At 63.6% G+C, this 113613-nt stretch carries 99 protein-coding genes and 3 tRNA genes (1 of these 102 only partly in view); 50 read left to right on the top strand and 52 right to left on the bottom strand.

Annotation, left to right across the window (positions count from 1 at the left end):
* The 8 genes from ychF to ACODRW_RS00475 all read right to left on the bottom strand — a co-directional run.
* On the bottom strand, window positions 1–569 hold the 5' portion of the coding sequence (gene ychF, locus ACODRW_RS00510; RefSeq protein WP_227105018.1) for a redox-regulated ATPase YchF. It extends 523 nt beyond the left edge of the window; 569 of the gene's 1092 nt are visible here — the first part of the coding sequence; it begins with the start codon at window positions 567–569; its stop codon lies beyond the left edge, outside the window.
* A gap of 76 nt (window positions 570–645) precedes the next feature.
* Window positions 646–1227 (bottom strand): aminoacyl-tRNA hydrolase, encoded by a 582-nt coding sequence (gene pth / locus ACODRW_RS00505; protein WP_107800629.1) that lies wholly within the window; start codon window positions 1225–1227, stop codon window positions 646–648.
* A gap of 90 nt (window positions 1228–1317) precedes the next feature.
* A complete protein-coding gene (gene rplY / locus ACODRW_RS00500; RefSeq protein WP_043589895.1) occupies window positions 1318–1605 on the bottom strand; it encodes a 50S ribosomal protein L25 in 288 nt (95 codons plus the stop codon).
* 60 nt (window positions 1606–1665) lie between these two features.
* Window positions 1666–2649 carry a ribose-phosphate pyrophosphokinase gene (locus tag ACODRW_RS00495; protein ID WP_043589892.1) on the bottom strand — a complete coding sequence of 328 codons (984 nt, stop codon included), beginning with the start codon at window positions 2647–2649 and terminating at the stop codon, window positions 1666–1668.
* 88 nt (window positions 2650–2737) lie between these two features.
* Window positions 2738–2812 (bottom strand) — tRNA-Gln (locus ACODRW_RS00490).
* Window positions 2813–2819: 7 nt separating this feature from the next.
* The gene (ispE, locus tag ACODRW_RS00485; RefSeq protein ID WP_474454624.1) at window positions 2820–3677 is read right to left on the bottom strand and encodes a 4-(cytidine 5'-diphospho)-2-C-methyl-D-erythritol kinase; all 858 of its coding nucleotides are present in this window, start codon (window positions 3675–3677) and stop codon (window positions 2820–2822) included.
* Between the two features lie 52 nt (window positions 3678–3729).
* Complete coding sequence (gene lolB / locus ACODRW_RS00480; protein WP_227105020.1) at window positions 3730–4269, bottom strand: lipoprotein insertase outer membrane protein LolB; 540 nt, start codon at window positions 4267–4269, stop codon at window positions 3730–3732.
* Window positions 4269–6026 (bottom strand): tetratricopeptide repeat protein, encoded by a 1758-nt coding sequence (locus tag ACODRW_RS00475; RefSeq protein ID WP_488904938.1) that lies wholly within the window; start codon window positions 6024–6026, stop codon window positions 4269–4271. The genes lolB and ACODRW_RS00475 overlap by 1 nt, the downstream gene beginning before the upstream one ends.
* Before the next feature lie 78 nt (window positions 6027–6104).
* Between ACODRW_RS00475 and mutM the strand changes: the two genes are divergently transcribed.
* Together mutM and ACODRW_RS00465 are read left to right on the top strand one after the other, a co-directional pair.
* Window positions 6105–6920 (top strand): bifunctional DNA-formamidopyrimidine glycosylase/DNA-(apurinic or apyrimidinic site) lyase, encoded by an 816-nt coding sequence (mutM, locus tag ACODRW_RS00470; RefSeq protein WP_488904937.1) that lies wholly within the window; start codon window positions 6105–6107, stop codon window positions 6918–6920.
* Between the two features lie 40 nt (window positions 6921–6960).
* Window positions 6961–7776, top strand: coding sequence for a lysophospholipid acyltransferase family protein (locus tag ACODRW_RS00465; protein ID WP_488904936.1), 816 nt, complete (start codon window positions 6961–6963; stop codon window positions 7774–7776).
* A 73-nt stretch (window positions 7777–7849) separates the two neighbouring features.
* Here the strand turns inward: ACODRW_RS00465 and ACODRW_RS00460 are convergent, their stop codons facing one another.
* From ACODRW_RS00460 to ACODRW_RS00445, 4 genes are all read right to left on the bottom strand, one after another.
* Complete coding sequence (locus tag ACODRW_RS00460) at window positions 7850–9004, bottom strand: SGNH/GDSL hydrolase family protein (RefSeq protein ID WP_488904935.1); 1155 nt, start codon at window positions 9002–9004, stop codon at window positions 7850–7852.
* The gene (locus ACODRW_RS00455) at window positions 9001–10035 is read right to left on the bottom strand and encodes an SGNH/GDSL hydrolase family protein (protein ID WP_488904934.1); all 1035 of its coding nucleotides are present in this window, start codon (window positions 10033–10035) and stop codon (window positions 9001–9003) included. The genes ACODRW_RS00460 and ACODRW_RS00455 overlap by 4 nt, the downstream gene beginning before the upstream one ends.
* A 79-nt stretch (window positions 10036–10114) precedes the next feature.
* Entirely contained in the window at window positions 10115–11320 is a 1206-nt protein-coding gene (locus ACODRW_RS00450; protein ID WP_486635901.1) for an MBOAT family O-acyltransferase, read from the bottom strand.
* A 304-nt stretch (window positions 11321–11624) separates the two neighbouring features.
* The gene (locus ACODRW_RS00445) at window positions 11625–12446 is read right to left on the bottom strand and encodes a symmetrical bis(5'-nucleosyl)-tetraphosphatase (RefSeq protein ID WP_107800637.1); all 822 of its coding nucleotides are present in this window, start codon (window positions 12444–12446) and stop codon (window positions 11625–11627) included.
* Between the two features lie 129 nt (window positions 12447–12575).
* Between ACODRW_RS00445 and ACODRW_RS00440 the strand changes: the two genes are divergently transcribed.
* Window positions 12576–14591 (top strand): UvrD-helicase domain-containing protein, encoded by a 2016-nt coding sequence (locus ACODRW_RS00440; protein ID WP_488904933.1) that lies wholly within the window; start codon window positions 12576–12578, stop codon window positions 14589–14591.
* Between the two features lie 520 nt (window positions 14592–15111).
* Here the strand turns inward: ACODRW_RS00440 and ACODRW_RS00435 are convergent.
* Window positions 15112–15723 (bottom strand): c-type cytochrome, encoded by a 612-nt coding sequence (locus ACODRW_RS00435; RefSeq protein ID WP_227105032.1) that lies wholly within the window; start codon window positions 15721–15723, stop codon window positions 15112–15114.
* A gap of 269 nt (window positions 15724–15992) precedes the next feature.
* Between ACODRW_RS00435 and ACODRW_RS00430 the strand changes: the two genes are divergently transcribed.
* A tRNA-Arg gene (locus ACODRW_RS00430) sits at window positions 15993–16069 on the top strand.
* A 177-nt stretch (window positions 16070–16246) separates the two neighbouring features.
* Here ACODRW_RS00430 and ACODRW_RS00425 read toward each other — a convergent pair.
* From ACODRW_RS00425 to ACODRW_RS00390, 8 genes are all read right to left on the bottom strand, one after another.
* Window positions 16247–18109 (bottom strand): ABC transporter ATP-binding protein, encoded by a 1863-nt coding sequence (locus ACODRW_RS00425; RefSeq protein ID WP_107800640.1) that lies wholly within the window; start codon window positions 18107–18109, stop codon window positions 16247–16249.
* Window positions 18110–18301: 192 nt separating this feature from the next.
* Window positions 18302–18493: a hypothetical protein gene (locus ACODRW_RS00420; protein ID WP_048409471.1), complete on the bottom strand. Its 192-nt coding sequence runs from the start codon at window positions 18491–18493 to the stop codon at window positions 18302–18304.
* A 368-nt stretch (window positions 18494–18861) separates the two neighbouring features.
* Window positions 18862–19749 (bottom strand): NUDIX hydrolase, encoded by an 888-nt coding sequence (locus ACODRW_RS00415; protein WP_488904932.1) that lies wholly within the window; start codon window positions 19747–19749, stop codon window positions 18862–18864.
* A gap of 176 nt (window positions 19750–19925) precedes the next feature.
* Window positions 19926–21623 (bottom strand): exodeoxyribonuclease V subunit alpha, encoded by a 1698-nt coding sequence (gene recD / locus ACODRW_RS00410; protein ID WP_488904931.1) that lies wholly within the window; start codon window positions 21621–21623, stop codon window positions 19926–19928.
* Window positions 21624–21687: 64 nt separating this feature from the next.
* Entirely contained in the window at window positions 21688–22416 is a 729-nt protein-coding gene (locus ACODRW_RS00405; RefSeq protein WP_488904930.1) for a substrate-binding periplasmic protein, read from the bottom strand.
* A complete protein-coding gene (pap, locus tag ACODRW_RS00400) occupies window positions 22391–23875 on the bottom strand; it encodes a polyphosphate:AMP phosphotransferase (RefSeq protein WP_488904929.1) in 1485 nt (494 codons plus the stop codon). The genes ACODRW_RS00405 and pap overlap by 26 nt, the downstream gene beginning before the upstream one ends.
* A gap of 114 nt (window positions 23876–23989) precedes the next feature.
* Complete coding sequence (gene recB / locus ACODRW_RS00395) at window positions 23990–27583, bottom strand: exodeoxyribonuclease V subunit beta (RefSeq protein ID WP_488904928.1); 3594 nt, start codon at window positions 27581–27583, stop codon at window positions 23990–23992.
* Window positions 27584–27654: 71 nt separating this feature from the next.
* Window positions 27655–28371 (bottom strand): SDR family NAD(P)-dependent oxidoreductase, encoded by a 717-nt coding sequence (locus ACODRW_RS00390; protein ID WP_107800646.1) that lies wholly within the window; start codon window positions 28369–28371, stop codon window positions 27655–27657.
* A gap of 136 nt (window positions 28372–28507) precedes the next feature.
* On the opposite strand from ACODRW_RS00390, the gene ACODRW_RS00385 reads away from it, so the two are divergent.
* Entirely contained in the window at window positions 28508–29203 is a 696-nt protein-coding gene (locus ACODRW_RS00385; RefSeq protein WP_488904927.1) for a S4 domain-containing protein, read from the top strand.
* On the opposite strand, the gene ACODRW_RS00380 is transcribed toward ACODRW_RS00385, so the two are convergent.
* Together ACODRW_RS00380 and ACODRW_RS00375 are read right to left on the bottom strand one after the other, a co-directional pair.
* Complete coding sequence (locus ACODRW_RS00380; protein ID WP_488904926.1) at window positions 29176–30342, bottom strand: glycerate kinase; 1167 nt, start codon at window positions 30340–30342, stop codon at window positions 29176–29178. The two genes, ACODRW_RS00385 and ACODRW_RS00380, sit on opposite strands and share 28 nt — an antisense overlap.
* Window positions 30343–30379: 37 nt before the next feature.
* Complete coding sequence (locus ACODRW_RS00375; RefSeq protein ID WP_227105050.1) at window positions 30380–31699, bottom strand: MFS transporter; 1320 nt, start codon at window positions 31697–31699, stop codon at window positions 30380–30382.
* A gap of 184 nt (window positions 31700–31883) precedes the next feature.
* On the opposite strand from ACODRW_RS00375, the gene ACODRW_RS00370 reads away from it, so the two are divergent.
* The 7 genes from ACODRW_RS00370 (at window position 31884) to ACODRW_RS00340 (ending at window position 40210) form a co-directional block, all read left to right on the top strand.
* The gene (locus tag ACODRW_RS00370; protein WP_107800650.1) at window positions 31884–33020 is read left to right on the top strand and encodes a sugar diacid recognition domain-containing protein; all 1137 of its coding nucleotides are present in this window, start codon (window positions 31884–31886) and stop codon (window positions 33018–33020) included.
* 251 nt (window positions 33021–33271) lie between these two features.
* Window positions 33272–35836 (top strand): hypothetical protein, encoded by a 2565-nt coding sequence (locus ACODRW_RS00365; RefSeq protein ID WP_488904925.1) that lies wholly within the window; start codon window positions 33272–33274, stop codon window positions 35834–35836.
* A 93-nt stretch (window positions 35837–35929) separates the two neighbouring features.
* A complete protein-coding gene (locus ACODRW_RS00360; RefSeq protein ID WP_253313682.1) occupies window positions 35930–36163 on the top strand; it encodes a DUF485 domain-containing protein in 234 nt (77 codons plus the stop codon).
* Entirely contained in the window at window positions 36160–37662 is a 1503-nt protein-coding gene (locus ACODRW_RS00355) for a sodium:solute symporter family transporter (protein ID WP_488904924.1), read from the top strand. Before ACODRW_RS00360 ends, ACODRW_RS00355 begins: the two co-directional genes overlap by 4 nt.
* A gap of 5 nt (window positions 37663–37667) precedes the next feature.
* Window positions 37668–38291: a glutathione S-transferase family protein gene (locus tag ACODRW_RS00350; protein ID WP_227105058.1), complete on the top strand. Its 624-nt coding sequence runs from the start codon at window positions 37668–37670 to the stop codon at window positions 38289–38291.
* 19 nt (window positions 38292–38310) lie between these two features.
* Entirely contained in the window at window positions 38311–38826 is a 516-nt protein-coding gene (locus ACODRW_RS00345) for a cupin domain-containing protein (RefSeq protein ID WP_107800656.1), read from the top strand.
* Window position 38827: 1 nt separating this feature from the next.
* A complete protein-coding gene (locus tag ACODRW_RS00340; RefSeq protein WP_488904923.1) occupies window positions 38828–40210 on the top strand; it encodes an FAD-binding oxidoreductase in 1383 nt (460 codons plus the stop codon).
* Window positions 40211–40228: 18 nt separating this feature from the next.
* Here ACODRW_RS00340 and ACODRW_RS00335 read toward each other — a convergent pair whose 3' ends face one another.
* From ACODRW_RS00335 to ACODRW_RS00315, 5 genes are all read right to left on the bottom strand, one after another.
* A complete protein-coding gene (locus tag ACODRW_RS00335) occupies window positions 40229–42088 on the bottom strand; it encodes a tetratricopeptide repeat protein (protein ID WP_488904922.1) in 1860 nt (619 codons plus the stop codon).
* A 281-nt stretch (window positions 42089–42369) separates the two neighbouring features.
* Window positions 42370–44247: a methyl-accepting chemotaxis protein gene (locus ACODRW_RS00330; RefSeq protein ID WP_107800661.1), complete on the bottom strand. Its 1878-nt coding sequence runs from the start codon at window positions 44245–44247 to the stop codon at window positions 42370–42372.
* A gap of 398 nt (window positions 44248–44645) precedes the next feature.
* Window positions 44646–46274, bottom strand: coding sequence for a 3-(methylthio)propionyl-CoA ligase (locus ACODRW_RS00325; RefSeq protein WP_107800662.1), 1629 nt, complete (start codon window positions 46272–46274; stop codon window positions 44646–44648).
* Window positions 46275–46478: 204 nt separating this feature from the next.
* Complete coding sequence (locus ACODRW_RS00320; protein ID WP_107800663.1) at window positions 46479–47003, bottom strand: response regulator transcription factor; 525 nt, start codon at window positions 47001–47003, stop codon at window positions 46479–46481.
* Complete coding sequence (locus ACODRW_RS00315) at window positions 47003–48280, bottom strand: ATP-binding protein (RefSeq protein WP_488904921.1); 1278 nt, start codon at window positions 48278–48280, stop codon at window positions 47003–47005. The genes ACODRW_RS00320 and ACODRW_RS00315 overlap by 1 nt, the downstream gene beginning before the upstream one ends.
* Window positions 48281–48400: 120 nt before the next feature.
* Between ACODRW_RS00315 and ACODRW_RS00310 the strand changes: the two genes are divergently transcribed.
* Window positions 48401–50377: a TonB-dependent copper receptor gene (locus tag ACODRW_RS00310; protein ID WP_488904920.1), complete on the top strand. Its 1977-nt coding sequence runs from the start codon at window positions 48401–48403 to the stop codon at window positions 50375–50377.
* A gap of 224 nt (window positions 50378–50601) precedes the next feature.
* A complete protein-coding gene (locus tag ACODRW_RS00305; RefSeq protein WP_107800666.1) occupies window positions 50602–51003 on the top strand; it encodes a hypothetical protein in 402 nt (133 codons plus the stop codon).
* Window positions 51004–51264: 261 nt separating this feature from the next.
* Here ACODRW_RS00305 and ACODRW_RS00300 read toward each other — a convergent pair whose 3' ends face one another.
* Together ACODRW_RS00300 and ACODRW_RS00295 are read right to left on the bottom strand one after the other, a co-directional pair.
* Window positions 51265–52617: an ATP-binding protein gene (locus tag ACODRW_RS00300; RefSeq protein WP_488904919.1), complete on the bottom strand. Its 1353-nt coding sequence runs from the start codon at window positions 52615–52617 to the stop codon at window positions 51265–51267.
* On the bottom strand, window positions 52614–53276 hold the full coding sequence (locus ACODRW_RS00295) for a response regulator (RefSeq protein ID WP_488904918.1): 663 nt from the start codon (window positions 53274–53276) through the stop codon (window positions 52614–52616). The genes ACODRW_RS00300 and ACODRW_RS00295 overlap by 4 nt, the downstream gene beginning before the upstream one ends.
* Before the next feature lie 219 nt (window positions 53277–53495).
* On the opposite strand from ACODRW_RS00295, the gene ACODRW_RS00290 reads away from it, so the two are divergent.
* Both ACODRW_RS00290 and ACODRW_RS00285 read left to right on the top strand, forming a co-directional pair.
* Window positions 53496–54326 (top strand): UDP-2,3-diacylglucosamine diphosphatase, encoded by an 831-nt coding sequence (locus ACODRW_RS00290; RefSeq protein ID WP_107800669.1) that lies wholly within the window; start codon window positions 53496–53498, stop codon window positions 54324–54326.
* A complete protein-coding gene (locus ACODRW_RS00285) occupies window positions 54314–55354 on the top strand; it encodes a glycosyltransferase family 4 protein (RefSeq protein ID WP_488904917.1) in 1041 nt (346 codons plus the stop codon). Before ACODRW_RS00290 ends, ACODRW_RS00285 begins: the two co-directional genes overlap by 13 nt.
* Window positions 55355–55862: 508 nt before the next feature.
* Here the strand turns inward: ACODRW_RS00285 and ACODRW_RS00280 are convergent.
* On the bottom strand, window positions 55863–56036 hold the full coding sequence (locus ACODRW_RS00280) for a hypothetical protein (RefSeq protein ID WP_158274344.1): 174 nt from the start codon (window positions 56034–56036) through the stop codon (window positions 55863–55865).
* Between the two features lie 44 nt (window positions 56037–56080).
* Between ACODRW_RS00280 and ACODRW_RS00275 the strand changes: the two genes are divergently transcribed.
* On the top strand, window positions 56081–56863 hold the full coding sequence (locus tag ACODRW_RS00275) for a ferredoxin--NADP reductase (RefSeq protein ID WP_019104206.1): 783 nt from the start codon (window positions 56081–56083) through the stop codon (window positions 56861–56863).
* 109 nt (window positions 56864–56972) lie between these two features.
* On the opposite strand, the gene ACODRW_RS00270 is transcribed toward ACODRW_RS00275, so the two are convergent.
* The 4 genes from ACODRW_RS00270 to xth form a co-directional block, all read right to left on the bottom strand.
* Complete coding sequence (locus ACODRW_RS00270) at window positions 56973–58100, bottom strand: pyridoxal-phosphate-dependent aminotransferase family protein (protein WP_488904916.1); 1128 nt, start codon at window positions 58098–58100, stop codon at window positions 56973–56975.
* A 217-nt stretch (window positions 58101–58317) separates the two neighbouring features.
* Window positions 58318–58851: an acid-shock protein gene (locus ACODRW_RS00265; RefSeq protein ID WP_107800672.1), complete on the bottom strand. Its 534-nt coding sequence runs from the start codon at window positions 58849–58851 to the stop codon at window positions 58318–58320.
* A gap of 157 nt (window positions 58852–59008) precedes the next feature.
* On the bottom strand, window positions 59009–59716 hold the full coding sequence (gene rquA, locus ACODRW_RS00260) for a rhodoquinone biosynthesis methyltransferase RquA (protein ID WP_107800673.1): 708 nt from the start codon (window positions 59714–59716) through the stop codon (window positions 59009–59011).
* A 112-nt stretch (window positions 59717–59828) separates the two neighbouring features.
* Entirely contained in the window at window positions 59829–60602 is a 774-nt protein-coding gene (gene xth / locus ACODRW_RS00255; protein ID WP_107801970.1) for an exodeoxyribonuclease III, read from the bottom strand.
* A gap of 220 nt (window positions 60603–60822) precedes the next feature.
* On the opposite strand from xth, the gene ACODRW_RS00250 reads away from it, so the two are divergent.
* The gene (locus ACODRW_RS00250) at window positions 60823–60999 is read left to right on the top strand and encodes a hypothetical protein (RefSeq protein WP_158274345.1); all 177 of its coding nucleotides are present in this window, start codon (window positions 60823–60825) and stop codon (window positions 60997–60999) included.
* A 210-nt stretch (window positions 61000–61209) separates the two neighbouring features.
* Here ACODRW_RS00250 and ACODRW_RS00245 read toward each other — a convergent pair whose 3' ends face one another.
* Window positions 61210–63243 carry a M3 family metallopeptidase gene (locus tag ACODRW_RS00245; RefSeq protein ID WP_107800674.1) on the bottom strand — a complete coding sequence of 678 codons (2034 nt, stop codon included), beginning with the start codon at window positions 63241–63243 and terminating at the stop codon, window positions 61210–61212.
* 59 nt (window positions 63244–63302) lie between these two features.
* Between ACODRW_RS00245 and ACODRW_RS00240 the strand changes: the two genes are divergently transcribed.
* The 3 genes from ACODRW_RS00240 to ACODRW_RS00230 all read left to right on the top strand — a co-directional run bounded on the left by ACODRW_RS00240 (window position 63303) and on the right by ACODRW_RS00230 (window position 65090).
* Window positions 63303–63848, top strand: coding sequence for a gamma carbonic anhydrase family protein (locus ACODRW_RS00240; RefSeq protein WP_107800675.1), 546 nt, complete (start codon window positions 63303–63305; stop codon window positions 63846–63848).
* 2 nt (window positions 63849–63850) lie between these two features.
* Window positions 63851–64378 (top strand): RDD family protein, encoded by a 528-nt coding sequence (locus ACODRW_RS00235; RefSeq protein ID WP_488904915.1) that lies wholly within the window; start codon window positions 63851–63853, stop codon window positions 64376–64378.
* 244 nt (window positions 64379–64622) lie between these two features.
* Entirely contained in the window at window positions 64623–65090 is a 468-nt protein-coding gene (locus ACODRW_RS00230; RefSeq protein WP_043589836.1) for a DUF1842 domain-containing protein, read from the top strand.
* A 234-nt stretch (window positions 65091–65324) separates the two neighbouring features.
* Here the strand turns inward: ACODRW_RS00230 and ACODRW_RS00225 are convergent, their stop codons facing one another.
* Window positions 65325–65663, bottom strand: a complete 339-nt coding sequence (locus ACODRW_RS00225; RefSeq protein ID WP_488904914.1) for a DUF1484 family protein — start codon at window positions 65661–65663, stop codon at window positions 65325–65327.
* A gap of 968 nt (window positions 65664–66631) precedes the next feature.
* Window positions 66632–66901: a hypothetical protein gene (locus tag ACODRW_RS00220; RefSeq protein WP_488904913.1), complete on the bottom strand. Its 270-nt coding sequence runs from the start codon at window positions 66899–66901 to the stop codon at window positions 66632–66634.
* A gap of 324 nt (window positions 66902–67225) precedes the next feature.
* On the opposite strand from ACODRW_RS00220, the gene ACODRW_RS00215 reads away from it, so the two are divergent.
* Entirely contained in the window at window positions 67226–67633 is a 408-nt protein-coding gene (locus ACODRW_RS00215) for a hypothetical protein (RefSeq protein WP_488904912.1), read from the top strand.
* Window positions 67634–67691: 58 nt separating this feature from the next.
* On the opposite strand, the gene ACODRW_RS00210 is transcribed toward ACODRW_RS00215, so the two are convergent.
* From ACODRW_RS00210 to ACODRW_RS00200, 3 genes are read right to left on the bottom strand one after another with little or no spacing between them, the layout of a single operon-like run.
* Window positions 67692–70502 carry an ATP-binding protein gene (locus ACODRW_RS00210; RefSeq protein ID WP_107800681.1) on the bottom strand — a complete coding sequence of 937 codons (2811 nt, stop codon included), beginning with the start codon at window positions 70500–70502 and terminating at the stop codon, window positions 67692–67694.
* Window positions 70502–71266, bottom strand: coding sequence for a hypothetical protein (locus ACODRW_RS00205; RefSeq protein ID WP_488904911.1), 765 nt, complete (start codon window positions 71264–71266; stop codon window positions 70502–70504). The genes ACODRW_RS00210 and ACODRW_RS00205 overlap by 1 nt, the downstream gene beginning before the upstream one ends.
* A complete protein-coding gene (locus tag ACODRW_RS00200) occupies window positions 71266–72543 on the bottom strand; it encodes a hypothetical protein (protein ID WP_488904910.1) in 1278 nt (425 codons plus the stop codon). Before ACODRW_RS00200 ends, ACODRW_RS00205 begins: the two co-directional genes overlap by 1 nt.
* A 154-nt stretch (window positions 72544–72697) precedes the next feature.
* On the opposite strand from ACODRW_RS00200, the gene ACODRW_RS00195 reads away from it, so the two are divergent.
* Window positions 72698–73825 carry a succinylglutamate desuccinylase/aspartoacylase family protein gene (locus ACODRW_RS00195; RefSeq protein WP_107800684.1) on the top strand — a complete coding sequence of 376 codons (1128 nt, stop codon included), beginning with the start codon at window positions 72698–72700 and terminating at the stop codon, window positions 73823–73825.
* 18 nt (window positions 73826–73843) lie between these two features.
* Window positions 73844–74080 (top strand): putative hemolysin, encoded by a 237-nt coding sequence (locus ACODRW_RS00190; protein WP_166453390.1) that lies wholly within the window; start codon window positions 73844–73846, stop codon window positions 74078–74080.
* Window positions 74081–74191: 111 nt separating this feature from the next.
* On the opposite strand, the gene ACODRW_RS00185 is transcribed toward ACODRW_RS00190, so the two are convergent.
* The 5 genes from ACODRW_RS00185 to ACODRW_RS00165 all read right to left on the bottom strand — a co-directional run bounded on the left by ACODRW_RS00185 (window position 74192) and on the right by ACODRW_RS00165 (window position 78428).
* Window positions 74192–74959: an ABC transporter ATP-binding protein gene (locus tag ACODRW_RS00185; protein WP_107800686.1), complete on the bottom strand. Its 768-nt coding sequence runs from the start codon at window positions 74957–74959 to the stop codon at window positions 74192–74194.
* 15 nt (window positions 74960–74974) lie between these two features.
* Entirely contained in the window at window positions 74975–75688 is a 714-nt protein-coding gene (locus tag ACODRW_RS00180) for an ABC transporter permease (protein ID WP_107800687.1), read from the bottom strand.
* A complete protein-coding gene (locus ACODRW_RS00175; RefSeq protein WP_107800688.1) occupies window positions 75685–76374 on the bottom strand; it encodes an ABC transporter permease in 690 nt (229 codons plus the stop codon). The genes ACODRW_RS00180 and ACODRW_RS00175 overlap by 4 nt, the downstream gene beginning before the upstream one ends.
* 286 nt (window positions 76375–76660) lie before the next feature.
* Window positions 76661–77440 carry an ABC transporter substrate-binding protein gene (locus ACODRW_RS00170; RefSeq protein WP_107800689.1) on the bottom strand — a complete coding sequence of 260 codons (780 nt, stop codon included), beginning with the start codon at window positions 77438–77440 and terminating at the stop codon, window positions 76661–76663.
* Window positions 77441–77981: 541 nt separating this feature from the next.
* Window positions 77982–78428, bottom strand: a complete 447-nt coding sequence (locus ACODRW_RS00165; RefSeq protein ID WP_227105092.1) for a winged helix-turn-helix transcriptional regulator — start codon at window positions 78426–78428, stop codon at window positions 77982–77984.
* Between the two features lie 111 nt (window positions 78429–78539).
* Between ACODRW_RS00165 and ACODRW_RS00160 the strand changes: the two genes are divergently transcribed.
* A complete protein-coding gene (locus ACODRW_RS00160; protein WP_488904909.1) occupies window positions 78540–79763 on the top strand; it encodes an MFS transporter in 1224 nt (407 codons plus the stop codon).
* Window positions 79764–79924: 161 nt separating this feature from the next.
* Here the strand turns inward: ACODRW_RS00160 and obgE are convergent, their stop codons facing one another.
* The 3 genes from obgE to rplU form a co-directional block, all read right to left on the bottom strand.
* Window positions 79925–81085, bottom strand: coding sequence for a GTPase ObgE (gene obgE / locus ACODRW_RS00155; RefSeq protein ID WP_107800692.1), 1161 nt, complete (start codon window positions 81083–81085; stop codon window positions 79925–79927).
* A gap of 132 nt (window positions 81086–81217) precedes the next feature.
* Window positions 81218–81493, bottom strand: coding sequence for a 50S ribosomal protein L27 (rpmA, locus tag ACODRW_RS00150; protein ID WP_019099926.1), 276 nt, complete (start codon window positions 81491–81493; stop codon window positions 81218–81220).
* Between the two features lie 12 nt (window positions 81494–81505).
* Complete coding sequence (gene rplU, locus ACODRW_RS00145; RefSeq protein WP_039753142.1) at window positions 81506–81817, bottom strand: 50S ribosomal protein L21; 312 nt, start codon at window positions 81815–81817, stop codon at window positions 81506–81508.
* A 230-nt stretch (window positions 81818–82047) separates the two neighbouring features.
* Here rplU and ispB point away from each other — a divergent pair, with 230 nt between their 5' ends.
* From ispB to ACODRW_RS00075, 14 genes are all read left to right on the top strand, one after another.
* Window positions 82048–82977 (top strand): octaprenyl diphosphate synthase, encoded by a 930-nt coding sequence (gene ispB, locus ACODRW_RS00140; protein ID WP_199226037.1) that lies wholly within the window; start codon window positions 82048–82050, stop codon window positions 82975–82977.
* A 17-nt stretch (window positions 82978–82994) separates the two neighbouring features.
* A tRNA-Arg gene (locus tag ACODRW_RS00135) sits at window positions 82995–83069 on the top strand.
* Window positions 83070–83254: 185 nt separating this feature from the next.
* Window positions 83255–84499, top strand: coding sequence for a tyrosine-type recombinase/integrase (locus tag ACODRW_RS00130; protein ID WP_488904908.1), 1245 nt, complete (start codon window positions 83255–83257; stop codon window positions 84497–84499).
* A complete protein-coding gene (locus ACODRW_RS00125; protein ID WP_488904907.1) occupies window positions 84487–85446 on the top strand; it encodes a hypothetical protein in 960 nt (319 codons plus the stop codon). Before ACODRW_RS00130 ends, ACODRW_RS00125 begins: the two co-directional genes overlap by 13 nt.
* Before the next feature lie 521 nt (window positions 85447–85967).
* Window positions 85968–86186: a helix-turn-helix transcriptional regulator gene (locus tag ACODRW_RS00120; protein WP_081557029.1), complete on the top strand. Its 219-nt coding sequence runs from the start codon at window positions 85968–85970 to the stop codon at window positions 86184–86186.
* A gap of 25 nt (window positions 86187–86211) precedes the next feature.
* Complete coding sequence (locus ACODRW_RS00115) at window positions 86212–86937, top strand: hypothetical protein (protein ID WP_488904906.1); 726 nt, start codon at window positions 86212–86214, stop codon at window positions 86935–86937.
* Between the two features lie 12 nt (window positions 86938–86949).
* Complete coding sequence (locus ACODRW_RS00110; RefSeq protein ID WP_488904905.1) at window positions 86950–87927, top strand: P2 family phage major capsid protein; 978 nt, start codon at window positions 86950–86952, stop codon at window positions 87925–87927.
* A gap of 12 nt (window positions 87928–87939) precedes the next feature.
* A complete protein-coding gene (locus ACODRW_RS00105; RefSeq protein ID WP_488904904.1) occupies window positions 87940–88218 on the top strand; it encodes an Ogr/Delta-like zinc finger protein in 279 nt (92 codons plus the stop codon).
* A 494-nt stretch (window positions 88219–88712) separates the two neighbouring features.
* Window positions 88713–88889, top strand: a complete 177-nt coding sequence (locus tag ACODRW_RS00100) for a hypothetical protein (RefSeq protein ID WP_162897132.1) — start codon at window positions 88713–88715, stop codon at window positions 88887–88889.
* Complete coding sequence (locus tag ACODRW_RS00095) at window positions 88886–89194, top strand: DUF1484 family protein (protein WP_488904903.1); 309 nt, start codon at window positions 88886–88888, stop codon at window positions 89192–89194. The genes ACODRW_RS00100 and ACODRW_RS00095 overlap by 4 nt, the downstream gene beginning before the upstream one ends.
* Before the next feature lie 90 nt (window positions 89195–89284).
* Window positions 89285–90307, top strand: coding sequence for a DUF7146 domain-containing protein (locus ACODRW_RS00090; protein ID WP_488904902.1), 1023 nt, complete (start codon window positions 89285–89287; stop codon window positions 90305–90307).
* On the top strand, window positions 90294–92048 hold the full coding sequence (locus ACODRW_RS00085; protein WP_488904901.1) for a DUF927 domain-containing protein: 1755 nt from the start codon (window positions 90294–90296) through the stop codon (window positions 92046–92048). The genes ACODRW_RS00090 and ACODRW_RS00085 overlap by 14 nt, the downstream gene beginning before the upstream one ends.
* Window positions 92049–92412: 364 nt before the next feature.
* Window positions 92413–93021, top strand: coding sequence for a hypothetical protein (locus ACODRW_RS00080; protein WP_488904900.1), 609 nt, complete (start codon window positions 92413–92415; stop codon window positions 93019–93021).
* 106 nt (window positions 93022–93127) lie between these two features.
* Window positions 93128–94144: an FRG domain-containing protein gene (locus ACODRW_RS00075; RefSeq protein WP_488904899.1), complete on the top strand. Its 1017-nt coding sequence runs from the start codon at window positions 93128–93130 to the stop codon at window positions 94142–94144.
* Window positions 94145–95027: 883 nt separating this feature from the next.
* Here the strand turns inward: ACODRW_RS00075 and ACODRW_RS00070 are convergent.
* Window positions 95028–95990 (bottom strand): LysR family transcriptional regulator, encoded by a 963-nt coding sequence (locus tag ACODRW_RS00070; RefSeq protein WP_488904898.1) that lies wholly within the window; start codon window positions 95988–95990, stop codon window positions 95028–95030.
* A gap of 84 nt (window positions 95991–96074) precedes the next feature.
* Between ACODRW_RS00070 and ACODRW_RS00065 the strand changes: the two genes are divergently transcribed.
* Genes ACODRW_RS00065 through ACODRW_RS00055 form a run of 3 tightly spaced genes read left to right on the top strand, consistent with a single transcriptional unit; the run spans window position 96075 to window position 98579 of the window.
* Window positions 96075–97607 carry an MFS transporter gene (locus tag ACODRW_RS00065; protein ID WP_488904897.1) on the top strand — a complete coding sequence of 511 codons (1533 nt, stop codon included), beginning with the start codon at window positions 96075–96077 and terminating at the stop codon, window positions 97605–97607.
* Between the two features lie 14 nt (window positions 97608–97621).
* Complete coding sequence (locus ACODRW_RS00060; protein WP_488904896.1) at window positions 97622–98122, top strand: hypothetical protein; 501 nt, start codon at window positions 97622–97624, stop codon at window positions 98120–98122.
* A gap of 4 nt (window positions 98123–98126) precedes the next feature.
* On the top strand, window positions 98127–98579 hold the full coding sequence (locus ACODRW_RS00055; protein WP_488878537.1) for a GNAT family N-acetyltransferase: 453 nt from the start codon (window positions 98127–98129) through the stop codon (window positions 98577–98579).
* Here the strand turns inward: ACODRW_RS00055 and ACODRW_RS00050 are convergent.
* Entirely contained in the window at window positions 98576–99637 is a 1062-nt protein-coding gene (locus ACODRW_RS00050; RefSeq protein WP_488904895.1) for an ATP-binding protein, read from the bottom strand. The genes ACODRW_RS00055 and ACODRW_RS00050 overlap by 4 nt on opposite strands.
* Window positions 99634–100371: a response regulator gene (locus ACODRW_RS00045; RefSeq protein WP_107801976.1), complete on the bottom strand. Its 738-nt coding sequence runs from the start codon at window positions 100369–100371 to the stop codon at window positions 99634–99636. Before ACODRW_RS00045 ends, ACODRW_RS00050 begins: the two co-directional genes overlap by 4 nt.
* 133 nt (window positions 100372–100504) lie before the next feature.
* Here ACODRW_RS00045 and ACODRW_RS00040 point away from each other — a divergent pair, with 133 nt between their 5' ends.
* From ACODRW_RS00040 to ACODRW_RS00005, 8 genes are all read left to right on the top strand, one after another.
* Window positions 100505–101644 (top strand): efflux RND transporter periplasmic adaptor subunit, encoded by a 1140-nt coding sequence (locus tag ACODRW_RS00040; RefSeq protein ID WP_488904894.1) that lies wholly within the window; start codon window positions 100505–100507, stop codon window positions 101642–101644.
* Between the two features lie 15 nt (window positions 101645–101659).
* Window positions 101660–104794: a multidrug efflux RND transporter permease subunit gene (locus ACODRW_RS00035; protein ID WP_488904893.1), complete on the top strand. Its 3135-nt coding sequence runs from the start codon at window positions 101660–101662 to the stop codon at window positions 104792–104794.
* Window positions 104791–106191 (top strand): efflux transporter outer membrane subunit, encoded by a 1401-nt coding sequence (locus ACODRW_RS00030; RefSeq protein ID WP_488904892.1) that lies wholly within the window; start codon window positions 104791–104793, stop codon window positions 106189–106191. The genes ACODRW_RS00035 and ACODRW_RS00030 overlap by 4 nt, the downstream gene beginning before the upstream one ends.
* 297 nt (window positions 106192–106488) lie before the next feature.
* Window positions 106489–108102, top strand: a complete 1614-nt coding sequence (locus ACODRW_RS00025; RefSeq protein ID WP_488904891.1) for a GGDEF domain-containing protein — start codon at window positions 106489–106491, stop codon at window positions 108100–108102.
* Between the two features lie 618 nt (window positions 108103–108720).
* Window positions 108721–109647, top strand: a complete 927-nt coding sequence (locus ACODRW_RS00020; RefSeq protein WP_488878531.1) for a HamA C-terminal domain-containing protein — start codon at window positions 108721–108723, stop codon at window positions 109645–109647.
* A gap of 12 nt (window positions 109648–109659) precedes the next feature.
* Window positions 109660–112182: a DEAD/DEAH box helicase gene (locus ACODRW_RS00015; RefSeq protein WP_488878530.1), complete on the top strand. Its 2523-nt coding sequence runs from the start codon at window positions 109660–109662 to the stop codon at window positions 112180–112182.
* Window positions 112183–112662: 480 nt separating this feature from the next.
* The gene (locus tag ACODRW_RS00010) at window positions 112663–113043 is read left to right on the top strand and encodes a hypothetical protein (RefSeq protein WP_486635939.1); all 381 of its coding nucleotides are present in this window, start codon (window positions 112663–112665) and stop codon (window positions 113041–113043) included.
* Window positions 113044–113066: 23 nt separating this feature from the next.
* Window positions 113067–113456, top strand: a complete 390-nt coding sequence (locus ACODRW_RS00005; protein ID WP_486635940.1) for a hypothetical protein — start codon at window positions 113067–113069, stop codon at window positions 113454–113456.
* Window positions 113457–113613 lie beyond the last annotated feature (157 nt).

Genomic DNA, 113613 nt, shown 5'->3' with positions numbered 1-113613 from the left:
AAGACCATTTCTTCCGGGCTCAAGTCCAGCGAGCGCGCCGGCAGGCCCTGATCCAGATGCGGCACCAGCTTCTCCAGCACCGCGATCAGCGCGCGCGCGTCCTTGTCGCCGGACTTGGCCTTCTTGCCTTCGCGCGTCATCGCCTTTTCCACCGCGGACAGGTCGGCCAGCGCCAGCTCGGTGCCGATGGTTTCGATGTCGGCGATCGGATCCACCTTGCCGGCGACGTGAACGATGTTCTCGTCTTCGAAGCAACGCACCACGTTAACGATGGCATCGGTCTCCCGGATATTGGCCAGGAACTGGTTGCCCAGGCCCTCGCCCTTGGAGGCGCCCGCCACCAGGCCGGCGATGTCGACGAATTCGACGATGGCCGGCTGGATGCGTTGCGGATTGATGATCTTGGCCAGTTCGGCCAGGCGCTGATCCGGCACTTCCACGATGCCGACATTGGGCTCGATGGTGCAGAAGGGATAGTTGGCGGCTTCGATGCCGGCCTTGGTCAGCGCATTGAACAGGGTGGACTTGCCCACATTGGGCAGGCCGACGATACCGCATTTCAGACTCATGTCCGCATTCCTTCGAATTCTTGAAAAATCTTGTTCTGCCGCAGCATAGCGGCAAGCCGGCGATTTGCCCAGCGGCTCATTTGGCCGCGGTGTGCAATTCCTTCATCGCCGCCGCCATCTTGCCGCCGATGGCCGCCGGCAATTGCCGCAGCGCCTGCTCGATCGCCTCGTCCAGCGCCTGCTGTTCCTCGGCGCGTGGCTTCTTCAGCACGAAATTGGCGACTTCGTTGCGGTCTCCCGGATGGCCGATCCCCAGGCGCAAACGCCAGAAGGCCGGCGAGCTCAGCCGCGCGGCGATGTCCTTCAAACCATTGTGGCCGCCGTGGCCGCCGCCCTGCTTGAAGCGGGCCGCGCCGGGCGGCAGGTCCAGCTCATCGTGCACCACGAGGATCTGGTCCGGCAGAATCTTGTAAAAATGGGCCAGCGCCAACACCGCCTGTCCGGACAGATTCATATAGGTCATCGGCTTGAGCAGCCAGACGTCCTGTCCCTCGATGTCCACGCGGGCGACGTCGCCTTGAAACTTGCCTTCCGTGCGCCAGTTGCCCTTATAGCGCCAGCACAACTCGTCCACCAGCCAGAAACCGGCGTTATGGCGCGTTCTATCGTATTCGGCGCCGGGGTTGCCCAGGCCGACTATCAGGCGAATGCCGGACATATTCTCTGTTCCAAATGAAAAAGCTCGTTGCGGGCCGACGGCTAGCAACGAGCTTTTCAACCGTTACCGTCAGACGGCACGGCAGCTAGATTACACGCGAGCGAAGTCGATGTGCATTACTTGCTGTTTGTACGGGTGCATTTGGAACGCAGCCACTTTAACTTGTTCTTTCTGGCCGTCGATCACCAGATCCAGAACGGAAGTGTGGAACGCTTCGTTCTTCAGCGCGTAGTACATGGTGTTGTGGTCCAGAACGATGGATACGGCTTCTTTGGAAGCGCCGTAAACAACGGCCGGAACCTGGCCCGCGTGACGCAGGCGGCGGCTCGCACTCGTACCCGACTCTTCACGCTTGCTGGCGGTATATTCAAAAGACATGGCAAAACTCCAGTTTCAGATTAAAAGCACCCGGCCCGCCGCGACCAGCGGGCCCGATGTTCACGGCAGGCAGGCGCCCGCCGCAACCAGTTCCTCATTGAAGAGGTAGGACACCGATTCTTCGTTGTTGATCCGGCGCAGCGTCTCGGCCAGCAGGCCGGCGATGGAGGCCACCCGGATGTTCGGGCAGGCTTTGGCCTCGGCGGTCAACGGGATGGTGTCGGTCACCACCACCATATCGATGTCGGAATTCTTGATGCGATCGATCGCCTGACCGGAGAAGATCGGGTGAGTCGCATAGGCCAGCACGCGCTGGGCGCCGCGCTCTTTCAGAGCGCTGGCCGCCTTGCACAGGGTGTTGGCGGTGTCGATCATATCGTCGACGATCAGGCAGGTACGGCCGGACACGTCGCCGATGATGTTCATCACCTCGGCCACATTGGCCTTGGGACGACGCTTGTCGATAATGGCCAGATCGGTGTTCAAGGCCTTGGCCATCGCGCGGGCGCGCACCACGCCGCCCACGTCGGGGCTGACCACGATCAGATCTTCGATGCGCTGCGAGCGGATATCCTTCAGCAGCACCGGCGTCGCGTAGACGTTGTCCACCGGGATGTCGAAGAAGCCCTGAATCTGGTCGGCGTGCAGATCGACGGTAAGCACCCGGTCGATGCCGGCGCTGGTCAGCATATTGGCCACCAGCTTGGCGGAGATCGGCACGCGGGCGGAACGCGGACGGCGGTCCTGGCGCGCATAGCCGAAGTATGGAATCGCCGCGGTAATACGACCGGCCGAAGCGCGTTTGAGCGCGTCGGCCATAGTCAGGATTTCCATCAGATTGTCATTGGTCGGCGCACAGGTCGACTGCAGAATGAACACGTCGCGTCCGCGTACGTTTTCCAGCAGCTCCACCGCCACTTCGCCGTCGCTGAACTTGCCGACGTCGGCGCGTCCCAACGAGATATCCAGATGTTTGACTACGTTTTGGGCCAGTTCCGGGTTCGCGGTCCCGGTGAATACCATCAAACTGTCGTATGCCGCCATGATTCGTGTGCCTTAGCTAGATAAAGAAAAAGCGTGTAAGGGATTCTTACACGCTTTTTTCATGCTCTCTCTTATTGAGAGAAAGTCTTGGCTGGGGAGGTAGGGATCGAACCTACGAATGCCGGAATCAAAATCCGGTGCCTTACCACTTGGCGACTCCCCAGTAACCTTTATTCAGCGTTGTCGATTAAGGGATGGACATCGAGTCCTTTTGCTAAAAACCCCTTATATTTTATCGACACCGCCTGATAAACTTTATCGGCTTCGTCTTTAGACTGGCACTCCAGAAACACGCAGGAACCGGAACCAGTCATCAGCGGCGAACCATATTTTCTTAATTCGGTCAGCACTTCATTCACCGCTGGGTACATATTCGAAACAACGTTTTGCAGATCGTTTCGTCGCTGCTGCGTTGTTTCGAGGATTCGCATTATGCCGACGACCCCTACCTCTGTCAACACCTCTTGCGAAAAATTTTGAAATACTTTGCCGGTGGGCACCTGCACCTGAGGGTGAATTACCACATACCATGCCGGCTTCAATTTGATTTCATTCAGTTTTTCGCCAACGCCGGTGGCCAGCGCGCTGCGCCCAAAAATAAACACCGGAACGTCCGCGCCCAGCTTCAAGCCCAGTTCCTGCAAAGTCGCCCGCGGCAGATTCAGTCCCCACATGCGGTTCAAGGCCAGCAAAACGGTGGCGGCGTCGGAGCTTCCGCCGCCCAAACCGCCGCCCATCGGTATCTTTTTGTCCAGACGAATGGCCACGCCCAGCCCGCACTGGGCATGGGCCTGCAATAGACGCGCCGCGCGCACCGTCAAGTCCTGCTCCGGGTCCACGCCGGCGATCGGCGTCTCCAGCACGATGCGGCCGTCGTCGCGCAAGGCCAGCGACACGGTGTCGCTGAAATCGACGAAGCGGAACACCGTCTCCAGCAAATGATAGCCGTCCGGGCGCTTGCCGACGACGTGCAATAAGAGATTGAGCTTGGCCGGGGCCGGAAAGTCTTGGAATACGGGGGAACTCATCAACAGAACACCATGGCAATCATTAGAAATAATACGGAGGACGCGACGCGCGTCAGCGCCAGTCGCGGGTCACCACTCTGACCGTCAAACCGTCTCGGGCCAGATCCACGCGCTTGGGATAGCGCTCGCCGGACTCGGCCTCGCGCACGAAGCGGATGCGCCAACCCTGCTGCAGCAATTCGCCGTCGGGACGGACTTCGCTCGCCTCGCCCGGCACGGGCATGCCGCGGATCCACCAGGCCAGGCCGGACAGCGGCAGCGGCCAGCCCAGGGTTTTCTCGGTCAGGCTTTCCACATCCGCAGCCTGCCAGGCCTTGCCGTCCGCCAGCAGGGTGACGCCGCCGGCGTCACGGATCACTTCGGCCACGGTATTGCCCAGCGGCGAGTTGATCGCCAACTGATCGCGCTCAGGCTGGTGCCGCCAATCGAAGTTGGCGACATGCCCCTTGCCGTCCAGATTCACCGACAAACGTCCGCTGACCGCGAAGGGCTGGTCCGCGGACTGCGTCGCGGCGGGCATGAACACCGCCTCGCGCGTCGCGCAGCCGGTGAGCGCAAGAGACAGGGCCAGGATCAGACCGCTCCACTTCATCAATGGGCCCCCAGACGGCGCATGGTTTCGCGCAGCACATCATGTTCCGGACTCGCCTCCAGCGCCTTGTTCCACACCGCCAACGCCTCGTCCTTCTTGCCCAGCTTCCACAACACCTCGCCCAGATGCGCGGCCAATTCCGCGTCCGGCAACAGCGCATAGGCCTTCTGCAGCGTTTTCAAGGCGGCGTCCAGGCGGCCCAGCTTGTATTGCGCCCAGCCCAGGCTGTCCAGAATGGTGGGATTGTCCGGCTCGCTCTTCAGCGCCTTTTCGATATAGCCGAGCGCTTCCTGATGGCGGCTGGTGCGATTGGTCAGGGTGTAGCCCAGCGCGTTAAGCGCCTGAGCGTCGCCGGGCTTTTCCTTCAGCACTTGCTTGAGATCGCGTTCGGCGTTGCCGACATTGCCTAGGCTGTCCGACACCAGCGCCCGCTCGTACAACAACTCCGGCGCCTTGGGCATGCGCAGCAGCGCCTTGCTCAACAAGTCATGGGCCTTGCCGGGCTGCTTGCCCTCTCGCGCCAACTGGGACTGCAGCAAAGCCAGGGTGATCTTCTCCTGGTCGTTGCCGCCCAAAGGCGCCAGACGCGCCAGGGCCAGATCCAGCTTGCCGTCGCCGGCGTCCATGATCGCCAGCCGGCCTTGCGCCGGCAGGAATTGCGGCCCGGCGCCCACCATTTCGTACCAGCCCCTGGCCCCGGCGGCGTCCTGACGCTCCTCGGCGATCTGGCCCAGGGTGTAGCGAATGAAATTGGCCTCCGGATGGCCGGCCGCCAGCGCCTGGCGCAGATGCCGCTCCGCCGCCGGCAGGTCGCGCATCTGATAAGCCATCAGACCGGACGCATAGAGCAAATCGGGATTATTGGGATTGCTCGGCAGCAGCTGGTCGAAAGCCAGGCGCGCCTCGGCGAAGCGCTTGGCGCCCACCAGCAGCCGCGGCTTGGCCAGCTTCAGTTCCAGGCCGGCGTTCGGCCGCCGCGCCAGTTCACGCTGCAGAAAATCGATAGCCTGCTCCGGCTGCTCGCGGCGAAGCCGGTCCACCTGCCAGGCCACCGGCAAGTCCCAGGCCGGCGCGATCTGCGCCAGCCTGTCGAATTCGCGGTTCATCGTGGCCTGATCGCCGGCCTCGGCGGCCACGGCCAGGAGCGCGAAACGCGCCTCGGCCAGGTCCGGATAGCGGACGGCGAATTGCTTCACCAGCTCGTAAGCGGCTTGTTTGTCGCTCTGGCGCGAGGTCAGCCGCGCCAGTTGAACGAAGATGGCCGGCGCCCGCTCCGGCTCTTTTTGCAGCAGCGCCTCGATCAGCGGCTTGCTTTCCGCCAGCTTGCCGGCGCGCAGCAGGGTGATGAACAGCTGTTCTCTCGCCGGCACCGAGTCCGGCGCCAGCTCCATCCACAGGGTCAGGGCTTCCGAGGTTTCCTTCAGCAGGCCGGCGAACATGGAGAATTCGGCCGCGCGCTGCGCCAGCCGCGGATCCCGCGTCTGACGCGCCAGTTCCAGATAGGTCACGGCGGAGGCGCCCACCGAGCCGCGCTGGGCGGCGATTTCGCCGGCCACCACGCCATAGAGGATTTCCGGCGTCAGCTCCGCCTTGGGCAGTAGGGTTTCGTCTTCTTTCTGCGTGATCGCGGCCTCATCGCCGGCCGGTTTGCCGGCATCGACCGACTTCGCCGCGCCCGGGTGCTTGAAATTGGCGCATGCCGACAGCAGCGCGACCATCAGCAAAGGGAGTGTTTTTTTCAGCCGTTGCATTCGCATGGAGTCAGAGACCTGCTTATAAACCTGTTGAATGCGTAGAATAGCATGACCTGTTTTTATCTTCGCGCCATTCTACCCATGCCTGAACTGCCAGAAGTCGAAACCACCCGCCGCGGGATTCTGCCCCATTTATTGAACGCCACGCTGGAGGGCGCCGTGGTCCGCCACGCCGGCCTGCGCTGGCCGGTGCCCCCGGAACTGCACGCCGCCTTGCGCGGCCTGACGATACGTTCCGTCGATCGCCGCGCCAAATATCTTCTGCTGGGCACCGACGCCGGCACCCTGATCATCCACCTGGGCATGTCCGGCAGCCTGCGTTTCCTGCCGGCCGACACCCCGCCGGAGAAGCACGACCACATCGATCTGCTGCTGGGCCCCAATGTGCTGCGTTACCGCGATCCCCGCCGCTTCGGCGCGGTGTTGTGGCATGTCGGCGCCATCGAGCACCACCCCCTGCTGCAAGCGCTGGGACCCGAACCGCTGTCCGACGGCTTCGACGGCGACCCCCTGATCCGGGCCGCGCAACGCCGCGGCAGCGCGGTCAAGCTGATGCTGATGGACAATCACGTGGTGGTGGGCGTCGGCAATATCTACGCCAACGAGGCGCTGTTCCACGCAGGCATCCATCCCGCCCGCGCCGCCAACGCGGTGCGCGACGGAGAATACCGCCGGCTGGCCGAGGAAATCCGCAGCGTGCTGAACCGCGCCATCCAGGCCGGCGGCAGCACCTTGCGCGACTTTGTGCACAGCGACGGCAAGCCGGGTTATTTCCAACAGACTTATATGGTGTACGGCCGTCAGGACCAGCCCTGCCGCCAATGCGGCACGCCGATCCGGCATTTGCGCCAGGGCCAGCGCAGTTCCTACTATTGTCCGCTATGCCAGCCATGCTAGAGTTACGGCCTCAACCTTGCGCACCGAGCCTCAAAGCATCTTGAAGTCAATCGCCACAACCTCTTTGCTCACCCGGATAGGACGCGTCGCGCGCCTGTTCGGCCACCTGGCCGTCGGTGTTTTCATCCTGGCCACCCGTTATTCTCGGCTGGCCCACGCCGAGCGCGCCGTCGTCACCCGGCGCTGGGCCGCTCACGCGCTGAAGATCCTCGGCATCAGCGTGCGGATCCACGGCGTCAACCCCGGCTTTTACCCGCCCAACACCCTGCTGGTGGCCAACCACATTTCCTGGCTGGACATCTTCGTGCTCAATAGCTGCACGGTGTCCCGCTTCGTCGCCAAGCGCGAGCTCCGCTCCTGGCCGGTGCTGGGCTGGCTGGCGCATCTGGGCGGCACCCTGTTTATCGACCGCAGCAAACGCAAGGACGCCAGCCGCGTTTACAAGGCGCTGGCCCACGCCATGGAAAACGGCGCCTGCATGGCGGTCTTCCCCGAGTCCACCACCTCGGACGGCCTGGCCCTGCTGCCGTTCAAGGCCTCGCTGTTCGAAGCCGCCCTGCTTTCGCGCGGCACCGTTCAGCCGGTGGGCCTGCGCTATTACGGCGCAGACGGCGAACAGACGCTGGAGCCGGCCTTCATCGGCGACCTGACCTTTTTGCAAAGCGTGCGCAAAGTGCTGGCGATGCCGGCGATGGAGGTGGAGGTCAGTTACGGCCAACCGCTGAAAGCCAGGGAAAACGGCCTGGATACCCGCTTCGCGCTGGCGCAACAGGCGCAGCAGGAAGTGGCGCGCGCGCTGCGCCTGAGCCCGCCTCCGGCCGCGGAAGCGCCGCAGGAACCGGCTCGGCAGCACTGAGCACCTGCGGCGAAGCCTCGCCAATGCAAAAGCCCCCGTTCCGGGGGCTTTTCTCATCCAGCGCCGACTACGCTCACAGACTGAGCCGCGCCATCAGATTATCGAACAAATCGTCGGCCAGCTTGGCATAGCCCTGCTGCGAGAAATGCACCATGTCCGGCCGCGCCAGCTGCTGAGCCTGCCAGCGCTTCATGCTGCAAGGCCCGCCCATCGCCTGCTCCCAATCCCAATACAGCACATGGCTGTCGCGCGCGACTTTCTGCTGGATGCGCTTGACCGCCGCCAATTGCAGCGGACGGCCCGGCGAGCACTCCTTGCTGGCCGCGCCGCGCTTGCGCGCGGCGTCCTGCGCGCCCAGCATCAGGATGGCCGCCTGCGGCAGATCGCGGCGCACGGTGTTGATCGCCGCCTGCAGATTGAGCTGATACTCGATCAGGTCCAACCTGTCGTCAAAGGCCTCGTTGACGCCGTAGGCCAGGATCACCAGGTCGCTGTTGCGCTCCGCCAGCTGAGCGCTCCAGCCCTTGCCCCAGCGCTGCCAGATCGACAGCTGGGCGCCGTTGCTGCCTATGCTGTCCAGCACCACTCCGGGCGCCAGCCGCTCCAGCTCGATGCCGCCCAGCTCCACCGCCGGCAGCGCGCCGGCGCGCACCACAAAGGGGAAGTACAGCTTCTGCTCCACCGTCTGCCAGCCCCTGCCCGCCTCCGGCGGATTCAGTTTGCGGCTGCCGTGGCCGTCATCCACTTCCAGCGCGCCGGCGCCATCCTGAACCGCCCGCACGCGGAAGCGCGCGCGCCACAGGCCGTCCAGCGGATTGCGCGGCAGTACGCTGATGGCGGCGCCCGGCCGCTGCGCCTGAGCGATATAACCGCCCAGCGGGAAGTCCGGATCGCCGTCTTTGCGGCTATTGATCAGCGTCCAGCCCTCGCTGCGCGCCATCACCAGCGCATGACGCTGGCCCGGCACCGCCATCGGTGGCGTCCAGCCGATGCCGGCGTCGCCGAACTTGGCCTGGAAGCGCTCCCGCAGCGTGCCGGTCAGATAGTCGGCCGCGGTATGCGAATCCCCCAGCTGGGTGACGCGCACCGGCTGCACGGCGGTGGAAATCGCCTTCAGCCGCGACGCCAGCCTCGCCAGATTGATCTCGCCGAAATCCTGCACCGGCGCGGCCAGCGCCGATGCCGCCGCCAGCCAGCAGGCCAATGCCCCGCTGATTCTCAACTTCATTCAAACCTCAATTCTGCCAACACGCGCCGCGCCAGCAAGACCTGGCCCTGACGGGTGAAATGAATGCCATCGGCGGTGCGCACCGCCACTTCGCCCTGATCGGGCAAGGTCATGAACTTGGTGAACGTCTCGTCCTCGCTGCCCAAGGCCTCGCGGGTGGACAGATAGCGCTGACCCGCGCCTTCCACTTCCTCGCGGAAGACGCCGTTAATGTACTGCACGCCGCGATTGAGCTTGTCCTTGCCCATATTCGGCGCGCCCAGCCACAGCAATTGCGTCCCATGCTTGCGGACCGAAGCCAGGATGGCGCGGATGCGTTCGCGGTAGCGCTGTTCCCACTCCTCGGAGGCGAAACGGATGTAGCGGCTGCCGCCCACCATGTCCCAAGTATCGTTGGCGCCCAGGAAGACCATCACCAGACCGGTGTCGGGATTCGCCGCCAACTGCCGTTCTATCGTGTCCGGCCAGTTGAAGAAATCCGGATAGGTCAGACCGGTGCTCTGCTTGCTGAGATCCAGCGCCTTGATCTGGTGCAGCTTGAACAAGGGACGCAGCAAATGCGGCGCCACGCCCTGCATCATGGAGTCCCCGGCCAGCAACACCTTCTGCCCTGGACGCAGCAAAATGCGGGCGTCCTTGGGCACCGCTTGCTGCGGCGGGACCGACGGCGGCCGCGGCGTCGGGGCCGCATTCGGCAAGGCCACCGTTGCCGTTGTCTGCGCCGCCGGCTCCGCCAGCGCGCTTGCCGGCGGCAATGCCGGCCTCAGGCAGCAGGCGTTGAAATAGGCGATCATCTCGTCGTCCCAACGATCCAGCCGGCTCAGCAGCCCTCGGCTCTGATCGCGAAACTCCCGCCCCAGTTCCGCGCCCAAACGCCAGACGCTCAGCTCGGACAAGGCTTCCAGCTGGCTGGGACGGTGAAAGGTCTGCCGCCAATAGGCGTTGATCGAGCTCTGCTCGATCCAGCACAGCAGCAGCATGCTGCTGCCTAGGATGGCCAGGGCCTGGCGGATGGCGGAACGGGCGATCATTTGACGCTTGCCTCAATGCGGTAAGGAATGAAACGCGCGGCGGCGGATGCGCAGCCGCGCCGGCACGACTAAAACACGGTTAAAACTGGTAATAGATAAAACCCGGAATGCCCGGCGGCGACACCACGATGATCAGCAAGGCGCAGCCGGCCAGCAAGCTGGGCTTGCCCCACCACGGCAGGCGGCCCAATTGGGCGATCCCGCGTTCGCACACCGCGCCCAGATGAGGCAGCGCGACAAACGCCGCCGCGCTCAGCGCCAGAAAGCCCGGCGCATTCAGCGTCAATTCCTGGCCGGTGCCGGCCATGGCCTCCAAAAAGCTCCAGGCGTCCTCCAGCGACGCGGCGCGGAAAAACACCCAGGCCAGGCAAACGTAATGGAAGGTCAGCAGCCGCGCCAGCCAGGCCCAGCGCCGCGTCAGCGCTTCCTTGCCCAACAGCCGGTCCCCCAGGTTCAAACCCACCACGCCCAGGCCGTGCATGCCGCCCCACACCAGGTATTTCAGGCTGGCGCCGTGCCACAGGCCTGACAGCAGCATCGCGGCCAGCAAATTGAGCTGGGCGCGGGCAAAGCCCAGCCGGTTGCCGCCCAAGGGGATATAGACGTAGTCGCGAATCCAGCTGGACAGCGACATATGCCAGCGCCGCCAGAAGTCGCGCAGATTGTGCGCCAGGTAGGGCGCGTCGAAATTGCGCGGCAACTGGATGCCCAGCAATAAGGCCAGGGCGGTGACCAGATCGGTGTAGCCGGAGAAATCCAGATAGATCTGGAAGGCGTAGGCGTAGAAAGCCGCCCAGACCTCCAGCGCGTGATAGGTTTCCGGCGCGCTGAACACCGGGTCCACCCAGGCGCTGGCCAGCCAGCCAGCCAGCCACAGTTTCTTGGCCAGGGCCAGCACAATCAGACCCAGCGCGCGATCCAGTTGCAGGATGTGGCGACGCGCGCCGCTACGCAACTGCTCCAGCAGACCGGTGGCGCGACAAATCGGCCCGGCCAACAAGGTGGGAAAGAACGCCAGGAACAAACCCAGCTCCCTGGCCCGGGCGAAACGCAATTCGCCGCGATACAGGGACACCAGATAACTGACCGATTGAAAGGTGTAAAAGGAGATGCCCACCGGCATCAGGAAATCCACCGCCGGCAATATCGCGGCGATACCCAACGCATGCAGCCCCGCTTGCGCGCTTTCGCGGAAGAAATCGAAGTATTTGAATATCGCCAGATTGCCCACCGCCATCAGCAAACCCGCGCGCAACCAACGCTTGGGCCGGACGGAATCAAGCATCCGCGACGATATCAGGGTCAATAACAGGGTATAAACGGCAAGAATCAGCGCAAATCGCCAATCAAGCTTGGCATAAAAGGCGTAACTGCCCAATAACAGCAAACCATTCTGCCAATCCGTGCGCTTGCGGCACAGCCAATACAGGGCGAAAAAGGCGAGGAATGCCAGCGCGAACTCAATGGAAAGGTAACTCATACAAATAAAAAAACGGCTCTGGCAAGAGCCGCGATTATGACAGCCATAGGGCCTAGCTGACTATGGCCTGTCGATATTTTATTTACGGCGGCGCAGCCGCCCATACTCTTTAGGCGGTGATTTCGCGATAAGCCGAACACGGCAGGGAGAATAAGGCCTGGTCCCCCAAACGCATCGCGGTCAGGCTGCCGCCCCACAAACAACCGGAATCAATCGCCACCACGTCGTCGGTGATATGCACGCCCAGCGCCGACCAATGGCCGCAGATAATCGGCATCTCGCCTTGCCAGCGCCCCGGCGCCTCGAACCAGGGCGTCAGCCCGGCCGGCGCGTTCTCCAGCTCGCCCTTGTAATTCAGATCCATCTCGCCGTCGCGGTTCAAGAAACGCATCCGGGTCATCGCGTTGACGATCACGCGCAGACGGTCGGAGCCGCGCAGCTCCTCGTTCCAGCGCGTCGGCCGGTTGCCGTACAGTCGAGACAGGAATTCGCGGTGCTTGGGGCCGGACAAGCCGGCCTCCACTTCCTCCGCCAGATCCAGCGCGCGGTCTATGCTCCACTCCGGCAGCAGGCCGGCGTGCACCATCGCGTAGCCGTGGCCGGCTATCATCATAGGCTGGCAGCGCAGCCAGTCCAGCAGCACCTTTCCATCGGCGGCGTTGAGAATGTCCAGCACCGTGTCGCTGCGATGCAGCTTGCCGAAACCCTCCGCCACCGCCAGCAAATGCAGATCGTGGTTGCCCAGCACGATCTCCACCTGATCCTGATGCTGGAACACCCAGCGCAGCACTTCCAGCGATTGCGGCCCGCGATTGACCAAGTCTCCCGTCAGCCACAGGGTATCCTTGCCTGGATTGAAATCGATTTGCCGCAGCAACTGCTGAAACGGTTGGAAACACCCTTGAATGTCGCCAATAGCGTAGATGGCCATATGCACCTCATAAGTGGCGGATCGATCTGAGACGTCATCCGCGGATAGCGCCATGATACCGCATGCTACAATGCACTGGCTGAGTTACCGATTTACTGCGCCCCGCCGGGCCCCTTCCCCCATACCGCCATGTCCGCTCCCTTGCTCAATCCGCCGCAGCGCGCGGCGATCCAGTATCTTGACGGCCCCTTGCTGGTGCTTGCCGGCGCCGGCTCCGGCAAAACCCGGGTCATCACCTTCAAGATTTCGCACCTGATCCGCGAAGGCGGCATCAATGCGCGCAATATCGCCGCCATCACCTTCACCAACAAGGCCGCGCGCGAGATGCTGGAACGAGTGGGCAAGCTGATGACGCCGGCGGAGATCCGCGGCATCACCGTCTCCACCTTCCATTCGCTAGGCATGCAGATCCTGCGTCAGGAAGCGCCGCACCTCGGCTATAAGCCTCAGTTCTCCATCCTGGACGCCTTCGACGCCGGCAAGATCATCTCCGACATCCTGAAGACCACCTCCAAGGATGAGGTGCGCAAGGTTCAGAGCCAGATCTCGCTGTGGAAAAACGACCTGAAAACGCCAGACCAGATGCTGCTGGAAGCCCAGGGCGCGTGGGAAAGCGTCTGCGCCTCCACTTACGTCGCCTATCAGGACACCTTGAGCGCCTACCAGGCGATGGACTTCGACGACCTGATCCGCCTGCCGGTGCAGCTGTTCCAAAGCGATGAAGACGTGCTGCAGAAGTGGCAGAACAAGCTGCGCTACCTGCTGATAGACGAATACCAGGACACCAATACCTGCCAGTACCAGCTGGTCAAACTGCTGACCGGCTTGCGCGGCATGTTCACCGCTGTGGGCGACGACGACCAGTCCATCTACGCCTGGCGCGGCGCCAATATGGAAAACCTGCGCTTGCTGCAAAGCGACTTCCCCAAGCTCAAGATCATCAAGCTGGAGCAGAACTACCGCTCCACCGCCCGCATCCTGCGCGCGGCCAACTCGGTGATCTCCAACAATCCCAAGCTGTTCGAGAAACAGCTGTGGAGCGAACTGGGCCTGGGCGAACCCATCCACGTGGTTCAGTGCAAGGATGAAGAGCACGAGGCGGAAACCGTGGTGCAAAGACTGCTGGCGCACAAGTTCGAATACCGCACCGAGTTCAAGGACTACGCCATCCTCTATCGCGGCAACTATCAGGCGCGCATCTTCGAACAAGCCTTGCGCAATCAGCGCATCCCCTACCAGATGGCCGGCGGCCAAAGCTTTTTCGACAAGCCGGAAATCAAGGACATGCTGGCCTATATGCGCTTGATCGCCAACCCCGACGACGATCCGGCCTTCATTCGCGCGCTGACCACGCCCAAGCGCGGCGTCGGCGCCGCCACGCTGGAACGGCTGGGCGCCTGGGCCGGCGAACGCGGTAAAAGCCTGTTCGCCAGCGCTCATGAGGAAGGCTTCCGCCTGCAAGTGCAAAAGGCCCAGCTGGAACCGCTGGAGCAGTTCTGCGACTTCATCGCCAATCTGCAATACCGCGCCACCCGCGAGGACGGCGGCCCGCTGGCGATGGAGATGATGCAGGCCATAGGCTACGAGGCCTGGCTTTACGATAGCGAGGACAGCCCGCGCATCGCCGAAACCAAGTGGAAAAATATCCTGGAAATGGTGAGCTGGCTCAGCCGCAAGGGCGAGGACAGCGGCAAGAACCTGGTGGAGCTGACCCAGACCATCGCGCTGATCACCATGCTGGAAGGACGCGAGGAAGGCGAGGTGGACGCGGTTAAAATGTCCACGCTGCACGCGTCCAAGGGTCTGGAGTACCCGTATGTCTTCCTGGTCGGCACCGAGGAAGGCATCCTGCCGCACAGCGAATCCGTCGACAACGGCATGGTGGAGGAAGAACGCCGGCTGATGTACGTCGGCATCACCCGCGCCCAGCGCATGCTGACGCTGACCTATTGCGTCAAACGCAAGCGCGCCGGCGAATGGCAGTTCGTCGAACCGTCCCGCTTCATCAGCGAGATCAACGGCGACGATCTGCGCCACTTCGGCAAACCCGGCGCCGAGCCCATCGTCAGCAAGACCGAAGGCAAATCGCGGCTGGCCAGCCTCAGCGCGATGCTGGCCAATAAGGAAAAGCCGGCCGAATCCTGAAAAGCCGAGCAAGCCCTGCCCGCGTGGAGAATAGCGCGCGGCGTCCGCCGCTTCGGCATGCCCAGATGACCATGGCCATCTCGCGCTCTCAGTCGCTTGCCTTGTCGCGCGCAGGCTCGCCAGGCTTTGAACAGGCGCTGAGCACCCGCCCCAAGCCGCGAGAACTTTCGCCTGCGACGCCGGTCCATCCTGGCTGGCGCGACGCGCAAAAGAAAATGGCGCCAGCGGCGCCATATGAAGAATGAGGAACATCTCTGGGTGAAGCGAAAGTGGAAAGCCACTGAATCCCCACACCAAGCCGCGAAGCGCCTGACGCTTCACGACCTAAACAGATGGACTCATCATGCACCATGCGCCCCGCCAGGGCACCTGTCCCTTGTTACAGCGGGGTTTTGTTGACATAGCACATTGCCATTTCATCCGGTCAAAATTTTCCCAAAAACATAGGAGCCCCCGCTTTTGGGCGATAAAAAACGCCTTGCAACCGTGCAAGGCGTTTTTTGCTGCGTTGATCCGCGGCTTATTTGGAATTATTCACCATGTACTCGACGGCGGAGCGGAACTCGGCGTCGCTGCCGGTATAACCGCCTTTGGCCGGCATCGCGTTCAAGCCCTTGATGCCGATCTTGACCACTTCGTCCAGACCCGGCTTCAGACGTTCGGCCCAAGCCGCCTTGTCGCCGAACTTCGGCGCGCCGGCGATGCCGGCCGCGTGGCAGGCCATGCACACGCTGTCGTAGATTTTCTTGCCCACCACGGCCGGGTCCGCCGCCGCGGCCGCGCCGCCTGCGCCGCCTACCGGCGGTTCGGTGAACTTTCCGCCCGCAGAGTTGCCCATATAGGCTACCGCGCGCTTCACTTCGTCATCGCTCAGGTCGGTGGCGCCGCCCTTGGCCGGCATCGCGTTGAAGCCCTGCAGCGCGTGCTGGGTCAGCGTGTCCCAGCCCTTGGCGATGCGCGAACCCCAGGTGGCCGTGTCGCCGAACTTGGGTGCGCCGGCCAGGCCGGTGCCGTGACAGGAAATACAGATGCCTTTATATACCTGTTCGCCAGTGCGCATTCCCGGAGGCGCGTCGCTGGCCTTGGCTTCGCCGACCGGTTTCAGGCGAGACGCAATGGCCTCCTTGGTCATTACTTCGGCATCCACGTTGTAACCGCTGGTAGCCAACTTGGCCAAAAGCCAGATTGCCACTACAAGAAAGACAACGACGCCAACCAGCACTTTGATGACCTGGCCGGGAGCCATTCCGTTCTCATTACTCATTACGAGCCTCGCCTGGAATTAATGACATTTAAAATAGGATAATTATACGGTAAGCCTGAAGGCAAGGCAAAACCATACACTGGACTCGGGTAAGGAAGTTGCGCTATGATGCGGGCCTGCCTCAAAGCAAGCACAGCGCACCCGTAGCTCAGTTGGATAGAGTGTCAGTTTCCGAAGCTGAAGGTCACAGGTTCGATCCCTGTCGGGTGCGCCACAACATCTCAGTATTTTCCGTTTTTCCGCTTTTTCCCATTATTTTTCCGCGACGCGCGCCGAAACCGTGTTTTCGTCTAAACGCGTCCTGCGTCGCCGCAGCCGTCTTCCCGTCTCCGCAATAAAAAAAGCGGGCCGCTTGCGCGTCCCGCTCTCTTGCCTTGGCCTAGGCTCAGCCTCAGGCCAGCGTCGCCACCGGCTCCGCTGCGTCGTCGTCCTCTTCGCCGAGGAAGCCCCCGCTCTGATGCGCCCACAGCCGCGAGTACAGGCCGCCCTTGGCCAGCAGGCTGCGGTGGTCGCCCTCTTCCACGATGCGCCCCTTGTCCAGCACGATCAAGCGGTCCATCGCCGCGATGGTGGACAGCCGGTGGGCGATGGCCACCACGGTCTTGCCCTCCATCAGCCGATACAGACTGCGCTGGATCGCCGCTTCCACTTCCGAATCCAGCGCGCTGGTGGCTTCGTCCAGCAGCAGGATGGGCGCGTCCTTCAACATCACCCTGGCGATGGCTATGCGCTGGCGCTGGCCGCCGGACAGTTTGACCCCGCGTTCGCCGACATGAGCGTCGTAGCTGACGCGTCCCTTGGGATCGGTCAAGGTCAGGATGAAGTCGTGCGCCTCCGCGCGGCGCGCGGCGGCTTCCATCGCGGCGTCGTCGGCGTCCGGCCTGCCGTAAAGCAGGTTGTCGCGCACCGAGCGGTGCAGCAGCGAGGTGTCCTGCGTCACCATGCCCACCTGGGCGCGCAGGCTGTCCTGCGTCACCCGCGCGATATCCTGGCCGTCGATCAAAATGCGGCCGCCGTCCAGATCGTAAAAGCGCAGCAAGAGATTGACGATGGTGGATTTGCCCGCGCCGGAGCGGCCGACTAGGCCGATCTTCTCGCCCGGGCGTATCGTCAGCGACAGCTGTTCGATCACGCTCTTGCTGCCGCCGTAGCTGAAATCCACCTGATCGAAGCGGATCTCGCCCTGCTTCACCGCCAAGGGCTTGGCGTCGGCGCTGTCATTGACCAGCACCGGGCGCGACAGGGTGGCGATGCCGTCCTGCACCGTGCCCACTTGTTCGAACAGCGAAGCCATCTCCCACATGATCCAGTGCGAGATGCCGTTCAGGCGCAGCGCCATCGCGGTGGCCGCCGCCACTGCGCCGACGCCGACTTCGCCCATGCTCCACAGCCACAAGGTGGCGCCGGCGGTGCTGGCGATCAACAACATGCTCAGGCTGTGGTTGATGATTTCGAAACCGCTGATCAAACGCATCTGGCGATAGGCGGTGGCCAGGAATTCCTGCATCGCGCCGCGGGCGAAGCCGGCCTCGCGCTGAGCGTGCGAGAACAGCTTCACCGTGGCGATATTGGTGTAGGCGTCGGTGATCCGGCCGGTCATCAGGCTGCGCGCGTCGGCCTGGGCGGTGGCGGCCTGGCCCAGACGCGGCACGAAGAAGTACAGCGTGGCCACGTACAAGGCCAGCCAGGCCAGGAAGGGCCACAGCAGACGGCTGTCGAAACTGCCGACCACGGCGATCATGGTGACGAAGTAAATCACCACGAACACCAGGATGTCGGCGACGATCATCACCGTTTCCCGCACCGCGATCGCGGTCTGCATCACCTTGGCGGAGACCCGCCCGGCGAATTCGTCCTGATAGAAATTCATGCTCTGCCGCAGCAGGTGGCGGTGGAAATTCCAGCGCAGCAGCATGGGGAAGTTGGCGGACAGGCCCTGGTATTTGATCAGCGCCTGCACGGCGATCAGCAAGGGACTGGCCAGCAGGATGCCCGCCAGCAGCAAGAGATTATGGCGTTGCGCGTCCCACAACAGCGCGGGCTTGACCGCGCTCAGCCAGTCCACGACGGAACCGAGCATGGAGAACAGCAAGGCCTCGAAGGCGCCGATGCCGGCGGTCAGCAAAATGACGGCCGCAATCAGGCCGCGCAGGCCGCGGGTACAGAACCACAAAAATGGGAAAAAGCCCTTGGGAGGTTGGGCCGGGGACGTGTCGGGATACGGATGGATCCGCTTTTCGAACCAGTTGAACAAAGATCGCTCCAGTGCAGAGGCCGCCTCTTGAGCCGCGCCTGCTTTGGGTTTAATGGGAAGTAGGACAATAGCCAAGCGCTGAAAATCGCGCAATGGAAAGTTGGCGTCAACCATGCCCGCATTTGTCATATTCAGCCAATAAACGCGAACAGGGTTTATTTGTAGGCAACTACATTGGCTAAAACGCGACAGTCAGCACAACTCCTCGAGCTTTTCCGTCTTGCGGCTGCGCAGGTCCACCACGCGGTGAATCTCGATGCGCAGCTGGCCGCGATAAACGTTCCACATCACCAGCGCGGCCCGCCGCGCTTGTTCCTGGCTGGGATGCAGCGGCCCGCTGTCGTCAACGCCGAACTGCTCCGAGATCAGTTTCAAACGATACATCCCCCTTGCGCCCCCCAAGGCCGCGGCGTCCGCTTTCACCGCCGGCAAAAAGTGAGAAACTCGCCATGCCGATGTTTCCTTGATTTCGCCAAAAACAAACCATTGGCATAATTTTACGCGAAGCAAGCGCCGTTTCGCGGACGGCGGCGCTTAACGACACGAGTATTTGGCGCGGGAAACAGCGCGGGCCAAGGGCCCTTGGCATTTATTGACGGATTTTTCCGCTCTTGAGAATGATTCTACCCATTACCGGTGGCATCAGGCAAAGATTCCTGAATTAATTCACGCAGATGTAATATAAACGGATAGAACAATAGCGGGAGAGCCGCGCCGGCCACAGTGAAGAGCGTCCCGGCGCGGCAAGGGAATCAGCAGGAGGTCAAGGCGTGCACATCGCTGCGCTGAGGGTGGCGGATGCGCGCCAAGGCGGCGTCTATCGTCGGGGTATGCTCTCCCCAGTAGCCGTGGCGCGCCAGACAATCGCTGGCGACCAAGGCCGCGTCTATCATGAAGCGCTCTTCCAACAGCAGGCGTTCCACTTCGGCGAACGGCATCAGGATGTGCTCGGCCACCTCGCCGTCCTGGTTACAGGGCGTCTCGCCCGCGTCCAGCCACAGATCGAAAGCGTAAATCCATTCGCGGTGCAGGCCGCGCTGCACCGGGCGCTCGGCCAACAGCAAGCTGGATTGCGGCAAATCCCGCACCTGCTCGCGGCGCACGCCGGCTTCTTCCCACCCCTCGCGCTCCAGCGCCAGTTCTATGGTTTCGCCGGCGGCGACGCCGCCGCCGACCAGATTGTCCATGCGATTGGGGTCCACCGCCTTGTGCGGGCTGCGGCGCCCCACCCACATCCGCACTTCGCCGGACGGCAAACGGGTCAGCCCGTTCAGGTGTACGGCGCGGCTGGTCAGGCCCAGCGGGCGGAAAGCGGCGCGTTCCAGTTCGAAATAAGGGGAGCCGTCGTGGCGGAAGGCGGTGAAGTTCTCATTGCGCCAGCCATTGAGCCAGCCGGCTTGCTGCCAGCGCCGCGCCGCCTGCGCCAGCGCGTGGCTGATGCTGCGGTAGCTGCCGTCGAGACGGCAATGCAGTTTCTGGTATTGCTCCTCGAACAGCTGCGATTCGCTGTTCAGCAAGCGTTCCTTCCACGCCGCGTTGACCCAGCCCAAGCGCTCTTTGCCGATATACAAAGGCGTGAATTGCTGACGATCAAAACGGGTGATCTTGTCGAGATAGGCCAGAACCGCATCCACTTGCATTGCCGACTCCGCTGCGATGTGTTTCGGGAAGGCTGCATCTTAGGATGCTTCTTGGGCTTTGACTATATCTGGCGTAACAGCCGGCAAATAAACAGATTATTTTGCGTTGGGATGTTGCGGAATTGTCTCGGCAGCCGCTTCGGCAAACCTTCCATTCAGACCATTTAACGACTTTGTCATTTCAATTTATCCGCCAGCCCCGAGTAACGCTGCGGCGCCGCGACGGCCGCCTGTTCCCACACCGGCTGCGCGCCGGACACGAGGAAGCGCTCCCGCGCCCGGGTGATCGCGGTATACACCAGCGCCCGGTTCAGCAAGGGCCCCGCCGCTTCCGGCAGCTGCAGACAGACCTCGCCGAACTCGGACCCCTGGCTTTTGTGCACCGTCATCGCGTACACGGTGTCGTGCTGCGGCAGCCGACCGGGGGCGAATTCGCGCCAGCCGCCGTCGTCGCCGGGAAAGGCCACGCGCAAGCCGGCCTCGCGCTGCACCGTGAAGCCGATGTCACCGTTGAACAGGCCCAGGCCGTAATCGTTCTCGCTGATCATCACCGGCCGCCCCGGATACCAGTCGCGGCCGGCCGGCTTGTCGCCGTCGGCCTCCAGTTGCCGCTCCACGCGCAGATTGAAGGCCTCCACCTGGCGCAGTTCCGCCGCCAGCAGCATGAAGCCGGCGAAAGCCTGCTGCCGCTCGGCCAGCGGCGCGTCCGCGCGCACCGCCCGCCAATACGGTCGCCAGCGCGCCAGCACCTCCGCCGCCTCCAAGGCCGGCACCGCTTCCACATCACCCCACTCCGGGTCCTGCAGCACCGCCCAACTGCCGACGCCGTCGCCCGCGTTCACCCGCCGCGCCAGTTCGCCGATGCCGGAATCGGCGCCGAAACGATGGCTGTGGGTCAGCAACGCCACGCAATCGGTGAGCTTGCCGCCCGCGCCCGGCATCGACGGCAGGGTTTCGCCGCAGTTCGCCCGCAGCCAGTCCAGAGTATCCGGACGGTAATGGATGTCGGCGCACAAATCGCCCAGCACCGCGCCGGCGTCCACCGAGGCCAGCTGATCGCGGTCGCCCAGCAGAATCAGCCGCGCCTGCGACGGCAAGGCCTCCACCATGCGCGCCATCAAGGACAGGTCTATCATCGACGCCTCGTCCACCACCAGCACGTCCAGCGGCAAAGGATTGCCGGCGTGATGGCGCGGCGCCGCCGCGCCCGGGCGCAAGCCCAGCAAGCGGTGCAGCGTCTGCGCCTGCTGCGGCAATTGCCGCAGCGTATCCTCGGCCAGGTCCAGCCGCGCGCGCGCGCCGCGCACCGACTCCGACAGCCGCGCGGCGGCCTTGCCGGTGGGCGCCGCCATCGCCATCACCAGCGGCCGCGGCGACAGGCCGGCGAGCAAGGCCAGCAGCTTGAGCACAGTGGTGGTCTTGCCGGTGCCCGGACCGCCGGAAATGATCATCAGGCGCTGACGCGCCGCCAGGGCCGCCGCCAGCTTCTGCCGGTCCGGACCCGCCGCGGACGCCGCGCCGAACAAAGCCTCCAGCAACGGGCGCAAGCGCGCGCCGTCCGGCGCCGGTCCCGGCTCGGCCAGCGCGGCCAGGCGCTCGGCCAGCCGCGCTTCGTCGAACCAGTGGCGGGCGAAATACAGCCGGCCGGCCGCGTCCAGGATCAGGGGCGCGTAGTCGCCGGGGCGGCCGACCAGCGCGCTGGCCTGCAAGGCCTTGCGCTCAGGACGCTGCGCCAGCGGCAGGCAGACGTGGCCGGCCTGATTGGCGCTGGCCAGCTCATGGATCAACGCCAACGCGGCCTCGTCCACGCCGGGATCGAGACGGGCGAACAAGTGGGCGAGTTCGGCGGGCAACAGGGCTTGCTGGACAGACATGGCTTGGAATCCGGATGCTTTGCGCTCCGCGACGCGGAGCCGGAATGGGGAGACTCGAAGCGCTTCAGCGCAATTTGCCGCTATCTTGCAGCTGCTGAATCGCCTTGTCCAATTGCGGCAACAGTTGCCGATATTGCGGATGCAGGCGCAGCATCACCGACACGCTGCCCACGGCGTCGCCCACCGCGCAGGGCTGCGCCTCCGGCGCGCGGTTCAGCAGCAAGTCCAGCTGACGCTGACTCAAGACGATGGCCTGCATGCTGCCCTGGCGCAGACCGCTGATCAGATCGCTTTCGCTGGCGGCCTCCACCCGCTTGAATTGCCCGCTGGCGAAACCGGCTTCCAGCACGGGGTAGCTGCGCCCCTGCAGCACGCCCAGACTCAGGCCGCTGAGGCTGGCCGGCGCCGCGCCCTTGCGCCGCTTGCCGGGGGCGAAGCACAGCCGCAGCGTCTGCACGTCGATGGGCCGGGTGTAGAAGCCGGCCACCGGCGACAGCGCGCGCCAGGACGGATTGACGCCCACTTCCACATCCACCTTGCCCACCTCGAACAATTGCTGCAGCCGCGACGACGGATAGTACTCCAGCTCGAAGCGGACGCCGCTGTGCCGGCCGATCAGCTCCAGCGCGGCGCGGTACTGGGTGGCCAGCGCGCCGTCCTGGGCGCTGTACAAAGGGCCGAAGCTATCGTTGGCCACGCCGGCGCGCAAGCCGGGCGCGGCCGCGGCCGGCATCGCCAGCAGCAAGGCGATCAGCCGGACGCCGCGCTCAAGCAAGCCGGACTTCCAGCGCATCGCAAATGGTTTTGAGAATTTTGATGCGGGCATAGTATTTATTATTGGCCTCCACCAGCGTCCACGGCACCTTGCTGGTGCTGGTGCGGTCCACCATATCGCTGACGGCCAGCTTGTAGGCGTCCCATTTGTCGCGGTTGCGCCAGTCTTCCTCGGTGATCTTGAAGCGCTTGAAGCCGGTTTCCTCGCGTCCCTTGAAGCGCGCCATCTGTTCGTCCTTGCTGATGGCCAGCCAGAACTTGACGATGACGGCGCCGTTTTCGCTCAGCTGATGCTCGAAATCGTTGATTTCGTAATAGGCGCGCATCCAGTCCGCCTCCTTGGCGAAGCCCTCCACCCGTTCCACCAGCACCCGGCCGTACCAGGTGCGGTCGAAAATGGTGATGCCGCCCTTGCCCGGCATATGACGCCAGAAGCGCCACAGCCAGGGTTTGGCCTTTTCTTCCTGGGTGGGCGCGGCGATGGGCACCACCCGGTAGCGCCGCGCGTCCAGCGCCTGGGTGATGCGGCGTATGCTGCCGCCCTTGCCGGCGGCGTCGTTACCTTCGAAAGCCAGCACCAGCGAATGCTGGGCGAAGCGCGGGTGACGGGTCAGCCGGTGCAGCCGGCCTTGCAGTTTTTCCAGCTCGGCCTTGTATTCGGCCTTGTCCATGGGCTGGTCCAGTTGCAGGGTGTCCAGCAACAGCTTGTTGTCTATCGGCGCCAGCAGCGGCGGCGCGTCTATCAATTCGGCCTGCGACCCCTGCGCCTGCGCCAGCCGGTTGCGGATGGCGTTGAGCAGGGTGTTGCCCACGGTCAGGCTGCGGTAATTGGCGTCCTCGCCGTCCACCACCACCCAGGGCGCGGCGGCGGTATTGGTCAGCCGCAGGATGTGCTCGGCGGATTTGCGTATCTTGTCGTAGCGCTCGTAATGCTCCCAATCGGTCTTGGTCACGCGCCAACTGCTGGCCGGATCTTTTTCCATCTGCTTGAGCCGCTTGTGCTGCTGCTCCCGGGTCAGGTGGAACCAGAACTTCAGCACCAGCGCGCCGTCCATGGTCAGCATGCGTTCGAAGCGCAGGATGTCGAAGATCTGCTTGTCCAGCGCGTCGCGGTCGCTGCGGGCGAACACCCGGTCGAACAGGGCGTCGGAGTAATAGGAGCCGAAGAACATGCCGATGCGGCCCTTGGCCGGCAGCTGCATCCAGTAACGCCACATCCAGGGCCGGGCGCGGGCGTCGTCGTTGGCTTCGGCGAAGGCCACGGTGTCGATCAGGCGCGGGTCCAGCCATTCATTGATCAGATTCATGGTTTCGCCGCGGCCGGCGCCGTCGAAGCCGTGAATCAGGATCAGCACCGGAAAATCGGCTTTCTCCTTCAAATCGTATTGCAGGTCCAGCAAGGCCTCGCGCAATTTGGGCATGGCTTCCCGGAATGTCTTTTTATCGATGCTATGGCCGATTTCGGCGGATTCGAACATGATGCGTCCTTGTTATTGTCGGCCCGCGCCCGGCGCCACTCTCCCCTTCCGGCCGCGTTCCACTTCAGATAGTTCAGCTTAGTCCCATGACCGCGGCTTGCGCACTCCGCATTCCTACGCATGCCCGGCGAACCATTGGTCCAGCGCCTCCAGCAAGGCCGGCGCGGGCTGATCGCTCCAGATCCCGCAAGCGTCGGCGCCGACGCCGCGCAGATAGAGATAACGCACGCCGCCGAAGCGGGCGGCGAAGTCCACGCCGCGCGCGCTGAAATAGCGCCGCAGGGCCACGCAGTAAATCAGGTATTGCAGATAATAATGTTCTTGGGCGATGGATTCCGCCAGCCGCTCGGCGCGATAGTCTTCGCGCCGCCCGCCCAGGTGGTTGGATTTATAGTCCACCAGATAAATGCGCCCGTCGGATTCGAACACCAGGTCCATGAAACCCTTGAGAAAACCGCGCACGGTGGAAAAGTCCAGTTGCGCCGCCGCCGCGCGCAAGGGCGCGGCCAGGCCGTGTTCCGGCGCGGACAGGATGGCGGCCAGCTTAGCCACCTCCAGCCTGGGCGCCGGCAGCATGAACTCCATCTCCACCAGCCGCTTGCCGTCCGGCACCTCGGCCAGTCTCACTCCCGGATCCAGTTCCGCGTTCAGCGTGGCCGCCACCATCTCGCAACCGGCGTCGGCCCACTCCGGCGCGAAGCCGTGCTTGGCCAAGGCCCGCTCCACCGCCTGACGCAGGCCGGCGTCGTCCACGCCGAAGCTGATGGTTTCAAAAATCTCGTGCAGGCAGGTGCCGGCCTTGGCCCCGCGCGGAAAACCGAAACGATCCAGGGCCGGCGGCTCCGGCGCTTCCGCCGCCGCCGCGGGCTGGCCCGCGTCGTGGTCCGGGCTCTCCTGCCATTTGCCGGCCGCCTGCGCGTGGGTCAGCGAGGTGAAGCTGGCCACCCGCCACGGCGCGGCCAGCCGGCGCGTGAACGCTTGAGCCTGATAATCCCGCCCCGTTTCGCGCCGCGCGGCCAAGGCCGGCCGCGCGCCGTCCTCCTCCAGCACCGCGCAAGCGCCTGCCGCGGCGGCGTTGGCCGTCGCCGCGAACGCCTCCAGCTCCCGCCTGAGCACGGCGTCGTCCAGTTCCAGCGTTTCCAGCTCCGGCAAGGCGCGCGCGTCGCGGCCGTGCAGCAGCCAGCTCAGCGCCGCCGTCTCCATGCCGCGCACCCAGCCCCAGCACAGGTATTGGCGATATTGCGCCCGGGTCAGCGCCACGTAGAGCAGACGCAGTTTCTCCGCCAACAGTTCGCTGCGCGCCGCCAGTTTCACCTCGGCGTCGGCCGCGGCGTCCGGCGCCAGCCAGGATTGATCCTGGGCGTGGTAGCGCCAGAACGCGGCGTCGCGTCGCTCCAGCGCGCCGCCCCACAAAAAAGGGCAGAAGGCCACCGGGTATTGCAGGCCCTTGGCGGTGTGGATGGTGACGATTTTGACCAGGGCCGCGTCGCTCTCCAGCCTCAGCACCGCCTCCTCTCCGCCCGGCGGCTGCGCCACCCGCGTTTCCAGCCAGCCCAGCAGCGGCGCCATGCCCTGGCGCTGATCGCTCTCTTGCTGCAGCAGTTCGGCCAGATGAGACAGATTGGTCAGCCTGCGTTCGCCGTCCGGCATCGGCAGCAGGCGTTCGGCCACCCGTTCCCGTGCGAAGAAATGCCGCCAGGCGGCCATGAAGCCGCGCTCCCGCCATAGCAGGTGGTCGGCGGCGTTGGCCTGCAGCTGCGCTTCCCAGCGCGCCTCGTCCTCCACCCGGGCCAACAACTCTCCGGCGTCGACCCCGGCCAGTTCGGTCACCAGCGCCGCGCGCAGCCGCGCCTCGCTGGCCGGCTCCGCCCAGGCGCGCAGCAAGGCCAGCATCTCGCCGGCCTCGCGGCTGGCGAACACGCTCTCCTGGGTCAGCGCCACGCTGGCCACGCCGCGTTCGGCCAAGGACTGGCGCACCCGGTCTCCCTGACGATGGGTGGACACCAGCACGGCGATGTCGCCGCCGGCCAAGGGCCGGCGCGCCTCGCCGGCGACGATGGCGGCGCGATCGACCGCGGCCAGCGCCAGCAGACGCGCGATCTCGTCGGCGCAGGCCTCGGCGGCCCCTTCGGCGGCGGCTTCTCCGCTGGCGGCCCTGCCCTCGGTCTCCGGTCTCAGCCATTGAAAGCAGAACGGCGGCCTGTCGTCGTCGATGTCCAGCCGGCCGCCGGAGGCCGGTTGCGCCGCCACCGGCTGATAGGCGATGCCCTCGATCAGAAACGGCAGTTCCCGCGCGAACAGCGCGTTGACGGTGCTGACCAGCGGAGCCTCGGAGCGGCGGTTGGTGTCCAGCGTGTAATGATGTTGCGCGTCGTTACGCGCCGCCAGGTAGGCGAAGATGTCGGCGCCGCGGAAACTGTAGATCGCCTGCTTCGGATCCCCCACCAGGAAGACCGGCCGCCGCTGCGCGACGAAGCAATGTCGGAAGATGGAATACTGAATGGGGTCCGTGTCCTGGAATTCGTCGATCAAGGCCACCTGGAAGCTGCGCGCCACGTGGGCCGCCAGCAGCGGACCGCTGATCGGGTCGGTCAACGCCGCGCCCAGATCGGTCAACAGGTCGTCGAAACTGCGGCTGCGCTCCCCCACGCGGCGCGCGCTCAATTGTTCATTGGTCCAGGCGATCAGCTCCAGCTTGAGTTGCGCCACCGACAGCGCCACCTCTTCCATATAAGCGTCCCAGGCGCCCAGCCAGGCCTCCGTCAAGGCGAACAAGGGGTGCTCCGGCGCGGCGTGGCCTTTCTTCATGCCCTTGGCCAGCGAGGCCGGCAGCAGCTTGTCCAGCTGGCGGCGGCTCTCCTTGTCCAGCACCGGCGTGGTCTCCGGCGCGGCCAGCAGGCCGTCCAGGGCGCCGATGGCGCGCTCGATAATGGCCGGGCTGTAGCTGCGCGCGTTGAAGCCGACGGCGGCGCGCAGCAGATCGGCGGCCTCCGCCGCGCCTTCCGGCCGCGCCGCCAGCGCCCGCCAGCCCCGCTCCACCGCGAGCAAGGCGCGCTCCAGGCCGGCCACGTGCGGCGCGCGCATGCGCAGATAGGGCTTGGACAGATAGGGCCGGATGTCCACCAGCCAGCCGTCCGGCGTTTCGCCGTTGTCCACCAGCACTTGGGCGAGCAAGGGATCGTCCACCACCCGCCGCCGCCAGAAGTCGTCGACGATTTCGATCAAGCGCTCCTCGTCGTCGCTGACCAGTTCGGCTTCGAAGGTCTGGCTGCTTTCAAAGGCGGCGTCGGTCAGCACCCGCTGGCAGAAGCCGTGGATGGTGTAGATGGCGGCGGCGTCGAAGCCGGTGATCGCGGCCTTGAGCCGCTGCGAGGCCTGCTCCCGCGCCGCGCCGGGCGGAAAACGCGCCGCCAGCGCCGACAGAAAGGGATCGCCGCCGGCCTCGCCTTCTCCGGCCAGCGTCTGCGCCAGCTCGCTCAAGCGCCGGCGCAGCCGTTCGCGCAGCTCCGCGGTGGCGGCCTTGGTATAGGTCACCACCAGCACTTGATCGACGGTGGGCGGCGGCTGGCCGTCGCGCTCTTCCAGCAATAGCCGGGCGAACAGGGCCGCAATGGTCCAGGTTTTGCCGGTGCCGGCCGAGGCTTCGATCAGGTTGATGCCGCTCAGCGGGCAGTTCAGCGCGTCCAGCGCTTGGGGAAGCAGGCTCATGATGGCGACACTTTAATGCGATTCGGCCATTTAAACGACCCGTCATCGGGACCCGCGTCGCTTGTCCGCATTCAGAAGCGCTCGTCCAGGATAGCGGGCAGGACGATTTCCCGCGCGAAGGAGGCGTCGGACAAATTCAGCAAGGCGCGCGTCAGGCTCACCACGTCGTGCAGCGGGATCAGCTGGCCGGCGCCGCGCTCGGCGGCGTGTTCGCGGGGCACGGACAAATCGTCCTCCGTATTGAGGTAGCCCAATTGCAGGCAGGTCACGGCCAGGCGCTGCGCGCGGTACTCCTCCCGCAGCGCGTCGGCCATGCCGCTCAAGGCGAACTTGCTGGCGGCGAAAGCCACTTCGGGACGGCCGCTGCGCGGCAGGCCCGAAGTCGACCCCGTCAGGATGAGCTGCGGCTTGGCCGCGCCCGACATGCGCGGCAGCAGATGTTTGAGCAGCAGAATCGTCGAAGCGATATTGACCTGGACCACTTCCATCAGCTCCAGATCCGAACAGCGGGAAAACGCATAGGAGGACTCAAACGCCTCCCGCTCCCAGATCCCCACATTGCACATCACCACGTCCAGCCGTTCCGGCAGCGCGCTCATCACTTGCTCCACGGCCAGCGCCGGCTTGGACAAATCGGCCTCTATCCAGTCCAGCGCAACGCCGGCCGGCGGCTTCAGGTCTTCCGGCCGGCGCCTGGAAACGCCGATCACGCGGTCGCCCTCCCGCCCCAATCCTTCCACAAAAGCCTTGCCAAGGCCCCGGCTCGCTCCAATGATCAGTATATTCACGGCGTCTCCAAAATGAATCTGCGCGGCGGTTCCGCGGCAGTGACAGACGAGAAGGATACCTGATTCGTCAAATTTGTCGGCCACGCCGGCAAAGGGGATAATCGCCGCCCGAACCCCGCATTCAAGGCCTGACACAATGAGCGACGCCGCAATCCGACTTTCAAAACGCATGGTGGAACTGGGCCTGTGCACGCGCCGCGAAGCCGACGCCTGCATCGAGCAGGGTCTGGTGAAAGTGGACGGCCAGGTCGTCACCGCGCTGGGCAGCCGGGTGGAGCCGCAGCAGCGCGTCGAACTCCTGGGCCGGCCCGACGCGCAGCGCGACGCGGCGGTCACCCTGCTGCTGCACAAGCCGGCCGGCGCCGAGCCGCTGTCCCTGCTGGGCCCGGACAGCCAGATGCCGGGCGACGTCAGCGGGCTGAGCTGGCTGCCGCGCCATCGCCAGCATCTGCAAGGTGTCGGCGCCGTCGCCGACCGCGCCCACGGCCTGGTGGCGCTGACCCAGGACCGCAAGCTGGCGCAGCGGCTGGCCGATTGCCAGCTGGAATTCCTGATCAATGTCGACGCCGCGCCCGCCACCGCCGAACTGCAACAAAGACAGAGCGGCCTGCGCCCCGGCGGCAAGCCGCCGCGCGAACTCAAAGTCTCGCGCCAGAGCGACCGACAACTGCGCCTGGTGCTCGCGGCGCGCGACGCGCGCTGGCTGGACGATATCTGCGCCGGCCTGGGCGTCAGCCCGCTGGCGCTGCGCTGCATCCGCATCGGCCGGCTGGCGATAGGCCAGTTGGCGGCCGGGCAGTGGCGTTATGTGCCGGACTTCGAGCGTTTCTGAGAACCTAGCTTCATGCCCAGCGCCAGCGCCGCCGCCGCGTTGCGCGCGGCGCGGCTGACATTGTCCGCGGCCTCGGCCAAGGCCTGTTCCTGGCTGCACGGCCGGCTGACCGCGGCGAACACCGCGTCCAGCCCGTGCGCGTGGATCAGCTCGCTGCCCGCGCCCAGACAACCGCCTATCGCCAGCACCGGCACCCCATGACGCCGAGCGACGCGGGCGACGCCTATCGGCGTCTTGCCTTGCACGCTCTGGCTATCGATGCGGCCTTCGCCGGTCACCGCCAGATCGGCGTCGGCCAACGCCGCGTCCAGGCCGACGGCCTCGGCGACGATGGCGCTGCCGGAACGCAGCCGGCCGCCCAGGCAGGCCAGCAGCGCGGCGCCCATGCCGCCGGCCGCGCCGGCCCCGGCCGCCTCGGCCGCGGCCACGCCCGACTCGCCCTCCATCAAGACCGCGAAATGCGCCAAAGCCGCATCCAGCGCCGCCACCATCGCCGGCGTCGCGCCCTTCTGCGGCCCGAACACCGCCGACGCGCCGCGCGGGCCGGTCAGGGGGTTGTCCACGTCGCAGGCCACGTCGATGCGGCAGGTCGCCAGCCGCGGGTCCAGCCCGGACAGGTCCAGCCGCGCCAGGCTCGCCAAGGCCGCGCCGCCGGCCGGCAGCTCGCCTCCGTCCGCATCCAGCAGCCTGGCGCCCAGCGCCTGCAACATGCCGGCGCCGCCGTCGTTGGTGGCGCTGCCGCCTATGCCCAACACAAAGCGGCGCGCGCCGGCGTCCAGCGCGTCGCGGATCAGATCTCCGGTTCCGTGGCTGCCGGTCAGCAAGGGGTTGCGCCGTTCCGGCGGCAATAAGGCCAGGCCGCTGGCGGCGGCCATTTCTATCACCGCCACGCCGTCCGCGGTCAGCCCGTAGCGCGCGGACAAGGTCTCGCCCAGCGGGCCTCGCGCCGACGCCTCGCGCCACTGGCCGCCCAGAGCGTCCAGCATCGCCTGCACCGTGCCCTCGCCGCCGTCCGCCATCGGCAGCTTGTGGTAGCGGGCGGCGGGAAACACCTGGCGGAAGCCGTCCTCTATCGCCTGGGCCACCTGCAGCGCGCTCAGGCTTTCCTTGTAGGAGTCCGGGGCAATCACGATTTTCATGCGGTTTTCAATCACAAGAGACGACGATGGCAAGATATTAGCGATTGACCAGCCGCGGCGGAATCCGCAGCACCAGCAGCGCGCCGGCCAGCATCACGCCGGACAGAATGTACAACGCCGGATCCGTGCTGTGAGTCAGGTCCTTGATCCAGCCCACCAGGAAGGGGCTGACGAAGCCGGCCACCTGGCCCAGCGAATTGATCAAGGCCAGCCCGCCGGCGGCGGCCGCGCTGCCGAGAAAGGCGGTGGGCAGCGGCCAGAACATGGACAGGCCGGCCAGCGCGCCCATGGTGGCCAGGCTCAGCCCCAGCATGGACAGCCAGACCGCGCCGCCGCTATTGGCCGCCATCAGCAAGCCCAGCACGCCCATCAGCAGCGGCAGCACCACGTGCCAGCGGCGTTCTCCGCGCCGGTCGCCGGAACGGCCGACCCAGACCATGAAGAAGCAGGCGGCCAGATAAGGCAGCGCGCTGAGCCAGCCGATGACGCCGGCGCTCTGGAACCCCAGGCCCTTGATGATGGACGGCAGCCAGAAGTTGATCGCGTACACCCCCATCTGGATGGCGAAATAGATCGCGCCCAACATCCACACATTGACGTTGCGCAGCACGCTGGCGAAGGACTGCTCCACCGGCCGCTGCGCCGAGCGCCGCGCCTCGTCGTCGATCAGCGCCTGCCGCATCGCCGCTTTCTCTTCCGCGCTCAGCCAGCGCGCCTCGGCGATGCCGTCGTTCAGATAGAAATACACGCCCAGGCCCAGCAACACCGTGGGCAGGCCTTGCAGCAGGAACAGCCACTGCCAGCCGGCCAGGCCGCCTTGGCCGGCGGCGAAATGCTGCAGCATCCAGCCGGACAGCGGCCCACCCAACACGCCGGACACCGGGATGGCCGACATGAACAGCGCCATCACCTGGCCGCGCTTGTCGGCCGGAAACCAGCGGGTGAAGTACAGCACGATGCCGGGAAAGAAGCCGGCCTCGGCCACGCCGGTGAAAAAGCGCAGCGTGTAGAAGGACTGCGGCGTGGACACGAACATCAGACAAGCGGACAGCGTGCCCCACACCAGCATCAGCAAGGCGATCCAGCGCCGCGCGCCCACCTTGTGCAGCATCAGATTGCTGGGCACGCCGCACAGCACATAGCCGATGAAGAAAATGCCGGCGCCCAGGCCGTAGACGGTTTCGCTCAAGCCCAGCGCGTCCAGCATCTCCAGCTTGGCGAAGCCGACGTTGACGCGGTCCAGGTAGTTGAACAGATAACAAACGAAAATGAAGGGAATCAGCCGCCAAACGGCTTTCTTGTAAGCGCCGGCCAGAATGTCCTGCCGCGGCGCGCTCAGGGTATCGCTAGGGTTCACATCCATCTCCTCTGCGCGCGGGGGCTCTCCCTCCGGCGCGTCTCCTTGGTTCTGATGAATATTGTTTTTGTATCGCGTCGCTCATTCTGGTCAGCGCCAACGGAAAATACTTCGTGCAGACGTCTGGTTTATGCGCGGTAATTACCGGAATATATTATGCAAACGCATAAACTTTGGACGCGCCATGCCCATTCTGACCGCCGAACTCGCGCAGGACATCGTCAGCCGCACCATGCGCATCATTCCGTTCAACGTGAACGTGATGGACGCCCAAGGCGCGATTCTGGGCAGCGGCGACGCCGGCCGGCTGGGGCAGTTGCACGACGGCGCGCTGCTGGCGCTGGCGCAACGACGCACGGTGGAAATAGACGAGGCCACCGCCGGCAAGCTGCACGGCTCCCGTCCCGGCATCAACCTGCCCTTGCACGTGAACGGCCGCATCGCGGGCGTGGTCGGCCTGACCGGCCAGCCGGAGCAGGTTCGCCAGTTCGGCGAACTGGTGCGGCTGACCGCCGAGATGATTCTGGAGCAGGCGCAGTTGCAGCGGGCGCTGCAACACGACGCGCGCCAGCGCGAAGCCTTTGTGCTGGAATGGATACGCGGCGAGCCCGGCGCGGCGCTGGACGCCTGGGCGCAGCGTCTGGGGCTGCGCTTGGAACAGCATCATGTGGCGCTGAGCCTGCAACTGGACGAAGAGGGCTTGGCCGCCGATCAGGCCCAGGCGGCGCTGCAACAGCTGCAATCGGCGCTGGCGGCGCGCTGGCCGCGCTTGCTGAGCGCGGCCACCGGCCCTTACGAGCTGGTGCTGGTGGAGGCTTGCGAGGAGGAAGGCGAAGCCGAGCGCGAAGCGCTGCTGCAACGCCGGCTGCGCGCGCTGGCCGCCTGGCTGGAAGAAACGGCGGCGCCCGGCTTCCGCCTGGGCATGGGCATTGCGCTGCCGGGGCGGGACGGCGCGGCCCAATCCTGTCTCAGCGCCCGCGCCGCCGCGCGCATCGGCCGGCAACGGCAGCCCAAGCGGCGGGCGCACAGCTATTACGAACTGGCGCTGCCGGTGCTGCTGTCCGGCCTGGATCACGGCTGGCAGGCCCAGCAATTGCGGCAGCCGCTGCAAAGGCTGGAACAGGCCGGCAAAAGCGGGCTGCGCCGCACCGCCGAGGCCTGGTTCGCCCACCAGTCCCACCCCGGCGCCACCGCGCGGGCGCTGCACATCCACCGCAACACGCTGGACTACCGGCTGGGCCGCATCGCCGACATCACCGGACTGGACCTGCAGCGTCACGAGGACCGTTTCCGGCTCTACGTCGCGCTGCTGCTGGGGTGACACTCGCTCGTCGACGGCCTCGGCCTCGGGCTACCGGCCGATGCGCTTGAGCCGCGCCGGCTTGGCCCCCTGCTGCGCCAGCGCGATTTCCAGCAAGGGCTCCAGATGCTTATGCGCAGTCCATGACTGCGGCAACGAAACAAGACCAAGACGGCGTATGGACACTTTTTGAGAGGCAGGCTCCAAGCCTGTCTCTAGTATTGCCCCCTGTCGCGATGCCCGAGATCGCCCTCACCGCACAGGACCGCCATATGCCCTCCATTCCCTTTTTCTCAAGTCGCCCCTCCCAGCAGCCTAGCCCGATTGAAGCGCAACTGCTCGCCAACGCAAAAACCCCGGCAGAACGCCGTGAAACGGAAAATCTGTTTGCTCAGGTGAAACAAATACGCAATGCACCCGATTCGTCGGCATCCACGCTTTCGCCCCCCGCCTTTCCCCTCACCTTGAAAAACGTTCTGCTGAGCGGCCTGTATGTCCAGGCCGGGGTCCAGCCGCTTCTCAACCGCGAATCGCCATTGCTTCCAGCGTTCTCCGCGCCATCCGCCCTCCCCTCGGCGCTGGTCCAGGTCCACAGCCAGCCCTATTCCCGCTCCGCGCCTCCACAGCCGGAAACGCCCCTGCTCCGCCAAGCGCGCCATGTCGTTCCCAAACCCAAGACCACGACCACGACCGCTGCGCCTGACGACGTCAAGATCGTTAAGATGTTTGATTTTTCCTGCATGAACGAAGGCGAGAACCTGTCCTTCGCCCAAGTGCTGCGCCAAATCGGCAAAACCTTGCGCAACCCCATCACCGCACTGGCCACGGAAAGCAAGCATGTCGACAGCTGGAGACAGGGCCGCGGCTGCGCCACGTCCGAGGAGATCTCGGCCATCACCGACATCACCGAGAAAGTCGATGCCATCACCTCCCAAGTCCTGACGCTGCTGCCAGGCAGCCAGCCCTTGGCCATCGCGCAATACATCGTCGGCCCTCTGCTGGAGCATGCAGCCAATGATCTGGAAGGCAAACCCACCTCGCGGGAAGAAGAACTCAACCTGTTGCAGCAAGTGACCCAACAAGCCCGCTTCAGCATTGATGGGATGAGCCATGCCGAGCGGCAGCGCTTGCAAACCGCGCCCCAGCCTGGCGGCAAGGCTTCAGGAATAGACCTGCCGGCATTCCATCTCAAAAACGGTCGTAACCACATCAAACTCAAAGCCAACGGCAAACACCATGACGTCGCCTTGTTGGAGAAGGATGGCCGCAGCTTTGCGCAAATCCCGGCCAAGCAGCAGGGAAAGTTCGCTAACCGCGAAGTCTATTTCAACCATCTCGCACAGGAATGGCGCTTGCTGGGCGATGGCAAATTCCGGCATTTCAGCAAGCAGGAACAATTGGCCGCCCATAAACTGGCGCTGGGTCCGCATCACTTGCATCGCTCCAGCAGCGTGAACACGCCTCATGTCTACAGCGTTCACAATTCCTTCACTGCGCAACCGGCACGGCTTGAAGCCATCGAGCTGTTTGGCCGCCTGGTGCCTTACCGTCATGAACTCGCCACCGGCAAGGAATACATCTACGATGCCCGCCGGCCTGACGCCGCGCCCCTGGAAGTGGAAAATCGTCTGGGCGAATGGCATATCAAGCACGAGCTCACGCGACAGGCCGCTCCCGAACTGCGCGCGGCCATCGCCAAGCACGACATCGCGCCGCTGGCCCTGGACGAGCGCCAGCTTTCCACGCCCAATCACTTTGGCATCCAGCGCACCGGCGATGGCCAATACGTCCTGGCCATCGACCAGCAGTACTACCCCGTTCAACGGCACGGCAAGCAAGTGCAGCTTGGGGGCGCCCGCAATCTGCAGATCGAGCTGAGCGCCCACGGCAAGCGCGTCGAGGTGGGATTGGCCAAACCAGCCAGCCGGGACAATCCCGCATTCAAACTGGTTGACATGCCTATCATCGGCAAGCCGCTGAAAATCCGCGCCGCGCGCAAGGCCATAGGCAAGGCGCTGCCAATCGCGCAAACCAAAATCGCCAATGCGATCCAGGCCTTGAACCGCTCCGACCTTCGCCCCCAGGTCCAGTTGGCGGAAGAGGCCTATTTCGGCAAAACCTTCCATCAGGACCCGAAACGCTTGGCGCAGCTGGGCAAATATCTGGACCAGATCCAGGGCGATCTGGCGCGCATCGACACCGCCAACTTCAATTTCGACAGCCGGGTCGGCTCTCCCACCACGGTGGCGGAACTCTCCAGGGAGCAATACCAGATGCTGGGCCGCAAGCCCAAATCAAAAATCATCAATGTTGGCCGCGATGGCTTCTACGCCTATTACGAACGGATGGGCAAAAACCCGAGCGCGGTCGCCGATGTGCTGATCCATGAGCTGTCGCATGGCGGCCCCAACACGCTGGACTTCGCTTATGTCGGTACGCAAAAGCAGGCCCGCGTCGGCGATGTCGATGTATTTGAACTGATCAACCTGGCCAATAAGCATATCGAGAAGGATAGCCGCTACGGCGGCGCCGACCTGCCGCAGATCGATAACATCAATATTGCGTTCAAAGGGCTCAAGAACGCCGACTCCATCGCCCAGTTCGTTTCCTTCCTGGGCAAGGCGGACAGCGACCCTGCCGGTTTCGAGCGCGACTACCAAACGCTGAAGGCCGCCTCCGACCGCTCTGACCATTTTCAGCAACGCCTGCCGGAAGGCGTGCCGGTAAGCCGCAACCGCCGCTCCATTGATGCCCCAGTCCCGTCACTGCCGCCATTGCTGTTGCTAGTGGAACGACAAAGCGGCCGTTATCACTTGTATCGTCCGCTCGCAGGCTGATTCACGTCGCCCGCCGCCGGGCAGGGTCCGATCTCCCTGCCCGGCCCGCCGATGCGCTAAACTGTTCGGTTTAGACTTCTTGCGTAATCCCTCATGGGCCAGCCCTCTGCCACTCCCCCCCTCTCCCGCCGGCTGGCCTGGATCGCCGCCGCCGGCTGCCTTGGCTACTATCTGCTGCTGGCGCTGCGTCCGGCCTGGCTGGAAGCCAAACTCGCCGGCTGGCCGGCGTCCGTCCTGCTGGCGCTGGCCATGTTCCTGCTGTTCTTCCTGCTGGCCGCCGGCTACGCGCTGGCCGCCGGCCGCGCCGACGACTCGGAGCGCGCATGAACCACGCGTCCGCCTTTTTCCTATTGTTCGTGCTGCTGACCCTGGCCATCACCGCCGCCGCCGCGCGGCGCACCGCCTCGGCCGGCGATTTCTACACCGCCGGCGGCCGCATCCGCGGCTGGCAGAACGGGCTGGCGCTGGCCGGCGACTACCTGTCCGCGGCGGCCTTCCTCGGCGCCGCCGGCCTGTATCTGTCCCAGGGCTACGACTCTCTGGCCTACGCCGTCGGCACCCTGGCCGGCTGGCCGCTCTTGCTGCTGCTGTTGGCGGAAAAGCTGCGCGGCAGCGGCTGCTACACCGCCGCCGCGGTGCTGGGCCGGCGCTTCGACCACGACGGGGTGCGGCTGGCCGCCAGCGTCAACTCGCTGACGGTGACGCTGTTCTACCTGATCGTGCAGATGGTGGGCGCCGGCAAGCTGATCGAGCTGCTGTTCGGCCTGCCCTATCTGGCCGCGGTGAGCCTGGTGGGCGCGCTGATGGTGCTCTACGTGGCGCTGGGCGGGATGTTGGCCACCACTTGGGTGCAGATGGTCAAGGCGGTGCTGATGTTCGGCTGCGCGCTGTTGCTGGCCGGCGGCGTGCTGGCGCGCTTCGGCGGCGATCCTGCGCGGCTGTTCGCCGCCGTGGAGGCCTTGCGCGGGCCGCAGGCCTTCCTGCCCAGCCCGGCGCTGAGCAATCCGCTGGAAGTGCTGTCGCTGGGCCTGGGCCTTTGCCTGGGCCTGCTGGGCCTGCCCCATGTGCTGATGCGCTTCTTCACCGTGCCTGACCGCCGCGCCGCGCGCCAGTCCGCCTGCTTCGCCACCGGCCTGATCGCGCTGTTCTTCGCCGTCAACATCGTCATCGGCTACGGCGCGCTGGCCTTGGTGGGGCCGGAACCCGGCTTCCACGACGCCGCCGGCAAACTGCTGGGCGGCGGCAATATGGCCGCCATCCACCTGGCCACCTTGCTGGGCGGGCCGGCCTGGCAGGGCCTGGTGGCGGCGGTGGCCTTCGCCACCATCCTGGCGGTGGTGTCCGGCCTGGCCATGGCCGGCGCCAGCGCCATCAGCCACGATCTCTACGCGGTCTGGTGGCGGCGCGGCCGCGTCGACGCCCACGCCGAATTGCGGGTGTCGCGCTGGGCCACCGTCGGCCTGGGCCTGCTGGCCCTGCTGTTGTCCACGCTGTTCCAGCAGCAGAACATCGCCTTCCTGATGGGCCTGGCCTTCGCCATCGCCGCCTCGGCCAATTTTCCGGTGCTGTTGCTGGCCCTGCACTGGCCCGGCCTCAGCGCGCGCGGCGCGCTGTGGGGCAGCCTGGGCGGGCTGGCCGCGGCGGCGGCGCTGATCGTGGCCGGCCCGGCGGTATGGGTGGGCGCGCTGGGCCACGCCAAGCCGCTGTTTCCCTACGCCAACCCGGCGCTGTTCTCTGTGCCGCTGGCCTTTGCGCTGGCTTGGCTGGGTTCGCGCCGCGGCGCAACGGCGGTATCATCGGCTAGCGATACTTCTCACCGACCCTGACACTCATGACCACACTGACTCTTTACGGCAACCGACTGTCCGGCCACAGCTACAAGGTGCGCCTGGCGCTGATGCTGGCCGATGTTTCCCATGATTACGTCCATGTGGACCTGGAGCTGCCGCGCGAACAGCGGCCGGAGGATTTCCGCGCCGCCAGCCGTTTCGGCGAAGTGCCGGTGCTGGTGGCCGACGGCACCGCGCTGTGCCAGTCCAACGCCATCCTGCAATGGCTGGCCAATAATTTCGGCCAGCTCAGCGGCGAGCACGGCAGCCGCGAGACCGTGCGCGAATGGCTGAGTTGGGAAGCCAACCGCGTCGGCCTGTCGGTGCCCAATCTGCGCTGGTCGCGGATGAACCGGCTGCCTCAGCCGGAGGTGGAAGCCTGGCTGGAGCAACGCGCGCGCGCCGATCTGGACGCCCTGGACGCCGCCCTGGCCGAACAGCCCTATCTGGCCGGCCAGCGGCTGAGCATCGCCGACCTGTCCGCCAGCGCCTATCTGTGGTGGCTGGCCGACGCCGGCCTGGACATCGCCGCTTGGCCTCAAGTCCGGGCCTGGCTGGAACGCATCGCTCAGCAGCCGGGCTGGCAGCACCCCGATGTGCTGATGGCGCCGGACATTCCCGACTAAGCCCCCACGGAGCCCCGCCATGTCGTCCCGTCCCGATTGCATCCGACACTGGAGCGAGCTGATCGAAGCCCGCTCGCAAAGCTATCCCGACAGCCGGGAGCCGCTGGCGCGCGGCGCGGCGCTGGGCAAGCATTACGGCTTCGCCCGCCTCGGCATCCATCACGAACTGCTGGAGCCGGGCCAACGCACCAGCTGGCCGCACGCGGAAAAAACCGAGGACGAATTCGTCCACGTGCTGGAGGGCGAGCCCGACGTCTGGCTGGACGGCGCGCTGCACCGGTTGCGGCCCGGCGACTCGGTCGGCTTCAAGGCCGGCACCGGCCTCGCCCACACCTTCATCAACAATAGCGATAAGCCGGTGCGCCTGCTCTGCGTCGGCGACGTCAACCGCGACGACAATCAGGTGCACTACCCGCTGCACCCGGCGCGCAACGCCGCCATCGGCCCGCAGCACTGGAGCGACGCGCCCGAGCGCCCGCAGGGCGATCACGACGGCCTGCCCGATCTGCTGCGCGCGGCCGGAGGCCCTTTCTGACATGCACGATTTTCTCCAAGCCGCCGCGTCCCTGATCGGCCCCGCCCATCTGCTGACCGAAGCCGCCGACACCGCGCCCTACACGCTGGACTGGCGCCGCCGCTACCAGGGCCGGCCGCTGGCGGTGGCCTTGCCCGGCAGCACCGCCGAGGCGGCCGAGCTGGTCAAGCTCTGCCGCCGCCATCAGGTGGCCATCGTGCCGCAGGGCGGCAACACCTCCACCTGCGGCGCGGCCACGCCGGACGTCAGCGGCCGCCAACTGGTGGTGGCGATGCGGCGGCTGCGCGCCGTGCGCAAACTGGACGCGGACAACAACGCCGTCACCGTGGAGGCAGGCGCCACGCTGCGCGAGGTGCAGCTGGCGGCGGAACAGGCCGGACGGCTGTTTCCGCTGTCGCTGGCCTCGGAAGGCAGCTGTCAGATCGGCGGCAATCTGTCCACCAACGCCGGCGGCGTCGCGGTGCTGCGCTACGGCACCATGCGCGAACTGACGCTGGGCCTGGAAGTGGTGCTGCCGGACGGCCGGGTGCTGGACGCGCTGGCCGGCCTGCGCAAGGACACCACCGGCCTGGACCTCAAGCAATGGTTCATTGGCGCCGAGGGACAGCTGGGCCTGATCACCGCCGCCACGCTGAAGCTGTTTCCGCTGCCCAGCGCCCGCGCCACCGCGCTGATCGGCGTGGACGACATCGAAACCGCCATCGTCTGGCTCAACGGCCTGCGCCAACGCTTCGACGACCGCCTCACCGCCTTCGAGGTGATCGAGGCCGACTGCCAACAGGCAATCGAACGCCACCGCCCCGGCCAATTGCCGTTCACCGCGCCGTGGCTGCTCTTGATCGAGCTGTCCGACGGCGGCGACGACGCCGCACTGAACGAGGCACTGCTGGACTGGCTGGCCGGGCAAACCCCGCGCGACGGCGTGGTGGCGCAAAGCGAGGCCGAGCGCCGCAAGCTGTGGCTGCTGCGCGAGGAGATTTCGGAAATCCAGAAACAGGACGGCCCCAGCATCAAGCACGACATCGCCGTACCCACCTCGGCGCTGCCGCAATTGGTGCGCGACTGCGGCGCCGCGCTGCGCCGCGCTTATCCCGGCGTGCGCATCGTCGCCTTCGGCCACGCCGGCGACGGCAATCTGCACTACAACATCAGCTATACCCGGCCCGGCAACGTCGATCTGTTCGACGACGAGGCGGCGGTCAACGCCATCGTCTACGACCACGTCTACCGCCTGGGCGGCACGCTGGCGGCCGAACACGGCATAGGCCAGCTCAAGCCCCAGTGGCTGGAACGCTACAAGGACCCGCTGGCGCTGGAGCTGATGCGCGCGCTCAAGGCCGCGCTGGACCCGGAGCGGCTGATGAATCCGGGCAAGTGGCTGTGATGGATTGCCCCGCCCCGCTCAACCCTTAAGGTCCGGATCGCCCGGTAAGGCGCTCGCCAAGCGCGCCAGCGGCGCCGTCCAGTCCCCGGCCTCGCTTTGGCGGAACAGACGATGCCGCGGATACCAGGGCGTGGTTTCGCTCTCCAGCCCCCAGCGCCAGTCGGCGTGCCGCGCCGACAGCAACAAGGCGCAAGGCAGTCCCAAAGCGCCGGCCAGATGGCCGAAGGCGGTGTCCACCGTCACCAGTCCGTCCAGCTCCGCCAGCAAGGCGGCGCTGGCGGCGAAATCCGCCAACTCATCGCCCAGGGCCGGCACGCCGCGCGCGCGCAGCCAATCGCGCTCGGCCTGGTTCAGCTCCGGCTGCAAGGCCAGCCACTGAACGCCGGGCAAGGCCAGCAGGGGAAGCAACGCCTCCGGACCCGGCAAGGAGCGGCAATGGTCGAACTCGTGCTCCGGCCGGCCGCGCCACACCAGGCCCAATTTGCGGCCGCCGGCCGGCAAGCGCGCGCGCCAAGCGGCGCGGCCGGCGTCGTCGGCGCGCAGATAGGCCGGCGCTGGCGCGGGCTCCGGCTGCAAGAGGCCGGGCAAACTCATGGAAAACACATGGCAATCGTGTGCCGGCCACGGACCGGCGAGATCGCTTATCGGCAGCCACTCCACCGGCCAGCCCTGCGCTTGCAACAAGGGCAGCAGGACAGGCCGGCAGGCGACGATCACGCACGCCGGCCCGCGCCCCAGCAGCAGCGGCAGGTAACGCGCCGTCTGCAAGGCGTCGCCGTAACCCTGCTCGAACCACAGCAGCAGACGGCGGCCGGCCAAGGCCTCGCCGCGCCAGCGCGGTGAGCTCAAGGCCGGCGACGGCGTGGTTTCCAGCCGCGCCTCGTGCAAGGGCCAGCCCTCGCCCCAGCGTCCCTGGGTCAGCAGCAAATAGCCCAGATTGCGACGCAGCCCGGCGTGCAGCGGCTGAGCGTCCAGCCCCGCGCGCAGCGTAGTTTCGGCCTCTTCCCAACCACCTTGCTGCGCCAGAGCCAGCGCCAATTGCTGATGAGCGTCCGCGTCCGACGGCTCCAGCGCCAAGGCGCGGCGCGCCAGCGGCTCCGCCTCCTCGCTGCGCCCCTGCCGCCACAAACACAGGGCCAGATTGCCCAGCACCTGCGCCTGTTCCGGCGCGCGCTCCGCCGCCGCGCGCAAGCAGGCCTCGGCCTCGGCCCAACGCCGCTGCGCCTGCAACAACAAGCCCAGATTGCTCAGCGCGCCGGCATGGCTCGCCTCCAGCGCCAGCGCCCGGCGCAACAGCGTTTCCGCCTCGGCCCGCTCCCCGCGCTCCGCCAGCCTTTGTCCCAGCAGATTGAGCGCGTCCACGTCGTCCGGCGCGCAGGCCAGCGCCCGGCGCAAGCAGTCCTCGGCCTCCTCCGGCCGCAGCCGATACAATAAACGGCCCAGATTGAAGCAATGGACGGCGGACTGCGGCCGCAGCCGCAGGGCCAGCCGATACTGGGCTTCGGCTTCGTCCAGCCGTCCCGCCTCCTCCAGCAAGACGCCCAGATTGCCTTGGCAGGCGGCGTGCTCCGGACGCTGCGCCAGTTCCGCGCGGTAATGCGCCTCCGCCTGCGCCAACTGGCCTTGCGCCATCAGGCAGCGGCCCAGATTGTAATGGGCGTCCGGCGTCCGCGGATCGCATTGCAGCGCCTGACGCCAGCACTGCTCGGCCATGGCCAGTTGCTCCAGCCGCGCCGCGCATACGCCCAGCAGGTTCCACAATTCGGCGTTGTCGGCCTGGGCCTGCAAGCCGCTTTGCGCGGCCAGCAAGGCGCCGTTCAGATCGCCGGCGGCCAATAAGGCGCCGGCGCGCAAGGCGAGGGAAGTCGGTTCGGTCATAAGTTTTCAGCGCCCGGAACGCAAGCGCCCCGGCTCCGTTCCGATTAAGCGCTTTTTGAAATCAGCGGAATATCGTCTCCCGCATAGTAACCAGCATCTCTCCTTGATGAAAACGCCCTTTGCCGTGCCCCGCCTGAATTTCTTCCACGCGCGGCGGCCTTTTCACAAGGTGGGCGGCAAGAACGCTGCCTGCCGGCTGGATGCTGGGGCCGGCTGAGCCGCCGCCTATGAAAACGGCCGGGGAGCATGCTCCCCGGCCGTGTGTTCTCGCTCTCGCCGTTTTACAAACGGAATTTGTCGAACTCGGCGTTCATCTTGCCGGCATTGAGCGACAAGCCGGTCAGCGTGCTGCTGACGTTCTGCAAGGCGTCGTCGTTTTCCAGCACATGGCCGTTGATCGCCTCCGAGCTTTGCGCGATCAAGGTAGTCGCCTTGTGCTGCTCGCTGGTGGAATCCGAAATCTCGTTCATCTTGGCCACCACGTCCAACATGGACGCGCGGATTTCCTCGATCTTGGCCACCGCTTCGCGGGTCAGCTCCACGCCCTCGTCCACCGCGGCCACGGTCTGATTGACGTCGTTGACCGCGCGGCCGGTTTCGTCGCGGATGGCGCTGACCATATTGGAGATTTCCAGCGTGGCCTGGGCGGTGCGCTCGGCCAGCTTGCGCACCTCGTCCGCCACCACCGCGAAACCGCGGCCCTGTTCGCCGGCGCGCGCGGCCTCGATCGCCGCGTTCAAGGCCAGCAGATTGGTCTGGTCGGCGATGTCGCGGATCACATTGGTGATGCCGGAAATTTCCTGAGAGCGCTTGTCCAGCGAGGACAACATGGTTTCCAGGCCGCGCACCGACTGCACCGTGCCCTCCATGCCGCTGGACAGCCTTTGCATATTGCTGGCGCTGGCCTCCAGGCTGGCGCCGGTCAGGCTGGTCAGCTCGTCGGCCTGGCGCGCGCTGTCGGCGATGTGGGAGATGGACACCGTGATCTGCTCCAGCGTGGCCGCGTTGGACGAGGACACGTCGGAAATATGGCGCGAGCTGTCCGCCACGCCGGCCACCAGCTGGCTGGCGTCCTGCACCCCGTTGACCACGCCGGCGGCGTCCTGCTTCAGGCCGCGGAACAGCTGGGCCAATTGGGCGACGAAGGTGTTGAAGGCGCGCGCGGTGGCGGCGATTTCATCCTGGCCGTCGTCCTTCAGCCGCAAGGTCAGATCGCCCTCGCCGTGGGAAATGTCCTCCATCGCATTCTTCAGCCGCACCAGGCCGGCCAGCATGCGGCCTATCACCAGACTCGCCAGCGGGATCATCAGCACGAACACCAGCGCGGTCAGGCCGGCGATGGTGTACAGCAGCGTGGTCAGCGGCGCCAGCACGGTGGCGCGGTCCGCCGCCAAGGCCATCACCCAGTTGGTGCCGGGGATTTCCTGCGCCGACAACAGCATGGCCTGGCCGCCGATCTGCACTTCCGACGCCTGGTCGTGGCTGACGATGTCCGCCAGCCGTTCCGGCGTCAGTTCCGGCGCCACGCTGGTGATGGGCTTCAGCGCCAGATCGGTTTGAGGATGGGCGATCACCGTGCCCTTCTTGTCCATGATGAAGGCGTAGCCGTTGCCGCGCACTTTCAGGCCCAGCACCGATTTCACCAGCGTGTCCACCATCACGTCGCCGCCCACCACGCCGGCGAAAGCGCCGTTGTGGTTGAAGGGCGCGGAAATGGTCACCGTCAGTTTCTTGGTGGCTTCGTCCAGATAGGGGTCGGTCACCACCGCCTGGCCGCTGTCCTTGGCGCGCTTGTACCAATCGCGGTCGGCCACCTTGTAGTCGGCCGGCGCCGTCCAATCATCGGAAAACAGCGAGCGGCCGTCGGCGTAGCCGGCGTAGTTGACGTTGAAACCGCCGGCCTTGGCGCCGGTCTTGAGGAAGCGGAGGGCGTCGGGCTCGGACGCCATCGTGCTCTGCGCGACAATCTGCTGTTTCTTCTCGCCCAGCCAGGTGGTCACCACCGCGCTTTGTCCCATCAGGCTGGCCTCGAACTCCTGGTCCAGGCCCTGCAATATTTCCGTGCGCATCTGCACGAAGACGATGACCACCAGCACCAAACCAAACAGCGCCATCAATAGCGCGTTCAGGGCGATCAGCCGGCTACGGAGCGATTTCATAACAGTCCTTTTTCTCGCGTGATTGACAACCATGGTTTTGATGCCCCGCCTTGCCGCGCGACACTCCCCTTACCGTTGGCAGCCAATTGTTATTGTTGGTTTATCTTCGGCCAGTTTAACGGATGTAACCCGTTTTAAATATCAAATATGGGTACAGTTGTGACAGATTATGATTTTGTTTGATCAAACACAGGAGCAAGGGAAGACGCGCGCCGGACGGCGGGCAAAAAAAACCCCCTGCGGTTTGACAACGGCAGGGGCCAACACGAGGAAGAAACGTCGTCCGGCGGACCGGCCGACATTTCGAGGGGCTAACACCTCAAAACCATACGGTTTTCAGTGCAGCCGCCACTGTAGCGTAATTACTCTATTCAGTCCAGTCCATTCCGCGACTGACGTCAGGAACGCCAGCGAAAATCGCGGAACTGCTCGCGCAGCCGCACCTTCTGCAATTTGCCGGTGGCGGTGTGCGGCAGCTCCTCGACGAAGGCCACATCGTCCGGCGTCCACCATTTGGCGATCTTGCCTTCGTAAAAGCCCAGCAGCTCTTCCGCCGTGGCGCTGGCGCCGGGCTTGAGCACCACCACCATCAGCGGCCGCTCGTCCCACTTGGGATGCGGAATGCCGATGGCCGCCGCCTCCGCCACCGCCGGGTGGCCCACCAGGATGTTTTCCAGCTCGATGGAGCTGATCCACTCGCCGCCGGACTTGATCACGTCCTTGGTGCGGTCGGTGATGCGCATGAAGCCGTCGGCGTCTATGGTCACCACGTCGCCGGTGTTGAACCAGCCGTCGGCGCTGTGGCTGGCATCCAGTTCGCGGCGGAAGTATTGCGACAACACCCACAGGCCGCGCACCTGCAAGTTGCCGAAGGCCACGCCGTCGTGCGGCAGCGGCTTGCCGGCGTCGTCCACGATGCGGAGTTCGACGCCGTAGATCGGCCGCCCCTGCTTGGACAGCAGCGCGTGCAGCCGGGACGGCTCCAGGCCCTCGTGCTTGAGCTTGGGCGTGCCGGTGGTGCCGCAGGGCGACAGCTCGGTCATGCCCCAGAGCTGGCGCATTTCCACGCCGTGCTCGGCCAGTTGTTCGATCATGCTTTCCGGTACCGCCGATCCGCCGGCGATCACCCGCTTCAGGGAATGCAGCTTCAGATGGTTCTTCTGGCAATGCTGCAACAGCATCATCCACACCGTCGGCACCCCGGCGGTGACGGTCACCTGCTCGCTCTCGATCAGCTCGTACAGATTGACGCCGTCCAGCTTGGGTCCGGGCAGCACCAGCTTGCTGCCGTTCATGGTGCAACTGTAGGGCAGACCCCAGGCGTTGACGTGGAACATCGGCACCACCGGCATCACGCAGGCGCGGGCCGAGATGTCGAAACTGTCCGGCAAGGCGCTGCCGTAGGCGTGCAGCACGGTGGAGCGATGCGAGAACAGCACGCCCTTGGGGTTGCCGGTGGTGCCGGAGGTGTAGCACAGGCTGGACGCGGCGTTTTCGTCCAGCAACGGCCACTGGTACTGGTCGCTGTGGCTGTTGACCAGGTCTTCGTAGCACAAGAGATTGGACAGCGGCGTCTGCGCCGGCATATGCGCCTTGTCCGTCATCAGCACGAAGGCTTCCACCGTGTCCAGTTGCGGCGCGATCTGCTCCACCAGCGGCAGGAAGCTCAGGTCGAACATCAGTACCCGGTCTTCCGCGTGCTGGACGATCCAGGCGATCTGTTCGGCGAACAGCCGCGGGTTCACCGTGTGGCACACCGCGCCGTAGCCGGACACGGCGAAGTAGGTCTCGTAATGGCGGTAGCCGTTCCAGGCCAGGGTCCCGACGCAGTCGCCCTGGCGCACGCCCAGCGCCGCCAGCGCATTGGCCAGTTGGCGCGCGCGCCGCGCCGCCTCGCGGTAGGTGTAGCGATGGATGGGCCCCTCCACGGTGCGCGACACGATGGGCGTGTCGCCATGGTAGGTTTCGGCGTGACGCAGCAAGTCGGAAATCAGCAAAGGCCGGTCCATCATCTGTCCGCGAAGCATGGTAGTCCCCTCCATTGGCATGGTTATGGACATTCACCATACGGCGGCTAGAGTGGACGCTCCAATCAATTTTTCTGATGGCGCGGCCAAGCCGGATTTATACCCCCGTCATGACACGGTAATTGAAGAACAAAGACCGCTACAATCCGCATCCAGCCCATTGGCGGCGGACCGCCGCGCTGTAGCAATGCAACAGGCCTGGCTTCAACTCTTCACCGGCTTCTTCGCCAGCATCCGCTGCAAAGTGCGCCGGTGCATGTTCAAGGCGCGGGCGGTGGCGGAGATGTTGCCGTCGTTTTCGCTGAGCACCCGTTGCAGATGCTCCCAGGTCACCCGCCGCAGCGACATCGGCTGCGGCGTCAGCGGCAGCTCGGGATTGGCCTGCTGCTGTTCGAAAGCGGCCAGGATTTCGTCCACCGTCGCCGGCTTGGCCAGATACTGCACCGCGCCCAGCTTGGTGGCCTCCACCGCGGTGGCGATGCTGGCGTAGCCGGTCAGAATCAAAATGGCGCTGCGCGGGCAGGCGGCGAGCAAGGCCGGCAGCAGGCGCAGCCCGCTGTCGCCGTCCAGGTTCAAATCCAGCACGATGCGCGCCGGCGCGTCGCCGGCCAGTTCCAAGGCCTGCGCGGCGGTTTGGGCCGCCGCCACTTCAAAACCGCGCCGGCTCAGGGAGCGCGCCAGAATGGCGACGAAGGCCTCGTCGTCGTCCACCAAGAGAAAATCCAGCATCAGGCTCCCTCCTTATCGTCCGCCAGCAAGGGCAGGCGCACCTGCGCGTGCACGCCGCCCTCCGGCCGGTTCAGCAAGCGCAGCGAACCGCCCAGCCGCGCCAGCGTCGCATGGCTCAGCATCACGCCCAGGCCCATGCCCACCGGCTTGTCGGACGGCAGCGGGGTCAGGCCGGCGCGCTCCAGCTGCTGCTCGGTCAAACAGCCCTGATGATTGACGATGTCCAGCAGCAAGGCCCCCTGCTCCAACCGCGCCGCCACCGTCAGTTCGCCGCCGCCGGCTTCGGCCGCGTTGTTGATCAGATTGAAAAACGCCGGCCAGAACGCCGGGTCCAGCGTCGCCAGCGGGTCCGGCCCGCGCGGCGTCTGCCAGTCCAGCCTCACGTCCGGCCGCAGCGAGCGCCAGCCGGCCAGGCGCTCGGCCAAGGCCGCGAACAGCGCGGTCTCCCCCGGCGCGGACTCCGAACCCAGCTTCAAGCGCGCCAGCGCGCTGCCGCAATTGGCCAGCTGCGCCTTCATCAGCCGCAAGTCTTCCATCAGCTCGGCGTCCCGCCGCCGCGTGGCCAGCAACTCGTCCACCAGCAGCGTCATGGTGTTCAAGGGCGTGGACAACGAGTGGGCGGCGCCGGCCGCCTGCATGCCTACCGCCAGCAATTGCTCGTCGCGCAGCTGGGTTTCCCGCGCCGTCGCCAGCGCGGCCTCGCGCAGGGCCAGCTGCCGCGCCAGCCAGGACACGAAGCCGGCGATCAACAGCGCCGACAGCGCGAAGCTCAACCACATCCCGGTCAGATGCATGGAGAAGATGTGCAACGCGTTGCCGTGGTCCACCGGCCAGCTCAGATGCCACTCGAACAGCAGGCCGTAGGCGGCGACGCTGGCCAACGCCAGCGCCCAGGCGAACAGGCCCGGCGACAACAGCGCGGCGAACAGCACCGGCGGCAGGAACAGCGAGGCCAGCGGATTGGCCGCGCCGCCGGTAAAGGCCAGCAGCTCGGTCAGCACCAGCACATCGGCGGACAAGCCCAAACGCAAGGCCAGCAAGGGGTCGCCGCCGCGGCGCAGCCACCACGGCAGGCAGACGTTGACCGCGGCCAGCGTCAGCAGCGCCTGGGACAGCAAAGGCCAGGGCAGGTAGACGTGCTGCCACCAACAGACCAAGGCCACGGTGGAGCCCAGCAGCAGCATCAGCCAGCGCAGCCAGCCTATCAGCCGCGCCGAGCGCGCGATGTCAGCGGTCAGGCCCAGGCGGGGGGAGGAAACGGGGAATCCGGCAATCATGGCCGACACTTTATCACCATGCGCCAAACAGGGGCGCTGCGACACTTTGCCGCATTGGGCCACCGCACCTCGCAACTTAGAATTGTCACCTCTAAATTTGTTAACGTTAGTTTCTAAAAAATGACTAAAAAACCGTATTTGCTGCCGATTCCCCTGGCGCTCGCCGTCGGCCACGCCTTTGCTCAGGAACTGCCGGAATTCCGCGGCGAGGAGGTGCTGGTCACCGCCACCAAGGCGGAGCAGCCGCTGAAAATGTCGGTGGACCCGCGCGCGCCGCGCCAGCCGCTGCCCTCCGCCGACGGCGCCGGCCTGCTCAAGGGCCTACCCGGCTTCAACGTGATCCGCAAAGGCGGCGCCTCCGGCGACCCGCTGCTGCGCGGCCTGGGCGGCTCCCGCCTGGCCATCCTCGCCGACGGCAACTTCGTGTTCGGCGGCTGCGGCGGCCGCATGGACCCGCCCACCGCCTATCTCTATCCGGACGCCTATGACGAGGTGAACGTGGTCAAGGGCCCGCAAAGCGTCAAGCTCGGACCCGGCCTGATCAGCGGCGGCGTCAACTTCGAACGCAAGACCAAGCGCTTCGACGAGGCCGGCGTCCGCTTCAACGGCAGCCTGACCGGCGGCAACGCCGACCGCAACGACGCCTACGCCGACGCCGCCTTCGGCTCCAGCCTGGGCTATGTGCGCGCCATCGCCAGCCGCAACCACGGCGGCGATTACAAGGACGGCAAGGGCAATAAGGTCCACTCCAGCTTCGACCGCGACAGCCAGACCCTGATCGCCGGCCTGACACCGGACCAGGACACCACGCTGGAACTGGCGCTGGATCGCAGCCGCGGCCAGGCCGCCTACGCCGACCGCGGCATGGACGGCAGCAAGTTCGACCGCGACGCCTGGAGCTTCAAGGCCGAGCGCCGCAATCTCAGCGGCTGGCTGGACGCCGTGCGCCTGCAACTGGGCCATAGCGAAGTGGACCACGTGATGGACAACTACTCGCTGCGCCCGCAGACCGCGCCGGCGGACCGCGCGGCGATGAATCCCGACCGCAGCGCCGACACCGGCCGCCTAGCCGCCGACATGGCCTTCGGCGACTGGGAAGTCAGCGCCGGCTTCGACTGGCTGCGCGACCGCCACCGCAGCCGCATGGGCAAAGGCCCCAACGTCGGCCAATACGTGGATCAGCCGCGCACGCCCAATCAGAGCTTCGACAACCGCGGCGTCTACGCCGAAGCCAGCCGCCCGCTGGGCGACGGCGGCAAGCTGATCGCCGGCCTGCGCCGCGACCAGACCCAGGCGGTGTTCGAACCCAAGGCCGCGGCCATGGGCCAGCCGGCCCAGCCGCGCCGGGAAACCCAATACCAGCTCAACGCCGGCTTCCTGCGTTACGAACACACGGCGGGCAGTTGGACCCGCTACGTCGGCCTGGGCCAAGCCGAACGCGCGCCTGACTTCTGGGAGCGCAACAAGAACGACAGCCTGAACAGCGAAACCAACCGCCAGCTGGACGCCGGCCTGCTCTACCGCGGCGATAAGCTGCAAGGCTCCTTGTCCGCCTACGCCAGCCGCGTGCAGAACTTCATCCTAGTGGAAGGCAGCGCCGGCGCCGTCGGCAACAAGGCCCGCAATATCGACGCGCGCCGCTACGGCTTCGAAGGCGACCTCAGCTGGCGTTTCGCGCCGGAATGGACGCTGTCCGGCAGCCTGGCCTGGGTCTGGGCCGCCAATCTCGATGAAAACCGTCCGCTGGGCCAGACTCCGCCGCTGGACGCCAAGGCGGCGCTGAAATGGGACAACGGCAAATACGCGGCCGGCCTGACCGTGCGCGGCGTGCAGCGCCAGGACCGCGTGGCCCCCGGCCAGGGCAATATCGTCGGCACCGACATCGGCGCGACCCCGGGCTTCGGCGTGGTGTCGCTGGATGGCGGCATGAAGCTGAACAAGCACGCCAAGCTCTTGTTCGGCGTCGACAACCTGTTCAACAAGGCCTACGCCGAAAGCGTCAGCAAAGGCGGCGCGATGGTGGCCGGCTACGACCGCACCCTGCAGGTCAACGAGCCGGGCCGCACAGTGTGGGGCCGCGTGCAACTTCAGTTCTGAGAACGTGTTTACGATCTTGCGAGCGAAGGCGGGACAAGGCGAAAACAGCTGAGAAAGCGGGGTGTACACACGGTATATGAGCATTTCGAAGTTGTGCTCGCCGCGCCGCGTCTCACGACGCGCAGCAGATCGTAAACAGGCTCTGAGCGCGAGGCCTCTCGCCGCCATGCCTCCAGTCTGCTAGGCTGGAGGCCTTTTGCCACCGCCCAAACCTCGACCGCCGGATGAAAACGCCCTATCTGAAAATACTCGCCTGCGGCCTGACCCTGTTCATCCTGCTGGGTCCGCTGGTGGCCTTGCTGGCCAGCGGCGTGGTGCCGATGATGGCTTATTTGATGGGCGCGATTCCGGCGCTGGGCTTCGGCCTGCTGCTCTGCCTGCTGCGCATGCTGCTGGCCCGGCCCATCGCCGGCTGGCAGCAAGGCTGGCCGCGCTGGCTGCTGGCCTTGGTCGCCTTCCTGCCCGGCGCCTTCAGCGGCAGCGTGGTCACCTTCGTCTACGCCCGGCTGGCCGAGCCGCTGCTGTACAACGACCTGATGAACCTCTACCTGGGCGCGATGGCCGGCGGCGTCTGCAACGCGCTGTTCTGGCTGATGCGCTTCGGCGCGCCTAAACGCCCGAGCTAGACAAAAAGAAAGCCCGCCGAAACCGGCGGGCCGCAACCAAATGTAGAACGCTGGCTGCGTCAGGGCCAGCGTCGCCAGCATAGCCGGATTCCCCCTCTGCTCCCATGCGGCGAATTGCCGCAGTCCCAGAGCCTGCTCCAAGCCTCGCCTGCAAGACGAAAACGGCTGAGAAAGCGGAATGCACGAATGCCGCATGAGCGTTTCGAATGCTGCGCTCGCCGCGCCACGTCTCACGAAGCGCAGCGGACTTTGCACCGCTTCTCAGCGCCGCCGCAAGCCGGCCTCCAGCCCGCCGCCGTCTCGCTTGGCCAGAATCAGGCGCAGGCCGTGCAGCTCCGCCACCCGCTCGACGATGGACAAGCCCAGCCCGCTGCCGACCACGTCCTGGCCCGGCGGCCGGAAGAAGCGCTCGCGTATCCGTTCCAGCCATTCCGCCGCCACGCCCGGACCGCGGTCCAGCACGCTGACCGAGTCCTCGGCCAGCACCAGCCGCGCCTCGCCGCCCTCGGCGCCGTAGCGGACGGCGTTTTCCAGCAGATTGCGCAGCATCAGGCCCACCAGGGTTTCGTCTCCGTTCAAGGGCAAGACCCGTTCCGGCACGCAGCGCCATTCGGTTTCCAGCCTCACCCCCTTGAGCGCCGCCTCCGCCGCCATCTCCGCCAGCACGCGCTCGGTCAAGGCCGCCCAAGCGATGGGCTCGCCCTGGCGCGGCGCGTTCAAGGGGTCCAGGCGCGACAGGGCCAGCAACTGCTCCACCAAGCGCGTGGCGCGGTCTATGCCCAACATCAATTGCCGCATGGCGTGCCGGCGGCGGCCCTCGTCCGGCAGCAGCTCCAGCACCTCGGCCTGCACCTTCAGCGCCGCCAGCGGCGTGCGCAGCTCGTGCGCGGCGTCGGCGGTGAAGCGGCGCTCGTGTTCCAGCGTGGCCGCGATGCGAGCGAACAAGGCGTTCAGCGCGTCCACCAGCGGCAGCACCTCCCGCGGCACCTCCAGCGACACCGGCTCGCTGTCGTCCGGCGCGCGCTGGGCGATGCCGGCGGCCAGGCGCTTGAGCGGCCCCAGCTCGCGGCGCACCGCCAGCAGGATCAGCAGCAGCATCACCGGCAGGCCCACCAGCCACGGCAGCAGCTGGGCGGACACCACCTTCAACACCATCTCGTGGCGCAAGCCCTGTTTCTGTCCCACCGCCACCAGCCGCGAACCGTCCGGCGCGGCCAGATAGATCAGCCGCCAGTTGTGATCGCTGTCCTTGCCGCGGTAATCGTAGAAGCCGCGCCGCTCCGGCTCGAAGTCGAAGCGACGGCCGCGGCCGTCGCTAAGCAAGAGATTGCCGCGACGGTCCCAGACCGCCAGGCCGAAATCGTCGTTTTCCAGCTGCCCCTTGTCGGCGTGCTTGAGCAGGTGCTTGAGCTTGGGCAGCTCAATCAGCGAATTCTCGCTGACCTCCACCAGCAACAGCTGGCGGGCGAACTGCCCCATCTGGGTGTCGAACAGCTCGTCCACCTCCTCGTGCGCCAGCCAGGCCGCGGTGGCGGAAGCCACCAGCCAGATGGCCGGCACGATCAGCAGCAGCAGCAGCAATAGCCGCGCCTGCAGGCTGCGCGGCCCCCTCATGCCGGATCTCCCAGGGTGTAACCCACGCCGCGCAGGGTGCGGATGAAGGCGCTGCCCAGCTTCTTGCGCAAATGGTGCACATGCACCTCCACCGCATTGCTTTCCAGCTCCTGGCCCCAGCCGTAGAGCTTGTCCTCGATCAGCTCGCGCGGCAGCACCCGCCCCTTGTGGCTGAGCAGCAACTCAAGCAACGCCAGTTCGCGCGCGGTCAGCTCCAGCGGCGCGCCGTCCAGCGTGGCCGCGCGCGCCACCGGATCCAGACAAAGGCGGCCGTGCCGCCATTCCGGGTGGCTCTGGCCGTGGCGGCGCCTATGCAGCGCGCGCAGCCGCGCCGCCACCTCGCTCAGCGCGAACGGTTTGACCAGATAATCGTCGGCGCCGGCGTCCAGGCCGCCGACGCGGTCCGCCAGCGCGTCGCGCGCGGTCAACACCAGCACCGGCACATCCTGGCCGCCGCGCCGCCAGGCGGACAGGATGTCCATGCCGTCCATGCCCGGCAGCCCCAGGTCCAGCACCACCGCGTCGTAGGGCGCGGCGCTCAGCGCCGCCAGCCCCTGCTTGCCGTCGCGAAGCCAGTCCGCGACAAAACCCAGCTGCTCCAGGCCGATTTTCAACCCGTCGCCGATCTGAGCGTCGTCCTCCACCACCAAAACCCGCATATCCGTCTCCCCGTCGCCGGGCATTCAAGGTCCCGGCAGCCTAGCGCGCTCTCGCCGCCGTCACAAGCGCCGCCGCAAAGCCCGATTGCAACAGAGCGCGCTTAAGACAATCTTAAAGGCCCCGCTCAAGAAATTTCATCGCGTCGTCACCGAAATCTCACGCGACTGTCACCTGCCGCTGTCAGCATCGCCAGCAGTCCACAGGCCGACGGAGCCGCCATGCAGCCAGACCCCGCCCCCGACAGCGCCCGACAACTGCGCGCGATCTGGATTTCCGACGTCCACCTCGGCACCTCCGGCTGCCGCGCCGACCACCTGTTGGACTTCCTGCGCTGCCACGAATCCGAATACCTGTACCTGGTCGGCGACATCGTCGACGGCTGGCAGCTGAAAAAATCCTGGTACTGGAAGCAGAGCCACAACGACGTGGTGCAAAAAGTGCTGCGCAAGGCGCGCAAGGGCACCAAGGTGATCTACGTGCCCGGCAACCACGACGAGGCGGCGCGCCAGTACGCCGGGCTGGACTTCGGCGGCATCGCCATCCGTCAGGAGGCCGAGCACCGCACCGCCGACGGCAAGCGGCTGCTGATCCTGCACGGCGACGAGTTCGACGGCGTGATCCAGTACGCCAAATGGCTGGCCTACGTCGGCGACACCCTCTACACCCTGATCCTGGAACTGAACCGCGGCTTCAACTGGGCGCGGCTGAAACTGGGCCTGCCGTACTGGTCGCTGTCGCAGTACCTGAAACACAAGGTCAAAAACGCGGTCAACTTCATCAGCAATTTCGAAACCATTCTCGCCGGCGAAGCGCGCCGGCGCGGCTACGACGGCGTGATCTGCGGCCACATCCACAAGGCCGAGGTGCGCGACATCGACGGCATTCTCTACGGCAACAGCGGCGACTGGGTGGAAAGCCTGTCCGCGCTGGTGGAACACGCCGACGGCCGGCTGGAAGTGCTGTACTGGACCCAAATGGGACAGCCGGCCGCCGCCTTGCAAGCCCAAACGGCGCAAGCCGACCACAAGGAGACGACATGCGCATCCTGATTGTCACCGACGCCTGGCTGCCCCAGGTCAACGGCGTGGTCCGTTCGCTGACCGAAACCGCGCGCGAACTGGCCGGCTTCGGACACCAGGTGGAAATGATCACCCCGCAGGCCTTCCGCACCCTGCCCTGCCCCACCTACCCCGACATCCGCCTGTCGCTGTTTCCCTACCGCAAAGTGGCCGACCGCATCGCCGCCTTCGCGCCGGACGCCATCCACATCGCCACCGAAGGGCCGCTGGGCCTGGCCGCGCGCCGCTATTGCCTGCGCCACGGCCTGGCTTTCTCCACCGCCTACCACACCCGCTTTCCGGAATACGTGCACGCCCGCTGCCGGCTGCCGCTGGCGCTCAGCTACGCCTGGATGCGCCGCTTCCACAACGCCGCCCATTGCGTGATGGTGCCCACCCAGTCCATCGCCGACGATTTGAGCGCCCGCGGCTTTCACAACGTCAAGCTGTGGAGCCGCGGCGTGGACACCGCGCTGTTCAGCCCCGGCCCGCGCGAGCGGCTGGACGGCACCGCGCCGCCGCGCTTCGTCTACATCGGCCGGGTGGCGGTGGAAAAGAACATCGAGGCCTTTCTCAAGCTGGAGCTGCCGGGCAGCAAATGGGTGGTGGGCGACGGCCCGCAGCTGGCGCGGCTGAAGCAGCACTATCAGGACGTCCACTTCGCCGGCATCTTTCCCCAGCACGAGCTGGCGCGCTTCTACCGCGCCGCCGACGTCTTCGTGTTTCCCAGCCTGACCGACACCTTCGGCCTGGTGCTGCTGGAGGCGATGGCCTGCGGCACGCCGGTGGCCGCCTACCCGGTGGCCGGGCCGCTGGACGTGGTGGGCGACAGCGGCGCCGGCGTGCTGGACGCCGACCTGCGCGTCGCCTGCCTGAAGGCGCTGGAACTGGACCGCGGCCATGTGCGCGCCGTCGCCGAGCGCTACTCCTGGCAAGCCGCCAGCCGCCAGTTCGAACAACATCTGCGGCCCGCTCGGCTGGCGCTGGACGCGCCGCTGGCCGACCCTAAGGCCAGTTGAGGCCACCGCCCGCCGGCTTGCATTGGGAACGGCAGCGTCTATAGTGGAATGGTCAACACGACAGGGAGGGTTCCGAATGCTTTCATGGCAGTATGCCGGCGGCCATCCAGTTTTCCACGCGTTGAGCATTGGCCAATAAACACGGCCAGCCAAATCGGCACAGTCCGCAACGCCAAGCCAGCCTCCAAGACGGAGCGCATGCAACACCGGCCAGGCCGGTCCGCCAAATCCAGAGTCAATAAACTTGTGATTACCGTTTGTCGATTTGCCCATTAAGAAAGAAGCGGTTGGTCTTTCTGTGATGTCCATCAAGGACACGGTGCGCGGCAAGCTGCCATGATGGCGGCGCCGCCACGACACGGCATCGTCGTAGCGCTGTCTTGTACAGCCCGCTCTTTGGTAACGGCCTTGCGGTAAAGCGGTGGTCGTGCGGTTCTGCAAGGGTAAAGCGCATAGTCTTTCTCTGTAAGTTGTCCGAGAGGGCGTCCCGCCACGGTGACGCCCTCTTTCATTGCGTCGCGGACAAATAACGCGCAGCGATAAACACATCAGAAAACAATCGTTCGGCGGCGACGGCAATGTCGGTTAACATGCTGTTCCAATTGAATTTAACGTCGATATCGCCGGCCTTGCCCAGTAAGAACAAGCGGCGAAGCGACAAACCGGTTAAAATCGGCCCCATACTTTTCGAGCTTCTACTTCATAAATTAGCGAGCAGCAAACCTTATGTCCTCTCCCAACCTGACCTCCGAAAAGGTCCTGTCCGTCCATCACTGGAACGACACCCTGTTCAGCTTCACCTGCACCCGCGACGCCGGCCTGCGCTTCATCAACGGCCAGTTCGTGATGATAGGTCTGGAAGTCAACGGCAAGCCGCTGATGCGCGCCTACTCCATCGTCAGCTCCAACTACGAAGAACACATGGAGTTCTACAGCATCAAGGTGCAGGACGGTCCGCTGACCTCCCGCCTGCAGCACCTGAAGGTGGGCGACACCGTGATGATCAGCAAGAAGCCCACCGGCACCCTGGTGCAGGACAATCTGCTGCCCGGCAAAAACCTCTACCTGCTGTCCACCGGCACCGGCCTCGCCCCCTTCATGTCCATCATCAAAGACCCGGACGTGTACGAGCGCTACGACAAAGTGATCCTGACCCACGGCGTGCGCTGGGTCAGCGAGCTGGGCTACCACGACTACATCACCAAAGAACTGCCGGAAAACGAATTCTTCGGCGAGATGGTGCGCGAGAAACTGATCTACTACCCGACCGTGACCCGCGAGCCCTTCCGCAATCAGGGCCGGCTGACCGACCTGATCACCAGCGGCAAGCTGTGCGCCGACATCGGCCTGCCGCAAATGAACCCGGAACACGACCGCGCGCTGATCTGCGGCAGCCCGTCCATGCTGCACGATCTGTGCGAGATCCTGAACGGCATGGGCTTCAAGGAATCCCCGCGCATGGGCGAACCGGCCGACTACGCGATCGAACGCGCCTTCGTCGAAAAATAAGCCGATCCGCCTCCCGCGGCAGCAAAAACGCCATCCTTCGCGGATGGCGTTTTTCATCTCCCGGCGGCGCGGCGCGCGCTGACGCGCGCCCGCCGGACACAGGCCGCGCTTACTTCAACACGCTCTCCAGCGCCTTCAGGCACAGCGCCACGTTCTCGCGGCGCGCGCCGTAGCCCATCAGGCCGATGCGCCAGGCCTTGCCGGCCAGATCGCCCAGGCCGCCGCCTATCTCCAGGTTGTACTCCTGCAACAGACGATTGCGCGTGGCCGCGTCGTCTATGCCCTCGGGAATATAAACCGCGTTCAGCTGCGGCAAGCGCGCCGCGGCGTCCACCACGAACCTCAGCCCCAGCTTCTCCAGGCCGGCGCGCAGAATCAGATGCATGTCGCGGTGGCGCCGCCAAGCCGCCTCCAGGCCCTCGCCGGCCAGCTGGCGCAGCGATTCGTGCAGCGCGTACAAGGCGTTCACCGGCGCGGTGTGATGGTAGCTGCGCTTGCCGCCGCCCCAGTAGGCCATCACCAGGGTCTGGTCCAGGAACCAGCTGGGCACCGGGCTTTGCCGCGCCTGCAGCTTGTCCACCGCCGCCGGCGAAAAAGACAAGGGCGACAAGCCGGGCACGCAGGACAGACACTTCTGGCTGCCGGAATACACCGCGTCCACGCCCCATTCGTCCACGCGCAGCTCCACCCCGCCCAGCGAGGTCACCGCGTCGACGATGCTCAGGCAGCCGTGGCGTTTGGCCAGCGCGCACAGCGTCTTGGCGTCGGACAGCGCGCCGGTGGAAGTCTCGGCGTGAACGAAGGCCAGGAAGCGCGCGTCCGGATTGGCTTTCAAGGCGCTCTCCACCGCGTCCGGATCCACCGGCTGGCCCCAGGGGCTGTCCACCAGCACCGGCACCGCGCCCAGCCGCACCACGTTCTGGCGCATGCGCTCGCCGAACACGCCGTTGCGGCAGACGATGACCTTCTCGCCCGGCTCCACCAGGTTGACGAAGCAGGCTTCCATGCCGGCCGAACCCGGCGCCGACAGCGCCACCGTCATCGGGTTTGCGGTCTGGAACGCGTATTGCAGCAGGCTTTTCACCTCGTCCATCATGCCGACGAACAGCGGGTCCAGATGGCCGACGGTGGGGCGGGCCTGGGCGGCCAGCACTTCCGGATAAACGTCGGACGGGCCCGGCCCCATCAGAATGCGGCGCGGCGGCAGGAAGGCGGAAACTTGCGGGGCGGCTAGCATGGAAGCTCCTTAAGCGCGAAATCAATGGACGAAAGCGGTTGCAAGCCGGGGCATGCGGCCGGCATCGAAGCGTTTGAGTGTAACAGCATAAGGCCGCCGGGCGCGCCTGTCCTGCCGGCGGTCCCGTTCAAAAAGAAAAAGGAGGCCGCGGCCTCCTTTGAGTCTTGGCCTCCCTGAGGGGCCTGTTTTTTTTAGCGAGCCAGACGCGAGGTCCGGTTTATTTGGCAGCCGATGCAGCGGCCTTCTTGGCCTTGCCGGCGTGCTTCTTGTGTTGAGCGGCCTTTTTCTCTACTTTCTTGGCCGGAGCGGAGGCCTCGGCCTTGGCGGCCTGGGCTTTCTGCGCCGGAGCGGAAGCGGCTTTTTTAGCGTGCTTGGCGTGCGGCTTTTTAGCGGCGTGCTTCTTGGCCGGAGCGGAAGCTTCAGCCTTGGCGGCCTGGGCTTTCTGGGCGGCGGCGGAAGCGGCCTTCTTCGCATGCTTGGCGTGCGGCTTCTTGGCGGCGTGCTTGGCCTTGGCCGGAGCGGACGCTTCGGCCTTGGCGGCCTGGGCTTTTTGCGCCGGAGCGGAAGCGGCTACCTTTTCGCCTTTCTTGGCGTGGTGGATCTTGGCCGGGTGCTTTTCAGCTTTCTTGGCGGCCGGAGCCATTTTGGCTGCCGGAGCGGAAGCGGCCGGTTTGGCGGTTTCGGCGGCGAAACCAGCGGCGGAGCTCAGGCCGAAAGCGGCGGTCAGGGCAAGCAGAGTCAGTTTGTTCATGATGCATCTCCAGTTTCAGGCTTGGGAGCCTTGGGCTCCCGTTCACCGATCACATCGCGCCGGATTCGGCGCTTCCTTGAGACGTATCCTAGCCCTGCCCCCGTCCCGGGTCTGTTAGTCGCTTGTAAGCCCGTGTAACGTCAAGTACGGCGCGCCCTCAAGGCTTCCTCTTCGCCGTCGTCACCTGGTACACCCCGCCGAACAGGGTGCGCTTGCTCCAGTCGAAGCCGTCCGCCTCTTGCGCGTAGTCGCGAATCTCATGGTTCCACAAGGCCTCGGCGAACGGCTCCAGCACGCGGTTCACCCATTTGAGCAGCCAGCCTATCGGCTGCCACGGCTTGGGCCTATGGTAGTCGACGAAGACCGCGCGGCCGCCGGGCGGCACCTGGGACAGCATATTGTCGACGATGGCGCGCTTCAGATGATCCGGCACCTCATGCAGCAGGAAGAAACTGCAGATCAAGTTGAAATCGTCGGACTCCAGCCGGTGATTGCCGGCGTTGGCGCGCACCACCGCGGCTTGGGGGCGATCGCGCAGCTTGCGCTCGGCGTGCTCTATCTGCACCGGCGTGATGTCGGTGAGCACGAAGCGCCCGTCCCCGCCCACCCGGTCCGCCGCGCGCTGCACCAGGTCGCCGTAGACATGGGCCACCTGCCACACCTTGTCGCCGGGGCGGATCTGCTCCAGATAGGCGCGCATCAGCCTTTGATCGTTGAAGAACAACAAGACGCGCACCACCAGGTTGCGATCCAGCCAGCCGGCCTTGCGCGGGTTGACGTAAGCCCAGTCGTACACCTGGGTCATGTATTCCGGCACGCCCTCGTAATACGGGTCTACCGGCAGTTTGGGGTGGTTTTGGGTCATCGCGCAGCCATCTGAAAGCAAGAAAGCTCCAGACTAGCAAAACCGGCCGGCGATATTTTTGAGGCAAGCCAAGAAAGCTGGCGGATAGGCCGGCCGCGGCCGGCCTTTAGGCTCAATCGGCCAGGGTCAGCACCACCGGAGTGTGGTCGGACGGACGCTCCCATTTGCGCGGCGCCTTGTCGATCACACATTCCAGCGCGCGCGGCTTCAAGGCGTCGCTGACCAGGATGTGGTCGATGCGCACGCCCTTGTTGCGACGGAACATCATCGCGCGGTAATCCCACCAGCTGTACTGCTTCTCCTCCTGATTGAACAGGCGGAAGCTGTCGCTCAGGCCCAGCGCGATCAAGCGGCGGAAGGATTCGCGTTCCGGCGTGCTGCACAACACTTGTTCGTGCCAGCTTTCCGGGTCGTACACATCGCGGTCTTCCGGCGCGATATTGTAATCGCCCAACAGCAGCAACTGCGGGTGGCGTTGCAGCTCCGCGGCGACATAGCGCTCCAGATTGGCCAGCCACTCCAGCTTGTACGGATACTTGGGCGAATCCACCGCCTCGCCGTTGACGAAATAGCCGCAGATCACGCGGATGCCGTTCACCGTGGCGGCGATCACCCGGCGCTGCTCGTCGCCGTAATCGGGGATGCCGAGCACCACGTCTTCCAGCTCCAGCGGCGCGCGCACCAGAATGGCCACGCCGTTGTAGGTTTTCTGACCGAACCATGCCGCGCGGTAGCCGGCCGCTTCGATCTCGGCCAAGGGAAACACGTCCTGATCCATTTTCAGTTCTTGCAGGCAGAGCACGTCCACCGGGCTGTCCGACAGCCATTGGATCACCTGCGGCAGGCGGACCTTGAGGGAATTGACGTTCCAGGTGGCAAAACGCATCGGCGGGCTCTCCAAATGTTTTTCATGCAAAGGCCGACACCATAACCGCAGCGCGCGGCACTGCCAAGCTTTGGGCGGCGACAGTCGATGGCGTCGATTATTTGATGCTTGATTAAACAAAAGTGTTTAAACAAATAAACAACAGCCGGACGACGGGAATTTGCCAAGGCCCGGAACCCCGGCCTATGATCGAAAGCGTCGTCGTAACCGGAGCAAGTTCTTGACTATCAAGCACAAGCAGCACGACGCGCAACAGGCATTATGCCCAACGCGCAACCCCAACCGCCCTCGTCTGGCGCCGTTGACCCCGCCGTTCTCGATGCGGACCCCTACCTTCCAGCACCGCCACACCCTGCAGCCGCTGACGCCGCCCGCCAAACCAGAGCGGGACGACTGAATCTTTTTAGCCGCGCGATCCGCGGCAAAAAAAAGGCGCCTCCGTCTACACGGAGGCGCGCAATAGACACTATATCAATCTACCCTGATATGCGTCTGGCTCGCTTGCTGCTCTGGAGATAACCCACTGAGCAAAAAATTAGAGCCGCGGCGCTTCACAAGAGTTCCGACAAAGCCCGGAATATTTTTCCCTCAGCATAAAACGGCCGTTTCAAACTGTTTCCACCATGCCGGAATGGCGCAGCAAGGCGTCGATCTGCGGATCGCGGCCGCGGAAGGCGCGGAAGGATTCCAGCGCCGGACGGCTGCCGCCCACCGCCAGGATCTCGTCCCAGAAGCGCTTGCCGGTGTCCGCATTGGCGCCGCCGGCCTCCTCGAAAGCCGCGTAGGCGTCCGCGGACAGCACTTCCGCCCACTTGTAGCTGTAATAGCCGGCCGAATAGCCGCCGGCGAAAATGTGGCTGAAGCTGTTGGGGAAGCGGTTGTAGGCCGGCGGGAAGTTCACCGCCACCTCGCCGCGCACCTCTTCCAACAGGGCCAGCCAATCGCCCTTGTCGGCGTCGAAGACGCTGTACAGCTGCAGGTCGAACAGCGCGAACTCCAGCTGGCGCACCGTGGCCATGCCGCTCTGGAAGTTCTTGGCCGCCAGCATCTTGTCGAACAGCTCGCGCGGCAAGGTCGCGCCGCTGTCCACATGGCGGGTCATGCCCTGCACCACGTCCCATTCCCAGGCGAAGTTCTCCAGGAACTGGCTGGGCAGCTCCACCGCGTCCCATTCCACGCCGTTGATGCCGGCCACGCCCAGTTCGTCGACTCGGGTCAGCATATGATGCAGGCCATGGCCGAACTCGTGGAACAAGGTGATCACTTCGTCGTGGGTGAACAGCGCCGGCTTGTCGCCCACCGGGCGGGTGAAATTGCAGGTCAGATAGGCGATCGGGGTCTGCACCTGGCCGCTCTTGCGGCGGCGGCCGCGCGCGTCGTCCATCCAGGCGCCGGAGCGCTTGCCGTCGCGGGCGTACAGGTCGAAATAAAAGCTGCCGACCAGTTGGCCATCCTTGTGGATGTCGAAGAAGCGCACGTCCTGATGCCAGACCGGCGCGCTGCTAGGCCGCACCTCGATGCCGAACAGCGTGGACACCACGCCGAACAGGCCGGGCAGCACCTTGCTTTCCGGGAAGTACTGCTTCACTTCTTGCTCGGAGAAGGCGTAGCGCGCCACGCGCAGCTTTTCCGCGGCGTAGGCCAGATCCCAGGCTTCCAGCTTGGCCAGGCCCAGTTCGGCGGCGGCGAAGGCCTCCAGTTCCTGGCGGTCCTTGACCGCGAACGGCTTGGCGCGCGCGGCCAGATCGCGCAGGAAGGCGATCACCTGTTCCGGGCTTTCCGCCATCTTGGTGAACAGGGACAGTTCGGCGAAGTTGGCGAAGCCCAGCAGCTGGGCCTCCTCGCGCGCCAGTTTCAGCTTTTCGCGGATGATGGGGCTGTTGTCGCGTTCGGCCGGGCCGAACTCCGACGCGCGCTGCACATTGGCCTGGTACAGCTTTTCGCGCAGCGCGCGGTTGTCCGCGTACTGCAGCACCGGGAAGTAGAACGGGAATTGCAGCGTGATCTTGTAGCCGCTCTTGTCGTCGCCGGCCGCGGCGGCGGCGAACAGTTCCAGCGAATCCTCGGGCACGCCGGACAGCTCGGCCTTGTCCTCGATATACAGGCTGAAGGCGTCGGTGGCGTCCAGCACGTTCTGTTCGAACTTGGCGGACAGCTCCGCCAGCCGCGTCTGGATGGCGGCGAAGCGCTCTTTTTCCGCCTGCGGCAATTCCGCGCCGGACAGGCGGAAATCGCGCAGATCGTTGGATACGATCTTCTTGCGCGCCGCGCTGTAGCCGGCGTGCTCCGGGCTGGCCGCCAGCGCCTTGAAGCGGGCGAACAGCTCCAGGTTCTGGCCCATCTCGGTCCAGAACTCGGAAATTCTCGGGATATTGCTGTTGTAGGCCTCGCGCAGCTCCGGCGTGTTCACCACCGCGTTCAGATGGCCCACCACGCCCCAGGCGCGGCCCAGATGCTCGGTGGCGTCGGTCAGCGGATCGACGAAGCTTTCCCAGCTGGGCGCGCCCTGCTCCGCGGTCAGCCGCGCCACCGCGGCGCGCGCGGCGGACAGCAATTCGTCGATGGCGGGGGAAATGTGCTCCGGCTTGATCTCCGCGAAACGGGTCAGTCCGGAAAAGTCCAGCAAGGGGTTCTGGCTCATATTGGCATCCTGTGGGGGTATGATAGGAACTTTACCCGATTTCAGATGAGGACAGACCGATGAAAAGCAATATCCGCCCTTATGACGGGCATCAGCCGCAGATCCACGACAGCTGCTACATCGACCCGGCTGCCGTGGTCATCGGCGAAGTCTCGTTGGCGGAGGGCGCGTCGGTCTGGCCCTGTGCGGTGATACGCGGCGACGTCAACGCCATCAGCATAGGCGAGAACTCCAACATCCAGGACTTCGCCATGCTGCACGTCAGCCACAGAAGCGCAGCGGACCCCGTCGGCGCGCCGCTGGTGATAGGCCGCAACGTCACCATCGGCCACCACGTCACCCTGCACGGCTGCACCATAGGCGACGAAGTGCTGGTCGGCATCGGCAGCATCGTGCTGGACCGCGCGGTGATAGAACCGCGGGTGCTGATCGGGGCCGGCAGCCTGGTGCCGCCGGGCAAGCGGCTGGAGTCCGGCTATCTTTATCTGGGCAACCCGGTCAAGCAGGCGCGGCCGCTGACCGACAAAGAGCTGGCCTATTTCCAATACTCCGCCGAACACTATCTGCGCGTGGCGGCCAAGCACAAACCCAATCTGGAGGATTGAAGATGCAAGACGGCGCCGAAGAACTGGAATACGTCGGCTTCTGGCTGCGAGTGCTGGCCAGCCTGATCGACACCCTGCTGCTGTGCCTGGCGCTGGCGCCGGCGATCTGGCTGCTGGCCGGCGGCGGCGGCGAAACCCGCCGCGTGGCGGAAAGCGGCGACGGCTGGACGATGCAGGCCTTCATGATGCAAGGCGGCTTCGAGTTGAGCCCGCTGGCCGGCCTGATGGTCAACTGGGTGCTGCCGGCGGCGGCGGTGCTGGCTTTCTGGTGGTTCAAGAGCAGCACGCCGGGCAAGATGCTGCTGGGCGCGCGCATCGTGGACGCCAAAACCGGCGCGCCGATGACGCCGATGCAGGCGGCGCTGCGCTATCTCGGCTACTTCGTATCCTGCTTCCCCTTCTTGCTGGGCCTGATCTGGGTGGGCCTGGACGCGCGCAAACAGGGCTGGCACGACAAGATCGCCGGCACCGTGGTGGTGCGGGCCAAGCGCCTGGGCAAACAGCCTGTGCGCTTTGAGCAACAAGCCTGACTTTCCCTCGCGCCGCCGGCCCCGGCGGCGCGCTTTCCTGCCCCTCCCCTCCCTAAGCCCGCGCGCAAGCCCCATCTCCTCTTTATTTCCAACTGCCATTAAGTACGGCAGAAAATAAAATCAAAGGTTATATAACTACAGGGCAGCAGCGGTTACCGCCGCGGCTCGCACATCGCCATTGGGCCTGGGCGTCCCACCGGGCGCTCCAACTTCTCTGATGTTATTGATCTCAAGGAGTCCAAACATGACTATCGATCGCGATCAAAAATCCGGCCTGTTCATCGTCAGCTACAACGTCAACAAACCCGGCCAGGCGGGCGGCCTGAACCTGCGGCTGGATCTGACCGTGTACACCCCGTCGCGCCATATCACCGGCCGCGCCACCATCACCCACGCCACGCTGCAGCCGCTGGTGTTCGAGCACCCGATCCAGGGCCGCTACGAAGAGCAGGGCCGCGATATCGAACTGCATCTGGTGGGCGCGCCGCGCCTGCACGAGCAGCACGCGCAAAACCAGGCCCACGCGGCCGGCCACGCGCTGCTGGAACAGTTCTTCTTCGACGGCCAACTGAAAGACGGCTGGCAAGCCGGCAACAACTCCAAGGCGCGCTACGCCTTCTTCCAGAACCAGCAATGGCACGAGCAGCTGGGTCAGGAAGTGCGCCTGGCGGATGAAATCAACAACGCGATCAAAGCGTTGAACCTGCGCTAAGAACATGTTTACGATCTCGCGAGCTAAGGCGAGACAAGGCGAAAACGGCTGAGAAAGCGGAATGTACATACGGTACATGAGCATTTCGAAGACGGCGCTCATCGCACAATGTCTCTACCGACGCGCAGCTGATCGTCAACAGGTTCTAAGCGCATGCGCCCGGTTCCAGGACCGGGCCATCCATCAGTACCCGAAGCCCGCCCCCAGGCGGGCTTTGGGCGTCTTGGCGCGGACTCAGGCTCGCGGCCGGTCGAACTGATCGTCCAGCGCGTGGCAAGCCTCGGCCAAGCGTCGCTGCACCGGCTCCAGCAAGGCCCACAGCGTACGGCCCGGCAATTGCGCCTGCCCGCTCAGGCTCAGCAGTTGCAGCAGCAAGGCCAGGGCCTGCTTGCACTGGATGACGTGGTCCATGGCATCGTCGATTTCACCGATCGCGTGGTCCAACCAGGCTAGTTGGGTGTCGATCAAGGCCAGGCTCTCGTGCTCCATCCGCATCTGATGCAGACGACTCAAGGTGCGGGCCAGCTCCCGGCGCGGGCTCAGGGAAGAAGCGGCAAGCGGCAGCGCAGTCATGGCCGGGCCTCCAAAGAACGGAAAGAAACACGACACCACAAGAAGAAAAAAGGGAAATTCGGGAGGGGGCGTAACAACGTAAACATGGCGGTCTCCAGTGCTGACGTTAACGCCTGATATCCGTCGCTAAGCGGATACGGCAGGCACGTGACAGGGTTAGCGAACCGGCGCACTGAAGACCGGCAGACCATAAAGGCCTCCCTGCCACTGCCTGCCATAGGAAACACAACTACGTTGGTTCAAATAGGCGTGAGAAGACCACTCTCAGCAGAGGTATCAGTGCATTTGGGTCGCTAAACCCAGCGCCGCGCATTCAGCGGCACGAGAGAATTGTCACTTGGGAAGTCAGGAGGGTCAAGGTAAAGCCATCAGCAAACCGTTCAGGACGGACGCAAAGAAAAAACTTTAGAAAGAACTGAGGACAGAGGAAAAACACATGTCTGCGTCTGGATTGTTTAAGCAACTGCTCCATGACCCATAGGGTGGAAGGAAAAAGCAGAGGTGGAAAACCGACAGAAGGCAATCGGTGGGCATTTAGCCCCTCCACTCTTTCCTCCCTCAGCCGTTCGGTGCAAAGAATAGCTACTGGCACCACAAACAAGCACGCCTCTTTCGAAATCCGGATGACGCTTGGCGTGAACTTCAGGCCTTTCTAGGGAAGACAGGGCATGACAAGGTTGGCGAACCGGCAAGAAGGAACCGGCATGCACGGAGGCATCCTCGCCATATCCTGCCCAGATACGATCCGGCAAAATCCTGGTGATACATGGACATCAAGACGCTGCGAGCGCAGCATGTCCGCCTCCTTCTTGCATTTGGTCGCCAAACCAAGCGCCGCCAGTTGCGCGGCACGACCAAGATTGTACTTGCCGGTTCATCAGGGCCAAAGCCATGGCGATCAGCGTAAAAATAACACCCCGCCTGGGCGGGGTGTTGGCCTGCAATGGACGAAGCTGCTCGGAAGTTCTCTACCTATCGCCCTCTTCCCGTCCATCCTCGACATCGTCCTGAGCCGGGAAGAACACATGCTTGAAGACGGCCAGCCGCACCGGGTCCAGCCGCCTTTCCGCGACGCTCAGCACCGCCTCGGGATCGAAGTCATCGCTGGCCTCGTAAACGAAAAACGGCTCCTCATCGTCAAGCTCGTACACCGAAATCCGCAAAACGCCGTTCGGGCGCAGTTCCAGCTTGAGTTGCGCCATGGGGATGGCGCTGCTCACCAAATCGCGTTCTTCCATTTCAAACCCGCTTTCCCACAACGCTCATGCCTACCTCTCAGCATAGGCCAGAGGCGGCGGGACGCCATCCGCCGTCCAAGCGCGGCCCGCCGCGCAAACGCCTCATCAGCGCTTTCTCGCCGCCCGGCCTTAAGGACTGGCATGCGGCGCTTGCTGATAGCCTCGCGCTCGCCTATCTTCACAATCCAAATGGCATTTAAATATGAAAAATAATTGCCATTTGTATAAATAGGCGACATTTAAGCGCCATTTCACGACGCTAACGCCTCGCCGGCAAGGCCGCTCGCTTGCCGACGGTTCTCAACCATCACCCAAAGGAGCGCCATGCATCCCTCACTCAACTTCCTGTTCCGCCGCGTCGCGGCCTTGCTCGCCGTCAGCGCGCTGTCGCTGACCGCCGGCGGAGCGCTGGCAGCCAATATCAGCGGCAGCCTGCCCAATTACAAGGACAGCGGCATCACCTTCAACTATGTGGAGCAAAAAAGCGGCGGCTCCGGCCCCGGCGCGCGCGGCATTCGCATTTACATCGCCGGCGGCCGCGACCAGAGCTACAAATTCAGCCCCAATCCCCACGACGATCCCTGGTACAACAAGAACCAGATCAAGTTCTACCGGCAAGCGGCCGAGGCGCTGGCGGACGCCTACCTCGCCAAGAAGCCGAACCCGGCCTTCCCGCGCTACGGCTTCAAGTCCACGATCAACGGCATCGAGTACAGCTACAACCAGCCGTGAGCGACAGCGGCCCGCCCAATAGAAAACAGCCGCCCCTAGGGGCGGCTGCGCAGTCTGCTCAAGCCGGTTCGCCGCCGTCCGCGCGGCGGCGGGTTTGCAGAATGGGCGGCGCCCATTGCTCTCCCGGCCGCTTCTTGCGGGTGGCCAGCGTCAGCTCCGACGGCGCGAAGATATTGATGTTGTGGGTGTTAGGCGTGGTGATCAGGTACTGCGCCTCGGTGGCTTTGAGGAAGCCGGCGACGCGGTCGATGTTGAAGATGTCCAGGTGGGCGAACGGCTCGTCGATGAAGACGAAGCCGGACGGGTTGGACTCGTCCATCATCAGGCCGATCAGCAGGATCAGCGACTTCATCACCTGCTGCCCGCCGGAGGCTTCGCCGTCGTTCATGCCCATCAGGCCCTTCTGGTCGAAGTTGAACTTGAGCACCAGGCCGGCCTGGGCCAGCGCCGCGTCGTCGTTGGACAGCTGCGGCAGTTCCACTTCCACCTGGATGCCGGCCAGTTCGCCCAGGCGCTTGACGTTCTGACCGTAGACGCGGACGGTGGCGCGCAGCTTGCCCATATAGGCGGCGCGCGCTTCGTCGGTGAGTTCGCGCGAACGGTCCACTTCGCTTTGGCGGCGCTGACGCTCGCGGTCCAGGCCGGTCAGGTCTTCCACCAGTTTGTCCTTCAGGGCCAACACGGCTTCGTCCTGCTCCCAGTCTCCGCTTTGCAGCCGCTCTTCCAAGTAATTGAGCTGGTGCTTGGCGTCGGCGGCGGTGTCGAACTCGCTTTCGAGCGCCGCGACGTTATCCGCCGCCAGCGCCGCATCGGGCAAGCGCTCCGCCCATTCGCGCAGCTCGGACAGCAGGCGGCGCACTTGGCGGCGCGCCTGCTCCACTTCCTGCTGTTTTTGGCGGAAGGCGGCCAGGCTGTCCTGTTCGCGCTGGCAGACGCGGTCGTGTGCCAGCCTTGCGTCGCTGTAGCGTTGGTCGGCGGCTTCCTTCTCCGCGCTGACCAGGCCCAGCGCCGCGCCCAGGCGGGCGATTTCGCTTTCCAGTCCCTGCTTGCGCGTTTCCAGCGCGGCGAACTCTTCGGCGCGGCTGTCCAGCTGGCGGATGGCGTCCATGCCGCCCAGGTATTCGGCCAGGCCGGCGGCTTCGCGCGTGGCGGCCACCAGCCGCTCTTCATCGGCCAGGATGCGGGTGTTCAGCGCTTTCAATGCCTCGCGCACCGCCAGCAGCCGCGATTGGCGGGCGGCTTCGCCGAAGGCGAACTCATGCGCCGGCACGCCGATGTGGCGCGCGCCGCGGCGTTCGCGGAAATAGCCGTCGCGGGTGATCCAGTCGCCGCTGACGTCGGCGCCCTGCTCGGCGTCGTCGACGCGGCTGACGCTGTTCAATTGCCGATACAGCCATTCCGGCGCGTCGGCGGAGAAGCGCACCACTTCCATCAGGCTGCCGGCGTTGGCGCGCGGCGGGCTGCTGCGCTCCGGCACCACGAAGTGGCGGTAGCGCAGTTTCTCGCCGATGCGCCAGGCTTCGCGCCGGTCGGATTCGCGCTCCAGCAGCACCACGTGGCGATAGCCGCGCAACAGCGCTTCCACCGCCGCCTGCCAGTTGGGGTCCAGCACTTCCACGATGTCGGACAACATCAGGTGGCCGATGCCGGCCTCGTCCAGCGCGGCCTTGAACTGGCGCACGTCTTCCGGCGCGCGGCCGCGGCCTATCTCCAGCGCCTCCAGGTGCTGGGAGCTATCCTGGCGCTGCTTTTTCAGTTCGCGCAGGCCGTCTTTCAATTGCTCGGCTTCGCCGCGCAAGGCGGAGAGCTTGTCGGCCAGTTGGGCGGCGTCGGCGCCGTATTCCTTGCTGGCCAAGGCTTGCAGCCGGTCGCGTTCCTTGAGCTGGCCGGCCACGCCGGCGTGTTCGCCCTTGGCCGCCATAAAGGCTTCCTGCGCGCCGACGCGGGCGGTTTCGGCCGCCTTGCGCGAGGCGTCGGCGGCCACTTCCGCCGCCTTGAGCTTGGCCACCAGTTGCAGGGTGTCGGCGTGCTCGCCCTGGGCCTGGTTCAGCGTGTGGAAGTTGCCGCGGTAGTTTTTCCAGACATTGCCGAGCGCGGACTTGGCGTCCAGATAGGCCAGCACCGGCAGCGCCTCGTCGCGCAGCCGGGCGATGCCGGTTTGCAACTGCCGCCATTCCAGATAGCGGTTGGCGCGGGTCTTCATGGTTTCCACCCGCGTCTGCAGCGCTTCTTCCTGACGGCTCAGCGATTCCAGCTCCAGCTCGGTGGCGCGCTGCTCGTCGCGGGCGCGCTGGTAGTTGTCCAACACGTCCTTGTCGCCGAAGACCTGAAACACCAGGTCCAGCAGTTGGCGCGGGCTGTATTCGGTGAGCTTGTCGGTGTCGCCCTGTTCCAGCGCCAGCACTTCGGCCACCGCCGGGGTCAGGCCGGCCATTTCCAGCCGGCGGCGGTATTCCTGCACGCCCATCCATTGGGCCTGGCCTTCGGCCAGCTCCAGCGGCACGTCGCCGTCCAGGATGGCGTAGTGGCGCACCCAGTCCCCGCCCTGTTTCTTGACCCGGCACAGCAGGGTGACGGCGTCCGCGACGATGGGGAAGAAGGGGGTCGGATACAGGCCGCCGCTGGGGCGGCGCGGATTGTCCACCACGCCGCGCAGATAGGCGAAGGGTTCCTTATTGTTGCGAACGTAGCGCTTGTAATCGCGCTTGCCCGAGCATTTGATCGCCAGCAGGGTGCGCATCGCGTCCAGCAAGGTGGTCTTGCCGGAGCCGTTGGGGCCGATGATGGTGACGATCTGCGCGTCCAGCGGCACGGTCAGCCGCTGCCAGAAGTCCCAGTGCACCATTTCCACCGATTTCATCTGGAACATCAGCGCGTCTCCTCGTGGGCCGCGTCCTCGTCCGGCGGCAGGTCAAACAGCGGGCCGGCGGAGTCCTCCGCCTCCGCGGCGGCGTCCAGGCCGTCCTCGGCCGCTTCCGCGCGCTTGTCGGCCAGCGCGTCGCGGCCTTCGCGGCGCAGCAGCACGTCGGCCAGCGCGCCTTCGATGATGCGCGGCGCCAGCTGGGCGTAGTCGATCATCAGGTCCAGCATCGGCCCTTCGTCCAGCCAGCGGTTGCGGCGCACGATGAAGCCCAGGTTGACCAGGCGGCCCAGGTTGGCGTTGAAGCGGGTGCGGCCGCCCAGCGCCTTGCCGAAGTCCGCGTAGAGCGCGTCCTCGGACACGCCGGTGGACACGGCCTCGCCGGTTTCCAGCGGCTTTTGCGCGCCGAACATATCGCTCTGGTTTTCCTTGCCAGCTTCCACGCGGGCGATCTGGCGTTCGCGCTTGGGCAGGATGATCAAGGACCACAGGATGACCAGCAGCGCCACGCCGTCGCGCGGCAGGCCCAGATTATTGTTGAGCCAGGCGTCGCCGGAGCCGAACACCGGTTCGGTCATTTCCGGCAGCAAGGCCACGGCGAGGTGTTCGGCGTAGGGGTTCTCCACCAGGCGCAGGCCGACGGCCGCCAGGCTCTTGTCCAACTCCAGGCGGAAGCTGTCGTCCAGCAGCGCCTTCTTCGCCAGCGCGTCGCCGCGCGGCACCACCCGGTGCGCCAGCAGACGGGCGGTCAGGGTTTTGATTTCTGTTTCCATTAAGAACCTTTTTGGGCCGCGGCCACCAGTCGCGCGTCGGACAGCGACGCCACTTCCGGGTGGTCCGGCTCGATCACGCTCTCGCCGCCTTGCAGACTGAACGGCAGCTTGGCCAACGCGGCGACGATGCTTTGGTCGTTGCTGGTTTCCGGATCCCCGATCAGGGACAGCAGCGACAGCCGATAGGCGGTTTCGTTGTAGCTGTCGGCCAGCACCGCCTGACTGATGTGGGCGTCGGCCACGCCGGACATGCCCAGTTCCAGCAAGGCGTCGTACATGGCCTCGGCCTCCAGCAGGCGCTCCATTTCCGGCGCGTCGGCCAGCGGCGCGGCTTCTCCGCCCGGCAGCGTCATGGAGCCGGCCTTGGCGCGCTCGCGCGCCAGCAGTTCGAATTCGGCCACGTCGGCCAGTTCCGGCGTGGACAGGAAGGCGGGCTCGGGGGCGATGGACAGACAGGCGTCCAGCTTGTGCGCCAGCTGGCCGGCCGCCATGCGGCGCAGCCAGTCGGCGATGTCGGTGGAGGTCAGGCCGGAGCCGCCCAGATGCACGCGCTGCGCGGCCAATTGCGCCAGCCGGCGCTCAAACGTGCCGGCCAGGGCCAGCATGCGGCTTTGCGCCAGCGCGATGGCCTGGGCCTGGTTGAGCACCAGCAGGCTCAGCGTGTCGTCCTGGGTCAGGCTCTTGACCACCTCGGTGGATTTGGCCACCCAGCGCCATACCGCTTCCAGGCGGTGCTGGGCGGCGCGGATGCGGAACTCCGACTGCGATTCCAGCGCTTCTTCAAATTCCGCGTACAGCTCGTTCAGGCGCGCCAGCAGGTGCTTGAGCGCTTCGTCGGAGACCTGGCCCACCGCCTGGCCGGCGGCCACCTGGCTGGTCAGATAGCCCAGCTCCACGTCGTCGCCGGCGAAATCCACCATGGTGGCCAGCGCCGCCAGCGCGACGCGCGCGCCCTCGGACAACTGGTAAGCGCCGCCGTCGCTGTCGTAGACCAGCAAGCCGCCCTCGCGCAGCCGGCCCAGGATGGTGGCCAGCTTGGTGTCGTTCAGATAGGCGAAACGCTGGGCGATTTCCTGCGGCGTCCATAGCGGCGCTTCGGCGCGGCCGCCCAGTTCCCGCAACACCAGCAGCCGCATCAGCACTTCTTCGTCGCCGCCGCGGAACAGGGTGACGAAGACGGCGAGATAAGGCCAGGCGCCGGTCAGGCGCGACACCGCCTGCAAGGAGGCGGGCTCGATGCCGGGCTGGAAGAAGTCGGAGAGAGAATCCAAAGGCACTCCACCACGCGCGCGGGCGTGGAATGGCAAAAGCCATGATTGTCCGGGGGGCATGCTCGTTCGTCAACGCATGTCCGCTCGGCGGCCCTATCTTGCCCGGGCCGGTTTGGCATAAGATTCGACGACAGAGCCGCACACCGCAAGAGGAGAACCCATGTACACCCACCGCCAGCCCTTGCTGTCGCCCAGCCTGGGCAGCCAGCGCGACCTGACCAGCTTCCATTTCGGCGTGCCGCAAAGCGGCCAGAAAATCTATATCCAGGCCAGCCTGCACGCCGACGAGCTGCCCGGCATGCTGACCGCCTGGCATTTGAAGCAAGGCTTGCAGCGGCTGGACGCCGCCGGACTGCTGCGCGGCGAGGTGATCCTGGTGCCGGTGGCCAACCCCATAGGCCTGAACCAGAACCAGAGCGAGAAGCCGCTGGGGCGTTTCGACCTGCAAAGCGGTCAGAACTTCAACCGCTATTACCCGGTGCTGTCCGAGCCCATTTTCGAAGCGGTGAAAGCGCAGCTGGGCCGCGACGGCAAGGCCAACACCGCCTTGATCCGCGCGGAGGCGCGCCAGCAATTGGGCGCGCTGCGCGCCGACAGCGAGCTGCAATCGCTGCGCCACACGCTGATGAAGCTGGCTTTCGACGCCGACGTGGTGCTGGATCTGCATTGCGACTGCCGCGCCGGCCTGCACCTGTACACCGGCACCCCGCTGTGGGAGCAGTGCGAGCCGCTGTCGCGCTACCTGGGCGCTTGCGCCACCTTGCTGGCCACCGATTCCGGCGACCATCCCTTCGACGAAGCCTGCGGCCAGCTATGGTGGCAGCTGCGCGACCTGGCGGCGGCCGAGGGCCTGGACGTCCAGATCGACATGGCCTGCCTGGCGGTGACGGTGGAACTGCGCGGCGAAATCGACGTCCATCACGATTACGCGCGCCGGGACGCGGAAGGCATCCTCAACTTCCTGCGCCACCGCGGCGTGATCGCCGAAGCCGCGCCGCCGCAGCCGGAACTGCCCTTCCCGGCCACGCCGCTGGCCGGCTCGGAAAACCTGTACGCGCCGCACGCCGGCGTGGTGGTCTACCACGCCCAACCGGGCAGCGAGGTGGCCAGCGGCGAACTGCTGGCCGAGGTGATAGACCCGATAGGCGACCGCTGCAGCGAGATCCGCGCCAACCGCCCCGGCATGTTGTACGCCACCAGCGCCCGCACCTACACCACCACCGGCCTGTCGCTGGCCAAGGTGGCCAGCCGCGAGGCCTTCAAATCCGGCAAGCTGTTGTCGGCCTGATACTGAAAGGAAAACCGCATGAGAATCTTGATATGCGCCGCCGCGCTCTTGGGCCTGAGCGCCTGCAGCCAGACCAAGCCGCCGGAGCGCCCCGCGGTGGGCATGGCCAATCCGGCCTCCGTGTATTGCGGGGAAAAGGGCGGCAAGCTGTTGCCGCAAAAAGACGCCCAGGGCAATGAGTACGCGCTGTGCCAGCTGCCGGACGGCCGCACGGTGGAGGAATGGACGCTGTTCCGCGCCGATCATCCCCAATAAACCCGCTTATCCACAGCCAACGGCCAAACTCAAACTTATCCACAAAAGCCAAACCCGCCGGCCATCGCGCGCCGGCGGGTTTGCACTTTCTTCAGCGGGGCCGGGCCAGGCTTACTTCAGGCTGCCCGACAGGAAGGCCTTCAAGCGCTCGCTCTTGGTGTTGCCGAACACCTCGTCCGGGCAGCCCTCCTCCTCCACCCGTCCCTGGTGCAGGAACATCACGTGATTGGACACATTGCGGGCAAAGCCCATCTCGTGAGTGACCACGATCATGGTGCGGCCTTCCTCGGCCAAGGCCTGCATCACTTTCAGCACCTCGCCCACCAGCTCCGGGTCCAGCGCCGAGGTGGGTTCGTCGAACAGCATCACTTCCGGCTCCATCGCCAGCGCGCGCGCAATCGCCACCCGCTGTTGCTGGCCGCCGGACAGATGCGCCGGGTACTTGTCCTGCGCGCGCTCGTCCAGGCCCACTTTGCGCAGGTATTTGACCGCGCGCTGGGTGGCCTCCTCCTTGGAAATCCCCAGCACGTGCACCGGCGCCTCGATGACGTTTTCCAGCACCGTCATGTGCGCCCACAGATTGAAGTGCTGGAACACCATGGCCAGCTTGGTGCGCATGCCCTGCAATTGCTTCTGGTCCGCCGGCGTCAGTTCGCCGTTCTTGGTGGCGGCCAGGCGGATGGGCTCGCCATTGAGGCTGATGCTGCCCTGGTTCGGTTTTTCCAGGAAGTTGATGCAACGCAGAAAGGTGCTTTTGCCGGAGCCGGATGAGCCGATGATGCTGATCACGTCGCCGGCCTTGGCGGTCAGCGAAACGCCCTTGAGCACTTCGTGGCTGCCGTAGCTCTTATAGATGTTCTGGATATTCAGCTTGTCCATCTTCTAGTCCGTTTCTCAGGTTTTCGCCGGCTGCAAATAAGCCAGCCATCTGGTCTCGGCCTTGCGGAACAGCCCCACCAGGATGAAGGTGACGCCCAGATAGATCAAGGCGGCCAGGCCGAAGGCGTTGAAGGAGTCATAGGTGGCGGCGTTGACGTCGCGCGCCACTTTCAGAATGTCCGGCACGGTGGCGGTGAAGGCCACGGTGGTGGCGTGCAGCATCAGGATCACTTCATTGCTGTACGCCGGCAGCGCGCGGCGCAGCGCGGACGGAATGATCACTCTTCGGTAAAGAGTGAACTTGCTCATGCCGTAGGCGCGCCCGGCCTCGATTTCGCCGTAAGGGGTGGCCTTGATCGCGCCGGCGAAGATCTCGGTGGTATAAGCGCAGGTGTTGAGCGCGAACGCCAGGATGGTGCAGTTGTAGCCTTCCCGGAAAAAGTGGTTGAGAAAGCCCACTTCCCGCACCACGTCCAGGCTGTACATGCCGGTGTAGAAGAACAGCAGCTGCACGTAGAGCGGCGTGCCGCGGAACACATAGGTGTAGAACCAGACGCTGCGCGCCAGCCATTTGACCTTGGACACCCGCGCCACCGCCAGCGGGATGGACACGATGAAGCCGAAGGCGATGGACAGCACCAGCAGCCACATGGTGACGGCGAGGCCGGACAAATGGTAGCCGTCCGACCACAGGAAGGGACGCCAGTATTGCTGAATGATGTCTATCATAGCTCGGCCTCCCGCACGCCCATGGAATAACGGCGTTCCAGCCACATCAACACGAAGTTGGACACCGTGGTGAGCAGCAGATAGATCGCCCCGGCCACCAGGGTGAAGAAGAACACTTTGTAAGTGCTCTTGCCGGCGTCTATCGACACTTTGACCACGTCGGTCAGGCCGATGATGGACACCAGGGCGGTGGCTTTCAGCATCACCTGCCAGTTATTGGAAATGCCCGGCAGCGCGAAACGCATCATCTGCGGGAACTGGACGCGGGAAAACACCTGCCAATGGCTCATGCCGTAAGCGGTGCCGGCTTCCAGCTGGCCCTTGGGCACGGAGATGAAGGCGCCGCGCAGCGTTTCGGTGAAATAAGCGCCGTAGATGAAGCCCAGGGTCACCACGCCGGACACGAAGGGATTGAGGTCAATCCGTTCCATGCCCTGCCATTCGGTCAGATGATTGATGCCGATCTGCAGGCTGTAAAAAATCAACAGCATCAGCACCAGATCCGGCACGCCGCGAATCAGCGTGGTGTACAAGGTGGACACGCCGCTCAGCAAGGGATTGCTGGACAGCTTGGCCCCGGCCCCGATGAGGCCGATGAGGAAGGCCAGCAACAATGACAACACCGCCAACTCCAGCGTCACCAGCGTGCCGTCCCAGATAATGGAACCGAATCCATGCAAAAACATGCTCTTCCCCTTTCAGGGCGGCGGCGCGCGCCGAACCGGCCCTGACTTGCGCAAAAGACGAGCCGCCGACAAAACGGATGGCCCACTCCGGCCACGGAGGCGCTGCGGGTTCCAATGCAGCGGTTTTGTCGGCGGCTTGCGGCTTAGAACATGTTTACGATCCGCGGCGCGTCGTGGACGCCTTAGGCGATGAGGACTCTGGCTCGCAAGATCGTAAACACACTCTTAGAGCCCGTTCAAAGCCTGCCGCGCGGCGACCTTGCATGCTTGAACGGGCCCTTGCCGTTTACTTGCCGTAAACGTCGAAGTTGAAGTATTTCTTTTCAAGCTTCTTGTAGGTGCCGTCTTTGAGCATGCCGGCGATAGCCTTGTCGATATCAGCCTTCAGTTCCTTGTCTTCCTTGCGCAAGCCGATGGCGGCGCCTTCGCCCAGGGTCTGCGGGTCAACCAGCTCTTTGCCGGCAAAGGCGAAGCCCTTGCCTTCCGGCTTCTTCAGGAAGCCTTCGTCCGCCTGCACCGCGTCTTGCAACGAGGCGTCCAGACGGCCGGCCCCCAGGTCGGACAGCACTTGGGTCTGGTTCTGATAAGGCACCACTTCCACGCCGGCCGGCGCCCAGTGTTTCTTGGCGTAGGCTTCCTGGATGGTGCCTTGCTCCACGCCCACGCGCTTGCCCTTCAGCGAAGCCGGAGTCGGCATCAGGCCGGAACCGGTCTTGGCCACCATGCGGGTTGGCGTGTTGAACAATTTGGCGGAGAAGCTGATTTCCTTCATCCGGGCTTCGGTCACCGACATCGAGGACAGCACGCCGTCGAACTTCTTGGCTTTCAAAGCCGGGATCATGCCGTCGAAATCGTTTTCCACCCACACGCACTTGGCTTTCAGGCGCTTACAGATTTCATTGCCCAGATCGATGTCGAAGCCCACCAGCTGGCCGTTGGGCGCCTTGGATTCAAACGGCGCGTAACTGGCATCCACCCCGAAGCGGACTTCCTTCCAATCCTTGGCCCATGCGCCGATAGACGCGGTCATCAGACCCAAAGCCATCACAGCCAATGCTTTCTTCATTTGCTTCTCCTCATAGACTTCATCTACAGCCAACGGTGAAAATCCCGAGCCGACAGCCGGGCATATGCATTTCACAAGTTAAAGCGCACGGGGCTTTTCGCCCTCTGATCCGGCATCGCCCCCACGGGGGCTGAGCGCTTCATGTTATATAAATAGAGCAATTTGTCTATACCGTCTCCGCCGCCCGCCGCCCACGCCGCTCTTATCTAAGCTTACGTCATGCCGTCATGGAAAATTAATGACTTGGTATTTCAGCGCCAGGGCGAATTTGCGGCTTGTTGAGGACAAAATACAACATCCAGACACCCACTCAAGTAACGCTTGGTATCGGAATGGGTGTACCTGCAAATGAAAAAGTCTTCATATAAACAAGCCGCTTCCTCCCGCCGAAGGAGCTGTTCAAATGGCAGACAAGGACAAGGCGGACCGGGAAGAACGCGGGAAGGGTAATGGGCCGCAGCCCTGAAGAATGCGGGAAGGGACAAGCGCCGGCCCAGCGCATGGCTGCACCGCGGCTCCGTCTTTGTCTCGGCTGATCGGCTCAGGCCAGCTTGCGCACCTCGGTGGCCTCGGGCGCCAGTTCGACGCCGTCCGCGTCCCTGGGCGACATCAAGGGCACGGGCTGGCCGGTCCGCTTGTCTATCAACAGCGAATGGCCTTCGCCCGCCTCGAACAAATGCCCTTCACCCCACTGGCGCAAGGCCAGCACCACCGCGAACAGGCTTTCCCCCTTGGCCGTCAACACATACTCCTGGTAAGCGGAGCCGTCCGAGGCCGCCTGGGTGGCGAGCACCTCGGCGTCCACCAGCTTGCGCAGCCGGTCGGACAGGATGTTGCGGGCCATGCCCAGGCCGCGCTGGAAATCGCCGAAGCGGCGCACGCCGTCGAAGGCGTCGCGCACGATCAACAAGGACCAGCGATCCCCGATCACGTCGACGCTGCGCGCCACCGGACATGGCTCCTGATTCATGGTGTTGTGGCGCGTCATGGGCTCTCCTTGGGTTCTGCGGCGGCGGGATCAATCAGTTGCATTTTAAAACTACCTGCCCTAGCATTCAATCAGTTTCATTTTGCAACCAGACTGAACGGACTCGGGATCATGAACGCCAGGCACGCCCCATCGCCACTCTTGAAACACAAGCCAGCGAACACGCCCGCCGGCCTGGTATGGCTGTTCGCCGTCGCCAGCGGCCTGAGCGTGGCCAACGTCTATTACGCTCAACCCCTGCTGGACGCGCTGGCCCGGGACTTTTCCATCCGCCAGGCGGCGGTGGGCGGCGTGATCACCGCCACCCAGATAGGCTGCGCGCTGGCCCTGCTGCTGCTGGTGCCGCTGGGCGATCTGCTGGAGCGCCGCCGCCTGATGGCGGCGCAACTGCTGGCGCTGGCCGCCGCGCTGACGGCGGTGGCCATGGCCCGCTCCACCCCGGCGCTGCTGGCCGGCATGCTCGCGGTCGGACTGCTGGGCACGGCGATGACGCAGGGGCTGATCGCCTACGCGGCCAGCACCGCCGCGCCGCATGAGCAAGGGCGCGTCGTCGGCGCGGCGCAAAGCGGCGTCTTCATCGGCCTGCTGCTGGCGCGGGCGTTCTCCGGCGCCGTCAGCGACCTAGCCGGCTGGCGCGGCGTCTACCTCGCCGCCGCCGGGCTGATGCTGGCGATTGCGCTGCCGCTGTGGCGGCGCTTGCCGCCGCTCCCCGTCGCCGCGAACGCGATGCGCTACCCGGCGCTGCTGGCCTCCATGCTGGACTTGCTGCGGCGGGAAAAAACACTGCAAGCGCGCGGCATGCTGGCGCTGCTGATGTTCGCCGCCTTCAACGTCTTCTGGAGCGCGCTGGCCCTGCCTTTGAGCGCGCCGCCCCACGGCTACTCCCGCACCGCCATCGGCGCCTTCGGCCTGGCGGGCGCGATAGGCGCGCTGGCCGCCGCCCGCGCCGGACGCTGGGCCGACGGCGGACATGGCCAGCGCACCAGCGCGGCGGCGCTGGCTTTATTGCTGCTGGCCTGGTGGCCGCTGTCGCTGATGCAGCAATCGCTGGGCGCGCTGCTGATCGGCATCGTGCTGCTGGACCTGGGCGGCCAGGCGCTGCACGTCACCAACCAGAGCCTGATTTTCCGCGCCCGGCCAGCAGCCCATAGCCGGCTGGTGGGCCTTTACATGCTGTTCTACGCCGTTGGCAGCGGGCTGGGCGCCATCGGCGCAACGGCGGCCTACGCCCATGCCGGCTGGCAAGCCGTATGCTTGCTGGGCGCCGCCGTCAGCCTGCTGGCCCTGCTGTTCTGGTGGGCGACGCGCGGCGTCACCCCCGCGGCGGCGGACTGAAATGAAAAAGGCCAGTCGCGAGACTGGCCTTCTTGCTTGCCGTGGATGCCGGCGCCTGGATGAAAGAACCCACCCAAAGTCTAGCGGGTTAGAACGAGACAAGGCGAAAACGCACTCACCGCGTCACATCTCTCGACGCCCAGCAGACCGTAAACAGGCGCTTATTCTTCCGTCGTGTCCTGATGCATCGCCGCATCCGGAGTAATCATGGTCTGACGCGCGGCGGCGGCTTGCTGCTGCGCCTCTTCCACCTGCTTGCGCTGCTCCGCGCGCACCACGTCCAGATAGGACATGATGGCGAAGGTCAGCTCGCGGGTGCCTTCGTGGTTCAGCGCGGAAATGCTGAACACGCGCGGCGCCTTGAGATCGAAGCCGAAACGGTCGTCCGGCTGCTCTTCCGGCCAGCCGTAGGCCTTGAGGAAGGCGGACACCGTCAGCTCGCGTTCGTCCGGCGGCAGCATGTCCACCTTGTTCAACACCAGCCAGCGCGGCTTGCCGTGCAGTTCGTCGTCGTACTTCTTCAGTTCCTCGACGATGGCGCGCGCCTCGCGCACCGGGTCCACGTCGGGATCGAACGGCGCCACGTCCACCACGTGCAGCAACAAGCCGGTGCGCTGCAAATGCTTGAGGAAGCGGTGGCCCAGGCCGGCGCCTTCCGCCGCGCCTTCGATCAGGCCGGGAATATCGGCGATCACGAAGCTGCGGGTATCGTCCATGCGCACCACGCCCAGATTGGGGTGCAGCGTGGTGAACGGATAATCCGCCACCTTGGGACGCGCCGCCGACACCGCGCGGATGAAGGTGGACTTGCCGGCGTTGGGCATGCCCAGCAGGCCCACATCGGCCAGCACTTTCAGCTCCAGCTTCAGCGTGCGCTGCTCGCCCTGCTCGCCCGGCGTGCACTGACGCGGCGCGCGGTTGGTGGAGGATTTGAAATGGATGTTGCCCAGGCCGCCCTTGCCGCCGCGCGCAATCATGATGCGCTGGCCGTGATGGGTCAGGTCCGCCACCAGCTCGCCGGTGTCGTGGTCGGTGATCACCGTGCCCACCGGCATTTTCAGGTCGATGTCGTCGCCGCCCTTGCCGTAGCAATCGGCGCCGCGGCCGCGCTCGCCGTGTTCGGCCAGGTATTTCTTGACGAAGCGGAACTCCACCAGGGTGTTGACGTTCTCGTCCGCCACCGCGTACACGCTGCCGCCCTTGCCGCCGTCGCCGCCGTCCGGGCCGCCGAAGGGCACGAACTTCTCGCGACGGAAACTGGCCACGCCGTTGCCGCCGCGTCCCGCGAACACTTCAATGCGGGCTTCATCGATAAATTTCATGTTTTCAACCTCTGTCTTGCGAGGAGTCAGGGGTCAGGATGGACTCGCGGCCACCCTCACGCCTTGCCCCTCAGGGTATGAAAAAAGCCCTATCGCAGGATAGGGCTTTCTCGGTCACTAGAAAGCGAAAAATTATTCGCCGTCTACGCCGGTGTACGGAACCACATTAACGATCTTGCGCTTCATTGCACCTTTAATGGTGAATTCAACGTAACCGTCAACCTTGGCGAACAAGGTGTGATCCTTGCCCTGACCAACGTTTTCACCTGCGTGGAAGCGGGTGCCGCGCTGACGCACGATAATGGAACCTGCCGGAATCAGTTCGCTGCCGTAAACCTTAACGCCCAGGCGTTTGGCTTCGGAGTCACGACCGTTGCGGGAGCTACCGCCTGCTTTTTTGTGTGCCATGACTGTTTATCCTTACTTCGAAATCGCGTCGATGCGGATTTCGGTGAAGTTTTGACGATGACCCTGATGTTTCTGGTAGTGCTTACGACGACGCATCTTGAAGATGCGGATCTTGTCGCCACGACCGTGGGAAACAACGGTGGCCTTAACAGTGGCGCCGGCAATCATCGGGGCGCCTACAACAACCTGTTCACCGTCAGCAATCATCAGCACTTCTTCAAGTACGATCTGGCTGTCGACGTCTGCAGGTATCTGTTCTACTTTGAGTTTTTCACCAACGACAACTTTGTACTGCTTGCCGCCGGTTTTTATGACCGCATACATTCGCATGAGCTCCTGAATATAAAAATCTCGCCGCCTATTGCGGGAGAACGCGAAACTATACGGACACCCCGTCAACTTGTCAATGATTTCATCGACTTAGTCCTAAGGAGTACGCCCCGTGGCGGCTGGAGGGGCTTTTCTGGTAACATTCCAGCCTTTGGCGTACCCATCTCAAATAACTGGTTGAAATCGTGTCCACCCCGCTTTTCCGTACACTGATAGCCGACGACATGCAGGCCGTAGACCGCGTCATCCGCGCCCGGCTGCACTCCGACGTCGTCCTGATCCGCCAGGTAGCGGAATACATCATTTCCGCCGGCGGCAAACGCCTGCGCCCGGTGTTGACGCTGCTGTCCGGCCGCGCGCTGGGTCACGGCGGCGAACAATTGCACGAGCTGGCGGCGATGATCGAATTCATCCACACCGCCACCTTGCTGCACGACGACGTGGTGGACGAATCCGACCTGCGCCGCGGCCGCGAAACCGCCAATGCGCTGTTCGGCAACGCCGCCAGCGTGCTGGTGGGGGACTTCCTCTACACCCGCGCCTTCCAGATGATGGTGACCACCCGCAATATGGACATCCTGGCGGTGATGGCGGAAGCCACCAACATCATCGCCGAGGGCGAGGTGCTGCAGCTGCTCAATATCGGCAACACCGACGTCACCGAAGACGAATACCTGCGCGTGATCAAGTACAAGACCGCCAAGCTGTTTGAAGCCTCCGCCCGCGTGGGCGCGCTCAGCGCCGGCGCCAGCGCCGAACAGGCGCAGGCGATGGCCGAATACGGCATGTACCTGGGCACCGCTTTCCAGATCATCGACGACGTGCTGGATTACAGCGGCGACGCCGACACCATAGGCAAGAGCCTGGGCGACGATCTGGCCGAAGGCAAGCCGACCCTGCCCTTGATCTACACCATGCGCAACGGCGGCCCGGAAGCCTCCGCCACCGTGCGCGACGCGCTGGAACACGCCAGCCGCGATCGTTTCCAGGACGTGCTGGCTGCGGTACAATCCTGCGGCGCGCTGGACTACGCCCGGGCGGAAGCGGTCAAGGTGGCCGAACAGGCCGTGGCCGCGCTGGCGCCGATTCCGGAATCGGACACCCGTCAGGCCTTGGTGGAATTGGCCCGCCTGTCGGTGGACCGCAGCGCCTAAGCCAAGCTTTTCACAGCGTCTCCGTAGTTAAATGGATATAACGGCCCCCTCCTAAGGGGCAGTTACAGGTTCGATTCCTGTCGGGGGCGCCACTTACACTTCCAAAGCAGTCCGAGAAAGTCCAAAAACCCGCGCCAAATAAGGATTTGCGGGTTTTTTTACGTCCAGAATCGTCCAAACAGATCCATTGAAAGCCGGGGGCACATGGGGGCATACTTGGGGGAACCACTAAAGGGGGCACATTTCGATGCCCCCAAATGCACCCGAGACCCTGCCCATGCCCCTGACCGATACTGCCTGCAAGACGGCCAAACCGAGAGAGGACGGCAAGCCGCTTCGCCTGTCCGACGAAAAAGGCATGTACCTGGAAGTCATGCCCAACGGCTCCAAATACTGGCGGCTGAAGTACCGCTTCAACGCCAAGGAAAAGCGCCTGGCCCTGGGCGTCTACCCAGAGACCACGCTGAAAGAGGCACGTCAGAAACGAGACGATGCCCGCCGGCTGCTGGCCAATGGCGAAGACCCAGGCGAGCAGCGCAAGCTGGTAAAGATACTGAAGCAGGCCGCGACGGCCAACACGTTTGAAGCCATCGCGCTGGAGTGGCATGAAAGAGAAAGCCACGAATGGTCCGCCGCCCACAGTGAGCGCGTTCTGTCAGCCATGAGGGCCCACATTTTCCCCTACATCGGCGACAGACCCATCAACGACATCCGCCCTCTTGAATTGCTGGAGGTGCTGCGCAAGGTGGAAAGCGCCGGCAACATCGACACCACCAAACGCCTGCGACAACGCTGCTCAGCCGTCTTCCGCCTGGCCATCCTGACCGGCCGCTGCGACAGCGACCCGGCTGCGCAGCTAACCGATGCCCTCAAGAGCCAGCAATCCACCCCTCGCAAAGCTCTGATGCGCGAGGACATCCCCGCTTTCCTCGAAGCGCTGGAGAAATATGACGGGAGCGTGCAAACTAGGTTAATGATGAAGCTCATGCTACTGACCTTCACCCGCGTCGGAGAAATGGCCATGGCCCGATGGGAGGAGATCGACTTCGACAAGGCGCTGTGGACCATCCCGCCGGAACATCGCAAGCTGCCGGAGAAATCCAAGAAAACGGCCCCACCGCACCTCGTCCCACTTTCCACGAAAGCCTTGGACGTGCTGCGCCAACTCCATGCCATCAGCGGCGGCCGCGAACACATCTTCCCCAACCGCAACAGTCCACGCCGCCACATGTCCCCGGAAACCTTGCGCCGCGCTCTTCACAGCATGGGCTTCAGGGGCAAAGCCGATGTCCACGGTTTCCGTTCTACAGCATCTACCATCCTAAACGAAGAAGGCTTCAATCCTGATGCGATTGAGCGCCAGCTATCTCATCTAGAAACAAACAAGGTGCGAGCAGCTTACAATCGCGCAGAATATATGGAAGAGCGCAAAAAGATGATGCAGTGGTGGGCTAATTTTCTAATAAGCCAGACAGCAGAACATCACAAATCAAAAAACAAGGACCTACCATGTCAATTTTAAGAAATGCAATTGAATCTATTCAGATCGGCGTTGAGGACTATGAAGATACAGATGCACGCAGAAGTGTCTCCGCCGTTCGTAATATATTTGCCGGCTTACTATTACTTTACAAAGAGAAACTTTGCCGCCTATCACCCGAATACGACAAAGAGCTCTTGATAAAGCAAAACATCCACCCAACAACCAACGAAAATGGGGATATCATATTTCAAGGGAAAGGGCACAAAACCGTTGACGTCCAAAATATTAAAGAGCGATTTTCAAACTTAAACGTAAGCACCGACTGGAGAAGGTTTGACGATATAAACAAGGTGAGAAATGACCTAGAACATTACTACACCGAAAAAACGGCAGATGCCATCCGAGAAATTATTGCCAAATCATTTTTACTAATACGCGACTTCCTACATACAGAGCTGCAAGAAAACCCAGCAGAGCTTATTGGTCAAGAATGTTGGGAAACACTACTTACAGTGAGTGATGTATATGAAGCAGAAGTCAGAGACTGCGAAGAGTCCATTGGAAAAATTAATTGGAGATACGAATCAGTAGAAAACTCCATCAAACATTTACGCTGCCCCAAATGCAAATCAGCCCTAATCCAAGCACCCGACCAAGATGATGAATATCCGGACATACATTTGACATGCAAATCATGCAGCCATGAATTTCAATTCTCTGATGTAATCGAGGAGTGCATTGAGGAGCATCTTGCTGTAGAAGAATATATATCGATTAAGGACGGTGGCGATTATTTATATGAACAATGCCCTAACTGCGGAAAAAAAACATTCATTCATATGGAAGGCTGCTGTGTAGCTTGTGAGCAAGAATTAGACTACTCAGAGTGTGAAAGGTGTGGAGCGGACCTATCAATTGATGAACAAGACAACGCTGGCCTTTGTAGTTACTGCCAATACACATATGAAAAAATGCTTGATGACTAAAAAGTTTTCGAAAGAATAGTACCTCCAGCTCAATCATGTATCCATTCCCCAGCGCGCGCTATCGAAGCCCCGCCTCGCCCCCGCACTTCATAGGCCGCTAATCATGCAGCTGCATGAACCCGTGCCAGGCCCTTGCCGTATGGCCTGGCGCGCCCTTGTCCCCCTGCCCGGATTCATGCGTTTTCATGCACGCTATGCATGCAGTCGCCCTGTTCGCTGACCATCCCCTCTTCGCGTTTTCCTGCCGCCCCCCGTTTCCTTGCCGCTGAGTGCGTCCTAGCACGTCCACCGCCGTCCGATGCCGTTCCATGGTGGGCCATTTTGCGCCCGCGTCCTTGTTTTCCCGCCCGTCGTCAATAGCAAAATCCGCGTTTTTTTGGCATTTCAAATTTTTTTGTTGTGTGGGAGCGCGGCACAACCCAACCCCCAAACCCGGTTTGTCATTTCTGAAATACTGCGTTCGCTGATCGGCGTATCCGATGCCATCCACTGATATCCACCTCCACCAACAAGGACGCTTCATGACCGCTGTTGCCGCTTCGCCCTCCTCTCAACCGCTGCGCTTTCTGCGCTTGCCGGAAGTCATCGCCACTTGCGGCCTGTCCCGCTCGTCGGTGTACGACGCCATCAAGCAGGGCCGTTTCCCGGCACCGGTGCCGCTGGGCGGCAAGAGCGTGGCCTGGCTGTCCTCTGAAATCGAGAGCTGGATGGCGGGACGCATCGCGGCCCGCCGCGCCTAACCCCACAACTTCCCGGACTCAGACCATGCATATCCAGAACCCCACCACCCAAACCCGTCTCGCCGCGGCCGTGGCCGAGCTGGCCGAACGCCAGACCGCTTTTGAACACGCACTCGACGCCTGGCAGCAGTTGACCAGCCAGACCACCCGCCGCGAGCACACCGCCGCCGCGCTGCGCATGGAGGCCGAGCAGGCACGCAAGGATTGCCGCCAGGCGATGCGCCAAGGCCTGGGCATCCCCACCAAGGCGGTGCGCGAGCTGAAGCACAAGGAAATCGCCAATCTGGCCTTGGCCGAGGAAACGCTGAAGATTGCCGAGGAAGAGAAGATTCAAGCCGAAATCCAGCATGAAGCGCTGTTCGAGCAGCGCAAGGCGCTGGCCGAGGCGCGCGACGCGCTCCAGCGCCAGTACTGGGACGCGGTGCTCGACGATCACCTGCCCCAATGGGGCGAGCAACTGCCGGTGCTGACGCTGCTGCTGACCCAAGCGCCGCCGGCCTGCATCGAGCGTGTGTTCGGCAGCGCAGACTGGCACCGCGAGGAAGAGCAAGTCCATGCCGTGCTCAAGCCCGGCGCGCTGCAGCAGACGCTGTGCAACGCCGCCCCGGCGGCCCCGGACGACCTGCTCGCCCGCTTGAACCAGCCGCTGCCGCCGCTGGCCACCCCGCCGCTACAGCAACACAACGTGATTGCCCGACAGCGATACCAAGCCCAGCGCGACGCGCAGTACCAAGCCCTGATCAACCGCTAACCGAGACGAGACATGCAGAACCCCACCCGCCACGCGCTGAACCAGTTCATCGACCGCTATTACCATGAGTTGGAGCAGTACCGCGCCCAGGACAGCCTGTTCGCCACCCCCACGCCCCAAGCGGCGCAAGCCCGCCTCAACGCGCTGAAGGCCCGCAGCCGGCTGCTGTCCGCGATTAATCTGCTCGGCGTCTCCGACATCCGCGGGCAGGCCAAACACTTCGATCTCGCCGGCACCTTGGCCGCCACCGTCGACACCCAGCGCCATGAACGCCAGCCGGCCGGCAAGACCTGGCGGCCGGCGCAATACCACTGCCAGCAAACCAACTTCGACGCCGCCTTCAGTTACGACACGCTGAACGCCTGGTGGAGCGAGAGCCAGACCCCGGCCGGCTTTGAAGCCCGCGCGCGGCAGGCGCTAGAACGCCGTATCCTGCTGGACCGCATCATGATCGGCTTCCACGGTCTGCAGCGCGCGCCGAACTCGAACCGGGCCAGCCACCCACTGTTGGAAGACGTCAATATCGGCTGGCTGCAGCAGATCCGCGAACAAGCGCCGCAACACTGGATCGAGGGCGCCCGTATCGGCGAGAGCGAACGTTTCCGCTCGCTGCATCGCCTGGTGCGCTATGCGCTCAAGCAGCGGCTGGCCCCGGCGTGGCGCGATGATCCCGGCCTGGTGGTCCTGGTGGGCGCGGACTTGCTGCCGGATGCGGTCTGCGACGCGAATCCCCAGGACGACCTGGTGTTTCACAAACAGCGCCTGGGCGGGCTGCAGGCCGCCAGCGCCGCCTTCTTCCCCGGCGACAGCATCTTGATTACCCGGCTGGACAACCTGTCGCTGTACTTCAATCAACACGCCAGCCGCTACCACTACCATGAGGAGCCGTCGCTGAACCGGGTGGAGTTCTACCATGCCAGCCACGACGCCTACGTCGTCGAAAACCTCGCCGCCTGCGTGTTGATTGACGCCGTTGAAATCGTTGACTGAGGAGACTGCATCATGGCCTTCCCTTGCCCCTTATGCGGCGCGGTGTCGCGGGTGCGGACCAGCCGCATGCTCAGCGCCGCGACCAAGGAGAATTACTACAACTGCAGCAACGATGACTGCTGCCACCAGTACAAGACGCTGGAGGGCGAGCCGATCACCCTGGCCCAGCCCATCCACGGCGGCGCGCGGATTCCGCCGGAGCGGCTGCGCCCCTTGCCGGGCCTGTCGCCCTCGCCTCGGCAAGCGCTGATCGTGACGCCCGGCCGCCTGCGTCATCGCGCCCTAGGCTAAGCGCCATGGCTCGCCGGCCGGCGGGCCATGTATCCCTCCCTGAAATTGACCTTGAATATCGTCGGCTGAAATGGATTTAATTCACTTATTTAATATTGAATGGCGGCTTTATTGATATGCCCGCTAAAACCCGGCCCCATTCCCAATGACTCTGCTCCACGCTTTAGAAATATCCACCCCGATGAAATGCGCGAACCCTATTCCCCACCCCCGCCAGCGAATTGACAAGCCCGCTCGATTGCTGCACCATCTTTACGTCGCATCTAAAACAGCGACCGGGATTGGCGTCCCGATTACGAAGGCGGATGGCCGCCTATTGCGGCATTTTTTACGTCCGTCACACACCCTTGGTGCGTCTTCTTCTATGGCGGGCCTCGGTGGGAGCGTGCATGCACGCGCCGGTTCCTTCGTATCGGTACGCCAATCCCGCCCTGTGCCTGCCACCCCCGATTGGCGTCGGGATGGCAAGCGTAACGCTTACGAAGGAGGCCTCCATGCCTAGCATCACCCTGCGCGCTTTCCGCGCCCTATTTCCACGCACCACCCGTCCCGTTTCCACGCTGCCCAACGAAGCCGAAGCCCGTGCGCTCGCCGCCTTGCTGGTCGCCCAGGGTCAACGCGCCTTGATTCATCGCACCGCCGCCGGTTTCGCCGTGGAGGTGCTGGCATGAACGCCCTGATCCTGTCCGCCGTCCATCACCAACTGGCCCAGCTGCAGCAGCTGGCCGACACCCCCGAACATGCCGAGCTACGCGAGCCGCTGAGCCAACTGGCCAGCCTGTGCCGCCGCATCGAACACACCGTCAGCGCCGGCGTCTCTCGCCTGACGCGCACCGGCGACGGCCTGCAGGGCCTGGTCGAGTTGCTGGACTGCGCCGAGAACCAGTCACTGCCGGCGCAACGCCTGGCCGGGCTGCTGGCGCCGCTGCAGCAACAAGTCATCGACGCCAGCGCCGACATCGGCCAACTGCTCTAAGGACCAGACCATGACCGCAAGAATCCCTCTCCCGCGTACCGGGCGAGACGCCCCCGGCTTGTCTGGCGTCATCGATGAGGAGGCCCAACGATGAGGCTCGATCTCGCGCAATTGCGCCAGCAGGCCCGCGACCGCTGGCCGGACATCCTGATGGCCCTGGGCATTCCGGCCGAGGTCTTTACCAAGCGCCGCAATCAGCCTTGCCCGGCCTGCGGCGGCAGCGATCGTTTCGAGTGGATCGACAAGGGCAGCGGCCGTTTTGTCTGCCGCGCCCTGGACAGCCTGGGCGGCGACGGCTTTGTCTTGGCGCAGCATTGGCTAGGCGGTGACTTCTTCCACGCGGCGCAGGCCGTCGCCCAGGTCTTGAACGGGGCGAAGGAGGAGCCGGCGCGCGTGGCGGCCGCCCCTGCGACCACGCATCCACGACGCGACCAACGCGAGCGCCTGGCGCAGCTGTGGCGCGCGGCGCGGCCAGTAAAAGCTGATGACCCGGTCGGCCGCTATCTGATGCGCCGAGGCTTGAGCCTGACCACTTACCCCCGCTCGCTGCGCTATCACCCGGCCTTGGCCTACTGGATCACGCTGCACGGCCGGCCGCAGCGGCTGGGCCACTTCCCGGCGATGCTGGCGCTGGTGACATCGCCACAGGGTATCAACGTGGGCTTGCATCGCACCTGGCTGACCTTTGACGGCCACAAGGCCGCACTACTCCACCCCGTCAGCGGCGAAGCGCTGCCGGCCAAGAAACTGGCCTTGGGCCGTTCCGGCGATCTGTCCGGCGCAGCCGTTCGGCTGTATCCGCCCACAGACGGCCGGCTGGCACTGGCCGAGGGCATCGAAACCGCGCTGGCGGTGTGTGAGGCCAGCGGGCTGCCGTGCTGGGCGGCGCTGTCGGCCTGGGGACTGTCGCATGCGGTGTTGCCGGATGAAGTCACCGATCTGTTTGTGATGGCCGACAACGACGCCAACCAGGCCGGCCAGAACGCCGCCCGGCGCTTGGCGCGGCGGATGCAGGATGATGGCCGACAAGTCCATCTGCTAATACCCGAGCAGCCGGACAGCGATTGGCTAGATGTGTTGAACGAACAAGGAGAATCCCATGGGCAGCGCTGACAAGCAGGCTTTGGCGATGGCCGCGAAGGCCCCGGCGCTGGCCATTGGCCCGCGTTATGACGTGAACCGCGACGGCGTGCATTACATCGCCGTCAAACGCGACCGCGATACCGGCGAGCTGTTGGAGCAGCCACCGGAATGGCTCAGCGACAAGATGGAGCTGCTGGGCTGCGGGACGGATGCGGATGGCAACCATCACCGCATCGTCAAATGGCAGCGCCAGGGCAATGGCGAAGTCATGACCACCGCCTTGCCCAGCGCCGACATTGGCGAGCGCGCCGGCTGGGCGCTGCTGCGTAAAGGCGGCCTAACGCTGACCACCGACCGCGGCGGCCAGGCGCGTCTGGCCCACTGGCTGCAGCGCGAAGGCTCCACCGAGTGGCACGACATCGTCAATATGTCCGGCTGGCAACATGGCGCGTTTGTGCTGCCGAACGGCGACATCATCGGCCGCCCCAACCGCAAGATGCATTTCAACGGCCGCCCCAAGGACGCCAGCGCCTACCATCCGGCCGGCAGCCTGGCCGATTGGCAAAGCACCGTCGGCGCGCTGGCGCTGGGCAACCCGCTGGCGATGACGACCATTGCGTGCGCGCTGGCCGGCCCGCTGCTGGCCTTGTGCGGGGCGCGGGACGGCATCGGCCTGCATCTGTACACCAATTCCTCGTCCGGCAAGAGCACCTGCGCCGATACCGCCGCCAGCATCTGGGGCGACCCGCAGCGCACCTTGCACACCTGGTCCGGCACCGCGCTAGGGCTGACCAATGAGGCCGAAGCCAGCAACGACATGATGATCTATCTGGATGAAGTCGGTTCCGGCGACGCGCGCAAGATCGGCCCGGCCATTTACAGCATGCTGAACGGCGTGTCCAAGCTGCAAGGCGCGAAGGAAGGCGGCAACCGCGCCGCCCGTTCGTGGAAGCTGACCATGATTTCGACTGGCGAAGTGGCGATGAGCCAGTACCTGACCGAAGGCGGCCAGACGCCACGCGGCGGGCAGGAAATCCGCCTGCTCGACATCCCGGCCGATACTGGCTCCTATCGCGCCTTCGACCACATCCACGGCCGCAGCAATGGCGAAGTCTTCGCCGACGAGCTGACCCGGCATGCGCGCAGCCATTACGGCACCGTCGGCCGCGCCTTCGTCGCCTGGCTGCAGGATAACCGGGCGGCGGCGGTGCAGTGGGTGGAGCAGTCGCAACAGCGCATGCTGGCAGCCGTGCCGGAGGGGGCCGCTCCGACTGTGCGCCGCGCCACCCGCAAATTCGCCATCCTGTCGGCGGCCGCCGAGATGGCCAGCCATGCCGGCCTGACCGGCTGGACGGTGGAACAGGCGATTCAAGGCGTGGAAACCACCTGGCAGCGCTGGATGCAGGCTTTCGGCATCGAAGACCGCGACGACGCGCGTCTGATCGACCAGGCTGCCGCCGTATTGCAGGCCAGCCAGTACGCCCGCTTCGTACTGCTGCCGATGAATGACAGCGACCCGCTGGTGCCCAACCTGATGGGCTACAAGCGCTACACGCTGGAAGGCGAAGCGGTGTTTCTAGTGACGCCGGGCGCGTTCAAGGGCGAAGTCATCGCCGGCTATGAAGTGCGGCATGCCTGCGAAGTGCTGTACCGGGCGGGGATGCTGCAACGGCCCAAGGGTCGCGCCGGTTGGACCGTGCATGGCGGCAAAGGCGTGGGCCAGGTCTACCGCATGCAGTTGCATCCACACGACAGCGAAACGGAAGAGTAAGCGCAAAGTTTCTCACGTGAGGCCAAACCCACTGCCAACACTGCCAACGCTGCCAACACCTCTCCAATAGACTGATTTATATAGATTTATCTGTTGGCAGTGAGTTGGCAGTGTTGGCAGTCAATTGGCAGTTCATCCACCCCATCCCGCCCAGTTGGCAGTTCACCCCAGCCAGTTGGCAGTGCTTTAGTCGCCACTGCCAACAACTAAACCCATACCAATCAGCAACTTACAGACGAGTTGGCAGTGTTGGCAGCGTTGGCAGCGGTTTTTGCTACATACGTAAGAAAAAAGAAGCGCGGTTTAAAATCAATCGGCATATCATTTAAGGTGAATTGTGCCAGCCTAGATACAAGGACATCGCATGGCGAAGACCCACTACACCCGCGAACAACTGGACCGCGCGAAAGCGCTGATCGGGGAAGAATGGCCCAACAACTTGGGCGACGAGAAGCTACAAGAGCTGTTGGCAAACACCGTCAAGTATAGGGCCAAGAATCTGACCTTAAGCGGCGAGACGCCGGACCCGATGACCGGCATCGACTACGACCCCAAGCGCCAGGCCGACCAAACCTTGGTAAAGGGCCTATCGCTACAACGAATGCTGTTCGAAGCGCTGCACCCAGGCATCAGCCTGCCCACCTACCCCGAACGCGAAGCCGAGAAGACCGCCGCCAGGGTGCAACTGCAAGACGCCAGCTTGCCGCTGGCCGAACGCACCCAGGCGGCCCAGCGGGTCATTGCCATGCACTACGCCCGCTCGGTATGGGATGAACTCGACCACAAACAGCCGCTGAGCTTTCTGCACCATCCCAGCCTGACAGAATACACCGCCCACTACCTGCATTCTTCCCCTGATTTGGCCTACACCCATTTTGGATATGATGTGGCGCAAACACTGCTAGACCAACATCCCCAGCCTGACCTTTTACAGATTGAGACAGGCTTGAGCCATTACCAAAAAATACGATAAAGCGTATTAGTTTTTTTGAGAGAGGCTCTAGTCAGCCACAAAAAAATGGGCTTTAGAATTGATCTATAACAAAGACTTACAGGCAGCATTTATAGGACAAGCCAAAATGAAAATAGTCTCTGCCTCGACACTATTGGAAATCTCGAAGAACTATGAAGATCACAGAGTACGCCGTGAGGGTAGCTGGTATGGCTATACTGAAGAAAAAACCTGGGGAGCATTCCCTTTTGCTGTTTCTTATCTATATAGAGGGCAGAATACCCGCCATACTCCGATGCTCCCTTTAATTGCGAGAGGTTTACAATCGACTGAAATCAGAGAGATATGGAACTGCTCCATCTCTGACCAAGCAAAGATAATTTTTCGATTAGCTCAATCATGGTGGTTTTCTCGCGAACTTGAACACCACCCAATTTCACACAATGCTGCGCGTCACAATTTGGATTTGGATCCAATTGCACTCGCACAACACTATGAAATTCCGACTGGATATCTTGATCTCTCTGATGACTTCAATGTCAGTGCATTTTTTGCAACCTGCCGCAAGACCAAGAATGGCTGGGAACCTGTCAATACAGGCACAGGCATTATTTACCGAGTTAAACTCAACTCATTTAAAACCCCTTTCGGTCGCTACATTCCACTTGGCCCTCAACAATTACCGCGACCAAGTGAGCAGTGTGCGTGGGTGACTGAACTTCCCCTCGGTCATTCATTTGAGGGATGGCCAGATGTCGACATGCTGCTATTTCACCATGACCAATATATCGGAGAGCATTTTCTAAAAATGTACGAAGGTGGAAAATGCCTATTTCCACCTGATCCACTTTCCAATATTGCGGAAGAAATACTTTCTTGTCGTGAAATTCCTGTAGACCTTGTCGACGCAGCTTTTGAATCATTTGCTAATGATCCAAGTGGAATTCTAAAGGAAAATATACCAGTTTTACGTAAGGAAATCGCTTTACTGGCAACTATGGTAAGCTATAGAAGGCTTCTCACGGACCAGCTGATTTCTCCTTTTCTTGCAGACAAAGAGTGGCGTGAAAAAACACTTTCAGACGTCAATGTAAAATGGCGTGCGATCCGCCGCATACCAATTTCAAAAGATGAAAAAATCTAAAAACATGAAATCAAAGGCTAATCCCACCACCACCTAAAACAATAACCAATATTTTGACCACTCACACCTAATTTATTAATATTGCTCATACAAAGCAACACAACATCCATCTAGATCCAGAAACTATCACACTACAAGTCAAATAACCTAAAGTATAAAGCAACAAACAGCCCTATCGTATCCATTCGCACATGTAAATATTTTTATCTTCACTCCATCTTGGAGCCTGAATAACACTCACTCCAAGAGATTGGCCACGAAAGTAGGGTTGGTCACCCATCAATAGCCGAGTAAATCACTGACGGGCCATTTTGCAGTTCGGAGTTTGCTAGCGGACACAAGAGCCATCATCTACTAGCCTAAATGTCAAATATTTTAACTTAGCTGGATCGGTTATATCGATCACTCAGCTGCGAATGTGATCTTCGCCCCCGGAGCCAACATAGTCTGTCGGAGATGGCAATCTTTTATGTGTCTATATGGAATCGGCGCATCTAGACTATTTGTCCAAGTCAACCTTCCTATTGCCTGATTATCTAGGCTAGTTTAAACATTAGGCGCTTCACTGCCTCTATCACATTATCAATGTCACCCCAATCAATTATATCATTATCATTAAACTGACCAGTAACGAGTTCTAGGCCAATGATTGGCTCAAGTAAACGTCTAGCTGCCGTATAGCGCCATGAGTGGTCTAACTCCCATAGTAATACTATCAACTGGGGGCACAAACGGGGGCACCAACAAAATAGTCAAAATATATATCCCATAAAAATCAGAATATTATAAATTCAATTCAATCCCTGTCGGGGCGCCACCTCTGCTCGCAAAGCAGCAAGCGCCGCAGATCAAACAAGCCGCGACCGGCAACGGCGCGGTTTTTTTACGCCATGTCCTCCCCCTCAGCGCCGTCCGGCGCGATCCGGCCGCCCGTGCACAGCCCGGCCAGCTCGGTCCTCACGAATTGATGCACCGGATCGTCGTTCACCCTGGGATGCCATAACAACTCCACATCGATCCGCAAGCTCGGCTCGTCTATCTGCGCGCGCGCCATGCCCGCCTGATGCCGGCCGACGATGGCGCAGACCACGGAGGGCAGCACCGCCACCGCCGGCACCGCCGCCAGTATCGGCGGGATGGCCAGCAGGCTGGCGGCGCGCGCCAGGACGCGGCGCTGCAAGCCGCGCAGTTGCAGGTAATGGTCTATCAGGCTGAGCGCTTCGCCGATGTAAGAGGTGTAGACATGCGGCCAGGCCGCCACTTCCTCCGCGCCCACCACGGCCGGCAATTGCAGCTGTCCGCGGTGATAGAGGCAGGCGAAGCCGCTGCGCAGCAGGGTCTGGCGTTCCAGCCGGGGCGTGGGGAAGGGAAAGTAGCCGACGGCGTAATCAATCTGCGCCGACTCCAGCGCCGCCAGCGCCTGAGCGGCGGACAAGGCCGCCACATCCACGCTCAGGCCCGGCGCCCGCTCGCGGCAGGCCCCGAGCAAGCCGGGCAGCAAGGCGGCTTCCAGCGCGTCCGGCAAGGCCAGCCGCACCGTTCTTTCCACTGTTTCCAGGTCCACGGGCCGCTGCCGGAACAGGCGCTCGCCGGCGCCCAGCCAGGCTTCCAATTCAGGCAGCAAGGCTTCGGCGAACGGGGTGGGCATCATGCGCTGGCCGTGCCGGTACAACAAGGCGTCCTGCAACTGCTCCCGCAGCTGCTTGAGCAGATGGCTGACCGCCGGCTGCCCCAGGCACAGCAGCCGCGCGCTCTGGCTGACGCTGCGCGTGCTCAGCAGCGTGTGCAAGGCCACCATATTGTTGAGATCCAGGCGGCGCAGCCAGACCGCGTCTATATCAGTCATTTCGATAAATACCATGTAAACAATCGATTTCATTGAATTATAGCCGGCTCCGATAATGGGGATACCCTCCCGAGTCCCGAGCCCATGAACGCCGAACGCACGCAAGCCACGCCCTGGTATCTGATTTCCATCATGCTGATCGCCTGTCTGGAGTTCTTCCAGAACGGCCTGCTCAACTTCGCCTCCAGCCAGGTGATGGGCGGCGTGGGCGCCGCGCCGGAGGAGTTCAGCTATGCGGCCATGGCTTACGCCAGCGCCGCCGTTCTGGTGCTGTTGCAGCACGAATGGCTGAGCCGCCGCCTGGGCATGCGGCGTTATATCCGCCTGTCCATCATCGTGTTCGGCGTCGGCGCGCTGACCTGCGGTTTCGCCAATGGCCCCAGCCAGCTGATACTGGGGCGGGCGCTGCAAGGCCTGGGCGGGGCGGCTTTCTTCACCGCGGCGCGGGTGGAAGTGAACGCGCTGACAGACAAGAGCAAGATGCTGGGCCTGCTCTGTTTCGGCTATGCGCTGATGCTGGGCTCCGCCTGCGGCCCGCTGCTGGGCGCAGAACTGATCAGCCGCCAGGACTGGCGCTGGATTTTCTTCGCCATGCTGCCGGCGCTGGCGCTGGCCTGGCCGGCCACCCGGCTGCTGAGCCAGCGGGCGGAGCCGGCCCATCCGCACACCCAGGGCGCGCGCGCCTTCCTGTGCATGATTGTCGGCGTGCTGGCGCTGCAATGGCTGATTCAACAGCTGCCCTACGATTTCTTCTCCCGGCCCGAATGGCTGCTGGCCATCCTCGCGCTGGCCTTGTTGGCCGGCTGGGGCTGGCAATACCACCGCCGGCGGCGCCCGCTGCGCAAGAAAGCCCTGCTCCAGCTGCGCTACCTGGCCGGCCTGGGCTTTTACAGCTGCTGCTATCTGCTGGTTTCCGCCAACAGCTACATCCTGCCGGTGATGGCGCAGCAGGCGCTGGGCTTTGATCTGCCGACGACCGGGCGCTTGCTGTCGGTGAGCTTTGTCGCCGGTATCCTGTTTTCCACGCTCTACGCCTTCTTATTGCTCAAGCGCCGGGCGCGCGGCGTGCGCGCCATGATGGCGGCGGCCTGCTGCCTGCTGCTGCTCTACGGCGTGCTGATGTCCGGCCTCAATCAAAACGCGCCGGCCAGCCTGATCGTAAGCATCCTGATCTGCAACGGCGGCTTCATGTCCCTGTTCATCATGGCGGTGGCGCAGGCCACCTTCAGCCATATCGATCAGCCCGACTTCGCCCGCGCCTACCAGACCAAGAACATCGTCCGTCAGCTGTCGCTGTCCATGGGGGTGGCCGCCAGTACAGTGTTTCTGCAAGCGCGCAACGCCTTGCACTACCAGCGCCTGTCCGAGGGCTTCAGCGTGCTCAACCCGGCGTTCAACGCCGCGCTGGACCAATTGCAGCAAGCCTTGCCGGAGCTGAGCGCCAAACAAAGAATGGCCGTGCTGGCGGGACAGCTGACGCAGCAATCGCAATTGCTGTCCTGTCTGGACTTCTTCCGGCTGGAATGCGTGATGGCCATAGGTCTTATAGTGATAGTGCTGTGGCAGCAAAGCCTGGGCCGGCAAGACTCCGGCCCGGCCGCATCCAAGCCTTTATGAGCAAGGAGATCCAAATGCTATATGGACTCACCCCGCTGGGGATCTTTCATACCGCCATCAGCCTGCTGGCGGTCGCTTTCGGCGCCATCGCGCTGTGGCGCGACGGCAGGATCAGCCCGCGCAATCGCCTGGGCCAGGCTTATGTGATCGGCACCGTGATCAGCTGCGTCACCGCCCTGGGCATTTTTCAGCACGGCGGCTTCGGCAAGCCGCACGCCTTGGCCCTCATCACGCTGGTCGTCCTGCTGCTGGCGCTGCTGGCGGAGTTCAAGGGCCTCTTCGGCGGCAAGGCCGCCCATGCGTCCGCCGTCGGCTTGTCCGCCACCTTCCTGTTCCATTGGATTCCGGCCGTCACGGAAACCTCCACCCGGCTGCCCTTGGGCCATCCCCTCTTGTCCAGCCCCGACGCGCCCGCCCTCCAGATCGCCACCGGCGTCCTGCTGCTGCTCTTCATCGCCGGCGCCGCCCGGCAGTGGAAAACCATCAATGCGGCCTTGAAAGCGGGCGCGGGATGACCACATGCAAGCCATGCTCAAACTGGATCTCAAGATACGAGCCGCGCAAGCGGCGGACCTGCCGGCCCTGATCGGCGTCGACGCCATCGCGCAGCGGGACCCCGCCCGACGCAGGATGCTGGGCGAGGCCATCGCCGCGCAAAGCTGCTGGCTGGCCGAGGCCGAGGAGGCGCTGGGCTATGGCATTCTGGACCGCTCCTTCTTTCAACAGCGTTTCATCCCGCTGCTGATGGTGGCGGAAACCGCCAGAGGCCGCGGCGTGGCCAGCGCCTTGATGGCGGAGTTTGAAAGGCGATGCGCGGGCGACAAGCTGTTCACCTCCGCCAATGAATCCAATCTGCCGATGCGGCGCTTGCTGGACAAGCTGGGCTTCCGGGAAAGCGGACGCATCGACAATCTGGACGACGGCGACCCGGAGCTTGTGTTCATGAAGCGGGCTGCGCGCCCAGCCGGTTAAGACGCCGGCTGCGGCCAGCTCAGCTCAAAGCGGCTGCCGCCGCCCACGCGGCTGCAACGGGCCTCGCCGCCGTGAGCCAGCGCGATGGCGGCCACCACGGCCAGCCCCAGGCCGCTGCCGCCCTTGCCGCTTTGCCGCGCCGCGTCAGCGCGACGGAAGGCCTCGAAGGCGTGCGGCGCGAAATCGTCTGGAATGCCCGGCCCCTCGTCCTCCACCCGCAAGCTGCACAGGCCGTTCTCCATGCGCAGCCGCACCCGCACCAGGCCGGGTTGGGCGTAGCGGCGCGCATTGTCCAGCAAGGCCAGCAGCGCCTGACGGATGCGCACCGGATCGCAATGCGCCGGGCGCTCGTCCAGATCCAGCACCGCCTGCAAGCCGGCCGCCAGCAAGGCGTCCTCGAACACCTCCACCACCGCGCGCACTTCGGCGGCCAGATCGGTGTCTCGCATCTCTATGTCCAGATGCCCGCTTTCCGCCAGGCTGATCACGCGCAAGTCCTCGATCAGATGCGCCAGGCTCTCCACCTGGGCCAGCAGCCGGCGGAACTGGTTCTCGTCCGGAGTGAACACCCCTTCCGCCAGCCCTTGCAGCCGTCCGCGCAGCACCGTCACCGGGGTGCGCAGCTCATGGGCGATGGCGGCGTTCCAGAACGCCTGTTCCTTGGTCATGCGCTGCAACTGGTCCGCCAGCGCGTTGAAGTCGTCGGCCAGCGCCGCCGCCTCGCGCAGCGAACGGTCCCCGGCCGCCGCGCGCGCGTCCAGATCGCCCTGGGCCACACGGCGTATGCCCTCCGCCACCGAGTTGAGCGGCACCAGGATGCGGCGCGCCAGACGCAGGCCCATCACCACCGACAGCGCCAAGCCCGCCACGGTGCTGGACAGCAGCCACACCCACTCCGGCATCGTCATCTTCCAGCCCGGCGTCTCGAAATGCACCGGCCAGTAAGTCATCGCCACATAGTAGAAAGTGAAGCCGGTCACCACCACCAGCACCGTCACGCAGAAGGCCATCGTCGCCATCGACAGCGCAATCTGCCGGCTCAGCCCCTCCAGCCTCATTCCGCGCCCCACAGCTTGTAGCCCACGCCACGCACGCCCACCGGCACGCCGTCCACGCCGCACTCCTCCAGCTTCTTGCGCAGCTTGCTGATGTGGCTGTCCACGGTGCGCTCCAAGGCGTCGCCTTCCGGCAGGCAGGCGGCCAGCAGCTCGGCGCGGCTGAACACCCGCCGCGGCGCGCGCGCCAGTTGCGCCAGCAGTTTGAATTCGGTCAGGGTCAGCGTCAGCACATGGCGCTGCTTGCCGGCCTGCACCGCCACTTCGTGGTTTTCCAGATCGATCTCGAACGGCTCCGCGCGCAGCACGCGCGGCTCCGCCTGACGCGCGCCGGACATGGAGCGGCGCAGCACCGCCTGCGTGCGCGCCACCACCTCGGCGGGATTGAAGGGTTTGACCACGTAGTCGTCCGCGCCGATGCGCAAGCCCATCAGCTTGTCGATGTCCTGGTCCAGCGCCGTCAGCATGATCACCGGCGTGTCGCCGCGGTGGCGGATTTCCGCCAACACCTGCCAGCCGTCGGCCCGCGGCATCTGCACATCCAGCAAGACCAGATCCGGCTTCAGCGACAGATGCAGCTCCAGCGCCTGCCGGCCGTCCGCCGCGTGCGCGCAGCGCATGCCGCTGCGGGTCAGATAGGCGGTGAGAATCTCCGCGATCTCGGGTTCGTCTTCAGCGACGAGGATCAAGGCCTGACGGTCTTGAGCCCCGCCGGACGGTCGCATTGTCTGAGTCATGGCGCCGATTTCGCATCCTGTTTGCATCTCCATCGAATCTCCATGCTACCACACGAAAAACCCCATCCGGCCCCGGCATACTGCCGCATATTTTTTACGGGCGGCCCGCCGCCCAAGCCTGATTGGAGTGGAAATGAAGAGTAAACGAGCCAGCCTCTACGGCGGCGGCTGCCTGCTGGCGGCGGCGCTGCTGAGCGCCTGCGGACAGGCCGAGACCCAAACGCCGCCGCCGGCGATCCCGGTGCGCACCCTCAGCGCGGCCCCGGCCCCGCTCAAGCTGAGCGAAGACCTGCCCGGCCGCGTGGCCGCGGTGCGGGTGGCGGAAATCCGCCCCCAGGTCAGCGGCATCGTGCTGCGCCGGCAATTTGAGCAAGGCACCGAAGTGCGCGCCGGTCAGCCGCTGTTCCAGATCAACCCGGCGCCGTTCAAGGCGGAAGTGGACACCGCCGCCGCCGCGCTGCAACGCGCCGAGGCCGCGCTGGCGCGCGCGCGGGTGCAAACCGCCCGCCTCAAGCCGCTGGTGGAAACCGACGCCGTCAGCCGCCAGGTTTACGACGACGCCGCGTCCCAGCGCGATCAGGCCGCCGCGGACGTGGCCCAGGCGCGCGCCGCGCTGGCCCGCCGCCAGTTGGACCTGAAATTCTCCCGCGTGGAAGCGCCCATCTCCGGCCGCATCGACCAGGCCCTGGTCACCGAGGGCGCGCTGGTGGGCGGCGCCGACGGCGCCCCGATGGCCCGCATCCAACAGATAGACCAGGTGTACGTGGACGTGCGCCAGCCGGCGGCGGCGCTGGAAGCCGTGCGCCAAAGCCTGGCCGCCCAGCCGGACAGCGCCGGCGGCGGCCTGCCGGTGTCCATCCTGCGCGACGACGGCGCGCCCTACGGCCTCAACGGCCGCATCCTGTTCTCCGGCGTCAACGTGGACGCCGGCACCGGCGACGTGCTCTTGCGCGTGCTGGTGGACAACCCGGAGCGGCGGTTACTGCCCGGCATGTTCGTCCGCGCCCGCGTGCCGCGCGCCAGCTACGCGGCGGCGCTGACCGTGCCGCAGCAGGCCGTGGTGCGCATCGGCGGCAAGACCCAACTGTGGACCGTGGACGCCAAGAACCAGGCGCGGCTGAACGTGGTGGAGCTGGGCGAACTGGCCAACCGCCAATACCGCATCCGCTCCGGCCTGCGCGCCGGGCAGAAGGTCGTGGTCGAGGGCATGGAACGCCTCGCCGACGGCGCCGTGGTGGCCGCCAGCGAAGCCGCGCCCGCGGCCAAGCGCTGATCGAAGGAAGCCGTCATGTCTCAATTCTTCATCCGCCGCCCGGTGTTCGCCTGGGTGATCGCCCTGTTCATCATCCTGCTGGGGGTGATCGCCATCCCGCAGCTGCCGATCGCGCGTTACCCCTCGGTGGCGCCGCCCTCGGTCACCATCACCGCCAGCTACCCCGGCGCCACGCCGCAGACCATGAGCGACGGCGTGCTCAGCCTGATTGAGCGCGAGCTGTCCGGCGTCAAGAACCTGCTGTATTTCGAATCCTCGGCCGATACCTCCGGCATCGCCCAGATCACCGTCACCTTCAAGCCGGGCACGGACCCGGAGCTGGCCCAGGTGGACGTGCAGAACAAACTCAAGGCGGTGGAGCCGCGGCTGCCCGCCCCGGTGCGCCAGAACGGCGTGATGGTGGAATCCGCCTCCTCCGGCTTCCTGATGCTGATCGGCCTGCGCTCGGACAGCGGCCGCTTCGACGAAGGCGCGCTCAGCGACTACCTGTCGCGCAATATCGCCGAAGAACTGCGCCGCATCGAAGGCGTGGGCCGCGTCCAACAGTTCGGCACGGAACAAGCGATGCGCGTCTGGGTGGACCCGGCCAAGCTGATCACCTACGGCCTGTCCATGAGCGAGCTCACCGCCGCCATCGCCCAGCAAAACGTCCAGATCGCCCCCGGCAGCCTGGGCGCCGCGCCCGCCCTGCCCGGCCAGCGCGTCACCGTGCCGCTCACCGTGCAAGGCCAACTGACCGCGCCGGAAGAGTTCGCCGCCATCGTGCTGCGCGCCAACGCCAACGGCTCCAAAGTGGTGCTGGGCGACGTGGCGCGGGTGGAGATAGGCTCCCAGGGCTATAGCTTCGTCAGCCGCGAAAACGGCAAGCCAGCCTCCTTCGCCGGCGTGCAACTGGCGCCGGGCGCCAACGCGGTCAAAACCGCGGAAGCGGTGCGGGCGCGGCTGGCCGAGCTGAGCACCTCCATGCCGGCCGGCATCAGCTACTCCGTGCCCTTCGACACCGCGCCCTTCGTCAAGATCTCCATCGAAAAAGTGATCCACACCCTGCTGGAAGCCATGGTGCTGGTCTTCCTGGTGATGTATCTGTTCCTGCAAAACGCGCGTTACACCCTGATCCCGGCCATCGTCGCCCCGGTGGCCATGCTGGGCACCTTCGCCGTGATGCTGGCCACCGGCTTCTCCATCAATGTGCTGACCATGTTCGGCATGGTGCTGGCCATCGGCATCATCGTGGACGACGCCATCGTGGTGGTGGAGAACGTGGAACGGCTGATGGCGGAAGAAGGCCTGTCCCCGCGGGACGCCACCTCCAAGGCCATGAAGGAAATCACCGGCGCCATCGTCGGCATCACCCTGGTGCTCACCGCCGTCTTCATCCCCATGGCCCTGTCCAGCGGCTCCGTGGGCGTGATCTACCAACAGTTTTCCCTGTCCATGGCCGTGGCCATCCTGTTCTCCGCGCTGCTGGCGCTGACGCTGACCCCGGCGCTGTGCGCCACCATGCTCAAGCCCATCCCGCAGGGACACCATGAAAAGCGCGGCTTTTTCGGCTGGTTCAACCGCCGCTTCGCCCAGCTCACCGCCTGGTACGAAACCCGCGTAGGCCGGCTGATAGGCCGCGCCGGCCGCGTGATGCTGCTGTTCCTGGCCATCTCCGGCGCGCTGGCCGCCGGCTTCAAGGCGCTGCCCTCCTCCTTCCTGCCGGAAGAAGACCAGGGCTATTTCATGACCAGCTTTCTCTTGCCCGCGGACGCCACCGTCGAGCGCACCCGCGACGTGGTTAAAACGCTCGATGACCATCTGGCGACGCGCCCTGCGCTCCAGTCCAGCATCTCCATCATCGGCTACGGCTTCTCCGGCTCCGGCCCCAACGCGGCGCTGAACTTCGCCGTGCTCAAAGACTGGAAACAACGCGGCGACAGCAGCACCGTGGAAGAAGCCATGCGCGCCCAACATCGCCTGTCCGCCGCCACGGAAGGCGCGGCGATGAGCCTGCTGCCGCCGGCCATCGACGAACTGGGCACCAGCTCCGGCTTCAGCCTGCGGCTGCAAGACCGCGCCAACCAAGGCCACGCCGCGCTCAAAGCGGCCGAAGCCCAATTGCTGGAACTGGCCTCCCGCAGCAAGATCGTCCAGGGCGTCTACCCGGACAGCCTGCCGGCCGGCACCAGCGTGCGCCTGGACATAGACCGGCAAAAGGCCGAGGCGCTGGGCGTGTCCTTCAACAGCGTCAGCGACACCCTGTCCACCGCCATGGGCTCCACCTACGTCAACGACTTCCCGCACGCCGGCCGCATGCAGCAAGTCATCATCCAGGCCGACGCGCCGGCGCGCATGCAGCTGGACAATGTGCTCAAGCTCTACGTGCGCAACGCCAGCGGCGGCATGGTGCCGCTGTCCGAAGTGGTGCGCCCGGCCTGGTCCGAAACCCCGCTGCAACTGGTGCGCTTCCAGGGCTACCCGTCCGCCCGCCTGTCCGGCGGCGCCGCGCCCGGCTACTCCAGCGGCGCGGCCATGGCCGAGATGGAACGGCTGGCCACGCAACTGCCGCCCGGCTTCGCCCTGGCCTGGACCGGCCAATCGCTACAGGAACGCCAATCCGCGGCCCAGGCCCCCATGCTGATGGCGCTGTCCATGATCGTGGTGTTCCTGGTGCTGGCCGCGCTGTACGAAAGCTGGGCCATCCCGCTGTCCGTGATGCTGGTGGTGCCGCTGGGCCTGATCGGCGCCATCGGCGCGGTGATGCTGCGCGGCATGCCCAACGACGTGTTCTTCAAAGTGGGCCTGATCACCGTACTTGGCCTGTCCGCCAAGAACGCCATCCTGATCATCGAGTTCGCCAAACAACTGCATGAAGAAGGCAAGAGCCTGGTGGACGCCGCGGTGCAAGCCTCCCGGCTGCGGCTGCGCCCCATCCTGATGACCTCGCTGGCCTTCGGCCTGGGCGTGCTGCCGCTGATGCTGGCCACCGGCGCCAGCGCCGAAACCCAGAACGCCATCGGCACCGGCGTGTTCGGCGGCATGGTCACCGCCACCGTGCTGGCCATCTTCTTCGTACCCGTATTCTTCGTGGTCGTGATGAGCGCGCAAGCGCGCATCGCCAACTGGCGCAAGCCGCGTCCGGCCGCGGAACAGAAAGTTGAATCATGAAAGCGCTCCTCCCCCTGGCCCTGGCCTTAAGCGTCTCCGCCTGCTCGCTGACCCAGCCGCTGCGCAAGCCGGAGCCGCCGGTGCCGGCCCGCTACGCCACGGCGGCCGCGGACGATGCCAACGCCAACGCCGCCGACCTGGGCTGGCGCGCCATGTTCGGCGACCGCCGGCTGCAAAGCCTGATAGAGCTGGCGCTGCGCAACAACCGCGACCTGCGCCTGGCCGCTCTCAACGTGGAAGCCGCCGAAGCCCAATACGGCATCCAGCGCGCCGCGCGGCTGCCATCCGTGGACGCCGGCGCCGGCCTCACCCGCCAGCGCAGCCCGGCCAACCGCGAAACCGATCCGTTCACCCCGGCCGCCGTGCAAAACCAGTACGGCGTCAACGTGGGCGTCAGCGCGTTTGAGATTGACCTGTTCGGCCGCGTGCGCGCGCTGTCCGACGCCGCCTTCGCCCGCTACCTGGCCACCGACCACGGCCGCCGCGCCGCCCAGATCGCTCTGGTGGGCGCGGTGGCGGACGCCTACTTCGCGGAACGGCTGGCGCGCGAACAACTGGCGCTGGCGGAACGCACCCAGGCGGACTGGCGGCAATCGCTGGCGCTGGCGCGCCGGCTCAAGGACGCGCAACAGGCCGGCGGCCTGGACGTGGCCCAGGCCGAAGGCCAAGTGGCCAGCGCCGACGCCGACCTGGAAGCGCACACCCGCGCCGCAGAGCAAGCGCGCAACGCGCTGCGCCTGCTGCTGGGCACGGAACCGCCGGAAGACCTGCCCGAGCCGCTGCCGCTGGACCGCCAGCCGGTGGTGACCCGGCTGGCCGCCGGCCTGCCCTCCGAGCTGCTGTTCCGCCGCCCGGACATCCTGCAAGCCGAACAACAGCTGGAAGCCGCCAACGCCGACATCGGCGCCGCGCGCGCCGCCTTCTTCCCGCGGCTGTCGCTGAGCACCTCCGCCGGCTTCCTCAGCCCCGGCCTGCGCAATCTGTTCGACGGCGGCCAACACGTATGGAGCTTTGCGCCGCAAATCAACATCCCGCTATTCCAGGGCGGCCGGCTGCGCGCCGAACTGCGGCTGGCGGAAGTGCGCAAATCCAGCGCCGTGGCCGAATACGAACGCGCCATCCAGATCGCCTTCCGCGAAGTGGCCGACGGCCTGGCCGGCCGCGAAACCTTCAGCCGCCAGATAGACGCCCAGGCGCGCGCGGTGGCCAGCGCCGAGCGCCGCGCCGACCTCTCCGGCCAGCGCTACCGCGCCGGCGTGGACGGCCGGCTGGAACTGCTGGACGCCCAACGCCAACTCTACGCCGCCCAACAAGGGCTGCTGGACCTGCGCCGCGGCGAACTGAGCAACGCCATTGCGCTGTACAAGGCGCTGGGCGGCGGCCTCACCGAAAAGTAAGAACGGCGAAAAACCCCTGATGCTGCGTCGGCGCGCCTTGCCTCAGAGATTGTGTTGGCCGCTCTAAGAACGTGCTTGCGATCCCGCGAGCTAGGCGAAAACCGCTGAGAAAGCGGAATGTACAAGTGCTACATCAGCATTTCGAAGCGGCACTCTCCGTGTAACGCTCCACGACGCGCAGCAGATCGTAAACAGGTTCTCAGCGCCGCTTACCGCACACCCCCATCCCCTCCTTTCGCGCGGCCCTAGTTGGCCGCGCTCTTTTTACCCCGCCTCCCGCCTTGCAATCCCGCGCCCGTGGATACAAACATAAAGCTGTACCACCCCATTGGCCGCACCAAGATGAAGCTTCTCTCCCAGCTCTCGCCGCGCAGTTTCCGGCTGCGGCTCAGCCTGCTGTTCGGCGGCCTGTTCCTGCTCGCCTCCCTGCTGGACACCGCGCTAGAGCCGCAACTGAACCAGGGCCTGCTGCAAGACAAGGGCGAAGCCTTGCAGGCCACCGCGCGCGGCATCGCCAAATCCCTGGCCGCCGGCCTCAGCCAACGGCGGCGAGAACTGGCCCTGCACACCCAAACCCCCGTCTTCCTCAGCGCCCCGCTGGACAGCCCGGCGCTGCGCGGCGGCCTGGAACACATCAGACTGCACAACCCGGACTACGCCTGGCTGGGCGTGATCGCGCCGGACGGCCGCATCGTCTCCGCCAGCGGCAAAGCGCCGTCTCCCCGCATCGAATTCGCCGCCCCGCTGCATGACGAGGCCGGCAAGCTGCGCGGCGCGCTGGCCGCTCAAAGCGCCTGGGCCTGGGTGGCGACGCTGATCGCCGACCGCCTGCCGCGCGGCAGCGCCGGGGACGCGCCGCAAGTCTTCATCGTCAACCAGAACAACGCCCCGCTGTTCCCGCCCGGCGCGCCGGGCCAGGCGGACATGCCCGCGCCGCTGAGCGGCCCCGGCTACCAACAGGGCGACTGGGCGGATGGCGAAACCTACCTCTACGCCGACGCCGCAATAGACGACGCCCCCGGCCCCGGCTGGCGCGTCATCGTCCGCCAGCCGCCGCCGCAAGCCTTCGCCGCCCTCAGCCGGCTGCGCTCCGCGCTGACCCTGCCCGGCTTGATCATCACCCTGCTGCTGATGATCGTGGTCTACCGGCTGGCCGCCGCCTTCAGCCGCCCGCTGGAAACCCTGGCCCGCACCGCCCAGCGCGTCAGCGCCGGCGACGAAGAAGCGGACTGGAGCTTGCGCAGCGGCGCCCGCGAACTGCAACAACTGGCCCAGGCCATGCGACAGATGACCGCCGCCCTGCTGGCGCGCCGCGGCGAGCTGGCCGCCGCCAACGCCGGCCTGGAACAAAAAGTGGAGGAACGCACGGAGGCGCTGAGCCAAGCCAAACGCCAATTGGAGGAAAGAGCGGCGCAACTGGAACAGATGGCGCGCCACGACGCGCTGACCGGCCTGGGCAACCGCATGGCCGCCACGGAATGGCTGACGGCGGAATACCAGCGCTATCACCGCAGCCGCGCACCCTACTCCGTGCTGCTGCTGGACGCAGACCACTTCAAACGCGTCAACGACAATCACGGCCACGCGGTGGGCGACCAAGTGCTGCAACAGATCGCCGCCGCCCTGAACGGCGCGGCCCGCGCCACGGACTTCACCGCCCGCTACGGCGGCGAGGAGTTTCTGCTTCTGCTGCCGGACACCGACGCCGAAGGCGCGCTGGTACTGGCCGAACGGGTGCGCGCCGCGGTATCCGCCGCTTCCGACACCGTGGCCGGCGTCGTCACCGTCAGCATAGGCGCGGCCACCGCGCGCGACGACGACGCCACCCACGAAACCATTGTCCAGCGCGCGGACGAGGCTTTGTATCGGGCCAAGGCGAATGGGCGGAATCGGGTGGAGGGAGCGGGGTGAAAACCAGTCTCACGAGAGCTTCGCTATAGAAAGATATTCTGCAGTTGAAAGGCTAGCAGGCTCGCTAAGTCATCCCCATTTCTTAAACGTAAAGCGCCTCTTCCATCACAAAAAATTTTAGTAACTTAGATGTAAGGGTCTTCATGTTCAAAAAGCCCTCACTAATTCAACCTTACCTCCCCCTTACAGTGAGGTTATCCACCCCAATGTAGACAAGCTGGACACTCAACAGCCCTCTACACCCTCCGCCGAACATCAATAAATTCATTTGAAATCAATAAATTAGAGCAAAGCGCCATGTAAATTGCTCTCTGTAAAAAAATCAGCATTAGAGTTAACTACTCTTCCCCCCTTAGCTTACATCCTCCATATCCAAGTATTTTTCGACCTGCAGCCATATGTAAGTCATGTTCCACAAGCAGAAAACGCTTCACCGCACCATGCAAACGGTATAGTTTTGTGAGAAGATATCGATAGATTTACAAATAAAAATTTAGCCTACCACAACAGACACATTAAGTAATTTTACGGATTGATCAAAATCAAAACATCAATCAAAAGTGAATTAATTTCAACCAATACAGTGTTTTATTTATGCGTACAAGATGGAGATCTTAAATGCATCAGTATCAGAGTATAAATAATCATGGATCTATAGAAAAAGCAGAACACGATCAGTGCATCGGAATAATGCAACATACATACACCATAAATGGAATTTCTGCAGAAATTAGGCTCCATTATTTAAAATTCGATGGAAATGGCCAGCCAATGATGAAGGCTTTAGCCAATTTATTATACTCATACATTATCGATTACTGTATTTCATCCAAAAATAGATCTGACGTACTTACTACACAACAAGCCACTCAACTAACTAGAGAAGCTCGACGACTTTTTCGACACCCTGACATTACCGACGAATCTCCCGACAAGACAGGAGAAGCTGGAGAAATCCTGCTGTTCTTTTTAATTGAATCAATATTAAAAGCACCTCAGGTAGTCTCAAAAATGGAATTGAAAACCAACCACAAAGATGAAGTAAAGGGATCAGATGGAATACATGCTCGCTTCAACGGGAAAGATCAAGTAGTAGATTTTTATTTTGGAGAGTCAAAACTTTATAAAAAATCATCAGATGCAATTGATTCTGCACTTAAAAGCATAAACGAATTTCATGATATAGAAATGTTTGAGCATGAGTTCACCATGACCACAAAGCATTTCAAGTATGCCGACGAAGAAACAAAACAAGCTATTTCATCGCTAATCATCCATGGACAACCAGGACCAAACGTTAGAATTAATCACGCATGCCTTATTGGGTATGACTTTAGGAAGTTTACAGAGATATTTGGGACCGGAGCTAAAGAGTTAGAGAATGATTTTTTAAATAAATTTTCAGACGACGCACCTCGCCTTGTGAATTTATTACAGAGTAAATTCGATGCGTTTAACAAAAAACACTTACGCTTCGAAGTTTTCTTCATTCCATTTCCATCTGTCGTAGAATTTAGAAATGCTTTTAACGATGCCTTGAATTAACCAGGAATTAAAATGACAAACAATTCACAACTAGAAGAATTAATCTCTCGCTTAGAAATAAGTAGCATTAAAAAGCAACTATCTAAATTCACGAAAAATGTTGAGATCGCATACTTTTCCTCCAGAGAAATCTCAACATTATTTGGACAAGCCTCAATACTGTCCCTCTCAGACAACAGCGATGACCTCGCCCTATGCTACGACATAATAACAAGACTGCTAGAGGTCACTGACGGTGAAAACGAGAAAATTGTCAATGCCGCGGAAGTGCTACTCTCAAGAATAGGGAACTTTCCAGGCAGGGCTCTACTTAGAGATAGATATTTAAACAATGCAACCCAACCTATCTCCTCCGTTCTAAAACTGGAGTGTATCGCAAGGGAAGTTGAAAACTCTATTTATATTAACAGCGACACTCCCACTCTACTAACAGATTTTCAATACAAACTATTCCAGTCATTACACGAAGAGCAGTCTATTAGTTTTTCTGCACCGACATCCGCAGGCAAATCCTTCATTTTAAATTTAGATTTAATTAGAAAGATAAAAAAACAAAAGGGGCAATCAATAGTTTACATTGTTCCTACCAGAGCTTTAATAGCTGAAGTATCCAGTAGAATCAGAAGGACTCTTAAAGAAAACTCCATTCAAGATGTTGCAGTAAAAACTGCACCCTTTCCTGTTCCAAGAGAAAAAATCAAAACGGCTGCCATCTATGTCTTAACCCAAGAGCGCCTACTTAGCTTGTTAAATACGCCAGAGGAACACTTGTTCATAACATCTCTCATTGTCGATGAAGCTCATGAAATTCAAAAAGGGAAAAGGGGAATTGTGCTTGAAAGTGCCGTTAGCATGGCTCTGTCGAAATTCCCTAACATAGACATATTGTTTGCAAGCCCCCTTATAAAAAACCCCTCATATTTTCTAGAGCTATTTGGCCGAAATAGAAATGGCCGATATTTTGTCGAGTCATTATCACCAGTTTCACAAAACATCCTACTTCTTTCTGAGGTAGAAAAAAAACCCAGCCATATGCATCTAGCTTTATTAACTAGAGAGAAACATCTAAACATAGGAGAGTACTCACTAGATTTCAAGCTTAGAGGAGGCAAAACTGTTCAACGTGCAAACATAGCACTCATGCTTAGCAATGAAATAGACTCCGTAATATCTTACTCGAACACTCCATCTGACGCAGAAAATATCGCAGAAGAAATAGCAAAAGCATCTGAAAGCATCAACCTATCTGACGATATTATTGTTTTTATAGACTTTCTCAAAAGTGAAATTCACCCAGAGTACCCTTTAATTAACTGCCTACGCCGAGGAGTTGCATTCCATTATGGTAAGATGCCTTCTTTGGTAAGATCAGGCGTTGAACGATTATTTCGAAATGGTGACATCAAAATCATATGTTGTACAAGCACTCTATTACAAGGTGTGAACCTACCCGCAAAGCATATAATCATTGAAGACCCTAAGTCTGGTGATCATGCTATGAAAAGAGCAGACTTCCTAAATCTGGCAGGTCGCGCAGGCAGATTACTAAAAGAATTTCATGGGAACATTTGGTGTATTCGCCCATCAACATGGAGAGAAGAATCTTACAAAGGTGAAAAGCTACAAGAGATTTCTTCTGCTATTAGTGACGTGATGAAGGATGGAGGAACCGATTTACAAAAACTAATTAAAGGAGGGGAGCTTACAGAGCAAAACAAAGACCGCGCAGAAGCTGCTTTAGGGAAGCTATACTTTGACATTTTAACGACAAAAGACACATCACCTATAGAATCGTATAGAAACGAAATTAACTCTACATCAATCAATGAAACCATAAATTCAATTTCACAAATCAAAACAACAATTCCACTAGAAATAATATCAAAAAACCAAGCAATCAGACCTGACTCCCTTCAAAATCTATATAACCACTTAGAAAGCAGTGTTAACCTGCATCTTTATCTGCCCATATCACCATACACTCCTGGCGGAAAAGCCAGAATGGAATTTATTTTTTCCAAATTCTACGAGTACTTCGAATGGAATGTAGATAAAAAATTTGCATCTCTAATAGGCTGGCTGGCGCACAACTGGATCTGGGGGCATCCAACCAAGAGAATTTTATCCGATAGAATAAATAAAGTTCATGAGAGCTACCCTGAAACGCCTGCCTCAAAGATAATAAGAGACACTCTTAATATTCTTGATGACTCAATACGATTCAAGCTTGTGAAGTATTTTTCAGCATACATAGACATGCTAAGATTTATTTTAAACAACAAAAACCAAAAGCATGCCGCAGAAAAAATTGAACCATTTCACATTTATCTAGAATTTGGATCATGCAATAAAGCCATGCTCAACCTCATGGCATTAGGGATATCTCGTTTCACCACCATACACCTAGTAAACATGTACGACTTCTCGAAAGCAGAAGACCACCATGATTACATTACCTTCCTCAGGAGAATAGATTTAAATTATGCACAGATGCCAGTAATGTGCAAATTTGAAGTAAAGGAATTAATCAGCTGACAACTTCAAGTAGTGATCAGCACCAAAACACCCCATATCAGCCACACAGAATCCAATTCAAATATAAAGCAGGGGCAAAGAAAAATTAATAATTTAAACACACATTTTTTTGCCCCTGCTTACTACATATAAAAGTAAGAAGCAAAAGCACAATCTATTTTCGCCACCCCGGTCTGAGCCGCACCGTCCATCAAAGCCCCCACCCTTGACGCCCCCTCCCAGCCTGTTTAGGCTTGGTTCCGCGCCGTGCTCAATCACACGGCGCAGGGCTTGCAAACCCATAACTGACTTTCCCGCAGACACGACAGTCCGCTTTGGCACTGTTACGTCTGCTGCCACGCCGTACCCATTCGGGGCGGGCCGTGGCAGGGAATCCGAGAGGATTGCCGGTCACTGGAAAGTCAGCCGGTTTTGCAACCTTGTCATGTGCCTGCCCTAGCCTCGCCTGGGCAGGTTTCCAAAGATGACATGGAGACCGTGATGACCTTCTCGACCTTTCCCCCCGCAATGCCGCCGCCCGCCTGCCCCCATGACGCAGGAGAACGCCCCGAACCCGCCGCCGCGCCGGTGATGGAGCAACTGCATTCCTGTGCTCAACGCTTGCCCGCTGCCGCCGGCAATGTGCTGCTGCTGGGCGATCTGGGCCGCCAATTGAACGATTGCTATATCCAGCTGGACTCCGCCCTGCTGAGCGGGGTGATGGACATCCGCGCCGCCCACACCGGGCTGTTGGCGCTGCTGACCTTGCTGGAACGCCGCGACGAGCCCTTGCTGTTCAGCAGCGAGGAGGCGCTGGCCTTGCTGGAGCCGATACAGCAGCGTTTGCAACGCGGTCTGGAGCACGTCAACGGAGTGTTGTGATGGCGGCCAAGGAGAGCATTGTCATGATGAGGCTGCTGATCCAGCACCACGACGTCCTCAAACGCGCCGCCAGTTTGATCTCCGCCTATGAAGAGCGCATCGGGGCCATTGCGTTGACGGACGAGCACCCGGACCATCCGGCCGACACCGCCAGCATTCATCTGGAGATCAGGCGGGCGCAGGTGGGTTTTGAGCTTTGGGACCAATGGCGCGGCGAGCACGAGCCAGCCCGTACCGCCTTGTTGCGGATGTGGGCGTCCGGGAAGTGGACCAACCGCGACACCTGTGTGCGGCAGTGTTATCGGCTGGCGGGCTTCAGCAATATGGTCACCGCCCGCCAGGCCTTGGTAGGCGCGCCAATGCCGGAGCCTTTGGCCGTCCAAAGGCAACACACCATGTGGGGGACGCCGTAGCCGGCTGTCCGGCGGTATGGCGTCGAACTCGTTTCCGCGTGGGTATCGCTACGCTCCTCCCACCCCACGGTTGGAGCCGTGTTTGGGGCCGCGTTTGGGTTGGGTGGGTGGAGCCGTCAGGCGATACCCACCAAACAGGCGGCTATCCGGCGGCCTG

It is taken from the genome of Chromobacterium sp. FG89 (genome assembly GCF_057808735.1).
Note: the sequence above shows the minus strand (reverse complement) of the source record. Positions and strands in the feature narration are given on the sequence as shown.

Excerpts from the sequence above, each read along its gene's own strand:
- ACODRW_RS00195 (WP_107800684.1), top strand. The coding sequence starts at position 72,698 with ATGTACACCCACCGCCAGCCCTTGCTGTCGCCCAGCCTGGGCAGCCAG.
- rplY (WP_043589895.1), bottom strand. The coding sequence starts at position 1,605 with ATGTCTTTTGAATATACCGCCAGCAAGCGTGAAGAGTCGGGTACGAGT.
- ACODRW_RS00015 (WP_488878530.1), top strand. The coding sequence starts at position 109,660 with ATGACAAACAATTCACAACTAGAAGAATTAATCTCTCGCTTAGAAATA.
- ACODRW_RS00370 (WP_107800650.1), top strand. The coding sequence starts at position 31,884 with ATGCCCATTCTGACCGCCGAACTCGCGCAGGACATCGTCAGCCGCACC.
- ACODRW_RS00300 (WP_488904919.1), bottom strand. The coding sequence starts at position 52,617 with ATGAGGGGGCCGCGCAGCCTGCAGGCGCGGCTATTGCTGCTGCTGCTG.
- ACODRW_RS00270 (WP_488904916.1), bottom strand. The coding sequence starts at position 58,100 with ATGCTAGCCGCCCCGCAAGTTTCCGCCTTCCTGCCGCCGCGCCGCATT.
- ACODRW_RS00280 (WP_158274344.1), bottom strand. The coding sequence starts at position 56,036 with ATGGGGCCGATTTTAACCGGTTTGTCGCTTCGCCGCTTGTTCTTACTG.
- ACODRW_RS00220 (WP_488904913.1), bottom strand. The coding sequence starts at position 66,901 with ATGGAAGAACGCGATTTGGTGAGCAGCGCCATCCCCATGGCGCAACTC.
- ACODRW_RS00095 (WP_488904903.1), top strand. The coding sequence starts at position 88,886 with ATGAACGCCCTGATCCTGTCCGCCGTCCATCACCAACTGGCCCAGCTG.
- ACODRW_RS00185 (WP_107800686.1), bottom strand. The coding sequence starts at position 74,959 with ATGGACAAGCTGAATATCCAGAACATCTATAAGAGCTACGGCAGCCAC.
- rpmA (WP_019099926.1), bottom strand. The coding sequence starts at position 81,493 with ATGGCACACAAAAAAGCAGGCGGTAGCTCCCGCAACGGTCGTGACTCC.
- ACODRW_RS00330 (WP_107800661.1), bottom strand. The coding sequence starts at position 44,247 with ATGAAATCGCTCCGTAGCCGGCTGATCGCCCTGAACGCGCTATTGATG.
- ACODRW_RS00080 (WP_488904900.1), top strand. The coding sequence starts at position 92,413 with ATGGCGAAGACCCACTACACCCGCGAACAACTGGACCGCGCGAAAGCG.
- ACODRW_RS00475 (WP_488904938.1), bottom strand. The coding sequence starts at position 6,026 with ATGCGAATGCAACGGCTGAAAAAAACACTCCCTTTGCTGATGGTCGCG.
- rquA (WP_107800673.1), bottom strand. The coding sequence starts at position 59,716 with ATGACCCAAAACCACCCCAAACTGCCGGTAGACCCGTATTACGAGGGC.
- ACODRW_RS00240 (WP_107800675.1), top strand. The coding sequence starts at position 63,303 with ATGAAAAGCAATATCCGCCCTTATGACGGGCATCAGCCGCAGATCCAC.
- ACODRW_RS00275 (WP_019104206.1), top strand. The coding sequence starts at position 56,081 with ATGTCCTCTCCCAACCTGACCTCCGAAAAGGTCCTGTCCGTCCATCAC.
- ACODRW_RS00210 (WP_107800681.1), bottom strand. The coding sequence starts at position 70,502 with ATGTTCCAGATGAAATCGGTGGAAATGGTGCACTGGGACTTCTGGCAG.
- ispE (WP_474454624.1), bottom strand. The coding sequence starts at position 3,677 with ATGAGTTCCCCCGTATTCCAAGACTTTCCGGCCCCGGCCAAGCTCAAT.
- ACODRW_RS00325 (WP_107800662.1), bottom strand. The coding sequence starts at position 46,274 with ATGCTTCGCGGACAGATGATGGACCGGCCTTTGCTGATTTCCGACTTG.
- ACODRW_RS00445 (WP_107800637.1), bottom strand. The coding sequence starts at position 12,446 with ATGGCCATCTACGCTATTGGCGACATTCAAGGGTGTTTCCAACCGTTT.
- ACODRW_RS00305 (WP_107800666.1), top strand. The coding sequence starts at position 50,602 with ATGAAAACGCCCTATCTGAAAATACTCGCCTGCGGCCTGACCCTGTTC.
- ACODRW_RS00320 (WP_107800663.1), bottom strand. The coding sequence starts at position 47,003 with ATGCTGGATTTTCTCTTGGTGGACGACGACGAGGCCTTCGTCGCCATT.
- rplU (WP_039753142.1), bottom strand. The coding sequence starts at position 81,817 with ATGTATGCGGTCATAAAAACCGGCGGCAAGCAGTACAAAGTTGTCGTT.
- ACODRW_RS00435 (WP_227105032.1), bottom strand. The coding sequence starts at position 15,723 with ATGACCAAGGAGGCCATTGCGTCTCGCCTGAAACCGGTCGGCGAAGCC.
- ACODRW_RS00005 (WP_486635940.1), top strand. The coding sequence starts at position 113,067 with ATGATGAGGCTGCTGATCCAGCACCACGACGTCCTCAAACGCGCCGCC.
- ACODRW_RS00060 (WP_488904896.1), top strand. The coding sequence starts at position 97,622 with ATGCTATATGGACTCACCCCGCTGGGGATCTTTCATACCGCCATCAGC.
- ACODRW_RS00075 (WP_488904899.1), top strand. The coding sequence starts at position 93,128 with ATGAAAATAGTCTCTGCCTCGACACTATTGGAAATCTCGAAGAACTAT.
- ACODRW_RS00050 (WP_488904895.1), bottom strand. The coding sequence starts at position 99,637 with ATGAGGCTGGAGGGGCTGAGCCGGCAGATTGCGCTGTCGATGGCGACG.
- ACODRW_RS00215 (WP_488904912.1), top strand. The coding sequence starts at position 67,226 with ATGCATCCCTCACTCAACTTCCTGTTCCGCCGCGTCGCGGCCTTGCTC.
- ACODRW_RS00090 (WP_488904902.1), top strand. The coding sequence starts at position 89,285 with ATGAGGCTCGATCTCGCGCAATTGCGCCAGCAGGCCCGCGACCGCTGG.
- ACODRW_RS00065 (WP_488904897.1), top strand. The coding sequence starts at position 96,075 with ATGAACGCCGAACGCACGCAAGCCACGCCCTGGTATCTGATTTCCATC.
- ACODRW_RS00455 (WP_488904934.1), bottom strand. The coding sequence starts at position 10,035 with ATGATCGCCCGTTCCGCCATCCGCCAGGCCCTGGCCATCCTAGGCAGC.
- ACODRW_RS00175 (WP_107800688.1), bottom strand. The coding sequence starts at position 76,374 with ATGTTTTTGCATGGATTCGGTTCCATTATCTGGGACGGCACGCTGGTG.
- ACODRW_RS00225 (WP_488904914.1), bottom strand. The coding sequence starts at position 65,663 with ATGACTGCGCTGCCGCTTGCCGCTTCTTCCCTGAGCCCGCGCCGGGAG.
- ACODRW_RS00035 (WP_488904893.1), top strand. The coding sequence starts at position 101,660 with ATGTCTCAATTCTTCATCCGCCGCCCGGTGTTCGCCTGGGTGATCGCC.
- ACODRW_RS00265 (WP_107800672.1), bottom strand. The coding sequence starts at position 58,851 with ATGAACAAACTGACTCTGCTTGCCCTGACCGCCGCTTTCGGCCTGAGC.
- ACODRW_RS00335 (WP_488904922.1), bottom strand. The coding sequence starts at position 42,088 with ATGACCGAACCGACTTCCCTCGCCTTGCGCGCCGGCGCCTTATTGGCC.
- ACODRW_RS00415 (WP_488904932.1), bottom strand. The coding sequence starts at position 19,749 with ATGCAAGTGGATGCGGTTCTGGCCTATCTCGACAAGATCACCCGTTTT.
- ACODRW_RS00010 (WP_486635939.1), top strand. The coding sequence starts at position 112,663 with ATGACCTTCTCGACCTTTCCCCCCGCAATGCCGCCGCCCGCCTGCCCC.
- ACODRW_RS00205 (WP_488904911.1), bottom strand. The coding sequence starts at position 71,266 with ATGGAAACAGAAATCAAAACCCTGACCGCCCGTCTGCTGGCGCACCGG.
- ACODRW_RS00045 (WP_107801976.1), bottom strand. The coding sequence starts at position 100,371 with ATGACTCAGACAATGCGACCGTCCGGCGGGGCTCAAGACCGTCAGGCC.
- mutM (WP_488904937.1), top strand. The coding sequence starts at position 6,105 with ATGCCTGAACTGCCAGAAGTCGAAACCACCCGCCGCGGGATTCTGCCC.
- ACODRW_RS00355 (WP_488904924.1), top strand. The coding sequence starts at position 36,160 with ATGAACCACGCGTCCGCCTTTTTCCTATTGTTCGTGCTGCTGACCCTG.
- ACODRW_RS00160 (WP_488904909.1), top strand. The coding sequence starts at position 78,540 with ATGAACGCCAGGCACGCCCCATCGCCACTCTTGAAACACAAGCCAGCG.
- ACODRW_RS00380 (WP_488904926.1), bottom strand. The coding sequence starts at position 30,342 with ATGAAAATCGTGATTGCCCCGGACTCCTACAAGGAAAGCCTGAGCGCG.
- ACODRW_RS00190 (WP_166453390.1), top strand. The coding sequence starts at position 73,844 with ATGAGAATCTTGATATGCGCCGCCGCGCTCTTGGGCCTGAGCGCCTGC.
- ACODRW_RS00295 (WP_488904918.1), bottom strand. The coding sequence starts at position 53,276 with ATGCGGGTTTTGGTGGTGGAGGACGACGCTCAGATCGGCGACGGGTTG.
- ACODRW_RS00040 (WP_488904894.1), top strand. The coding sequence starts at position 100,505 with ATGAAGAGTAAACGAGCCAGCCTCTACGGCGGCGGCTGCCTGCTGGCG.
- ACODRW_RS00285 (WP_488904917.1), top strand. The coding sequence starts at position 54,314 with ATGCGCATCCTGATTGTCACCGACGCCTGGCTGCCCCAGGTCAACGGC.
- ACODRW_RS00165 (WP_227105092.1), bottom strand. The coding sequence starts at position 78,428 with ATGACGCGCCACAACACCATGAATCAGGAGCCATGTCCGGTGGCGCGC.
- ACODRW_RS00360 (WP_253313682.1), top strand. The coding sequence starts at position 35,930 with ATGGGCCAGCCCTCTGCCACTCCCCCCCTCTCCCGCCGGCTGGCCTGG.
- ACODRW_RS00440 (WP_488904933.1), top strand. The coding sequence starts at position 12,576 with ATGTCCGCTCCCTTGCTCAATCCGCCGCAGCGCGCGGCGATCCAGTAT.
- ACODRW_RS00125 (WP_488904907.1), top strand. The coding sequence starts at position 84,487 with ATGTCAATTTTAAGAAATGCAATTGAATCTATTCAGATCGGCGTTGAG.
- ACODRW_RS00460 (WP_488904935.1), bottom strand. The coding sequence starts at position 9,004 with ATGAAGTTGAGAATCAGCGGGGCATTGGCCTGCTGGCTGGCGGCGGCA.
- ACODRW_RS00245 (WP_107800674.1), bottom strand. The coding sequence starts at position 63,243 with ATGAGCCAGAACCCCTTGCTGGACTTTTCCGGACTGACCCGTTTCGCG.
- ACODRW_RS00055 (WP_488878537.1), top strand. The coding sequence starts at position 98,127 with ATGCAAGCCATGCTCAAACTGGATCTCAAGATACGAGCCGCGCAAGCG.
- ACODRW_RS00310 (WP_488904920.1), top strand. The coding sequence starts at position 48,401 with ATGACTAAAAAACCGTATTTGCTGCCGATTCCCCTGGCGCTCGCCGTC.
- ACODRW_RS00030 (WP_488904892.1), top strand. The coding sequence starts at position 104,791 with ATGAAAGCGCTCCTCCCCCTGGCCCTGGCCTTAAGCGTCTCCGCCTGC.
- ACODRW_RS00385 (WP_488904927.1), top strand. The coding sequence starts at position 28,508 with ATGAGCGACGCCGCAATCCGACTTTCAAAACGCATGGTGGAACTGGGC.
- xth (WP_107801970.1), bottom strand. The coding sequence starts at position 60,602 with ATGCGTTTTGCCACCTGGAACGTCAATTCCCTCAAGGTCCGCCTGCCG.
- ACODRW_RS00085 (WP_488904901.1), top strand. The coding sequence starts at position 90,294 with ATGGGCAGCGCTGACAAGCAGGCTTTGGCGATGGCCGCGAAGGCCCCG.
- ACODRW_RS00120 (WP_081557029.1), top strand. The coding sequence starts at position 85,968 with ATGACCGCTGTTGCCGCTTCGCCCTCCTCTCAACCGCTGCGCTTTCTG.
- ACODRW_RS00235 (WP_488904915.1), top strand. The coding sequence starts at position 63,851 with ATGCAAGACGGCGCCGAAGAACTGGAATACGTCGGCTTCTGGCTGCGA.
- ACODRW_RS00070 (WP_488904898.1), bottom strand. The coding sequence starts at position 95,990 with ATGACTGATATAGACGCGGTCTGGCTGCGCCGCCTGGATCTCAACAAT.
- ACODRW_RS00345 (WP_107800656.1), top strand. The coding sequence starts at position 38,311 with ATGTCGTCCCGTCCCGATTGCATCCGACACTGGAGCGAGCTGATCGAA.
- ACODRW_RS00110 (WP_488904905.1), top strand. The coding sequence starts at position 86,950 with ATGCAGAACCCCACCCGCCACGCGCTGAACCAGTTCATCGACCGCTAT.
- pth (WP_107800629.1), bottom strand. The coding sequence starts at position 1,227 with ATGTCCGGCATTCGCCTGATAGTCGGCCTGGGCAACCCCGGCGCCGAA.
- recB (WP_488904928.1), bottom strand. The coding sequence starts at position 27,583 with ATGAGCCTGCTTCCCCAAGCGCTGGACGCGCTGAACTGCCCGCTGAGC.
- ACODRW_RS00100 (WP_162897132.1), top strand. The coding sequence starts at position 88,713 with ATGCCTAGCATCACCCTGCGCGCTTTCCGCGCCCTATTTCCACGCACC.
- ACODRW_RS00020 (WP_488878531.1), top strand. The coding sequence starts at position 108,721 with ATGCATCAGTATCAGAGTATAAATAATCATGGATCTATAGAAAAAGCA.
- ACODRW_RS00420 (WP_048409471.1), bottom strand. The coding sequence starts at position 18,493 with ATGTATCGTTTGAAACTGATCTCGGAGCAGTTCGGCGTTGACGACAGC.
- recD (WP_488904931.1), bottom strand. The coding sequence starts at position 21,623 with ATGTCTGTCCAGCAAGCCCTGTTGCCCGCCGAACTCGCCCACTTGTTC.
- ispB (WP_199226037.1), top strand. The coding sequence starts at position 82,048 with ATGCAGGCCGTAGACCGCGTCATCCGCGCCCGGCTGCACTCCGACGTC.
- ACODRW_RS00290 (WP_107800669.1), top strand. The coding sequence starts at position 53,496 with ATGCAGCCAGACCCCGCCCCCGACAGCGCCCGACAACTGCGCGCGATC.
- ACODRW_RS00350 (WP_227105058.1), top strand. The coding sequence starts at position 37,668 with ATGACCACACTGACTCTTTACGGCAACCGACTGTCCGGCCACAGCTAC.
- ACODRW_RS00315 (WP_488904921.1), bottom strand. The coding sequence starts at position 48,280 with ATGATTGCCGGATTCCCCGTTTCCTCCCCCCGCCTGGGCCTGACCGCT.
- ACODRW_RS00365 (WP_488904925.1), top strand. The coding sequence starts at position 33,272 with ATGCCCTCCATTCCCTTTTTCTCAAGTCGCCCCTCCCAGCAGCCTAGC.
- pap (WP_488904929.1), bottom strand. The coding sequence starts at position 23,875 with ATGTTCGAATCCGCCGAAATCGGCCATAGCATCGATAAAAAGACATTC.
- ACODRW_RS00170 (WP_107800689.1), bottom strand. The coding sequence starts at position 77,440 with ATGAAGAAAGCATTGGCTGTGATGGCTTTGGGTCTGATGACCGCGTCT.
- ACODRW_RS00180 (WP_107800687.1), bottom strand. The coding sequence starts at position 75,688 with ATGATAGACATCATTCAGCAATACTGGCGTCCCTTCCTGTGGTCGGAC.
- obgE (WP_107800692.1), bottom strand. The coding sequence starts at position 81,085 with ATGAAATTTATCGATGAAGCCCGCATTGAAGTGTTCGCGGGACGCGGC.
- ACODRW_RS00130 (WP_488904908.1), top strand. The coding sequence starts at position 83,255 with ATGCCCCTGACCGATACTGCCTGCAAGACGGCCAAACCGAGAGAGGAC.
- ACODRW_RS00495 (WP_043589892.1), bottom strand. The coding sequence starts at position 2,649 with ATGGCGGCATACGACAGTTTGATGGTATTCACCGGGACCGCGAACCCG.
- ACODRW_RS00115 (WP_488904906.1), top strand. The coding sequence starts at position 86,212 with ATGCATATCCAGAACCCCACCACCCAAACCCGTCTCGCCGCGGCCGTG.
- ACODRW_RS00450 (WP_486635901.1), bottom strand. The coding sequence starts at position 11,320 with ATGCTTGATTCCGTCCGGCCCAAGCGTTGGTTGCGCGCGGGTTTGCTG.
- ACODRW_RS00230 (WP_043589836.1), top strand. The coding sequence starts at position 64,623 with ATGACTATCGATCGCGATCAAAAATCCGGCCTGTTCATCGTCAGCTAC.
- ACODRW_RS00340 (WP_488904923.1), top strand. The coding sequence starts at position 38,828 with ATGCACGATTTTCTCCAAGCCGCCGCGTCCCTGATCGGCCCCGCCCAT.
- ACODRW_RS00405 (WP_488904930.1), bottom strand. The coding sequence starts at position 22,416 with ATGCGCTGGAAGTCCGGCTTGCTTGAGCGCGGCGTCCGGCTGATCGCC.
- lolB (WP_227105020.1), bottom strand. The coding sequence starts at position 4,269 with ATGAAGTGGAGCGGTCTGATCCTGGCCCTGTCTCTTGCGCTCACCGGC.
- ACODRW_RS00105 (WP_488904904.1), top strand. The coding sequence starts at position 87,940 with ATGGCCTTCCCTTGCCCCTTATGCGGCGCGGTGTCGCGGGTGCGGACC.